The organism is Rheinheimera sp. B2H12 (assembly GCF_059620065.1).
Window position 1 is genome coordinate 3,976,483 of record NZ_CM184363.1, and the last position, 115,343, is coordinate 4,091,825.

Annotated in this window: 97 protein-coding genes and 9 tRNA genes (1 of these 106 running past the window's edge); 44 read left to right on the plus strand and 62 right to left on the minus strand. The window is 49.9% G+C overall.

The genetic code is table 11. The features are described 5' to 3' along the window. Positions 1-541: 541 nt before the first annotated feature. From vapB to hepT, 3 genes are read left to right on the plus strand one after another with little or no spacing between them, the layout of a single operon-like run. Entirely contained in the window at positions 542-895 is a 354-nt protein-coding gene (vapB, locus tag AC53GJ_RS17085) for a type II toxin-antitoxin system VapB family antitoxin (RefSeq protein WP_496729542.1), read from the plus strand. A gap of 2 nt (positions 896-897) precedes the next feature. Further along, the gene (gene vapC, locus AC53GJ_RS17090) at positions 898-1,296 is read left to right on the plus strand and encodes a type II toxin-antitoxin system tRNA(fMet)-specific endonuclease VapC (protein ID WP_496732809.1); all 399 of its coding nucleotides are present in this window, start codon (positions 898-900) and stop codon (positions 1,294-1,296) included. 8 nt (positions 1,297-1,304) lie between these two features. Next, on the plus strand, positions 1,305-1,733 hold the full coding sequence (gene hepT / locus AC53GJ_RS17095) for a type VII toxin-antitoxin system HepT family RNase toxin (RefSeq protein WP_496729543.1): 429 nt from the start codon (positions 1,305-1,307) through the stop codon (positions 1,731-1,733). Positions 1,734-1,990: 257 nt separating this feature from the next. Here hepT and AC53GJ_RS17100 read toward each other — a convergent pair whose 3' ends face one another. Both AC53GJ_RS17100 and AC53GJ_RS17105 read right to left on the minus strand, forming a co-directional pair. Further along, the gene (locus AC53GJ_RS17100; protein WP_496729544.1) at positions 1,991-3,640 is read right to left on the minus strand and encodes a DUF262 domain-containing protein; all 1,650 of its coding nucleotides are present in this window, start codon (positions 3,638-3,640) and stop codon (positions 1,991-1,993) included. A gap of 299 nt (positions 3,641-3,939) precedes the next feature. Then, on the minus strand, positions 3,940-5,793 hold the full coding sequence (locus AC53GJ_RS17105) for a methyl-accepting chemotaxis protein (RefSeq protein WP_496729545.1): 1,854 nt from the start codon (positions 5,791-5,793) through the stop codon (positions 3,940-3,942). Positions 5,794-6,195: 402 nt separating this feature from the next. On the opposite strand from AC53GJ_RS17105, the gene AC53GJ_RS17110 reads away from it, so the two are divergent. The 3 genes from AC53GJ_RS17110 to AC53GJ_RS17120 all read left to right on the plus strand — a co-directional run bounded on the left by AC53GJ_RS17110 (position 6,196) and on the right by AC53GJ_RS17120 (position 10,448). Then, positions 6,196-6,552 (plus strand): hypothetical protein, encoded by a 357-nt coding sequence (locus AC53GJ_RS17110; protein ID WP_496729546.1) that lies wholly within the window; start codon positions 6,196-6,198, stop codon positions 6,550-6,552. Between the two features lie 206 nt (positions 6,553-6,758). Next, a complete protein-coding gene (locus AC53GJ_RS17115; protein WP_496729547.1) occupies positions 6,759-7,223 on the plus strand; it encodes a hypothetical protein in 465 nt (154 codons plus the stop codon). A gap of 78 nt (positions 7,224-7,301) precedes the next feature. Beyond that, positions 7,302-10,448 carry a PAS domain S-box protein gene (locus tag AC53GJ_RS17120; RefSeq protein ID WP_496729548.1) on the plus strand — a complete coding sequence of 1,049 codons (3,147 nt, stop codon included), beginning with the start codon at positions 7,302-7,304 and terminating at the stop codon, positions 10,446-10,448. 22 nt (positions 10,449-10,470) lie between these two features. Here AC53GJ_RS17120 and AC53GJ_RS17125 read toward each other — a convergent pair whose 3' ends face one another. From AC53GJ_RS17125 to AC53GJ_RS17135, 3 genes are all read right to left on the minus strand, one after another. Beyond that, positions 10,471-12,108 carry a diguanylate cyclase gene (locus AC53GJ_RS17125; RefSeq protein ID WP_496729550.1) on the minus strand — a complete coding sequence of 546 codons (1,638 nt, stop codon included), beginning with the start codon at positions 12,106-12,108 and terminating at the stop codon, positions 10,471-10,473. Between the two features lie 82 nt (positions 12,109-12,190). After that, entirely contained in the window at positions 12,191-13,447 is a 1,257-nt protein-coding gene (locus tag AC53GJ_RS17130; protein WP_496729551.1) for an ABC transporter permease, read from the minus strand. Further along, positions 13,444-14,175 (minus strand): ATP-binding cassette domain-containing protein, encoded by a 732-nt coding sequence (locus tag AC53GJ_RS17135; RefSeq protein ID WP_496729552.1) that lies wholly within the window; start codon positions 14,173-14,175, stop codon positions 13,444-13,446. The genes AC53GJ_RS17130 and AC53GJ_RS17135 overlap by 4 nt, the downstream gene beginning before the upstream one ends. Positions 14,176-14,247: 72 nt before the next feature. Here AC53GJ_RS17135 and AC53GJ_RS17140 point away from each other — a divergent pair, with 72 nt between their 5' ends. Beyond that, complete coding sequence (locus AC53GJ_RS17140; protein ID WP_496729553.1) at positions 14,248-14,814, plus strand: DUF3299 domain-containing protein; 567 nt, start codon at positions 14,248-14,250, stop codon at positions 14,812-14,814. Positions 14,815-14,858: 44 nt separating this feature from the next. Here the strand turns inward: AC53GJ_RS17140 and AC53GJ_RS17145 are convergent, their stop codons facing one another. Then, entirely contained in the window at positions 14,859-15,416 is a 558-nt protein-coding gene (locus tag AC53GJ_RS17145) for a ZrgA family zinc uptake protein (protein WP_496729554.1), read from the minus strand. Between the two features lie 247 nt (positions 15,417-15,663). On the opposite strand from AC53GJ_RS17145, the gene AC53GJ_RS17150 reads away from it, so the two are divergent. The 3 genes from AC53GJ_RS17150 to AC53GJ_RS17160 are packed head-to-tail and all read left to right on the plus strand — an operon-like array spanning position 15,664 to position 20,169. After that, entirely contained in the window at positions 15,664-17,187 is a 1,524-nt protein-coding gene (locus tag AC53GJ_RS17150) for a cryptochrome/photolyase family protein (RefSeq protein ID WP_496729555.1), read from the plus strand. Beyond that, positions 17,187-18,629: a DASH family cryptochrome gene (locus AC53GJ_RS17155; RefSeq protein ID WP_496729556.1), complete on the plus strand. Its 1,443-nt coding sequence runs from the start codon at positions 17,187-17,189 to the stop codon at positions 18,627-18,629. Before AC53GJ_RS17150 ends, AC53GJ_RS17155 begins: the two co-directional genes overlap by 1 nt. Next, positions 18,607-20,169 carry an FAD-binding domain-containing protein gene (locus tag AC53GJ_RS17160; RefSeq protein WP_496729557.1) on the plus strand — a complete coding sequence of 521 codons (1,563 nt, stop codon included), beginning with the start codon at positions 18,607-18,609 and terminating at the stop codon, positions 20,167-20,169. The genes AC53GJ_RS17155 and AC53GJ_RS17160 overlap by 23 nt, the downstream gene beginning before the upstream one ends. A 227-nt stretch (positions 20,170-20,396) precedes the next feature. Here AC53GJ_RS17160 and AC53GJ_RS17165 read toward each other — a convergent pair whose 3' ends face one another. The 5 genes from AC53GJ_RS17165 to AC53GJ_RS17185 all read right to left on the minus strand — a co-directional run bounded on the left by AC53GJ_RS17165 (position 20,397) and on the right by AC53GJ_RS17185 (position 24,104). Then, complete coding sequence (locus tag AC53GJ_RS17165; RefSeq protein ID WP_496729558.1) at positions 20,397-21,338, minus strand: M28 family peptidase; 942 nt, start codon at positions 21,336-21,338, stop codon at positions 20,397-20,399. Beyond that, the gene (locus tag AC53GJ_RS17170; RefSeq protein WP_496729559.1) at positions 21,313-22,524 is read right to left on the minus strand and encodes a tetratricopeptide repeat protein; all 1,212 of its coding nucleotides are present in this window, start codon (positions 22,522-22,524) and stop codon (positions 21,313-21,315) included. Before AC53GJ_RS17170 ends, AC53GJ_RS17165 begins: the two co-directional genes overlap by 26 nt. A gap of 208 nt (positions 22,525-22,732) precedes the next feature. After that, positions 22,733-22,817: transfer RNA gene (locus AC53GJ_RS17175), tRNA-Leu, on the minus strand. Between the two features lie 47 nt (positions 22,818-22,864). Next, positions 22,865-22,949 (minus strand) — tRNA-Leu (locus tag AC53GJ_RS17180). 207 nt (positions 22,950-23,156) lie between these two features. Next, positions 23,157-24,104: a LysR family transcriptional regulator gene (locus AC53GJ_RS17185; RefSeq protein ID WP_496729560.1), complete on the minus strand. Its 948-nt coding sequence runs from the start codon at positions 24,102-24,104 to the stop codon at positions 23,157-23,159. 190 nt (positions 24,105-24,294) lie between these two features. On the opposite strand from AC53GJ_RS17185, the gene AC53GJ_RS17190 reads away from it, so the two are divergent. Further along, positions 24,295-25,044 (plus strand): 3-oxoacyl-ACP reductase family protein, encoded by a 750-nt coding sequence (locus AC53GJ_RS17190; protein WP_496729561.1) that lies wholly within the window; start codon positions 24,295-24,297, stop codon positions 25,042-25,044. A gap of 97 nt (positions 25,045-25,141) precedes the next feature. On the opposite strand, the gene AC53GJ_RS17195 is transcribed toward AC53GJ_RS17190, so the two are convergent. From AC53GJ_RS17195 to AC53GJ_RS17215, 5 genes are all read right to left on the minus strand, one after another. Beyond that, entirely contained in the window at positions 25,142-26,095 is a 954-nt protein-coding gene (locus tag AC53GJ_RS17195) for an isopenicillin N synthase family dioxygenase (protein WP_496729562.1), read from the minus strand. A 27-nt stretch (positions 26,096-26,122) separates the two neighbouring features. Then, complete coding sequence (locus AC53GJ_RS17200) at positions 26,123-27,337, minus strand: NupC/NupG family nucleoside CNT transporter (protein WP_496729563.1); 1,215 nt, start codon at positions 27,335-27,337, stop codon at positions 26,123-26,125. 404 nt (positions 27,338-27,741) lie between these two features. Beyond that, a complete protein-coding gene (locus AC53GJ_RS17205; RefSeq protein WP_496729564.1) occupies positions 27,742-28,800 on the minus strand; it encodes a M20/M25/M40 family metallo-hydrolase in 1,059 nt (352 codons plus the stop codon). A gap of 174 nt (positions 28,801-28,974) precedes the next feature. Then, positions 28,975-29,607 (minus strand): uridine kinase, encoded by a 633-nt coding sequence (udk, locus tag AC53GJ_RS17210; RefSeq protein WP_496729565.1) that lies wholly within the window; start codon positions 29,605-29,607, stop codon positions 28,975-28,977. Positions 29,608-29,823: 216 nt separating this feature from the next. After that, entirely contained in the window at positions 29,824-33,009 is a 3,186-nt protein-coding gene (locus AC53GJ_RS17215) for a TonB-dependent receptor (protein ID WP_496729566.1), read from the minus strand. A 422-nt stretch (positions 33,010-33,431) separates the two neighbouring features. Here AC53GJ_RS17215 and AC53GJ_RS17220 point away from each other — a divergent pair, with 422 nt between their 5' ends. From AC53GJ_RS17220 to AC53GJ_RS17230, 3 genes are all read left to right on the plus strand, one after another. Then, positions 33,432-34,541 (plus strand): endonuclease/exonuclease/phosphatase family protein, encoded by a 1,110-nt coding sequence (locus AC53GJ_RS17220; RefSeq protein ID WP_496729567.1) that lies wholly within the window; start codon positions 33,432-33,434, stop codon positions 34,539-34,541. Between the two features lie 48 nt (positions 34,542-34,589). Next, on the plus strand, positions 34,590-34,829 hold the full coding sequence (locus AC53GJ_RS17225) for a hypothetical protein (protein ID WP_496729568.1): 240 nt from the start codon (positions 34,590-34,592) through the stop codon (positions 34,827-34,829). Positions 34,830-35,104: 275 nt separating this feature from the next. After that, positions 35,105-35,974: a hypothetical protein gene (locus AC53GJ_RS17230; RefSeq protein WP_496729569.1), complete on the plus strand. Its 870-nt coding sequence runs from the start codon at positions 35,105-35,107 to the stop codon at positions 35,972-35,974. A 305-nt stretch (positions 35,975-36,279) separates the two neighbouring features. Here AC53GJ_RS17230 and AC53GJ_RS17235 read toward each other — a convergent pair whose 3' ends face one another. Both AC53GJ_RS17235 and ltrA read right to left on the minus strand, forming a co-directional pair. Then, the gene (locus AC53GJ_RS17235) at positions 36,280-36,408 is read right to left on the minus strand and encodes a group II intron maturase-specific domain-containing protein (RefSeq protein ID WP_496729570.1); all 129 of its coding nucleotides are present in this window, start codon (positions 36,406-36,408) and stop codon (positions 36,280-36,282) included. 109 nt (positions 36,409-36,517) lie between these two features. Further along, on the minus strand, positions 36,518-37,405 hold the full coding sequence (ltrA, locus tag AC53GJ_RS17240) for a group II intron reverse transcriptase/maturase (protein WP_496729571.1): 888 nt from the start codon (positions 37,403-37,405) through the stop codon (positions 36,518-36,520). A 585-nt stretch (positions 37,406-37,990) separates the two neighbouring features. Between ltrA and AC53GJ_RS17245 the strand changes: the two genes are divergently transcribed. Further along, positions 37,991-38,317, plus strand: a complete 327-nt coding sequence (locus AC53GJ_RS17245; protein WP_496729572.1) for an immunity protein Tsi6 family protein — start codon at positions 37,991-37,993, stop codon at positions 38,315-38,317. 412 nt (positions 38,318-38,729) lie between these two features. Here the strand turns inward: AC53GJ_RS17245 and gpt are convergent, their stop codons facing one another. The 6 genes from gpt to AC53GJ_RS17275 all read right to left on the minus strand — a co-directional run bounded on the left by gpt (position 38,730) and on the right by AC53GJ_RS17275 (position 45,947). Continuing rightward, the gene (gpt, locus tag AC53GJ_RS17250; protein ID WP_496729573.1) at positions 38,730-39,200 is read right to left on the minus strand and encodes a xanthine phosphoribosyltransferase; all 471 of its coding nucleotides are present in this window, start codon (positions 39,198-39,200) and stop codon (positions 38,730-38,732) included. A 13-nt stretch (positions 39,201-39,213) separates the two neighbouring features. Beyond that, positions 39,214-39,915: a purine-nucleoside phosphorylase gene (deoD, locus tag AC53GJ_RS17255; protein ID WP_496729574.1), complete on the minus strand. Its 702-nt coding sequence runs from the start codon at positions 39,913-39,915 to the stop codon at positions 39,214-39,216. 20 nt (positions 39,916-39,935) lie between these two features. Then, complete coding sequence (locus AC53GJ_RS17260; RefSeq protein ID WP_496729575.1) at positions 39,936-41,156, minus strand: phosphopentomutase; 1,221 nt, start codon at positions 41,154-41,156, stop codon at positions 39,936-39,938. Between the two features lie 372 nt (positions 41,157-41,528). Then, positions 41,529-44,072, minus strand: a complete 2,544-nt coding sequence (locus AC53GJ_RS17265; RefSeq protein ID WP_496729576.1) for a TonB-dependent receptor — start codon at positions 44,070-44,072, stop codon at positions 41,529-41,531. Between the two features lie 166 nt (positions 44,073-44,238). Further along, positions 44,239-45,288: a FecR family protein gene (locus AC53GJ_RS17270; RefSeq protein WP_496729578.1), complete on the minus strand. Its 1,050-nt coding sequence runs from the start codon at positions 45,286-45,288 to the stop codon at positions 44,239-44,241. Continuing rightward, a complete protein-coding gene (locus AC53GJ_RS17275; protein ID WP_496729579.1) occupies positions 45,288-45,947 on the minus strand; it encodes an RNA polymerase sigma factor in 660 nt (219 codons plus the stop codon). The genes AC53GJ_RS17270 and AC53GJ_RS17275 overlap by 1 nt, the downstream gene beginning before the upstream one ends. Before the next feature lie 200 nt (positions 45,948-46,147). Between AC53GJ_RS17275 and AC53GJ_RS17280 the strand changes: the two genes are divergently transcribed. The 3 genes from AC53GJ_RS17280 (at position 46,148) to AC53GJ_RS17290 (ending at position 51,110) form a co-directional block, all read left to right on the plus strand. Continuing rightward, entirely contained in the window at positions 46,148-46,786 is a 639-nt protein-coding gene (locus tag AC53GJ_RS17280) for a TetR/AcrR family transcriptional regulator (RefSeq protein WP_496729580.1), read from the plus strand. A gap of 113 nt (positions 46,787-46,899) precedes the next feature. Then, positions 46,900-48,033, plus strand: coding sequence for an efflux RND transporter periplasmic adaptor subunit (locus tag AC53GJ_RS17285; protein ID WP_496729581.1), 1,134 nt, complete (start codon positions 46,900-46,902; stop codon positions 48,031-48,033). Next, complete coding sequence (locus AC53GJ_RS17290; protein WP_496729583.1) at positions 48,030-51,110, plus strand: efflux RND transporter permease subunit; 3,081 nt, start codon at positions 48,030-48,032, stop codon at positions 51,108-51,110. The genes AC53GJ_RS17285 and AC53GJ_RS17290 overlap by 4 nt, the downstream gene beginning before the upstream one ends. Positions 51,111-51,283: 173 nt before the next feature. On the opposite strand, the gene AC53GJ_RS17295 is transcribed toward AC53GJ_RS17290, so the two are convergent. From AC53GJ_RS17295 to AC53GJ_RS17305, 3 genes are all read right to left on the minus strand, one after another. Next, a tRNA-Phe gene (locus tag AC53GJ_RS17295) sits at positions 51,284-51,359 on the minus strand. Positions 51,360-51,375: 16 nt separating this feature from the next. After that, a tRNA-Thr gene (locus tag AC53GJ_RS17300) sits at positions 51,376-51,451 on the minus strand. 83 nt (positions 51,452-51,534) lie between these two features. Beyond that, positions 51,535-51,610: transfer RNA gene (locus tag AC53GJ_RS17305), tRNA-Phe, on the minus strand. A gap of 254 nt (positions 51,611-51,864) precedes the next feature. Between AC53GJ_RS17305 and AC53GJ_RS17310 the strand changes: the two genes are divergently transcribed. Next, positions 51,865-54,603 (plus strand): hybrid sensor histidine kinase/response regulator, encoded by a 2,739-nt coding sequence (locus tag AC53GJ_RS17310; protein ID WP_496729584.1) that lies wholly within the window; start codon positions 51,865-51,867, stop codon positions 54,601-54,603. A 181-nt stretch (positions 54,604-54,784) separates the two neighbouring features. Here the strand turns inward: AC53GJ_RS17310 and kdsA are convergent, their stop codons facing one another. From kdsA to hemA, 6 genes are all read right to left on the minus strand, one after another. Beyond that, the gene (gene kdsA, locus AC53GJ_RS17315) at positions 54,785-55,633 is read right to left on the minus strand and encodes a 3-deoxy-8-phosphooctulonate synthase (protein ID WP_496729586.1); all 849 of its coding nucleotides are present in this window, start codon (positions 55,631-55,633) and stop codon (positions 54,785-54,787) included. Between the two features lie 152 nt (positions 55,634-55,785). Then, positions 55,786-56,160, minus strand: coding sequence for a SirB2 family protein (locus tag AC53GJ_RS17320; protein WP_496729588.1), 375 nt, complete (start codon positions 56,158-56,160; stop codon positions 55,786-55,788). Positions 56,161-56,297: 137 nt separating this feature from the next. Then, positions 56,298-57,851, minus strand: coding sequence for a DUF3369 domain-containing protein (locus tag AC53GJ_RS17325; protein ID WP_496729589.1), 1,554 nt, complete (start codon positions 57,849-57,851; stop codon positions 56,298-56,300). A 144-nt stretch (positions 57,852-57,995) separates the two neighbouring features. Next, entirely contained in the window at positions 57,996-58,853 is an 858-nt protein-coding gene (gene prmC / locus AC53GJ_RS17330; RefSeq protein WP_496729591.1) for a peptide chain release factor N(5)-glutamine methyltransferase, read from the minus strand. 22 nt (positions 58,854-58,875) lie between these two features. Next, entirely contained in the window at positions 58,876-59,967 is a 1,092-nt protein-coding gene (prfA, locus tag AC53GJ_RS17335) for a peptide chain release factor 1 (protein ID WP_496729592.1), read from the minus strand. An 18-nt stretch (positions 59,968-59,985) separates the two neighbouring features. Next, the gene (gene hemA, locus AC53GJ_RS17340) at positions 59,986-61,233 is read right to left on the minus strand and encodes a glutamyl-tRNA reductase (RefSeq protein WP_496729594.1); all 1,248 of its coding nucleotides are present in this window, start codon (positions 61,231-61,233) and stop codon (positions 59,986-59,988) included. A gap of 196 nt (positions 61,234-61,429) precedes the next feature. Here hemA and lolB point away from each other — a divergent pair, with 196 nt between their 5' ends. From lolB to ychF, 6 genes are all read left to right on the plus strand, one after another. Then, entirely contained in the window at positions 61,430-62,041 is a 612-nt protein-coding gene (lolB, locus tag AC53GJ_RS17345) for a lipoprotein insertase outer membrane protein LolB (RefSeq protein WP_496729596.1), read from the plus strand. Positions 62,042-62,079: 38 nt separating this feature from the next. Then, a complete protein-coding gene (ispE, locus tag AC53GJ_RS17350) occupies positions 62,080-62,961 on the plus strand; it encodes a 4-(cytidine 5'-diphospho)-2-C-methyl-D-erythritol kinase (protein ID WP_496732810.1) in 882 nt (293 codons plus the stop codon). Positions 62,962-63,161: 200 nt separating this feature from the next. Beyond that, a complete protein-coding gene (locus AC53GJ_RS17355) occupies positions 63,162-64,097 on the plus strand; it encodes a ribose-phosphate pyrophosphokinase (RefSeq protein WP_488085320.1) in 936 nt (311 codons plus the stop codon). Between the two features lie 167 nt (positions 64,098-64,264). Next, on the plus strand, positions 64,265-64,864 hold the full coding sequence (locus AC53GJ_RS17360) for a 50S ribosomal protein L25/general stress protein Ctc (RefSeq protein WP_496729597.1): 600 nt from the start codon (positions 64,265-64,267) through the stop codon (positions 64,862-64,864). Between the two features lie 2 nt (positions 64,865-64,866). Further along, positions 64,867-65,460, plus strand: coding sequence for an aminoacyl-tRNA hydrolase (pth, locus tag AC53GJ_RS17365; RefSeq protein ID WP_496729599.1), 594 nt, complete (start codon positions 64,867-64,869; stop codon positions 65,458-65,460). A gap of 90 nt (positions 65,461-65,550) precedes the next feature. Then, a complete protein-coding gene (ychF, locus tag AC53GJ_RS17370) occupies positions 65,551-66,642 on the plus strand; it encodes a redox-regulated ATPase YchF (protein ID WP_496729600.1) in 1,092 nt (363 codons plus the stop codon). A 117-nt stretch (positions 66,643-66,759) separates the two neighbouring features. On the opposite strand, the gene AC53GJ_RS17375 is transcribed toward ychF, so the two are convergent. Continuing rightward, positions 66,760-68,322 (minus strand): POT-type proton-dependent oligopeptide transporter, encoded by a 1,563-nt coding sequence (locus AC53GJ_RS17375; protein ID WP_496729601.1) that lies wholly within the window; start codon positions 68,320-68,322, stop codon positions 66,760-66,762. A gap of 295 nt (positions 68,323-68,617) precedes the next feature. Between AC53GJ_RS17375 and AC53GJ_RS17380 the strand changes: the two genes are divergently transcribed. The 5 genes from AC53GJ_RS17380 (at position 68,618) to AC53GJ_RS17400 (ending at position 71,530) form a co-directional block, all read left to right on the plus strand. After that, positions 68,618-68,694, plus strand: a tRNA-Met gene (locus AC53GJ_RS17380). A gap of 27 nt (positions 68,695-68,721) precedes the next feature. After that, positions 68,722-68,806, plus strand: a tRNA-Leu gene (locus AC53GJ_RS17385). Positions 68,807-68,834: 28 nt separating this feature from the next. Beyond that, positions 68,835-68,909: transfer RNA gene (locus AC53GJ_RS17390), tRNA-Gln, on the plus strand. Between the two features lie 58 nt (positions 68,910-68,967). Continuing rightward, positions 68,968-69,042: transfer RNA gene (locus tag AC53GJ_RS17395), tRNA-Gln, on the plus strand. Between the two features lie 292 nt (positions 69,043-69,334). After that, positions 69,335-71,530 (plus strand): TonB-dependent receptor, encoded by a 2,196-nt coding sequence (locus AC53GJ_RS17400; RefSeq protein WP_496729603.1) that lies wholly within the window; start codon positions 69,335-69,337, stop codon positions 71,528-71,530. Between the two features lie 105 nt (positions 71,531-71,635). Here the strand turns inward: AC53GJ_RS17400 and AC53GJ_RS17405 are convergent, their stop codons facing one another. Next, positions 71,636-72,811, minus strand: coding sequence for an FAD-dependent monooxygenase (locus AC53GJ_RS17405; protein ID WP_496732811.1), 1,176 nt, complete (start codon positions 72,809-72,811; stop codon positions 71,636-71,638). A gap of 207 nt (positions 72,812-73,018) precedes the next feature. Here AC53GJ_RS17405 and AC53GJ_RS17410 point away from each other — a divergent pair, with 207 nt between their 5' ends. The 6 genes from AC53GJ_RS17410 (at position 73,019) to AC53GJ_RS17435 (ending at position 77,730) form a co-directional block, all read left to right on the plus strand. Then, the gene (locus AC53GJ_RS17410) at positions 73,019-73,651 is read left to right on the plus strand and encodes a peroxiredoxin-like family protein (RefSeq protein WP_496729604.1); all 633 of its coding nucleotides are present in this window, start codon (positions 73,019-73,021) and stop codon (positions 73,649-73,651) included. Positions 73,652-74,015: 364 nt separating this feature from the next. Continuing rightward, positions 74,016-74,918 (plus strand): N-carbamoylputrescine amidase, encoded by a 903-nt coding sequence (aguB, locus tag AC53GJ_RS17415; protein ID WP_496729605.1) that lies wholly within the window; start codon positions 74,016-74,018, stop codon positions 74,916-74,918. A gap of 102 nt (positions 74,919-75,020) precedes the next feature. Beyond that, positions 75,021-76,145 (plus strand): agmatine deiminase, encoded by a 1,125-nt coding sequence (gene aguA, locus AC53GJ_RS17420; RefSeq protein WP_496729607.1) that lies wholly within the window; start codon positions 75,021-75,023, stop codon positions 76,143-76,145. Between the two features lie 163 nt (positions 76,146-76,308). Next, the gene (locus AC53GJ_RS17425; RefSeq protein ID WP_496729608.1) at positions 76,309-76,584 is read left to right on the plus strand and encodes a hypothetical protein; all 276 of its coding nucleotides are present in this window, start codon (positions 76,309-76,311) and stop codon (positions 76,582-76,584) included. A gap of 273 nt (positions 76,585-76,857) precedes the next feature. Beyond that, positions 76,858-77,136, plus strand: coding sequence for a peptidylprolyl isomerase (locus AC53GJ_RS17430; protein WP_496729609.1), 279 nt, complete (start codon positions 76,858-76,860; stop codon positions 77,134-77,136). 72 nt (positions 77,137-77,208) lie between these two features. Further along, complete coding sequence (locus AC53GJ_RS17435; protein WP_496729611.1) at positions 77,209-77,730, plus strand: GNAT family N-acetyltransferase; 522 nt, start codon at positions 77,209-77,211, stop codon at positions 77,728-77,730. Between the two features lie 31 nt (positions 77,731-77,761). Here the strand turns inward: AC53GJ_RS17435 and AC53GJ_RS17440 are convergent, their stop codons facing one another. Continuing rightward, on the minus strand, positions 77,762-79,042 hold the full coding sequence (locus tag AC53GJ_RS17440; RefSeq protein ID WP_496729612.1) for a DEAD/DEAH box helicase: 1,281 nt from the start codon (positions 79,040-79,042) through the stop codon (positions 77,762-77,764). Between the two features lie 87 nt (positions 79,043-79,129). Here AC53GJ_RS17440 and AC53GJ_RS17445 point away from each other — a divergent pair, with 87 nt between their 5' ends. Together AC53GJ_RS17445 and AC53GJ_RS17450 are read left to right on the plus strand one after the other, a co-directional pair. Further along, entirely contained in the window at positions 79,130-79,531 is a 402-nt protein-coding gene (locus tag AC53GJ_RS17445; protein WP_496729613.1) for a GIY-YIG nuclease family protein, read from the plus strand. A gap of 79 nt (positions 79,532-79,610) precedes the next feature. Then, on the plus strand, positions 79,611-80,516 hold the full coding sequence (locus AC53GJ_RS17450; RefSeq protein ID WP_496729614.1) for an AEC family transporter: 906 nt from the start codon (positions 79,611-79,613) through the stop codon (positions 80,514-80,516). Here AC53GJ_RS17450 and AC53GJ_RS17455 read toward each other — a convergent pair. From AC53GJ_RS17455 to mpl, 9 genes are all read right to left on the minus strand, one after another. Continuing rightward, positions 80,466-81,329 (minus strand): substrate-binding periplasmic protein, encoded by an 864-nt coding sequence (locus tag AC53GJ_RS17455; RefSeq protein ID WP_496729615.1) that lies wholly within the window; start codon positions 81,327-81,329, stop codon positions 80,466-80,468. The genes AC53GJ_RS17450 and AC53GJ_RS17455 overlap by 51 nt on opposite strands. 128 nt (positions 81,330-81,457) lie before the next feature. Next, the gene (locus AC53GJ_RS17460) at positions 81,458-81,931 is read right to left on the minus strand and encodes a copper uptake system-associated protein (protein WP_496729616.1); all 474 of its coding nucleotides are present in this window, start codon (positions 81,929-81,931) and stop codon (positions 81,458-81,460) included. After that, positions 81,928-83,985: a TonB-dependent copper receptor gene (locus AC53GJ_RS17465; RefSeq protein WP_496729617.1), complete on the minus strand. Its 2,058-nt coding sequence runs from the start codon at positions 83,983-83,985 to the stop codon at positions 81,928-81,930. The genes AC53GJ_RS17460 and AC53GJ_RS17465 overlap by 4 nt, the downstream gene beginning before the upstream one ends. Positions 83,986-84,216: 231 nt before the next feature. Next, positions 84,217-85,629 (minus strand): mannan-binding protein, encoded by a 1,413-nt coding sequence (locus tag AC53GJ_RS17470; protein WP_496729619.1) that lies wholly within the window; start codon positions 85,627-85,629, stop codon positions 84,217-84,219. A 706-nt stretch (positions 85,630-86,335) separates the two neighbouring features. Then, entirely contained in the window at positions 86,336-87,988 is a 1,653-nt protein-coding gene (gene panP / locus AC53GJ_RS17475) for a pyridoxal-dependent aspartate 1-decarboxylase PanP (RefSeq protein ID WP_496729620.1), read from the minus strand. 177 nt (positions 87,989-88,165) lie between these two features. Beyond that, entirely contained in the window at positions 88,166-88,939 is a 774-nt protein-coding gene (locus AC53GJ_RS17480) for an ABC transporter permease (protein ID WP_496729621.1), read from the minus strand. Beyond that, complete coding sequence (locus AC53GJ_RS17485) at positions 88,936-89,862, minus strand: ABC transporter ATP-binding protein (RefSeq protein ID WP_496729622.1); 927 nt, start codon at positions 89,860-89,862, stop codon at positions 88,936-88,938. The genes AC53GJ_RS17480 and AC53GJ_RS17485 overlap by 4 nt, the downstream gene beginning before the upstream one ends. After that, a complete protein-coding gene (locus AC53GJ_RS17490; RefSeq protein ID WP_496729623.1) occupies positions 89,846-90,547 on the minus strand; it encodes a flavin prenyltransferase UbiX in 702 nt (233 codons plus the stop codon). Before AC53GJ_RS17490 ends, AC53GJ_RS17485 begins: the two co-directional genes overlap by 17 nt. Then, positions 90,547-91,905 (minus strand): UDP-N-acetylmuramate:L-alanyl-gamma-D-glutamyl-meso-diaminopimelate ligase, encoded by a 1,359-nt coding sequence (mpl, locus tag AC53GJ_RS17495; protein ID WP_496729624.1) that lies wholly within the window; start codon positions 91,903-91,905, stop codon positions 90,547-90,549. The genes AC53GJ_RS17490 and mpl overlap by 1 nt, the downstream gene beginning before the upstream one ends. A gap of 317 nt (positions 91,906-92,222) precedes the next feature. On the opposite strand from mpl, the gene AC53GJ_RS17500 reads away from it, so the two are divergent. From AC53GJ_RS17500 to AC53GJ_RS17510, 3 genes are all read left to right on the plus strand, one after another. Next, the gene (locus AC53GJ_RS17500; RefSeq protein ID WP_496729626.1) at positions 92,223-93,200 is read left to right on the plus strand and encodes a class 1 fructose-bisphosphatase; all 978 of its coding nucleotides are present in this window, start codon (positions 92,223-92,225) and stop codon (positions 93,198-93,200) included. Positions 93,201-93,315: 115 nt separating this feature from the next. Further along, positions 93,316-93,846: an inorganic diphosphatase gene (gene ppa / locus AC53GJ_RS17505; protein ID WP_496729628.1), complete on the plus strand. Its 531-nt coding sequence runs from the start codon at positions 93,316-93,318 to the stop codon at positions 93,844-93,846. A 274-nt stretch (positions 93,847-94,120) separates the two neighbouring features. Next, positions 94,121-95,740 carry a methyl-accepting chemotaxis protein gene (locus AC53GJ_RS17510; RefSeq protein ID WP_496729630.1) on the plus strand — a complete coding sequence of 540 codons (1,620 nt, stop codon included), beginning with the start codon at positions 94,121-94,123 and terminating at the stop codon, positions 95,738-95,740. A 75-nt stretch (positions 95,741-95,815) separates the two neighbouring features. Here the strand turns inward: AC53GJ_RS17510 and AC53GJ_RS17515 are convergent, their stop codons facing one another. Beyond that, a complete protein-coding gene (locus AC53GJ_RS17515; RefSeq protein ID WP_496729631.1) occupies positions 95,816-98,032 on the minus strand; it encodes a bifunctional diguanylate cyclase/phosphodiesterase in 2,217 nt (738 codons plus the stop codon). Positions 98,033-98,351: 319 nt separating this feature from the next. On the opposite strand from AC53GJ_RS17515, the gene AC53GJ_RS17520 reads away from it, so the two are divergent. After that, complete coding sequence (locus AC53GJ_RS17520; protein WP_496729633.1) at positions 98,352-99,278, plus strand: TIGR03899 family protein; 927 nt, start codon at positions 98,352-98,354, stop codon at positions 99,276-99,278. Here AC53GJ_RS17520 and AC53GJ_RS17525 read toward each other — a convergent pair. The 7 genes from AC53GJ_RS17525 to dusA all read right to left on the minus strand — a co-directional run bounded on the left by AC53GJ_RS17525 (position 99,259) and on the right by dusA (position 105,783). Continuing rightward, positions 99,259-101,418 carry a response regulator gene (locus AC53GJ_RS17525; protein ID WP_496729635.1) on the minus strand — a complete coding sequence of 720 codons (2,160 nt, stop codon included), beginning with the start codon at positions 101,416-101,418 and terminating at the stop codon, positions 99,259-99,261. The two genes, AC53GJ_RS17520 and AC53GJ_RS17525, sit on opposite strands and share 20 nt — an antisense overlap. A 140-nt stretch (positions 101,419-101,558) precedes the next feature. Continuing rightward, positions 101,559-102,293: a TIGR04219 family outer membrane beta-barrel protein gene (locus AC53GJ_RS17530; protein ID WP_496729637.1), complete on the minus strand. Its 735-nt coding sequence runs from the start codon at positions 102,291-102,293 to the stop codon at positions 101,559-101,561. 3 nt (positions 102,294-102,296) lie between these two features. After that, positions 102,297-103,274: a DUF2333 family protein gene (locus AC53GJ_RS17535; RefSeq protein WP_496729639.1), complete on the minus strand. Its 978-nt coding sequence runs from the start codon at positions 103,272-103,274 to the stop codon at positions 102,297-102,299. 10 nt (positions 103,275-103,284) lie between these two features. After that, entirely contained in the window at positions 103,285-103,719 is a 435-nt protein-coding gene (locus AC53GJ_RS17540; RefSeq protein ID WP_496729640.1) for a copper chaperone PCu(A)C, read from the minus strand. A 53-nt stretch (positions 103,720-103,772) separates the two neighbouring features. Next, on the minus strand, positions 103,773-103,979 hold the full coding sequence (locus AC53GJ_RS17545) for a PspC domain-containing protein (RefSeq protein WP_496729642.1): 207 nt from the start codon (positions 103,977-103,979) through the stop codon (positions 103,773-103,775). 407 nt (positions 103,980-104,386) lie between these two features. Then, positions 104,387-104,668, minus strand: coding sequence for a hypothetical protein (locus AC53GJ_RS17550; RefSeq protein ID WP_496729644.1), 282 nt, complete (start codon positions 104,666-104,668; stop codon positions 104,387-104,389). 182 nt (positions 104,669-104,850) lie between these two features. Then, a complete protein-coding gene (dusA, locus tag AC53GJ_RS17555) occupies positions 104,851-105,783 on the minus strand; it encodes a tRNA dihydrouridine(20/20a) synthase DusA (RefSeq protein ID WP_496732812.1) in 933 nt (310 codons plus the stop codon). Between the two features lie 324 nt (positions 105,784-106,107). On the opposite strand from dusA, the gene AC53GJ_RS17560 reads away from it, so the two are divergent. Together AC53GJ_RS17560 and AC53GJ_RS17565 are read left to right on the plus strand one after the other, a co-directional pair. Continuing rightward, positions 106,108-106,563, plus strand: a complete 456-nt coding sequence (locus AC53GJ_RS17560) for a transcriptional repressor (RefSeq protein ID WP_496729646.1) — start codon at positions 106,108-106,110, stop codon at positions 106,561-106,563. A 168-nt stretch (positions 106,564-106,731) separates the two neighbouring features. Further along, positions 106,732-107,202 carry a chemotaxis protein CheX gene (locus AC53GJ_RS17565; RefSeq protein WP_496729648.1) on the plus strand — a complete coding sequence of 157 codons (471 nt, stop codon included), beginning with the start codon at positions 106,732-106,734 and terminating at the stop codon, positions 107,200-107,202. Between the two features lie 98 nt (positions 107,203-107,300). Here AC53GJ_RS17565 and alr read toward each other — a convergent pair whose 3' ends face one another. The 9 genes from alr to AC53GJ_RS17610 all read right to left on the minus strand — a co-directional run. Further along, positions 107,301-108,380 (minus strand): alanine racemase, encoded by a 1,080-nt coding sequence (gene alr, locus AC53GJ_RS17570; protein WP_496729650.1) that lies wholly within the window; start codon positions 108,378-108,380, stop codon positions 107,301-107,303. Beyond that, positions 108,380-109,729, minus strand: coding sequence for a replicative DNA helicase (gene dnaB / locus AC53GJ_RS17575; RefSeq protein WP_496732813.1), 1,350 nt, complete (start codon positions 109,727-109,729; stop codon positions 108,380-108,382). Before dnaB ends, alr begins: the two co-directional genes overlap by 1 nt. 276 nt (positions 109,730-110,005) lie before the next feature. Next, positions 110,006-110,458: a 50S ribosomal protein L9 gene (gene rplI, locus AC53GJ_RS17580; protein WP_496729651.1), complete on the minus strand. Its 453-nt coding sequence runs from the start codon at positions 110,456-110,458 to the stop codon at positions 110,006-110,008. Between the two features lie 33 nt (positions 110,459-110,491). After that, on the minus strand, positions 110,492-110,719 hold the full coding sequence (gene rpsR / locus AC53GJ_RS17585; RefSeq protein ID WP_031568572.1) for a 30S ribosomal protein S18: 228 nt from the start codon (positions 110,717-110,719) through the stop codon (positions 110,492-110,494). 10 nt (positions 110,720-110,729) lie between these two features. Further along, entirely contained in the window at positions 110,730-111,032 is a 303-nt protein-coding gene (gene priB / locus AC53GJ_RS17590; protein ID WP_068060630.1) for a primosomal replication protein N, read from the minus strand. 6 nt (positions 111,033-111,038) lie between these two features. After that, positions 111,039-111,416: a 30S ribosomal protein S6 gene (gene rpsF, locus AC53GJ_RS17595; protein WP_496729653.1), complete on the minus strand. Its 378-nt coding sequence runs from the start codon at positions 111,414-111,416 to the stop codon at positions 111,039-111,041. Positions 111,417-111,645: 229 nt separating this feature from the next. Further along, positions 111,646-112,386 (minus strand): 23S rRNA (guanosine(2251)-2'-O)-methyltransferase RlmB, encoded by a 741-nt coding sequence (rlmB, locus tag AC53GJ_RS17600; protein ID WP_496729655.1) that lies wholly within the window; start codon positions 112,384-112,386, stop codon positions 111,646-111,648. Positions 112,387-112,531: 145 nt separating this feature from the next. Beyond that, entirely contained in the window at positions 112,532-114,940 is a 2,409-nt protein-coding gene (rnr, locus tag AC53GJ_RS17605; RefSeq protein WP_496729656.1) for a ribonuclease R, read from the minus strand. Positions 114,941-115,041: 101 nt separating this feature from the next. After that, on the minus strand, positions 115,042-115,343 hold the 3' portion of the coding sequence (locus AC53GJ_RS17610) for a tetratricopeptide repeat protein (protein ID WP_496729658.1). The gene runs 328 nt beyond the window's last position; 302 of the gene's 630 nt are visible here — the last part of the coding sequence; its start codon lies beyond the right edge, outside the window — the gene reads right to left on this strand; it ends in the stop codon at positions 115,042-115,044.

Below are 115,343 nucleotides of genomic sequence, written 5' to 3' on the forward strand. Positions count from 1 at the left end.
AGGCCACCTTCGGGTGGCCTTTTGCTTTATTGGTACAGTGGTAGCGGACGCGAAGCACCGTTCGGGGTTCAGCCGGAGCTTGCAAAGCAAGCGCAGACAACGCCCGCAGGGCGGCCTCTCGTTGCTCAACGAGAGGTGAGCGGCAACGCCGCGAATAAATCCCCCAAACTCGCTGGCCACCTCCGGGTGGCCTTTTGCTTTATTGGTACAGTTGCGGTGGACGCGAAGCCACTTTGATCACCGTAGGGCGGACTCGACCCAGCGCGCAGCGTTGGGGCAGTCCGCCATTGTGCCAACCCTAAAAGCGCAAACTACATCCACAGCACAGCCTCTCGTTGCTCAACCAAAGCTGAGCAGCAACACCACGAATCAATCCCCCCAACTCGCTAGCCACCTCCGGGTGGCCTTTTGCTTTATTGGTAAAGTTGCGGTGGACGCGAAGCCACTTTGATCACCGTAGGGCGGACTCGACCCAGCGCGCAGCGTTGGGGCAGTCCGCCATTGTGCCAACCCTAAAAGCTGGAACTTGGCCGCGAGCAATATGCAGCAAACCTCTCTAGATTTGCTGAAGGCTACCAACTTGATACCTGCCGAAAATAGCATCATTGAGCATTTAACCATCAAAGTATATACTCAGGCTATCTACTTTCAGGGGGTGATTATGGGAACCGGAACCGTGTTTAAAAACAACAGCACCCAAGCCGTTCGCCTGCCGGTGGATGCGCGTTTTCCAGATAACGTGAAAAAAGTCAGCGTCCGTGTTGTTGGCCAAGATCGCATTTTGACCCCAGTTGCCAATACATGGGATTCATTTTTCCTGCAAGGCACTGCGGTGACAGATGACTTTATGACTGAGCGCGCCAGCCAAGAACAGCCAGAGCGGGAATCGTTCTAATGCTGAAATATATGCTCGACACTAATATCTGCATTTACGTGATAAAACGCCGACCCATCGAAGTGCTGGACACCTTTAACAAGTTTGCCGGCACTTTATGTATCAGCGCTATTACTTATGCCGAACTTTGCCATGGTGTCGAGAAAAGCGCCCTGCCCGAGCATAACCGCCGTCAGGTTGATGATTTTGTGTCGAGGCTGGAAGTTTTACCCTATGGCAATAAAGCCGCTGCCCACTATGGTGATATTAGAGCAACACTCGAACGTCAGGGCAACCCCATTGGCATAAACGATTTGCACATTGCCGCTCATGCCAGAAGTGAAGGTTTGGTGGTGGTGACCAATAACCTCAAAGAGTTTGAGCGGGTCGACGGACTACGTTTAGACAACTGGCTGACGTAATCTATTTGATGATCAGCGTCGACGCCCAGCAGGGCAAAGATCCAGTTATCCTAAGCATCGCCCTCAGATTAGAGAGCTACGTTGCTCGAGTGCATGAAGAATACAACAAAGACCCAGTCACTTTTGCCAACGATATCACCCGACAGGAAGCCGCAATCATGAACATAGTCCGTGCAGTTGCCGCTGCACTGGATATCGGTGAACATCTCATCAGAAAACATCAACTTGGTACGCCAAAAAGTCAGCTTGATGTCATTGACCGAATAGCGACAGCAGGCTTTATTACCGTTGAAGTTGCGGATAACCTAAAGAAGATGATAGTTTTTAGGAACGTTGCTTTACATCAGCATCACGATTTACAACATGCCGATTTAGAGTACTTTATTTTACATCAGCTGCGGATTTTCTCTTTATCTAACAAAGTAGTACTGACTTAAATTCGACAAAGGAAAAACGCAAGACCTGACCCCTACTGCATACCTTACCCTTCCATGCATGATCAGACATCATTAAATCTAATATTAAAAATGTTTTTTCTGCCAACAGATTTTTATATTTAAGAAAAACACTTACAACCACAAAAATTAAAACCGTGGTAATGCATTGAAAATTATTCAATGCATTACTCAATAATGAACGCAATTTTCTAATTGGATACGCGATGGATTCCATACCACGTAACATAAATTAAAAACTACGGATTACTAACAACCTTATAAGCGAGCTCAACAGTATATTGTTTTATCTTATCTATTGTCCAACTAGTCTCCGTTGTAATTTTCAAACTACGAGGGTAATCACTAAGCCTGTCTTTTAGATACTTTTCTTTCTTAATATCAAAATCATGATTACTTGCTGAAGAATTTTTAGATTTGCTTAGCAAAACTAAATTACCCAACGTATTGACATAGTCACTATGCCTACTGAAGTCAGGATCATTTACCCACATTGAATTAGCTGCCGGATTTTGAGGGAAAACATGCTCTATAGATTTCGCATTAACTTCCTTATAAATGTCATTTTCCGTTGAAACTATCTCAAGCTTCATAAGAAAATACTTTGCGTATCGAGAACCGTACAGGGTTTTTGATGATGCAGCTTTGATTACTGCAGAACTGTCATATGTAATGCCGCTAATTACCAAATCAGGTTTTGTTGAATCATCAATCAAACGTAGTATTTTTGAATATTCACCAAATCTCTCGTCTTTCCTTACTCCACTGCACCATTGAGCTAAATAGACTTTTTCAATAACAAGCATAAATTCATAAAACAGTGCCCCATTAAATTTTTTTGCAAAAAACATTAAACAAGATTTCCATTCTGACGCATCAAATTCAGAATTCATTATATGGATCATCGCTTTGAATTTAAGGTGATTTTGGTCATTCTTTGGGATAAAATCTTTATCTGTAAAGATAAGCCTGTATAAATCACAATACGCCTTCACTTCATCGACAAATTTTTCTCCACGTTTAAGCAACCCTTTGGCGAATATTCTTTTCTCAAATTCTTCTAAAAGATTCTCTTGCGGCTTTTCCTTGATAAATATCATTCGCATTGAATAGAGTATTGACTCAAGACTATCTTCACCAATTTCACCTTCCATGGTTTCCCATAACTCTGCTACTTTCCGACGATTAAACTCAAATGGAATAGCCTGAGGAGAAATATTTTGCGCTTTCAAAATATCAATTCTTCTGAGCTGCCGACCACGATCATTAACAATAGTAAAGAGATTGAAAGCATCCCCAAACTTTATTGTTGAAAGATACACGACAGTACATTTCATGCTAATGAACGAAGCTAAACTCTCAAGTTCTGATTGAGTAAATTTATCAACAGATTTTTTAAATATTTTTATTGCTTGAATATATCGTTTTTCAGATTCAGAGAGGTCATCTGGCTTATACTGCTTATCTGTACCATTGACTTCCAAGATTAGTTCATTAAACTTGGCTCGCTCTTTAACAGTAACACGTGCTCTTTCTGGGATACCATCCACTTTATTTCTTGCTTGAAGTATTTTACTTTGTAAGGAACTTTTATATTCAGGATCTTCTATCAGATCGCGCAAACACGCTAGCAGTATTAATAATGAGGTTAATCGTTGCTGACCATCAACCACGTTAAATGAATGAGGTCCATCGCTAATTTGATTGTGCAATACCAACGTGCCTAAAAAGTACTTATCTCCGCTCTGCGCTGAAGTTATGTCATCGATGAGATCTTGAAAATTATCGTCTTCCCAAGCAAACGGCCTCTGGTAATCAGGTATCGTAAAAAAGAAATCACCAGAAAATAATTCTCCTATCGATTTAATATCGCCATCAAGATTATCCATAAAATCTCCATTTATTAATTATGCAAAATAACATCAAGCAACCTATATAAACTAATGCTGTTCTGAAAACTACAAAGGTTGCATATAATCATGATATGTATCGGAACTGAAATTCAACTTCCGTGTTTTTATTTTTAGATATACACTGTACCAAAGCCATCCTGTACCTGAAAAGACCTTGGTGCTAACAAATGAATGATTTTATTCACATTTCTGAGGGTTCAAATCCCCCCAGCTCCACCAATAAAGCATAATGCCACCCTAGGGTGGCATTATGCTTTTTACAACGATACACCCCATCAAACCCTAAACTTATCCACCAGATGATGCAGATCTGTGGTTTGGGCGGCGACGGCTTGGCTGATTTGGTGGTTTTGTTTCGCGCCTTGCAGCGTGTCGTCGGAGAGGTCGCGGATGCTGACCACGCTTTTGTTCACTTCGGCGGCCACGTGACTTTGCTCTTCAATCGCAGTCGCGATTTGAGTGGTCATATCCATAATCAGCGTGACATCGGCGGTAATTTCGCGCAATAAATGCATGGCGGTCTGGCCTTGGCTGGCGCTTTGTTCACCTTGCTGCTGACATTGCTGCATCACTTGCACTATCTCTTTACTGCGTTGTTGTAATGCCCGGATAATTTGCTCAATTTGCTTGGTTGAATCCTGGGTTTTGGTGGCCAGCATCCGTACTTCATCGGCGACCACGGCAAAACCACGGCCCTGCTCACCAGCGCGGGCGGCTTCGATGGCGGCATTCAGCGCCAGCAAATTGGTTTGATCGGCAATGGTGCGGATCACTTCGAGCACTGAGCCAATAGTCACACTATCCGCATCCAGCTGCGCGGCGGTACCGGCGGCATCGGCCAGCCGGGTCGATAATTGTTGTACTTGTGCCACAGTGGCAGCCACTTGCTGCATACCTTTGGCAGCATGACTATTGGTATCATGCGCTTTATCGGCGGTATTTTCGGTGGTGCGGGCAATTTCATGAATAGTAGCGCCCATTTCAGTGACTGCGGTCGCCACCATATCGGTTTCCGACTGCTGCAGCTGCATACTTTGACTGGTATCACGCGCCGACTGATTGAGCTGTTGGGTTGACTGATCCAGCGCCAGCAGCGACTGATTAACGGTCCGGACTAAGTTTTGCACATCCGCCAGCAAGTCATTTAAATCCAGCGACAAGGCCGTCAGCTCATCATCACCAGCCAATTCAATGCGTTGGGTAAAGTCCTGCCCACGCCGGATCTCAGCAATCACAGAGCGCACCTGGCGCACCGGTAGGATCACGCTGCGGCTGATTTGCCATAACAACAGCGATAACAACAACACCAGCAACACAAAACAACTGACCGACATGGTTTTACTGCGACTGAGCGCCTGCGCCAACTCGCGGTCAACCTGTTGTTTCAACGCCGTCATTTGCTGCTCAGTGGCATGAATGGAGGCACGCATCACATCCATCATGCCATCATCCTGGTGCAAACCAATTTGCACAAAAGCTGCCACTAAACTCTGAAAGGCGCTGTCGTAGTGCTGTAAAGCAGTCAAGGCATCGCCACTGAGCATTGGTGTTAACAACGCTACTTTTTGCTGAAACAACTGCTGCTCTTTCAGGCTCAGTCTTAACTGAAAATCCTTTTCATGCCGGCGCAGTTGCAGTACTAAATTTGCCTGTTGCAACTCGCCGTTCTTCAGCAACAGTTGCTCCAACTGACGGGCGGCAGAACGCATTTCTGCAGTCAGCCCCTCGTTTTCGGTTAAACCTGCGGTAATGCGCAAAGCACTGATTTTCTGAAAATCAGCGCCATAACTCAGCAACAATTGTTCAAACTCGGTGATGCCCTGAGTTTCAATATCAAAACCTGTCAGCTCAGTGCGCAGTTTGGTTAAATCCTGCTGCAAAGCAGCCACCGCATTTTGATGATGACTGGCATATTTTGCTTCCAGCCGCAGTAAAAAATTCTTTTCGTGGTTGCGCAATTGCACCACCTGCCGGCTGATGGTATGCGCCGTGACATTCGCCTCCCCCAGCAAATGCTGGCGATTGCTTTGCTGTAACATAATTGCCAGTAACAACAACATGCCGCAGGTGACGGCAACAGAAATCGCAATTAAACGCTGATGGATGGTAAAACTTCGCAGAGATGGCATAAGGCCTCTTGTCAGATCGGACGGAAAAACGCGGATTACAATTGGATGACAATTATACCAGCCGATAAAACTTGATGACTATCAAATGCATGGCTGCAATGGTCAGTTGGACAAATAACCAGCAAACCGTAACTAACTTAGTGACAATGAGCAGCCACTCCCTCTATGTAAGAGCTTTCAATACACGACACGAATGCAAGATCATACTGGACCTGTTTGATATCCAGCAGTTAAAATAGCGCAGTTGATGATCAAAGTTGGACACCGCTGGCAGCATCGTTTTGCTATTTCACAGCATTTTTTGCCGGGCGGAAAAAAATCATGCTATAACAAGCAACACTGCCAACGCTGCTGTGTCCGACCCGCTTGGTTCACTGTGTCAGTTAACAAGGAAGTATCACCATGGATTTGGTACCAATTTTTATTTTAGTGCTGCTGACCATCATCGCCATTACACTGGTGCTTATCTCAATTAAACTGACCGATTTACTGGCGGAGAGTAAAGCCAGTCGTACTGCAGTGCAAAATATCGAGTCTGATGAATTATTCCGCCAGAGTTATCAGAATCAGCAAGCCCGGCTATCGCAGGCACAGCACACCGAACAAATTCTGACGCTGTTACAAGGTATGCAGCATTTACTCAGTAGCAGACTGCGGGGCGATAAAACGGTCACGCCAGTGCCAGGCAGCGAAAAAACCGTGTTATACAGCGCGGAACAACAGCCACAACATCGTTTTCAGAATAATTCCCACGGCTAACCACCGCTGATGTGACTCAAAACAGCCAGTGCAGCAGCTTTTGCGCTGAAATTGCCAGCAATCGGCGATAGAAAGCTGCAATGCGGGTTGACACTGCTGCGCTGGCGTTTGATCATACCAAACTGTTTCTTGCCGCGTTGTGAGCCTGTTCATCAGCTGCGGCCCCTTTCCGGCAGCCTCTGCTGCCCCTGATGGAATTACATCTGATGTCAGCTCAACATGCGCAAACAACTTTTCTCTGGGGTTTTGGTTTAGGTCTGGCGGCGTCAGCGCTGCTATTTTATATCTGGCATACCGAAAGCCTGATCCAATTGCAGCAGGAATGGCTCAGTCAGCAGCAGCAACAACAGCAACAAAACCAGCGCAGTGTAAAAACCCGGTTAGAAACCATTGATCTGCTGATGAAAAGTTACAGCATCAGTGATGGCACTGAAGATCAGGATATGCGTGCAGAGCTTATTCGCAATCAGCATTTAGTGTTGTTACAGCAAGTACAACAACAAGCAGGCGTCGATATCAGTGATCTGCTGGATCCGGCCCGGCCTTTTAATTCGGCTCAACTGTACGCTGCTTTGTTAAGGATTAAACAACAACATGAGAAGAACAGTGCCCGCCAACAGCTCGATCAACGTGTTTTACAACAAAACGCGCCAACTGTAGCTGCTGGCTGAGTTTTTTTTCCATCCCAGACTTTTCGTCTGCTCATTTACGCGTACACTAGGACTATTCTGGTTCTGGTGTGAGATGGAATGAAACCAGTGCTACCCGTTAATGAAGCCGAACGCCTTGAAGCGCTTTATCAGTTAAAAGTACTGGACAGCGCACCTGAACAGGCTTTTGACCAGCTGGCGCAACTAGCGGCACTGATTTGTCAGACGCCAAGCGCCACTGTCAGTCTGATTGATTTAGACCGGCAATGGTTTAAAGCCAAAGTCAATCTGGATGTCACACAAACCAGCCGGGCCGATTCGATTTGCGGTTTTGCCATTCTGACGCCGGATAAAGTCACTTATATTCCAGACACCTTTACCGACCAGCGTTTGCTTGGTCATGCCACCACCACAGCTGAAGTACCGGTGCGGTTTTATGCCGGCGCCCCCTTGCGACTGCAGCCAGATTTGGCCGTCGGCACGCTGTGCGTGTTTGATGCCGAGCCACGCCAACTGACACCAGCGCAGTTACAGGCTTTAACTTTACTGGCAGATCAGGCTGTCACCTTGTTAAAACACCGGCTGGTGGCTCTTGCCAGTCAACAGCAACAACATACCCTGACCACTATTATTGAAAACGTGCCAGTGTTGTTGGGTCAGGTGGATGCGCAGCTGCACTTTATTTTCTGCAATCAGAAATATCAGCAATGGTTTGGGCTGGCGCCGGCTGAACTGATTGGCAAATCTATTCCGGATGTGTTTGGTGAAGCAGCGCTGAGCTTTCATCAGCCATGGCTGCAACGTGCGCTAGCCGGCGAGCAGGTCGAATTTATTGCACCAAAAAGCTACGGTCGTATTTTAAACACTGGTTTGGTGCCACAATTGAACGAACAAGGTCAGGTTGCTCATCTGATTATTATGGCCACCGATATCACAGAGCAGCACCAGCAACAGGAAAAAATCCAGCAAGAACGGGATCGGATGGACGCCATTATCCACGGCACTAATCTGGGCACCTGGGAATGGCACATCCAAACTGGCAAAACCATCTACAATAACCGCTGGTACAATATTTTAGGGCTGCCGACCGAATTAGAAACAGATGTAACCTTATGGCGTTCTTTGTTACATCCGGACGATAAAACTCAAGCCGAAATCCAGTTACATCAACATTTCGAAGGGACAACCCCATTCTACGACAGCCGCTTCCGGATGCGTCATGCCCAGGGTCATTGGGTCTGGGTGCATGCGGTAGGCAAAGTGATGAGCTGGGATCAACAAGGGCGTCCCTTGCTGATGTTTGGCACCCATACCGATATTTCCGCCGATATGGCGCGCGAGAACGAAATCTTATCGACCCGTTCCTGGTTACAGGCCATCGTTGATTCCTCAACTGAAGTAGCGATGATCTCAACAGATCCAACCGGGCAGATCCAGTTGTTTAATACCGGTGCCGAGCGGATGTTAGGCTACAGTGCCAGTGAAGTGGTTGGCCTGCAAAGCCCGGCATTTTTTCATGATGTCGCCGAAATACAACGCCGCTCGGCGCAACTGAGTGTCGAATTTCAACAAGATATTCAGGGCTTTGATACCTTTGTTTACAAAGCTCGCATCGGCGTCAGTGAAACCAGACAATGGACTTATCTTTGCAAAAACGGCGAACGTAAACAGGTCCGTCTCAGTGTTTCGGTGATGCGCGATCAACATGGTCAGGTGTTGGGTTATCTGGGAGTCGCCATCGACATTACCCAACTGGAGCAACTGAACCATGCACTGCTGCTGAGCGAACAACGTCACCGCTCTATGTTAGAAAACCTGCCGGGGGTGGTTTATCGCTGCATCAATGATGCCCATTGGACCATGTTGTTTATCAGTGACGAAGTGGAAAAACTGACCGGCTACCCGGCAAAACAATTTATCCGTAACAAGGCAGTCACTTTCGAAAAAATTACTTATCCTGCCGACAGACTCAGTAACCGCATTACGGTTGAAACTGAGCTGGCCAATCATGCCAGATTCAGTGTCGAATACCGCATCCGTCATGCCAATGGTCAATTGCGTTGGGTGCAGGAACTGGGACGTGGCATTTTCGACCAAAACAATAAGTTATTGTTTATTGATGGTTTTATCTGGGACATTACCGCACAAAAAGAAGCCCGGCTCGAACTGCGGGCCAGTGAACAAAAACTGTCGTCGTTGTATCAACTGGCCCCACTGGCAATAGTGCTGAGTAGTTTTCCACAAACCACAGTGCTGGAAGCCAATCCGGCCTTACAACAAATGCTGGGATACCCCGCTGAGCAACTGACAGGTGTCACCTTGACGGAGCTAGTGGCACAACCCTATACCCATCTGTGTCAGCAGCATTTAGCTGCGCTGCAACAAGATGGCCGCTTTGGGCCAGATGAACTGGAGCTTATTCATCAGCAGGGCCACCGGGTGCCTGTGGTGCAAAGCGGTATTCTGATTGAGGGTTTACATGGCGAGTTACAAATTTGGTCGATTATTCAGGATATTACTGAGCACAAACGAATTGAACTGATGAAAAACCAGTTTGTCTCTATGGTCAGCCACGAACTCAGAACTCCCTTGACGGCGATTTCCGGTGCACTTGGGTTGATTGGTGGTGGCGCTTTGGGGGCTGTGCCACAACCCTTGCAGCATATGCTGACCATAGCGCAGGAAAACAGCCATAAACTCAGTCAGTTAATTAATGATTTATTGGATATTGATAAACTGGTGGCCGGCAAAATGCAATTCCAGTTTCAGCGCTGTCAGATGCTGGATTTATTACAGCAAAGCATCCTGCACAATCAGCCTTATGCCGACAAGTATCAGGCCAGTATCGACCTGCAGGTTGCCACGGACGCCGCCACAGTGGAAGCAGAACTTGATCCGATGCGCTTTCACCAGGTGATGGCGAATTTACTGTCCAATGCCGCCAAGTTTGCCCCGCTCGGTTCGCAAATTCAGGTGCGTTTAAGCCAAACCACTCAGGAAGTGCTGGTGGCAGTACAGGATCAGGGCCCGGGCATCAGTGCTGAATTCCAGCAGCGAATGTTTGAGAAATTCTCGCAGGCTGATTCAGCCGACGCCCGCAACAAAGAAGGTACCGGCCTTGGTCTTGCCATCGTCAAAGAACTGACCGAGCGGATGAACGGCTGGATTAGTTTTGACACCAAACTGGGCGAAGGCACCTGTTTTTATCTGCACTTCCCCCGCAGCCACATTGGCACAACCAGGTAGCCCTAACGCCATCAGTGGCGCTTTAATCACCCACCAGTTGGCTTAACACCACCTGGTTACGGCCACCGCTTTTCGCCTGATACAATGCCTGATCGGCCCGTTCAATCACCACGTCCGGCATTAAGCTATCAAGGCCTGCGGCAATACCGGCACTAAAAGTACAGGAAAAGCTTTGGCCATCGCTGGCGCTGAAGGGTAAGCGGGCAAAAGCCTGACGTAATTTATCAATCACCACAAAAGCACGTTCCAACGGACATTCAGGTAACACCAGTAAAAATTCTTCACCGCCATAACGGCCGATAATGTCAGTTTTGCGCAACTGCTGTTTCAGTAAATTGGCCAGACTGGTGATCACCTGATCCCCAGTCAGGTGACCGTAGTTGTCATTGACCTTTTTAAAATGGTCGATATCCAACATCACCACGCTGACCTGTTGCTGATGGCGTAAACTGCGTTCTAACTCACCAGCCAGTCGTTCTTTGACATGGGCGTGTTGCAACAACCCTGTCAGACTATCTTTGGTCATCACTTCAGCCAGTTGCCGCGCTCGCTGCGCTCTGGCAAAAATCGCTACCACCAGCGCATTATCGCTGATCGGCTTGGTCAGAAAATCATCGCCGGCTTTAATCAGTACTTCCAGTTGACGCTCGCTGTCGGTCTCGGCGGATAAATAAATAATTGGCACCCCCAGCCACTCATCCTGCAACCTGATCAACTGCGCCAGTTCCGGACCTGTACACTGCGGCATATTGACATCCAGCAGGATCACATCCGGATGAAACTTGCGTAAACCAGCAAAAATATCGGCCGGATTGGTCAGTATCTCTGCTCTCAGGCCAGCTTTTTCCAACACCAGCGCATAATGTTGCGCTAATAGCAGATCGTCATCAACAATCAGCACCCGAAAAGCATCCCGCTCCCGCACTGCCAGCAAGCGTTGTAACCTGGCTTCCAGCGCAGAGGCATTTAACGGTTTGACAAAATAACCTAAAGCACCGCTGCGGACGGCCTGCAGATAATGTTCAAAATCATCGTGGCTGGTCAGCACAAATAACGGCACTTGCCGCGCCAATTCCAGCCGGTTAATAAAATGCAGCCCGGTTTCGGTTTCTGCCGGCAATTCGATATCCAGCACCAGTGCATCTGGTATTTGCCGCGCCAGTGCCAGTTCCAGTTGCGCCAGCGACTGAAACCATTCGACCTGATAACCAAAAGTGCCTAGGGTCAGACATAAATGCCGGGCGGTTTCGCCCTCATCTTCCAGCAGATAGATCAGCACAGCTTTTTTCGCCGGGCTGCTTTCTTTCACTTTTGGCGTTTGCAGTGGCTTAGGTTCCTGCAGTCGTAATGCGGTAAATTGCTGTTGCAATTGCGTTATTTCAGCCAACAACGGCAGCTGTTCCCGCGCCAACCAATTTTTACATTGTTGTTCCAGCGCTTTAGCCTGTACGCCGAGGCCGGGGAAACCAAAAGTACCAGCCGAACCGGCCAGACTATGGAAACGTCGCATCAAATCTGACACAGGCGCCCGCCACTCCACGACAGCATCCAGCAGATTAATTTGCTGCTGTAAGGCAGGAAGTTCCTGTTGTAACCGTTGCAGGTATTGTTGTTGCAACTGGGCCAGTTGCTCGGCAAGATCCTGATTTTGCTCGCTCATACACCAATGTTTTTCAGAAAAGGCTGGGTTTACTATAGCAAATCCTGCTCAACAACCAAGCCTTTCCTGCAATCCCAGTCAGTTACAGCCGCACTGTCAGGCCCTGTGCCAGACTTTGCCGATAGGTCAGATAAGATGGAATAGCGCCCAACAGCAGCGCCAATGCCGCCAGTCCGGCCAATAAAGTCGCAGTATGCTGATGCCAGGGCAAGACCGAAATCACCAGGCCATACTGATTACTCAGCACTGGTTGCAGACACCACAATGCCAAACATAACAAGGCAAACGCCAGCAACATACTGCCGAGCGTAATCAAGGCCACTTCCAGTTCGATTAACCAGAACAACTGGATGGGTCTGGCACCCACGGCGCGCAAAATCGCCATCTCGCGTTGCCGCTCTTTCATCGCCGCTAGCAAGGTGGTGATCATCCCGACCAATGCCGCTATCAATACCAGCAAGGTGATGAGCAGCAATAAGTTTTCCACCATTGACAACATTTGCCACAACTCAGCCAAAGCTGCGCCCGGTAAAATAGCGGTCAGGGGTTCAGCTTTAAATTCATTGATTTGCCGCTGCAGGGCAAAAGTAGCAACCTTTGATTTTAACCCAAGCATAAAAGCGGTAATTTGACTGGGCTGTAACGCCGCCAACTCTGCTTCGCTCAGTTTTGGACTTTGGCCAGGTCTAGGGGCTGTGCCTTGCCAGCCAAGGTGAATGGCTTCAATCCCTTCCAGACTGACGTGCACACTTTGATCAACCGGAGTGCCGGTCGGCTGTAAAATACCCACGACGGTAAAAGGCTGGTCTTTATGCTGACTAAAACTCACGGCACCAACGCCATGCGACAAAATGATCTCGCTACCGAGCTGATAACCGAGTTTTTCCGCCACTGCTGCGCCAAGCACGGCCTGATAGACACCGGCAAAGGCCTGACCGCTGGCGAAAGCAAGGGGCTGCTGCTGACCATAACGGAAATACTGGAAATAATCCGCCGTGGTCCCAATGACGCGAAAGCCGCGGTGCGAGTCGCCCAGCGCCAGCGGAATGGCCCAGGCCACCTGACGATGCGCTTTAATGGTCTGATAATGTTGCCAACTGATATTATTGGTGGCATTACCCAGCCGAAATACACTGTAAAGCAATAAATTTAACTGGCCGGAACGCGCGCCGACAATCAAGTCTGTCCCTGACACTGTACTGGTAAAACTGCGTTTGGCCTCCAGCCGCAAATGATCGATACCCAGCAGCAACATGATACTGATGGTCAGCGACAACAACGTCATCAGCACTGTCCCCTTGCGGTGCCACAAGCTGAGTCTGGCTAATTTGCTAATCATATGGACTCCTCGGTCGCCTTTGATGCCACCGGCTCGACAGGCTGCACCCCAAGCGACAATTGCGCCATTTGCAACTGCCAGTGAAAATAATGCGCCAGACTGGCATCATGACTGACAAAAATCACTGTGGTGCCACAACGGTTGGCTTCGCTCAGCATCAAGCGGATAAATAAATCGCGATTATCGGCATCCAGTGCCGAAGTGGGTTCGTCGGCAATCAGCAGTGCCGGTTCGTTGAATAAAGCCCGGGCAATCGCCACCCGTTGTTGCTGACCAACACTCAGTCTGGCAGCAGGCTGCGACCAGAGCTCTGGCGCCATATCCAGCGCCTGCAATAACTGTTCAGCCCGCACCCGTCCGTGTTGTGGTTTGCGATCAGCAAACTCGCCCGCCAGCAACACATTATCCAACACCGACAAATAATTGATTAAATTCAGTTGCTGAAACACCACACCAATCTGGCGGGCGCGGATGGCATCACGTTTGGCTGGCCGCGCCGGCTGGAATAATTCACCGCGAATACGGATTTCGCCCTGGGTCAGCGCATGGATGCCAGAGAGCAGATTCAGCAAGGTAGTTTTGCCCGTTCCAGAGGCGCCACGGATAAATAAATGTTGACCGACCGCCAGTTGTAGCTGAGTGATATCCAGCTGAAAGCTGGGCTGATCCGGCCAGTTAAAATGAAAATTTTTGAGTTCAAGCGCAGGAAAATTCGGTTCTGAAGACACTGCAAATCCAGACAAAGTGATATGATGTTGAGCAATTATTACTTTATAACATAAGCGCGAGAGTAAGCTCCAATGGTGAAGCCGTTATTGATAGGATTATTCCTGAGTCTGGTCGCATTTGGCAGCAATGCAGCCCAAAGCAAAGCCGCCAGCGCCGCGTCTACTGAAGTACTGACGCTGGAATGGGTTGATTTGTTGCCAGCCGAAGATCTGGCCAAAATGAATGCGCTGCCTGAAATCAGCCATGAAGGCGGTGAAGGTCCGGCCACAGGCTTAAAACCAGCCAATACCCCAGCGGATCAAGCCTGGGATCAGGTGATGCAGTCTGCCAATGTCAAAGGTGAACTGAACGGTAAAAAAGTGCGGGTGCCGGGTTTTATCGTGCCGATTGAGTATGACGATAAACAAAATATTACCGCCTTTTTTTTAGTGCCTTATTTTGGTGCCTGTATCCACGTACCGCCACCACCACCAAACCAAATTATTTATGTCACTGGCGCCAAAGGTCTGAATGCAGAGATGATTTACAATCCATTCTGGATTGAAGGCACCTTGACCACAGACAGCATGAGCCATGATTTGGCGAACTCGGCTTATAGCATCAAAGCAGATAAAGTCAGCGAATACGTCTACGAATAAGCCAGCCAACGGCTGAGTCTGGCAGCAGATTCAGCCGTTGGCAGTTACCGCAATTTCAACTGGTTGTTGCTCTTGCTTAATTCTGCAGCGCCAGCTTCCCCATCAATCAACCATTGCAGCTTGATGGTTTCCACCCCAGTCGCCAACGTCGTTAACGCCAGTTGCAACTGTTTCAGTTGCTGCGGGTGCTGACAGAGTAATTGCAAATTGGCATAAATATCGGCATGACCTTCGGTGTGACCTTCAGTGTAACCTTCGGTATGACCATGCTGATGTTCATCTTGTTGTTCAGAGCGCACATCGTGGCTGCTGACCTTACAACCTGCCGCCGCATCGACCACAAACCAATCGCCACTGCGCAGCATCTGTAGCTGTTGTTGCAGTTTTTGCTGTTCTGCTGCCGTTTTTGGCTGATGTTCAAAACCGACAATATTACCGGCAGCTGTCACCAGCGCGACTTCAGCTTCATTGCCATCCAGCACAAAAGTCAGTGTCGCTTCGCCATGGACGTGACTGCCATGGCTGGTCATTTCTTCCGCTTGTAAGGCGCTACTGAGCCAAAGTGGCAACAGCAGACAGGCCCATGTTTTTGTGTTGTTCATTCATCGCCCTCCGAAGCATCATGCTGCATTGATGTTAACCTTGCGCTTTGGGATTGTCACCCCGCCACCGAGAAAAGGCAGCGCCAGCGTCGCCACAGCGTTATTGTGATACTATAACAAAAAAAACACCTGCACCAGCGACACTGCGACCAGATGGCCTGGCGCGTAGTTCAGCACCGGACAAGCTGATCTTTTTACCCTGGCAGCGCGTATCCCCCAGACTTTCTTTGTTAAGGTCCTGCGCTGTATGGCAAAACTTATTCTGATCCTGGGGGATCAACTCAGTCCGGCGCTGGCCAGTTTGCGCCAATGGCAAGCCGGTGATCTGGTGCTGTTGGCCGAAGTGCAGGCTGAAGCCAGTTATGTCGGACACCATAAGCATAAAATTATTTTAATTTTTAGTGCGATGCGACATTTTGCCCAAAGCCTGCGCTCGCAAGGTGTACCAGTGCAGTATCTGGATTATCAGCAAAAGCTGGCTTCATTGTTTGAAGCCATAGCACTGACCTTACAACAACAGCCTGAACTTGACGAGGTGCTGCTGACCCAGCCGGGTGAATACCGACTGAGCGCTGAGATTGCCGGCTGGTCTGAGCGGCTACAGAAAAAAGTGACGGTGCTGGAAGATGATCGTTTTATCGCCAGCACCGTGATGTTCCAAAGCTGGGCCAAAGGCCGCAGCCAATACCGGATGGAATATTTTTACCGCGAAATGCGCCGCTATACCGGCCTGCTGATGCAAGGCCATGAACCTGTGGGTGGCAAGTGGAATTATGATGCCGACAACCGTAAAGCTTGCCCGCCGGATCTGGTGTTTCCCGAACCAAACGCCATCACACCAGATGCCATCACCAGCGAAGTGATGGCCTTGGTTGAAACGCAATTTGCTAGCAATATCGGCCATGCCGCCGACTTTAAGCTGGCTGTCACAGGCCGGGAAGCCCGCGCGGTTTTTCTGGATTTTGTCGAACGGCAGCTGCCGTTATTTGGCCAGTATCAGGATGCCATGGTGCTGGAGCAACCGTTTTTATTTCACAGCATCTGTTCGATGTATCTGAATATTGGTTTGCTGGATGCGCGGTGGATGTGTCAAAAAGTAGCTGCCGCCTACCAGGAAGCTAAGGTACCGCTCAATGCCGCTGAAGGATTTATCCGCCAAATCATTGGCTGGCGCGAGTATGTACGTGGCTTGTATTGGTTGCTGATGCCCGAGTATAAAGAGCGTAATCAACTGGCTGCCAACCGGCCACTGCCGTCTTTTTACTGGCACGGCAACACCAAGATGCGTTGTATGCAGCAGGCCATTGGTCATACCATTCGTCATGCCTATTCGCATCATATTCACCGCCTGATGATTACCGGCAATTTTGCCTTATTGGCAGGATTGTCAGTGCGGCAAGTCACTGACTGGTATCTGGCAGTCTATGCGGATGCCTTTGAGTGGGTCGAATTACCCAACACCCTTGGCATGGCATTATTCGCCGATGGCGGTGTACTGGCTTCTAAACCTTATGCTGCCAGTGGCAATTATATCCAGCGGATGAGCAACTATTGCCAGCATTGTCATTATCAGGTGAAAACAGTCACCGGCGAGCTGGCCTGCCCATTTAATGCCTTGTATTGGGATTTTCTTGACCGCAATCAGCCGCAACTCAGTACCAATGCCAGGTTACAATTGGCGTATCAGCAGTGGCGGCGCAAAACCGACACCGAGCAACAAGCGATCCGGGCCAAAGCAGCAGACTTACTGATCCATCTGGAGCAACTGTAATGAGTACCCTGGTGCTGCTGAATGATGTGCTGCGCCTGACCGATAATCCGTTACTGTGTCACGAACACTGGCTGACAGACCGGATTGCGCCAGGCTTAAAAATAGCGCTGCTGGTGCTGGACCCGACCCAATGGACAGGCCAGCAATTTCAGCAAGCACGTGCCAGCGCAAGCCGGCTGCAACAACAGCTGCAGTTGGTTGAGTTTTTCCGCGCCCAATTGCAGTCCCATGGCATCGCACTGCATTGTGTTTGGCAACCGCTGCCACAGGCCATCAAAGCGCTGGCGCAGCATTATCAAGCCCGGCAGCTTGTTGTAGCGCAGCCGCTTGGCAGCGAAGAGCAGCAATGGTTGCAGCAAATCCAGCAAGACAGCAGCCTGTCGCTGCAAATTCAGCAGTTGGACGCCAACAGTTTATTGACCAGCGATTTAGCCCCTGAGCTGGCGAGTCTGCCACTCACCTTCAGTCAGTTCAGACGCGCGCGGGAACCTGAGCTTAAAGTCAGTCCGGCTTCGGCTGTGCAGATCAGCGGCCACTGGTGTTGCACTGTCCCGGCTGAACTTGCTGCTGACTGGCAACAATTACTGCGCACAACCGGCGTACCGTCGCAGCATTGCGCCAATTTACCGACCGAACCACAGCAACAACAACGTTTTAACGACTATTTGTACCAGCAGCAGGCGATTTTGCACTACAAACAAAGCCGCAATGGCTTTTGCGGCGACTGGTACGCCAGTTTTGTTTCTACTGCATTGGCGCGCGGCACCTTGTCTGCCCGCTGGCTGTGGCAACAAATTTTGCAATTTGAACAGCGTCATGGTCAGTCGGAATCGAGTTATTGGTTGCGTTTTGAGCTACTCTGGCGCGAATTTTTCCGCTGGCAACTGCGGAAAATTGGCCGGCAACAATTTAGTTTCCAGGGCCAAAGCCAACAGCCACTCCCAGCCCCGGCCGGTGATTTATCCGCACAACAACAGCGGTTCCAGCGCTGGTGCAATGGCCAAACCGGCGTTCCCATTATTGATGCAAACATGCGGTATTTACAGCAACAGGGTCTGATGTCCAACCGCGGTCGCCAGTTGGTGGCCAGTTATCTGGTATTTGATTTAGCGCTGGATTGGCGTTGGGGCGCGGCTTTTTTTGAGCAGCAACTGCTTGATTATGATGTCGCCAGTAACTGGGGCAACTGGGCTTATATTGCTGGTGCCGGCCCTCAGCCTGGTCGCTGGTTTAACAGTATCAAACAAGCACTCAGCTATGATCCGGACGCAGCTTTTGTCCATCAGATGTTGCCATTTTTATCAGGTCAGGGCCCGCAGTTACACCGCCCCTATCCGATTGCGGGTTGGCCTGCGCCGCAGCACCCATTATGGCAGCCGTTGTTACCATTCCTCTGCCCGCCTGCCATTGAGCACCCTGATGCTGACACTGGTCTGGTTTAAACGCGATCTGCGCATCAGTGACCATGCGCCGCTGTATCAGGCCAGTCAACGCGGTGCTGTGCTGCCGCTGTATATTATTGAACCTGATTATTGGCAACAACCCGATACCTCACTCAGGCAGTGGCAATTTGTCGCAGAAGCATTACCGCTGTTGGATCAACAATTACGCCAATTAGGCCAGCCGCTGCTGGTCAAACGTGGCGCTGCCAGCCAGGTGATCCGTGAGTTATGCCGGCAATGGCCAATCAGCGCTGTGTACAGTCATGAAGAAACCGGTAATTTATGGAGTTATCAGCGTGATTTAGCCGTCGGCAGGCTGTTACGCGAACTGGCCATTCCATGGCAACAATTCCGCCAATTTGCGGTATTCCGGCCATTAGCTGACCGGGATCTGTGGTTCAGTCAAGCCGATAACTGGCTGAAAACTCCTTTGGTGCCAACCCCACAGCAATTACCATCATTATGGCCAGCGACAGCTTCATGCCAGCAGCTATCAGCTCAGTTACCGCTGGCTGATTTGTTGCAATTATGGCGACCGCAACGCCGGCAAGATTTACCACTCTGCGTGCAGCCCCAGCGGGCGGCGGATTTACCCGCAGTGCTTGGCAGCTTTTTTCAGCAGCGCTGCCACAATTACCAGCGCCATATTTCACTGCCAGCCAAAGCCAGCCAGAGCTGTTCAAGGCTCAGCCCTTACCTGAGTTACGGCATGCTGAGTTTGCGTGCCTTACAACAACAATGTTATCTGGCAATCAAACAAAGCTCTCAGACCGGTAAACAACGGGCGCTGGCCGCATTTTTCAGCCGGTTGCGCTGGCATTGTCACTTTATGCAGAAATTAGAAGATGCGCCGCAGTTTGAAGTCAGTAATATGCATCCGGGTTTTGATGGCATGCGGGAAACCGATTTTTGCCCGCTGAAATTCCGCGCTTTTTGTCAGGGCCAAACCGGCTATCCACTGATTGATGCCGCGATGCGTTGCCTGCTGGCCACCGGCTGGCTGCATTTTCGCGGCCGCGCTATGCTGGTGGCTTTTGCCGCCTATCATCTATGGTTGCACTGGCGGCCAACCGCTTTGCATCTGGCACAATGTTTTGTTGACTATGAACCGGGTATCCATTACCCGCAAATCCAGATGCAATCCGGCACCACCTCAATCAACCCCTACCGGATGTACAATCCGCTTAAACAAAGTCAGCAAAAAGACCCGGATGGCGATTTTATCCGCAGCTGGTGTCCTGAACTTGCCAGACTGCCAGATAGTTGGTTACACAGCCCCTGGCTGTTACCAGCGAACTTGCAACAGCACTATGGCGTGTTGCTGGAGCGCGACTACCCGGCGCCGATAGTGCAACTTGAAGCTGCCATGCGTCAGGCCAGGCAGCGACTGACCGACTGGAAACAGCAACAACAGAGTGCAGAATGGCGTCAGCAACAACAACAGATTGTCAGTCGCCATGCCAGCCGGAAAAGACCAGCCGCAAGGCGTCAGCAGACTGACGAAATAGCAAAACAGCTGACGATGTTCAGCGATGACTAGCGCAGCGAGTAGTTCTGCGAACAGGGCAAAAAAGCGAGCTGCAGCGCTGACGGAAAAACTCGCTTTCGGCGCTCCCCTCAGGGCCGGAGTTTGCCGATAGCCTCAGTGTATAGCTGACAAAAGTTTAACAATGAAAAAGTTTAACGATGAGCAAAATTGAGCAATAACCAGACTATCCTTCACTGCACGAGCGGTCCCCCTTGCTGACCACCACTGCTCAGCGTCTCTTATTGAGTACGGCGGGCTTGAACAAACAACTCTGGCGGTAGTTGATCGAGCCAGAGTTGCAGACGCCTGATCAGTTGCAGCGCATCCTGATAAAAACCGGCATCAATCCGCTGCCAGTCATCGTCGGGGGTATGGTACTGGGCATGAGTGCCGACCCCGATATAGAGATATGGAATGCCAGCCCGACGAAAGACGGCATGATCACTGGCTCGGCTCCAATCCACATCAGTGTTATTTTTTGCCGCCGCACTGCTGCGGCGCCCTTCAGGTGCAAATACCAGTTTCACTGCATTTTGCGCAAGCGGCAGCACATCTTTTACGGCCGGAAAATCACGTTTACCAGCCAGATAAAGCCGGTTGGCTGCTTCTCCCCGGCCAACCATATCTAAATTCAGATTAAAGAGTATCGCCGCCAATGGCACCGGTGGCTGCGCTAAAAAAGCTCTGGCGCCCTGCAGATGGCTTTCTTCGGCATCTGTCGCTACAAATAAATAAGAATATGCCGGACATTGCTGCTGCGTCAGTGCTGCCAGATATAATAAAGCTGTCACCCCGGAAGCATTATCGTCTGCACCATTAAATATTTTACTCCCCCGCACCGGCAAATGATCATAATGGGCTGTGACCACCAGGTATTGTGCCGGATACACACAACCACGCCGGTATCCAACCAGATTGACCCCTTGCCGCTTGCGGCCAAACAAAAAAGCCTGCTGGTAATCCTGACCTATTGGCTGCAAACCCAGTTGCTGATAACGCTGTGTCAGATATTGCCGGGCTAGTGCGCTCCCTGCCGAGCCTGGACTTCGTCCGGCCATTTCATCGGCAGAGAGTTGTTGTAAATCTTGCCATGCCAATGCAAATAAGTCCGTCGTACTGGCATGGGTGCCAGGGAGCAGCAACAACCAACAGTAACTAATCAGACTGCATCGCAATGGCATTTAACAATCCAATTTTAAAGTTATACCTATTCTGCTCAAGCCGGTCATGTGCATACTTGCGGGCAGATTTCATCGACTCCCGCGCCTTTTCTGTATTTCCCTGGGCATAATAAACCTGCGCTAAACCAAAGTGAGCCTCACTAATGCCAGCTTGTAGTTTTAACGCCTGGCGAAAAGACAGTGCGGCTTGCGGGTAAGCACCTTGCTCTAACGCCTCATTGCCGAGCATCACAAAATAATACGGATTGCTGCTACGACGGGCTTCAATTTTTTGTAGTAAACGATAGGCTTGTGCTTGGCGGCCAGTCCGCTCATATAAAGTTGCCAGATTTGACAAGGTATTATTATTGTCTGGTTCAATTTGCAAACTTAAGTGATAGATTTGCTCAGCAGCCACCAGCATCTCTTTTTTACGATATAACACCGCCAGATTATTCCAAATTTCGGCCTGCTGTTCCGACTCCGCCAATGCCGCCTGTAAATATTTATAAGCCAAATCAAAGTCATTAGCCAAGATCGCATCGGCAGCTTTATTATTGTAAAACATCGCAATGACGTTCGATTTACTGATAATTTTTGATCTTGGCTGCATCCCGATATTGGCTCTGTCAAAGTCAATCAGAAAGGTTTCAAGCTGAATTTTCATGCCATTACTCAGCTGTTGCAGGATCCGTGGCGAAATCCGTAAATTTACATGACCGTTTAACACACTTTTACCATCCCGGCTGACCCAGAATTCCGGCACATCCACGTCCTGAAACTCAGCGCGAAACCCTGTAGCTTCTGCCAGTGCAGCCGCAAGAATAGTCAGGCTAAGACAATTCGCAACCCTTAACCTGAGTGTTTCCGAGGCGGTCAAAGTCGCATCATTCATATATTCCAGCAATTTGCGTTTGTCGTCATTGAAGATAAATTTGAGTAACGCCAGCTGTTGTTGTTCGGCATGCTCTTCCACCAGCACTTTTTTGCGCACTTCACTGATCACTTCAGGTGACAAATAAAAAATTTCAGCACTGGATTCGATCTCAGTATCGACAGGTTTAAATGCCTCGGGATAATAAATTTTAATGGTTGGATTGGCAGCAACCACGGACTGAGGGGCCATATTGGTTTGGCAGGCCGTGAGTAAAAAAATAGCGAAACAAGAAATGAGCCGGTCAAACCTATGGCTGAGTAGTTTTTGCATGACACTGCCCTGCTGAATAAAAACTCATCAAAGCATAGATGACAAAATAAATTCCGTCGAAATTATAACAAAAAGCTTACAACCGTCACCCAACCAAAAGGGCAACTTAAACGGACAGTGTGGACAGAGGAAAGAGGAAAGAGGAAAGAGAGGTCGGCCATGATTGCAATTCACAAAAACAAAAAATCCAGCATAAAGCTGGATTATTTGGTGCCTAGGGGGGGACTCGAACCCCCACGCCGCGAAGCGCTAACACCTGAAGCTAGTGTGTCTACCAATTCCACCACCGAGGCATGTGTTTTGCGTGTTTTACAACACGACTTTTAGTTGTCTGCGACTTTGGTGCCTAGGGGGGGACTCGAACCCCCACGCCGCGAAGCGCTAACACCTGAAGCTAGTGTGTCTACCAATTCCACCACCGAGGCATATGCCGCCGACGCCGTGCATATTATGCGCCGCCAACATTTCCGTCAACCCGCTATTGCAAAAAATCCGGCATTTTTAAACTGATCGTTTAAATGTTCAGCAAATAAAAAGACATCAATCTAAAATTTGGAAAATTTTACCCAGCTGAAGGCAGCATATGCTCCAAAGTGACTGATAAATATCGATCAAGCTTCAGGCAGATATAGTCAACCTTTTACTTCAAACCCTTCGGCTTTATCGAGCTGAAACAAACTACCTTCAGTTGTCGCTAACCGAACCAGCTCATCAATAATGACGCGCATTTTTGGCTGAATATAGGGGGTTTTCAGCCAGATCAGATGAATGGGCGTATGCTCTGCCAACTGATCATTAAATACCGACACCAGATCCCCTGTTTTTAACTGCTCAGCAACTAACCAAAGTGGGATCTGCACTAAACCAAGCCCGGCCAGTGCCGCGGCCAACATCGCTTCACAATCGGCAATTTCGTGCCGAACCGGAATATCAAATGATTCTGTGATACCGTCAGCGTTTTTCAACCGCCACTGCCGTTGTTGCCGCAAAGGCCAACCAACAATACACTGATGCTGTGACAGCTCAGCCTGATGTTTTGGCATGCCGTGTCGCTCGAAATAGCCGGGAGCTGCACAAATCACTCTTTTTTGTTCACCTAAACGGCGGGCAACCAGCTCCCCACTATCGTCCAGTTGCCCCACCCTAATCGCAAGATCGATGCCCTCTGCACTTAAATCGGCAGGCCTGTCATTAAAAGTGATCACTAACTCCAGTTGTGGATGTAGCTGCGCCAATTTAAGCAATGCAGGCAAAATAAATTTGCGGCCAAAAGCCACAGGTAATTCAATACGCACACGGCCTGCAGGAAGCTGTTGCTCACTGCTCAGTCTGCTTTGAGCTTGCTCCAGTATAGCCAGGGCCCTTTGACAATCTTGCAGGTATGCATCACCACTGTTAGTTAAACTCACCTTTCTGGTGGTTCTGTGCAATAGTCTGGTACCAAGCCGGTTTTCTAACCTGACTATACTTTTGCTTAATGCAGACCCCGTCATGCCTAATGCTTGCGCCGCTAAAGTAAAGCTGCCCAGCTCTGCCACCAGCACAAAATGCCGGACCTCAACAAATTGTTGATTGATCACACTGATTAGTTCCCGCTAAGACCGACTATAGTGAACCATAAAGACTTAATCAGTAAATGTAAATCCGTTATGCTGGTTTCACTCAGGCAGTATGTCTGCAACAACAGCCGGATAATGTAGTTGTGTTCTTGGGCTAACCGCTAAACAGCGATAACAGCCAACCGGTTCTTCTACCAGAGGTAAATGAATAATGACATCAACCAAAGAACTGCAAGATAAAGTGGCTTTTGTCCAGGGTGGTAGCCGTGGTATAGGTGCGGCAATTGTGAAACGTCTGGCCCGCGACGGCGCTGCTGTAGCCTTTACTTATGTTTCTTCTGCCACACAAGCCGAAGTGCTGGTGCAGGACATTGTCAAAGCCGGTGGTAAAGCGATAGCCATCAAAGCTGACAGTACAAACCCTGAGGCTATCCGCCATGCTGTGCGCGAGACGGTGCAACAATTTGGGCGTCTGGATATAGTGGTGAATAATGCCGGCGCTTTGATTTGGCAAAATATTGAACATCTGACGCTGGAACATTGGGAGCGCACTATCAACACCAATGTGCGAAGTGCTTTTATTGCCAGTCAGGAAGCGGCAATTCATATGCAAAATGGTGGACGAATTATCCATATTGGCAGTACCAACGCCGAAAGAGTGCCTTTTGCCGGTGGCAGTATATACAGCATGAGCAAAGCGGCTTTAGTGGGTTTAACCAAAGGTTTGGCCCGAGATCTCGGCCCAAGAGCTATTACGGTGAATAACATTCAACCGGGCCCCGTTGATACGGATATGAATCCGGCCGACATTGATGCGGCAGCACCGGTCAAAGCCATAGGCGCTTTAGGTCGTTACGGCAAACCGGAGGAAATTGCCGCTTTTGTGGCTTTTATTGCCGGTCCACAAGCAGGTTATATTACAGGTGCCAGCCTGATGATTGATGGTGGTTTTTCTATATAACAACGACCATCTGTTGTCATTGGATTAAAAAAGACGCCGGGCATATGCCCGGCGTCTTTATCATTCGCAGTACAACAGTTTTAACCGTCACTTCCGCTTAATATTTGGCTTTTTTAATTAAACCAATTTCTTCCAGTCGCTGCATCAGGTAATCGTTAGAGTTAATAGGCTCCGGATAACGATTCGGATTGTCTACACTGATACAAGAATCTAAAGTTTCAATGACATAATCCGGGTTTGGATGCATAAAAAACGGAATGGAATAACGCGGTTGACCAGCAGCGGCACCAGCTGGATTCACCACCCGGTGGGTGGTGGATGGCAACACATGGTTGGTCAGGCGCTGTAACATATCACCAATATTCACCACAATAGTGCCTTCAATGGTCGTCACTGGTAACCAGCTGCCATCACGGCGTAAAATTTCCAACCCTGATTCATGCGAGCCCACCAACAGGGTGATCAGGTTAATATCTTCATGCTGACCGGCACGGATAGACTGGGTTGACGTATCCGCGATTGGCGGATAATGAATAGGCCGCAAAATTGAGTTGCCGTAATTCACTTTATCCGCAAAATACTGTTGGTCTTGTTTTAAGAACAAAGCCAAAGCTTCCAGTACCTGACAACCCAAGGCTTCCAGCGCTGAATACAGCGCATAAGTCGCCTGTTTAAATTCCGGCACTTCTGTCGGCCAGACGTTTGGATACAGGCTTGGGTGTGGTGCCGGGCCGTTTAATTCACGGCCAACATGCCAGAACTCTTTTAAGTCCGGATGTTTACTGTCTTTGGCTTTTTCAACACCAAATCCGGTATAACCACGCGCACCACCCTGACCTGGTTGGTGGTACTGCGCTTTGACTTCAGTCGGCAAAGCGAAAAATTGCTTAATCGCTTGGTAGGTATTGGCGACCACTTCATCCGGAATACCGTGGCCACTAATGCCACAGAAGCCAAATTCAGTGTAAGCCTTGCCAATTTCGGCAACAAAGTTTTCTTTGTCGGTGGCAAACCGTCTGATATCTAAGGTTGGGACTTGTTGTTGAGTCATAGAACAGACCTGTTTTTCTTAAGTTAATTAGCCTAAAGAGAAGAAAAAGCCTGCAATAGCTGCTGACATTAAATTCGCTAATGTCGCAGCAAACAGTGCTTTTAAACCCAGCTGTGCAATATCAGGCCGACGACTTGGCGCCATGCTGCCAAGACCACCCAACAGGATGGCAATCGACGAGAAATTAGCAAAGCCACATAACGCAATGGTTACGATAATTTGCGTGTGCTCAGAGAGCTTGCCTTCCTGGACATACTTGATGAAATCCAGGTAAGCCACGAATTCATTAATTACTAACTTTTGACCGATAAAACTACCGGCTAAGCGGGCTTCTTCCCAGCTCACGCCCAGAATAAAGGCCAGTGGCTGGAACACATAACCGAAAATCAGTTGCAGCGTTAAACCTTCCACGCCCACCAGAGTGCCAGCCCAGCCGACGATGCCATTAATTAAAGCAATCAAACCAACAAATGCCAGTAACATAGCGCCTACATTCAGCGCCAGCATTAAACCACTGGCAGCGCCAGAAGCAGCGGCATCAATCACGTTGGTACTGCGCTCTTCCACACCAATTTCTGTCAGGGTATTTTTCGGTTGCTCCGTTTCCGGCACTAAAATTTTTGCCATCAGCAAGCCGCCCGGCGCCGCCATAAAACTGGCTGCAATCAGGTATTTTAGTTCCACGCCCATACCGGCATAACCTGCCAGTACTGAACCTGCCACCGATGCCAGACCACCGACCATGACCGCAAAAAGTTCAGAACGGGTCATGGTTGGGATAAATGGCCGCACCACTAATGGCGCTTCAGTCTGACCGACAAAAATATTGGCCGCCGCGCTCATCGATTCAGGCCGGCTGGTGCCGAGTAATTTCTGCAAGCCACCACCGATAATGCCGATGACAAACTTCATCACACCAATGTGATAGAGCACCGCAATCAGCGATGAGAAGAAAATAATCACTGTCAGCACATGAATGGCAAACACAAAACCATATTTCATCGCGCCGGCGTCACCAAACAGGAAGCGGATCCCTTCCTGCGCATAAGAAATCACGTTTCCTACCGCTGCAGATACGCTGATCAACACATCTTTACCAAAAGGTACATACAGGACAAAAGCCCCGATCGCCAGCTGGATAATAAAAGCGCCACCGACGGTGCGCCATTTAATCTGACTTCTGTGTGTTGAAGCCAGATAAGCAACTAATAAGATGGCAAAGATGCCAACTAAACTCATCATATTGATATTCCTTGGATCTAGATCCGCAAAGCTGCAGAATTATTGTTCTAGTGATGCCGGATTCCTAGGATAGCACCAAAAGATCAAGTAGTTACAGTTTCGAAGCGGGAGCCGGTGGCAACTCAGTACCAGGGCGGACATGTGCTTGTATGGGGTTGTCTGAACTTGACGTTTTGCGCGGCGATTATATACAGAAAATATTTGCTTGAACAGCGACTAAATTAGCTTTTCAAACACTCGTTTCATATCCAATTTAACTAATTTAAAATCAATAATTTAGAGTAAGATTTACCATGCAAAGCCACTAGAAAGCCTGGGGTATGCTGAACATAATGCCGACAAAGGTTCAGGCCCAGGGGTTGAAAAGGCACTGGCACAGAGTGCGACAGTGCCCACTGAGCAGGCTATAATCGTTTTAATAAATCACTATCCAGCAATGGCAAAAATACCCGCACGCTTTCTACTGCTTGATAATAAAAATCGACATCGACTTTATCGGCGGTATCCCGCTCGGTGTGATAATCCGGGTGATCTGGCACACCAAAATAGATAAAAGGCACGCCTTGTTGATGAAAGATGCCATGATCTGAACTCAGGGTATAATCATCCACCCGACCTGCTTTGTACCAGGGTCTGTCATGGGCTGCCAATAACTTCACTGCACTTTGCGCTTGCTGTTGTTTTAACAACGACAATAACCAGGGATGATGGTAACTACCGACCGCCAGTAACACCTGGCCAGTGTCGCGGCTGAGCATATCCAGATTGACATTAAAGGCCAACTGCTCTGGTCTTAACAACTGATGTTTAAACAAGGCTACAGCGCCCTGCAAACCTTTTTCTTCACTATCAAGCGCAATAAATAACAGCGGATGTTGCAGTGGTTGTTGCTTAAAATAGCGCGCCAGCTCTAACAAAGCCGCTACGCCTGAGGCATTGTCATCGGCGCCAGCAAAAATTTTGCCATCATGTATGCCGAGGTGATCATAATGCGCGGTCACGACCACAGGTTTTAATGATGGGTCAAGCCCAGGTAAAAAACCCAGCACATTGGCTGCATTATTCGCGGCAGGAACTAACGGGTCTTTACCGCGCAGTAACCGCAGCCACTGATAATGCGCTGCAACGTTATAAGGCTGCAAATAACCATCGGTACCGGCGGGCTCCAGACCTATGCGCTGAAATTGTTGTACCAGCCATTGCCGTGCCGCCAATCCGCCTGGGGAGCCCGGCGCTCTGCCCTGCCGTGCCGGATCAGCCAGCCAGCGTAAATCAGCCATCAGCCGATTGCGATCCAGCACCTGAGCAGGCGCTGCCGTCAGACTCGTCGGCGTGATCGCCGCCATCCGTTTTTGTTCAGCTTGCGTCAGCTCAGCGAGCCAGTGCGGTAACCAAAACTGATAAGCCAAGCCAGCACAAACCGCTAACAGCAGTAGCCCTAATAAAATTTTCTTCAGCCGCATGTGGGCTCCTTCTCTCGTTAGAATTTTTCAGCTGCCAAGGTAGCACAGCCCAACCGCTGGATCATCCTGTGGTAAAGGGACTGTTTAAAAATGCGGTCAAAGCTGCGGCTTAAAACAACTGAGGCAGCTCACGCCGCCCCATCTGGATACTGAAAACAGTGAGCTGGCTAGCTGTTAACTGGCCAGCAGCGCGCGGATTTTCGATTTGACGATATCAATAGCGATTTCGTTTTTGCCACCACGGGTGACGACTAAATCGGCAAATTGTTTGGAAGGGGAAATAAATTCGAAAAAGGCAGGCCGCACATAATTTTCATACTGTTCGGTAATAGAACTTAACGTACGACCCCTATCTTCCATATCGCGTTTGATCCGGCGCAACAGGCAAACATCCAGCGGCGTATCCATAAATACGGTGATATTAAACTGTTCGCGTAATCTGGCATCCGTCAGCAATAAAATACCTTCCACCAGAATGACCTTGGCAGGTTGTACTTTAATAGTTTCGGTTTTTCGGGTGTGGGTTTTATAGCAATATTGCGGCATTGCCACCGCCTGACCATCACGTAACTGCTGCAGATGCGCCGCCAGCAATTCATGCTCAAAGGCCGCCGGATGGTCGTAATTGGTCAGCACCCGCTGATCCATCGATAAGTGATCCTGATTCCGATAATAGGCATCCTCTGCCAGCACTGAAATACGTTCGCCACCGAACTCAGCCACAAGTTCCTGATACACGGTGGAAGCAAACAGGCTTTTGCCAGACGCAGAAGCGCCAGCGATTGCAATAATGGTAGGTTTAGCCACGGTTCTATTCTTATGGAAATGAAAGACAGCTAATTATCGCCAATTTCGGCGCAATTAGAAATAACTAACCAGCAAAACAGCCATAACAGCCCGCCTTGCTGCGCAATAGTGGGCTGCGACTGCCTGGTAAGCTCAATACAAAGGCAATCACAATTCACTTTCATAAAAAAACGCCAGTGCAAGCACTGGCGTTTTTTCAGTTCAAGCAACAGATTATTAGAATCTGTAGCTTACACCCACTTTGATACGGTAGGCTGATTCAGGCGCAAAGAACTCAGTGTAAGGAACATTCGGAGTTCTGGACGGCGTGTAACCACGGTAAACATATTGTTTAGTGGCTGGATCATAAGATGCATCCATCAGGTTGATACTACCAAAACGGGTACCATAGACCTGACCCCAGTCATCATTCAGCAGATTCAGCAGGTTATTGACGGTGACGTAGAACACACCGCTATGACCTTCAGCAAAACCTGGCAGTGTTTGACGGATACTTAAATCCATGCTGCTGACCCAAGGTGAAGTCGCTGCGCCTTTCGGTACAAAACCACCGGCATATTTATCCAGACCCAGAGCGGCAACACGTTCGAAGAACAAACGTTGGTCTTCTGCTGAAGCAAAACGCACTGACGGATCATTCGCCGTTGGGATATACGGCAGGAACGCTGAGTTGGTGGTTCTTGGGCTTAAGAAATCACCTGGGTTTCTTAATGCACCATTCACACCACCACTGCCGGTACGGTCATCGATATCGACGTTGTTCATGATGTAGTTAACCGGACGACCTGAACGACGTTCAAAGAACACGTTAAAGTTGGTTGGGTAACCACTGAAGAACTCAGCTTCATAACCTAAATTCAGTACAAAACGGTGTTCCGTTTCAAAGGTAGAGCGACCTAAGATAGCCTCATTACGGTTAATCGCAATGTTGTTACCGTAGTTACTGCTAGCAGTTGAACTGGTACTGACGTGAACGTCCTGAATATCCTGGTTGGTATAAGACATAGTCGCCTGTACACCTGAATCCCAGTTTTTCGATAAAGACGTACTGAAAATCTTCGACGTCCCTTCCAGATCGGTGTTCGTTAACATAATGTCACGACGGGCCGAAGTTGAAGTATAGATATTCTGCGCGCCATTCAAAATAGTGCCGCTCAGACGGCCTGGCAGATCCAGCGACACATCAGTCCAGAATGAGTCATCTTGTTTGCGCTGATACAGATATTCAGTGGTCCAGGCAAAGTCATCGCCCAGTCCTGGGATACTGAACACATAATCTGCTGCTAACTGCGCACGCCAGTCAGATGGCAAACGGAAGTTTGGATCAACAAAGTTGATATCCGATGACAACGTGCTTTTCACAACTTGGTCAACCAATGACTGTGGTACTTTGGTCAGATCAACATTGGTAAAAACTGGTGAAGCACTCAGAGTACCGGTGTCAGAAACACCTACTGAGGTATTAGAGTAGCTGTTTGATACCCACACCGTAGGTTGACCACCAGAGAAGCGGCCAATACCACCACGTAAGGTCAGATCCATAGTCGCATCGTATTTAAAACCAAGACGTGGCAGGAAGATACCGGCACCGTCTAAGTTTTCAGTATTGCTGTAACCATAACGTTTGGTAAAGGCGACGTTTTCCAGTGGTTCGTCAGAAGAAGCCAGCATTTCATAACGAGCACCATAAGTCAGGGTAAACTCGTCAGAAACAGCCCATTCATCCTGCGCATACACAGCGTGTTCATCACGGACAAAAGCGGCAGCTGCATCATTTGGATTCAGGCTATTGGCGTTTTTGTAGTTGATTTTAGCGCGACGTGCTTCGAAATCAGCCAGACTGGCGAATTCGTAAGAACCTTTGGTGTTTTGCAGGAACAGGTTAAATAGGTCTGAACGCTTTAACTGATAACCAAAACTCAGATGGTGTTCATCCATCAGGTAGTCACCGTCAAAAGCAAAGATCCAGATTTTCTTTTTCAGGTCATTGGCATGACGTGAAGTGTCAGAACCAATGGCAATATTTGCTTCGTTGTCACGGGTCGCACCTGGCGCCGTTTTGATCAGCACATCACCCATGGCTGAATTTAACGAAGCCTGGACAGTATCAACTTGCATATAAGTTGCACTGAACTGAGTCGACAGTTCAGAAGTCCAGTCAGAATACAGTTTATAAGCGAAGTTACTTAATGTTTCTTCTTTGTTATACCAGTGTGATGATAACCGGAACAGGTTACGGCCAGTGGTGGTATTTTCAGTTTTATTACCTTTATTGTATTGGTAAGTTAAAGCTGAACGGTGGATATCTGTCATGTTCCAGTCAAGTTTTAACAACAGTTTTTCGTCGTCTTCAACTGGCATTAAATCCCAGGTACCTGCATCCTGACCGTATACGGTAGAAGCGATACGTCTGACTTCATCATAAGCTTGTTGGGTAGCAAGTACTGAGTTTGAAGAAGAAGAACCACCTGGACCCCAGATTGGCTTACTTTCGTTTTCGTACTTTTCCACAGCAGTGAAGAAGAATAATTTATCTTCCACCACAGCACCACCTAAAGTAGCACCGAAAGTCTTAGTATCGTAATCCAGTGCAACATCCTGATTGGTCAGGGTGTTGTGTGGCGTACCAGCCATGCCGTCGTTCATCACTTCATAGAAGAAAGAACCAAAAGTCTCATTAGCACCAGATTTAGTAACAGCATCAATTAATGCGCCCTGGAAACCACTGGCTTTGGCATTAAATGGTGAAGTTTCGATTGAAATCTGTTCTATCGCATCCATAGAGATTGGTGGACGCTGAGTTGGGTAACCGTTGGAGTTCAGACCGAAATCGTCGTTTTGAGCAATACCATCAACATTGATACTGTTAAAACGTGGGTTAGTACCAGCCACAGATAATTCGCTGTTGGCGCCCGGAGAAACAATGGCCAGCGGGTTGTTACGAACTAAATCTTTGATATCGCGGTTTAAACTTGGTGATTTTTCGATATCACCAGCACCGAAATAACTGGCGCTGCCGCTAGAAGAAGAAGCAATAGCGGTGCCTGTTACAGCAATACGCTCAACCTGCTCAGCTGTTTTTAACTGACGGTTTAACTGAAAAGTGTCGCCTAATTGCAGGAAGATATCATTTACAGTTTCATCAGCATAAGTATCTGAGTCTACGATGATTTTGTAAGGGCCACCCACGCGCAGACCGGAAGCTGCGAAGCTACCGCTGTCGTTAGTTGTTACAGTACGGCTGGTTCCTGACGGGACGTGCAGGATCACAACTTTAGTGCCCGCTGCCGCAGCACCCTCAGGTGTAGAAATACGGCCGCGCACTGCTGATGAAGTCTCAGCCATGGCATAACTTGAACTCAGCGCTACGGCAACAGCCATCGCAATATGTCTCATTTTCATATCTGTTTTCATCCAGTAGTTGTCGATCTTATTGAACTCTGATTAAAGCCAAATCGTCTTTTAACGTTGGGAGACAAGCTTAACGCAGTAATATTGCGTTTTTCTTACACTCATCGCTGACCAGAAATTTAATGCCAAAGTTGCGGAACTTTTTTGCACGCTTGTGGTCAACACGCTTGTTGTCAAACGAGTGTAACATATCAGACCAGAAATATGCAGACTCAGTCCGATGTTTGCTTAAAATTTCGCTGATATATGTTGCAAAATTCAGCAATCCAGCCATCTAAATGCAATAAATATGGGTTATCCTGCTATTTCGCGTTAATCTTGCGCTTATATTGTGTGGTCTTTATCTGAGTATCCTGATGAAAAAATTTCCTGTCATACTGTCAGCTGTATTTGCCTGCAGCGGAGCTTTCTGTTTGAGCGCAACTGAACTCACTATCGCTACTTTTAACGTCAGTATGGAAGCTGAAAACTACGTTGAAAAAGGACAACCACTTGGGCCTCAAGTACTGACCCAACAATTGCAATCAGGCAACAACGCCCAAATCAGCAATATCGCCGCTATTATCCAGCAAGTGCAGCCGGATATTATTTTGCTGAATGAATTTGATTACATTGCCGATCCAGCGCAAGGGGTGCAGCTTTTTCTGCGTAATTATCTGGCGAAATCACAACATGGTGGCAAAGCTATTGATTATCCTTACTTTTATTACACTGAAGTCAACACAGGCCAAGCCAGTGGTTTTGATTTAAACAATGACGGCAAAATGAATCTGCTGCCGGAAGATGGTTGGGGTTTTGGCAATTATCCAGGTCAGTACGGCATGGTGTTGCTGTCGAAATATCCGCTCGATACCAACAAAGCCCGTACTTTTCAAAAGTTTAAATGGCGCGATATGCCAAACCACAAAGTGACGGTTAAAGCGGATGGTAGCCCCTGGTTTAGCAAAGACGCTTGGGCACAAATGCCGCTATCCAGCAAATCGCATTGGGATTTGCCCGTCAACATCCATGGCAAAACCCTGCATGTACTGGCCAGTCACCCTACTCCACCTGTGTTTGATGGCGCCGAAAACCGCAATGGTCATCGCAACCATGATGAAGTCAGGTTTTGGGTCGATTACCTGTCAGGTCAATCCTATATGGTGGACGATCAAGGTCAGCGCGGCGGCTATCAGGGCAATGCACCTTTTGTAGTGCTGGGCGATCTGAATTCATCCCCGGTGGAAGGCGATGCCTTTCGCGAGGCAATTCAGGCCCTGGTGAACCACCAGCGTATTCAGTCTGAACCTGTGCCTGTCAGCACGGGCGGTAAAAACCACAGCCCGGATAAAGCACAGGCAGCCAGCCACACCGCCGGTTGGCGGATGCGGGCCGACTATGTGTTGCCCTCCCGTCATGGCGTGCAAGTGCTCAGCTCCGGCGTATTCTGGCCAGCGGCCGGTGAGCCACTGCACGAAGCCGTGAACAGCAGAGGCGCTAGTTCGGATCACCGTTTGGTGTGGGTAAAACTGAAGCTTGATTAATGTTGTGCCGTGACAACGGGTGGTGTTGTTCCGTGACAACGGAGTGTGTTGCTTGCAGCAGGCGGTGTTGCTCCGTGGCAACGGTTGGTGTTTTTTGCTTGCAGCATGCTGATTTTTAAAAACATTTCGCCGTTGGCGAGTTTCTTTCTTTTGCTTCGCCAAAAGAAAGAAACCAAAGAAAAGGCGACCCCGGATCGCTCGAAAGCCCGCAATAAAATCAATAGTTTGAGGCAACGCCGCAACTCGCGGGCTGCTAACGTCAGCCCGCTCAAACACTCGGCGTTTTAAAACCTCAAACCACTGATTTTAAAGCGGCTCGCGAAACGGGGCCAAAAACCTTGGGGTGTTAAGGTAACTTTGTGCCAGAAACGGATATGCGACATTCCCGAATGCAAAACCTTCTTTCTCGTTCCCTGAATCACAACTAATGTTTATATCTTGTTGAAGTCAGACAAAAAAGCAGATAGCTTACAAGACCAATTTTCATGAAAAACGGCAGCAACTTGGGAGTTCTAAGCCGTTGAAAAAATACTGTTGGGCGTCAAATTAAGGATCAATGCTAAATGATAGACGAACATTACAAGTGGATGCGGATGGCTGTTGATCTTGCTGCTCAGTCAATTTCGGAGCCAGGCCGTGGCGATCCTCCTCCAGCTGTAGGGGCTGTGATTGTTAAGGATGGCACCGAGGTAGCATCCGCATTTCGAGGTCAGTGCGCTGCCGGAAATCATGCGGAAAAGTGTGCAATTGAATCTGCTGGGGAAGAAGATCTTCGTGGCGCTGTGGTTTATACGACTCTTGAGCCATGTAGCCGGAGAAATGCGCCAAAGATTGCGTGCGCTCAGCGATTGATCGATAAGGGTGTCGGTACGGTCTACATTGGCCTCTACGATCCCAATCCCAAGATATATAGAGAGGGCTGGAAGATGCTGCGAGATGCTGGTATCTCGTTGCGCGATTTTCCTGCGGACCTTCGCAATGAGCTACGAGAAATTAACGCCGCATTTCTCAACCAGTATCGATCAAATGGAAACGCCAGCGGATCAGCAACCTTCGACTATGTGCACTCCCCCATTTTTACTATTGGCGAACCGCCCGTTGTCATTGATACGAAGTGGTCGCACGCGGCATCGGGAGTGATACACGCGTATTCGGAGCGCGGCCAAATAGCTTTGGCACGGTACGCGGAGTCGCTAGGTGAGATTGATGACCCCTCCGCGATGGATTTTAATCTAGACAAGCATTCTGTCACTGCAAACGAGGGCAACATCATCATTTTTCGTGGCCCCCGAGAGAACATATTTGCCGTTGTGAAAGTAGAGCAGGTTCTTTCTTTAGACTGCGGGGACGATCGAAACGAAGTTACTTTTAGCTACGAAATTCGAACTATAAACATCAAGGGCCCCTTAGACAGATTTTTGGAGCAAGAATGATGATGTCAGGGGTGTTGCCGCCCAATCGGGTAACCTGAGGTTTCTAGCCTCCAGTCCCCACAACCCCCTGCATACGGATCCACGCAGGGCGTTTCACTCAGAGTAGTGAAGCTTGATCCATCGCGCAGAGTGACTAAACCAGCCTTCGTCAAAAATTCATTTGATAATGCCTGATTGATCCCAGGGGTTTTAGAGCTGCGCGACGGGCCTTTGCTTGTAATTCCACAGGCAACTGCGGCTTGAACGTGTACACCCAATCTCATTAAATTTCTTACCTTGGTGCGTGGCTTGCGCCGTTGCCGCCACTAGGCCATCCGTACTCTGCGTCGGATCCAATGATCCAGATCACAACACAGCTGATAGCTATTGGCGATGCCAAAATAGTTGATCCAGCCGCGTATGTACTGACTGGTTTTAAAGAGCTGGTAGCTCATGCTGACGCCCCAGTTTCGGTTGGTTAATTCCCGTATTTGCTGCTTAAATTTCGGCAGCGTTTTCGGGTGCCATTTGATATGTCCATTCTTGAATGTAAATCCCAAGAACTTACTTACTCTCACTAGTTTTCACAACCTGACTTTTCTGTGTATTTATCACAAGCTTTATGTAGTGGTTTTGCAGGTAGTGAGTGATGATTTGCAATACACGTTCTCCGGCACGCTGACTTTTCACCAGAATGATGAAATCGTCCGCATAGCGGGCTAACCTGTGGTTACGCCGCTCCAGTTTTTTGTCCAGAGGGTCAAGCATGATATTGGCCAGCAGTCGTGATAACGGACCACCCTGCAGCACACCTTCACGTGTCTCGTGGTAACGCTGGTTATCGATAAACCCAGCTCGAAGATATCGTGCGATCAGTTGCTTTAGTCGTTTGTCATGAACCTGTCGGTTCAATAGCGACATAAGCACATTATGATTGACACGATCAAAGAACTTAGACAAATCAACGTCCACGGCAATACGTCGTTTCTGTTTAATGATTTTCTGTACCTGCTTCACCGCTTGCTGCCCATTTCGTCCGGCTCGGAACCCATAGCTGTGTTCTGAGAAGGTTGGATCGAAAATAGGCGTGAGCACTTGGGCAATGGCTTGCTGGATAACGCGATCCGTCACCGTTAGGATACCAAGCGGTCGTTTGCCTTCATCGGGTTTCTCGATCTCAACGCGCCGAACGGGTTTGGGTTGGTAGTCGCCTGAACATAGCTCTGACTTTACCGCCTCCCAGCCACCGGACTTTGCCCATGCAGGAAACTCATCGACGGACATACCATCGACACCTGCGACTCCTTTATTGGCCCGAACTTGTTTCCATACCTGCTGTAAGTTGGCAGGTTGGAGCATTTGTTCGAACAGAGTGTTGCTAAAGGCTGGCTTCAGTTCGATACGCTGAGTCACGTCATTGCCGGTCGGCATTCGTGTATTCAAGCTTGACAAGGCTCCTCCTTTCTCTGAGAGTTTGGGCCTTCACCTTGTCCAACCCATAACGGCTGACGTTTGGCTACTACGCACTCTGCTGACTTCTGTTTACTCACGATCAGAGTTACCCCTGAACGCGCTATCAGTTTTCATCTGGTTTGCTCCCTCAGAACGATGACTTCTGAGGGCCGAGGCACTTGTACCAGAGCCTGACTGGTTGCTGGGGCCGATCGCACGGTAAACAGATCTCCCCAGATAAGAACATGAACTGTCGCTGCGCAACTGCCTCATTTACGGTGGCCGTTAGATCACTTGGCTTCGCTGTCTTGTGCCAGCTCGCCTTCAGCCTACGCCTCATATGAGTTTTTTGTTCATCAGCTCGCAGTTTTGCTAGCGGCTTCCTCCAGACAAAACCTCACGATTTTGCCCTTGCCATTCGCTAGTAGTTATCGTTTACTGTATTGATTGAACAATGTAAACGGTGATCTTCCTACAGAGGACTTTCATCTCATAAGTTCATGCCCATGCTGGGCGTACACAAGGCCCGGCAGCACGCAGCCTTAGGCGGCTGGACTCGCTACGCTCGCGACTGCGGGCAACTTTATGAGGCCCAATACCTTGAGTAATGAGGATGTAAAGGCAGCTGTTTGCAGAGAGGCTCTAGCAACTTTGTCAGAATGCCCTGACGCGTTACTACCACATTTAAGAGAATCTATCGAAGCGCAGTTGAATTGGCTTATAGATTATTTCGAAGGACGCTCGAACGAAAGGCAGCGATTGTATGAGCTTACTTTTGGGCATTATGCCGTAAGGGAGTTAGACCCTAGAGAGGAAAAATTAGTAGATGCTCTTAATAAGGCTTTCTATGTAGCAGTAAAGACACGACAGGGCTTGAAAATCGATCTTCAACTTTTGGGTTACAGTTCATAACAATCGCATGTTTGGAACAAATTTCCGCTTTTCACACAAAGTAAGCTTTTGGCCCCGTTTAGCGAGCCGCTTTAAAATCAATGGTTTGAGGTTTTAAGCTGGCGAGTGTTTGAGCAGTTCGACGCTAGCGAACTGCGAGTTGCGCCAGCGCCTCAAACTATTGATTTTATTGCGGGCTTTCGAGCGATCCGGGGTCGCCTTTTCTTTGGTTCCTTTCTTTTGGCGAAGCAAAAGAAAGGAACTCGCCAACGGCGAAAGCTTTTCAAAGCATGCTAGCGGCAAGCTAGAAAAATAAAGCACTTAGCTGCAAGCTTAAAAAACACCAGCCGTTGTCACGGCTCCAGAAAACAGCAACCGCCGGCTGCAACACCGGCCAAAGCTGCCATGCTGCCAGCACAGCAGCATCAAAGCATCACTGCTCTGCTAACGGCTTGCTGTAAGACAGCTCCATATCCCATGGCAATTGGATCCAGGTGTCTTGCTCGATATCAGTGACGTATTTATCCACCAGCGGTTTGCCCTGTGGTTTAGCGTACACAGTGACAAAACAAGCTTGCGGGAATAGCTCGCGTAGCGCTTTGGCGGTTTCGCCGGTGTCGACCAAATCGTCTACGATCAGCAGTTTTGGGCTGTCGACGATTTCGGCGTTTTTCAGGATCCGTAATTCACGTTGCTGATCATGGTCATAGCTCGACACACAAATACTGTCAACCACCCGGATATTCAGCTCACGGGCCAGAATAGCGGCTGGCACCAGTCCACCACGACTGACCGCGATGATGCTGTCATAACCGCCGTCCAGACAAAGCTTGGCTAATTGTTTGGTGGCGCGGTGAAACGCTTCCCAGGACACATAAAACATTTTATTACTGCTCAGTGACATCTTCAGACTCCGCTTAGGCCAGGGCTAAGGCAATTTCGACCATTTCGTTAAAGCTGGTCTGGCGTTCATCGGCACTTAACGACTCACCGGTACGGATATGATCCGAAACTGTCATAATGGATAAGGCATTGATACCGTATTCTGCCGCCACGCCGTACAGGCCAGCAGCTTCCATCTCAACACCCAGAATGCCGTATTTTTCCAGCGTATCAAACAGGGTTTCGCTTGGGTTATAAAACAGATCAGAAGTGAACACATTGCCAACTTTCACCGCGATATTTTTCGCCCGGGCCGCGGCAACAGCGCGTTCCAGCAAGTCAAAACTGGCTAAAGCAGCAAAATCCATGCCCTGCAGACGATTACGATTCACTGCCGAATCTGTGCTGGCTCCCATCGCAATCACCACTTCACGCACTTTCACTGACAGTGGTAAACCACCACAAGAACCAATACGGATAATGTTTTTCACACCATAGAACTTCACCAGCTCAGTGGCATAAATTGACATCGATGGGATACCCATGCCAGAGCCCATCACACTGACTTTTTTGCCCTGATAGTGACCGGTAAAACCAAACATATTGCGAACTGTGTTGACCTGAACAACATCAGTCAGGAAGGTATCAGCAATATGTTTTGCCCGCAGCGGATCGCCAGGCATTAAAACGGTTTCAGCAAAAGCACCAGCTGCGGCGTTGATATGTGGAGTACTCATCAAATTTCTCTTCAGTTAGGTTATTCGTTATGGCTCTGTACCAGCGGTAAAAAGGACTGGCCATAAGCCAGTGGCGCCAGTTGGAAAAAGTCTGCCAGCGTCTGACCCATGTCAGCAAAGGTCTGACGCTCACCAAGATTTTTTGGCAACACAGCCGGACCACTAAACAGCACCGGAACATACTCACGGGTATGCTCAGTGCCAATCCAGGTTGGATCACAACCATGATCGGCCGTCATCAGTAACACAGTATCAGGCGTCAGCACTGTAGTGAGCTCAGCTAAACGACGGTCAAAATATTCCAGAGCTTCGCCATAACCTATAGGATCACGACGATGGCCATAGTTCTGGTCAAAATCCACCAGGTTGGTAAAAATCAGCGTGCGATCACCTGCTTTGGCATATTCCGCCAGCGTGGTATCCATCAGTGCGGTCAGACCTGTGGCTTTTAGTTCTTTCGTCACGCCCTGATGAGCATAGATGTCGGCGATTTTACCAATACTAATCACGGTACCGCCACTTTCGGTCAGTTTGTCCAGCAAAGTTGGCGCCGGTGGTAACACGGAATAATCTTTCCGGTTGCCGGTGCGGGCATAAGTACTGGCTGAATCGCCTAAAAATGGTCGTGCGATGACCCGGCCTATGTTGTATGGATCTAACAACTCACGCGCCACTTCGCAAAACTGATACAGCTTCTCCAGGCCAAAATGCTGTTCATGCGCCGCCACTTGAAACACGCTATCTGCCGAGGTGTAGCAGATGGGGAAACCGCTGCGGACATGCTCATCGCCAAGTTTTATTAAAATATCAGTGCCAGAGGCATGGCAATTGCCAAGAATACCAGCCACACCAGTGCGGCGACATAATTCATCGAGCAGTTCCTGCGGGAAACTTTGTTGTTTGCTGTGAAAATAACCCCAGTCAAATAACACTGGCACACCGGCAATTTCCCAATGGCCGCTCGGGGTATCTTTGCCGCTGGATAACTCAGCCGCATAGCCATAAGCACCGGCGACAGGTTCATGATCGACGACAGCAGCCATTTCGGAAGAGGCAGCAAAAGCCGCTTTAACTAAGCCCAATCTGGCTAAATTAGGTAATTCCAGTTGCCGGCCCTTGGCATTGGCAAAAGCCCTGGCAATACTGGCAAAGGTATTAGCCCCGGCGTCACCAAATTTGTCGGCATCAGGCGCACTGCCGATACCAAAACTGTCCAACACTAAAATAATTGCTTTTGCCATGTCGTGTTACCTCATTTACAGCTATCACAAAACGCCTGCAAGCTCTTTCGGCCGCCAGCATTGTGCTCAGTTATTCAAGCTTATGGCATACCATAGCTCAGCCACGCACGCTGTGCATCATATCTGTCACACTCGGCATGCTGTTACGCAAAATAGCCGCCACAGACTGATAGCCCGCTGAACCTGGCAAAAATAAAAGGGCACGCAGCTTAGACCGGATTGACTGTTTTAGCAATAACTGAACAAAATAGAATGGCAGGAAAAAAACGCAAAAAAACATCTCAGCGCCAAGTTGAGATGACAGCCAGCTCAGCAGGCAACGGCAGTGCCCACCTGCACTGCCGTTGTGTTCGAGGTTACAATCCATCTAATTTAGAAACTATACTTCACGCCCAGGCCATAACTTGCCGGTGCACCAACCAGCCGGCTGCCGGCATTCAGCTCTAGAAAGTACACTTTATCGGTGATATTACGGCCATACAGATACCACAACAGCGATTCATTGTATTGCCAGTCCAAATGTAAATTAACCAAACCATAAGCAGGCGTGATATTGCCAGCTTCGGCATTGAGCCGGTTTGACTCTTCATCGTGATACTGATAGCTCAACCGGCTGCGCAGCGCCGAACCATCGCTAAAACTGTATTGATGCGCCAGCGTCAGCTGATAGGTCAGCTCTGGCGCGCCCGGCAGTTGATCGCCAATGGTATTAGTCACTTCGCTGATCCGGTTGGAACTGAACTCAGTGATTTCTGATTTAACAAAGCTGACCGCAGTATCCAGCGCTAACTGCTGCCAGCCATTGCGCCACAGCGTCGCCGACAAGGCAGCTTCCAGTCCGCGCACCTCGGCCGCCCCGACGTTAGCGCGACCATTGGTATCATTGGATAAACGGGTGGTCGCCTGCATTTCTTTGAAATTATAACCAAAAGCATCCAGGCTGGCATTCAGCACATCCCCGCTATAACGGTAACCGGCTTCCAGCGCCACCACAGTTTCCGAATCAAAAGGCATGGTTTCCTCCAGTGAAAAAATCGAGGTGCCATCAAAACCGCCGCCACGATAACCGTTACTGACCGATGCATATAGATTACTGCTGTCGGTCAGATAATATTGCGCTGTTAATTTGGCCGACAGATTTTGGTCGGAAAAATCCCGATCCCAGCTAAAATAGCTGGGCGATTTAAACACTGTGCTATAAATCGAAGTGCCCCAGGGATTTAAATCCTGATTGTGACCACTGAATTTGGCATTATCGTGGGTAAACCTCAGTCCGGCCGACAGTTTCCAGTCATTGCCGGCATACCAGTCCAGATTGGAAAATAACGCCGCGCTGTTGCGACTTTGCTGATAAGGCGAGCGATACACCGAGCGCACATCAAAACTGGTCCAATCACTTTGAAAATCAACGGTATCAGTGACTAAAAACGCCCCTGCCAGCCAGTCAAAATCACCGCCAGTACTGTCACTGAAGCGAATTTCCAGCGACGACTGTGATAATGCCTCATCAAACAAATACTTATAGGCCTGATAAGGCGTACCATCGCCATTACCGCCCATTTTGCGATCGCTTTGCTGATGGCCCAATAAGGTATTTAATTGCAAATCAGCGGACAGTTGATGCTCCAGCTCGGCCTGCACTCCTGAAATGCTGATATCGTGACGATAATATTCATCAGAGTAAAAACGGTACGGATCGCTGTCTTCACCGGCGTTTTTCAGCTTACCGGCGCTGTTTTCGGCATCATAAGCAATGCGATCATATTGCAAAGTATCGCCTTGATCTGCGCTGAAAAAATACCGCAGGGTTAATTCAGTCGCGCTACTGAACTGATAGACAGAGGTCGCCCGCAGTGCAAACAAGTCCTTATCGCCAAAACCATCGCGCTGACCAGGATCCTGAATGGCCGGGATCTGTTTTTCAAAGCCTTTGGGTGCAAAACCGGCAAAACGGCCAGCGCCCATGCCGGTCATATAACCACCGCCCTGCTCCATTTTTACCGCCAGCCGCAGCCCAAGCTGGTCTGTGACGGCACCACCAAAAGCGGCTTCCGCGCTGGTGGCCTGATGGCTGCCATAATCGACGCTGGCATAACCGTCAAATTCGGTACCGGGTTTACGGGTGATCGCATTAATAGTACCAGCCGTGGTATTGCGGCCATACAAAGTACCTTGCGGGCCTTTGAGCACTTCCAGCCGTTCAATATCAAACAGCGGCATCGCCAGATAAGCATTCGACGTCTGATAAATACCATCGACATGCAGTGCCACCGATGGGTTACCATTGGGTTTATAGTCATCGGCGCCACCAATACCGCGAATGGTGATAAAACTGTTTTGCGGACCGCCAAAAGCCGAGTTAATGGACACCCCAGGCACCGCCTGGAACAAGCCACTGAAATCTTTCACACCGGCATCTTTTAACTGCTCGGCACTGAGCACCGCCATGGAGGCGGCCACGTCCAGCACACTGCTGGCTCTTTTACTGGCAGTGACCATGATCACTTCCATCGGTACTGTGCTACTGGTCTGACGAACAGCTTTTGGCTGGCTGTCGGTTGCCACCTGGTTGCCTGGTTGCTGCTGGATCACATAACTGCCGTTGGGCTGGCGTACCGCCAGCAAACCAGTGCCCTGCAACAGCTGTTGCAACGCCGCGGGCAATGACATGGTACCGGCAAAAGGTGTCACCTGTTGTTGGCCGACCAACCGGCCCGGCGCAATAATGATCTGGCCACTCTGATACGACAACTGATGCAGTGCCGTGGTTAAATCCACCGCAGTGATTTGCCACTCATTGGCAGCAACCTCAGTCGCCAGCACTGGCAGCGCCAGCAAACTGCTCAGTGCCAGCGTCACAGCACAGGCCAATGGTTTGAGCGCAGGTTGCCCAAGCGGGTTCGAGAACATCTTCATTTCAGACTCCGTTGATTAAGCTCCGTCAGGAGCGATGCAAGAAAAAACAGCATTGCAGTCGACTGTCGGAATAAAGAGGCAATACAACACGAAGTTTTTCAGGACAAATACAAGCTTCATCAAAGCTTCACAAACGGATTGATAGTTGCAGTCTGACGGTGCCGGACTAATAGCGTGAGTCCGGCACCAGCAGCAGTTGAAATTCCTGTTCAGTTTCAATTAATTGCAAAGGGTAAGCGGCAGGTAAACTTTGCAGTATGGTCTCAGCCTGACTGGCGGTCAGCGCAGTACTGATCTGCAGGTCAGACAGGTCCGCTGTGTTAAAGACAATTTTTTTGTGCAGATAAGGCTGCAGGGCCAACAAAAAGTCCGGCAGTGTCGCCTGCTGGAAACGCAGCTGGCCTGACACCCAATCCGGCAGATAATCGAGCGGTAACTGAGTTTTGTCGCCAATTGGCTGACCATCGGCAGCAGTGACAATTTGCTCGCCACCTTGTAATACCATTGGACTGGCCGCACCGCGTGCCCCGACCAGTACCGAACCTTGTAACACAGCAATCTGCACGCCCTCCGCCAAGCGGCTGACGACAAAGCGGGTACCGGTCACCGTAATTTCAGTCTGACCGGCCTGCACCACAAAACGACTGTCTGCCAGATGCGCCACGGCAAACATGGCCTGGCCTCGTTGCAGGTTCACCTGACGCTGTCCGGCACTCAGGCTGAGATCAAACTGGCTGTCCGGCGCTAAAGTGACCGCCGAGCCATCCGGTAACTGCAGCTGTTGCACCTGAGCAACCGCGCTTTGATACATCAGCTGTGCCGGAGCATTGGGCGCTGATGGCAGCCAGTACCAACAGCTAAATAGCAAAGCTGTGGCGGCCAACCCGCTGAGCCAACGGCTGGTAGTATGATGACGCCAGGTTTGCCTGGCAACACTTGTAGTGGCCGCAAGCACCTGGCCGGCAGGCTCTGATTGCCAGCGCTGTTGTGCCAGTTGCGCCTGGTACTCGATAGCAGCGTCAATCACCGCATCACTCATCCCCAACTGTTGCCACAGCTTGGCAATAGCGGCAAAAGCCTCGGCATGCAAAGCTGAGCTGTGCAACCACTGTTGAAATTGTGCCTGGGTGCAGGCTTCTGTTTCACCTGAATTCAGCCGGACAAACCAGTCTTTGGCTTGCTGACGAACCTGCGCTTCATGCGCGGTATGTGGCATTATGCCTCCACTCCCTGGGCTGGCTGTGGCTGCAATGGAGCCTCATTTGCTGACATCTCTGTCACTTTTAACAGCAAATCCAGCACCTGATGCAGTTGCCGGCTGATATCGGCCAGACTCCAACCGGTTTGAGCGGCAATCTGGCTATAGGTTTTGCCTTGGATCCGGCTCGCCAATAAAATAAAACGTTGTTTTTCCGTCAAACCAGCGATGGCCGTGGCAATTTGCTGTAAGCCTTGCTGTTGTTGTAAGTGTTGTTCCGGATCGGCCGCCTCTGATAACAGCAGATCCAGCGTTTCGACCGGAACTTTGATGGGCATCTGTTGATTGGTGCGCCGCGCTTTCAGCGCAATATTGATCGCCACTTTATATAAGAAGGCTTTTGGCTGTTCGATATGACTGCTGTCTTTTAATCCGCTCAGTACCGAGAAGGCTTCTTGCGCCACATCTTCCGGCTCTGGTGGACCGGCGCCATATAAACGGTATAAAAACCCGCATAAACCAGCGAAGTGCTGCTGGAATAACTGGGTCATATTCAGCGCCGGACGCTGTGGCGGCAAAGTGGCGACTGTCAATGCAGCCGCTTGCTCGCTGGTTGTCAAACGCGCGGCAACAGCCTCAGATAATGGCAACGACAATCCAACACCAACTGCACTCATCAGCAACCTCAGGTCAATACAGCGTGATGACAAAGAACAGCAGCAAAGACAGCCAGAGGTCTAAATCATCCGTTAACACCCGACAGTTTGCCGATAATGCATTGCAACCAGATGACAATAAAAGCTGAATAAGTTTCAGATTATTATTGCCTACGGCTTCACCGCCGCTTAAAATGTTAAAAATTTTCAGGTTTACAGCCATGACAAACAAATTGCAGGATCTAAGTGTGCGCCAACCCAAACAAGAACGTAGCAAACAACGCCGCGATCAAATTCTGCAGGCTGCCAGCAGCATTATTTTGCAAAAAGGCTGCGCGAATCTGACCATCAGTGAAATTGCCAGCCTGGCCGGGGTGACACCGGGTTCGATGTATCAGTACTACCGGAATAAACAAGCCATAGTGCTGGCACTGGGGCAACATTATGTCGAGATCTTTCAGCAGCGGCTGGCCGGGGTTTTTGCCGCCCCCGTCAACAGCAGGGCTGAACTGAGTGCACTATTTCTGCAGGTACTGGAACTGCATTATCAGCTGTTTCGCGATGATCCCGTGGTGCGTGATATCTGGGCAGGCACCGCCACCGATAAAGAAATGCAAGACCTGGATCAACAGGATACAGCCCGGCATCTGGCGGTGTTTTGTGAAGTGGCGGCACCATTTTTTCCGGCCGGGGCCAGTGCTGATTTACATAGCAGTCTGAACCTGTTGCTACACTTTGCTATTGCCGGTTCACGGCTGGCGTTGGCGCAAACGCCGATTGAAGGTCGCAACACCCTTGAACAGGCGAAAAAATTGCTTGCTGCCGGCTGGACAGAATTTTGCCAACGTTATCCTGCATAACTGCAACAGTCGGGACTGACAATCACGGCATGCCAGCAGTTGCACGACAACACTGATGTTTTCAAACGGATTTGCCATCTGCCGCCAGCGGCGGTTTACCTTGAGGAGTTGTTATGTTTGTGTTTTCCAGTCTGTCATGCCCCACCCCAGCCTGGTGGCGCTCCATGCAGTCGCTGACGGCAATAGTCACTTTTTGTGCCACCTTCCTGGCTCTCAGTGGTTGCTCCGAAGCACCGCCAGTTGTCACTGAAAGCATCAGACCGGTGAAGACCATCCTGGTCAGCGCTGGCAGTGCAGCCGAAAAGCTGGTGCAAACCGGTGAAATCAGACCGTCCGAAGAAACCAGCCTTGGTTTTCGCATCGATGGCCGACTGGTGCAGCGGCTGGTGGACGTTGGGGCTGTGGTCAAAGCCGGTGCTGTGATTGCCACTTTAGATCCCAGTGATAGTGATAATCAGCTCAAAGCCGTCAAAGCCCAGTTCGACAGCGCGGTCAGTGCGGAAAAACTGGCACAATCCAATTTTAACCGATTACAACAATTGTCACCCGGTGGTGCAGTATCGGCAGCACAGCTGGAACAAGCCAAATCAGAGTATGAAGCCAGTTTGTCAGCCCGCCAGAGTGCAGAAGCCAATGTGACCAGCGCCCGAGATCGACTCAGCTTTACCCGTCTGACCGCCCAGAGCGATGGCATCGTATCCGCAGTCACAGCCAATCCGGGTCAGGTGGTCAGTGCCGGTCAGGAAATCGTTCGTTTAGCATCCTTATCTGGCCGCGATGCTGTTTTTGATGTCTCTGAAAGCTTGATCCACAGCCACCAAGGCCAGCCACAAGTGCTGGTAACGCTGTTGTCCGATCCAAGCATTCAGGCGGTAGGTCAAATCCGCGATGTCAGTCCGGTGGCCGATCCGGTCACCCGCACCATCCGGGTCAGAGTCAAACTGGAACAACCGCCAGCTGCCTTTGGTTTTGGTGCCACTGTGCAGGGCAGTATCGATAAACCGGCTTCTGATGTCGTGCTGATCCCAGCCTCAGCGCTGACCAGAGCTGGCACAGAACCTGCCGTCTATGTGGTAGATCCGCAGAGCTCGCAGTTGCAACTGAAACCCGTCAGCATCAGCCGTTATACCGAGCAGGACGTGGTGATCAGTACAGGGCTGAACGGCGGCGAACAAGTCGTGATTGCCGGAGTGGCTAAATTACGACCAGGTATGACAGTACGACTGCTGACGGAGCCAAAAGCATGAAGCTCACTCAGCATCAGACCCAGGCAACCCAGGGCGGTTTTAATCTGTCGGCCTGGGCGCTGGCCAATCAGCAACTGGTGGCATTTTTACTGCTGGTGGTGATGGTCTGCGGTGTGCTCAGTTATGATCGATTACCGCGCAATGAAGATCCGGCCTTTACCATCAAAACCGCAGTAGTGTCCGCTGGCTGGCCAGGTGCCACCGTCCTCGACACGATGAATTTGCTGACCGAACCTATTGAGAAAAAGCTGCAGGAAATTCCTTATCTGGATTTTGTCGAAAGTTATACCAAAAGCGGCGAAGCTGTGGTGTTTCTGGCGCTGAAAGACAATACCCCGCCCGCGATGGTGCCGGATATCTGGTACAAAGTGCGGAAAAAAATGCAGGATCTGGCGCCCAGCCTGCCGCAAGGGAGTTCACCCCCAGCGGTCAACGACGAGTTTGACGACACTTTTGGCACCATTTTTGGGTTTGTCGCCGACGGTTTCAGCCCGCGTGAAGTCAGAGACTATGTCGAAGATCTGCGGGCAGCGCTGCTACAAGTACCGAACGTTGGCAAAATTGACATGCTCGGCGTGGAAGAAGAGCAAATTGTGGTCGAATTTTCGCCGCGCCGGATGGCAGGGCTTGGGTTGGATCCAGCCCAGGTGATGCAAAGTATTCAGGCGCAAAATGCTGTGACGCCCACCGGCGTGGTGCGAACCGAACAGGAGCGCATCAGCCTGCGGGTCAGCGGTGCTTTTACCTCTGAGCAGAGTATCCGCGATATCACCTTACGACTAGGCGACCGTTTTGTCGCTTTGTCTGAGATAGCCACAGTGTCCAGACAACTGGCAGAGCCACCAGCGCCATTGTTTAAAGTGAATGGCGAAAAAGCGCTGGGGCTGGCCATTTCAATGGCGCCGACCGGCAATATGCTGGAATTTGGTCAGGCCATTCGCAGCACGATGCAACAACTGGCACAGGATCTGCCACATGGTATTGAGATGCATGTGGTCGCCGATCAGTCGGCGGTGGTGAAAGACGCCGTCGGTGGTTTTATCAAGGTGCTGATGGAAGCTATCGTCATTGTGCTGGCCGTGTCTTTTGTATCGCTGGGAACCCGCGCCGGTTTGGTGGTTGCAGTCTCGGTGCCTGTCGTGCTGGCGATGACCTTTGTTGGCATGGAACTGGCTGATATCGGCCTGCAACGGATTTCACTGGGCGCGCTGATCATTGCACTGGGTTTGTTGGTGGATGATGCCATGATCACCGTCGAAGCCATGGTGTCACGGCTGGAGGCTGGCTGGGATTTGCGCCGGGCTGCCACTTATGCCTATGAAACGACCGCATTTCCAATGCTGACCGGCACCCTGGTGATGATTGCCGGTTTTATTCCGGTTGGTTTTGCCTCATCCAGCGCTGGGGAATATTGCTTCTCGTTATTTATGGTGGTGCTGATTGCGCTACTCAGTTCATGGATAGTCGCAGTACTGTTTTCGCCACTGCTTGGGGTCTGGCTGTTAAAAGCCACGCCCGGCGCCAGTCATCCGGCGCCCGGTGCTATGGCTCAGGCTTATGACAGGCTTTTGGCCACAGCGCTGCGCCAGCGTGGTCAAAGTATTGTACTGGCGCTGGCACTCTTTGGGCTGGCACTGGTTGGCAGTTCGCAGTTGCAGGAAGAGTTTTTCCCGGCATCAGACCGGCCTGAACTGTTAATCAGTATCAACTTACCACAAAACAGTGCGCAGACTGAAACCGCCCGCCGCACCGCCGAACTGGAACAAGTGCTGCGCGCCGATCAGGATGTCGCCTATTTTTCCAGCTATATCGGCACCGGTGCCATCCGCTTCTATCTTCCGATGGATGTGCTGCTCAGTCATGAACATGTGGCACAAATCGTGGTGGTGACCAAGGGTCTGGCCGAGCGTGATGCGGTCCGTCAGCGGTTGGACAGCCTGATCCGGCAACAATTTAGTGATCTCGTGGTACGGGTGTCGCCGCTGGAACTGGGTCCACCGGTGGGCTGGCCACTGAAATACCGCGTGATGGGGCCCGATATCGACGTGGTGCGGACCCAGGCTCTGGCGCTGAGTGCCATTATTGGCAACAATCCGCACAGCCGGGACGTCAATATGACTGCTGGCGAGCCGGAGCGCAGTGTGCTGGTGGAAGTCAATCAGACCGAAGCCAGGGCTGCCGGTTTCAGTTCTGAAGATGTCGCTACAGCGCTGGCCACTATTTTCTCTGGTCAGACGCTGACCTCAGTGCGGGATGGCAAGCGGCTGGTGAATGTGGTGGTGCGGGGGCAAAGCAATGAACGCGCCGATCTGGCGACCATCACCAATTTGCAAATCCGCACCGCGGATGGCCGTGCTGTACCGCTGCGTCAGATCGCCAAAGTCAGTTATACCCTGAGTGATCCGATGATTTGGCGCCGGCAACGGCAAGCTTTTATCACAGTGCAGGCTGATATTGCCCCAGACATGACAGCAAAGGCGGTGGTTGAAAGTCTGGCGCCGGCAGTCAACACCTTCAGTGCACAGCTGCCAGCCGGTTATCAGTTGGAGATTGGCGGAGCTGCGGCTGAGTCGGAAAAAGGCAATGCTTCAGTGTTTGCGGTATTACCTGTCACTATGCTGGTGATGCTGGTGCTGCTGATGATCCAGCTCAAGCGCCTGTCCCGCACGCTGCTGGCTTTTATCACAGCCCCTTTTGGTCTGATTGGTATTGTGCTGGCGATGTTGCCAACCGGGACGCCTATGGGTTTTGTGGCGTTGCTGGGGGTGATCGCGCTGGCTGGGATGATTATCCGTAATGCGGTGATCCTGATCAGTGAAGTCGACAGCAATGTTGCCGCCGGAATGAGCCGGGATGAGGCTATTATGGCCGCGACCCGCCACCGCGCCAGACCTATTTTACTGACCGCGGCTGCCGCGATCCTGGGGATGCTGCCAATTGCCAGCCAGGTGTTCTGGGGACCGATGGCCTATGCCATTATTGGTGGTTTATTTGCCGCCACCATCCTGACGCTGACAGTACTGCCCTGCGCGCTTAGCTTGCTGATGCAGCGCGAAACCCACGCAACTGGTGCATAGAGCCCGCCACAATCAGCTCCGGTTACCAGGCCGGGGCTGATGGGGACACGACGGACATTGGGCTGTGCAGTAACACTGACGCCAAGCAGCATTACTGATAAGAATGTCGCTGACAAAAACCAAACCCGAGTAAAACAAAAAGCCCCGCAATTGCTTGCGGGGCTTACTGTTTATGGTGCCCAGAGGCGGAATCGAACCACCGACACGCGGATTTTCAATCCGCTGCTCTACCGACTGAGCTATCTGGGCAAAACTTATCTTCAAATGGTGCCGCTTATCCGAGTCGAACGGATGACCTACTGATTACAAGTCAGTTGCTCTACCAACTGAGCTAAAGCGGCAATGTCAGCTGAAGCGAACACCGGGTGATACTGAGAGTTGATTTGCTGCAGAACAACAAGCTATTTCAATACACCAAAATTTATGGTGCCCAGAGGCGGAATCGAACCACCGACACGCGGATTTTCAATCCGCTGCTCTACCGACTGAGCTATCTGGGCAACGTGGCGTATTAAACGGATTTTGCCGGATCAAGTCAACATTTTTTTCGAAAAGCCTGCTCGACAGCTTAGAACTTGAACAAAACGCTGAAAAAAAGCCTGTTTAGTGGCAATTTTGCACCTGAATCTGGTCGTTGGTGGACAAAAGCGATTAGTTCTACACTCGCCAGCCTTGGTTAATTTCACCCTGGTATCTGGTATGCCGACAAAAAACAACTAAAATCAAGGTCATTGCCTGTTTCTGGCCGTATCGGATGCAAAAACCAAGTTATACCCCAGTATTTCTGCGTTATTTTACGCTATTAACATTGTTGCTGCTGGTGCTGCAAAGCTTGCTGCTGAGCCTCTTGCACCCGATTGACTCAAAACAACGCCCGCCGCTGGCGGCACAAGCTGAATTGCAGGCGCAAGCCTTGGTGGCACTGCTGCAGGCGCAGCCGGCACTTGAACCTAATCAGTTGTTGCAACTGATGAACCCGGCAGAATTTGGCATCGGCGCTTTTTTTATCCAGGCCCAGACCACGCCGACACAGATTTACCGCAATACCGTCTCATTGTCTGACTTTTCGGTTGAAGCGGCGCTATTAGCACCAGAGCAGCAACGCGGCTTTCAGGTGCAGTTACTGCCAGTGCGGGCTAAAGATCAATTACTCGGACAACTGATGCTGGTGCAACGACAACAAACCACGGCATGGCCAGGCTGGCTGCGCAGCATGTTATGGCTGACCTTGCCCTCACTGGCGCTGGCGGCCCTGGCGGCCTGGTGGCTGGCTCAAAGGTGCAACCGGCCATTGCGTCAGTTACAGCAGGAACTGGACACTGTACTGCAACAAGAACATTATCATGGCAGTCTGCATCTGCCGCCAGACGCGGCGCCACTGCAGCCTGTGATCAACCAGTTTAATCAACTGCTGAAAAAATTAGCCCAACTGCAACAACTGAATCAGCAACAAAGCCAACAGCATACCAGCCAGTTACAGCAACAGGCGCTGACATTACGGCAACGCACTGATGCACTGGAAAGTGCCCGCCAGCATGCGGAAAAAGCCAGTGCAGCCAAATCCACTTTTCTGGCCACCATGAGCCATGAAATTCGCACCCCGATGAATGGCATTATCGGCACCATAGATTTATTGCGCAAAACCCCACTGGCGGCGGCGCAATTGCGGATGACGGACACTATCCGTGATTCGTCTTTTGCCCTTTTGCATATCCTGGATGATATTCTGGACTTTTCCAAAATTGAGGCCGGTAAACTGGAGCTGGAAGCCATCCCGTTATCGCTGAACGATACCATTGAAGCGGTCGGTCGCATCCTGGTGTCGATGGCTTATCAGCGCCAACTGGACTTTCATATTTATGTCGACCCTGCCATCCCCGATGGCCTGATTGGCGATCCGGTGCGACTGCGGCAAATTTTATATAACCTGGCAGGGAATGCCATCAAGTTTACCCACAGCAGCAGCGCCCGGCTCGGTCAGGTGCAGATCCGGGCTGAGTTACTCAGCAGCCAGCATGATGCCTGTCAGGTGCAAATCAGTGTCAGCGATAATGGCAAAGGCATGTCTGCGCGCCAATTGCAGCTAATCTTTCAGCCTTTTCATCAGGCCGATGATTCAATTACCCGGCATTTTGGCGGCACCGGATTGGGACTGTCGATTTGTCAGCGGCTGGCTGCGCTGATGTATGGCGAAATTCAGGTGCAAAGCACAGTCGGCGCCGGCAGTTGCTTTATGCTGCAAATTCCGTTGCGCCGCAGCCATCAAAGCCAGCCGACCGATCCGCAACTGCTGGCCGGTCTGCAATTAAGATTATTTTGCCCACAGCCGTTGTCTGCCGCGGATATGCAAAGCTACCTGAGCTACGCTGGTGCCAGCTTGCAATTGCTGCCGGACGATCCACAGCAATGGCAGGCGCTGGCAGAATCTTTGCAAGCACAGCAGAGCGAAATTTGGCTATTGCAGGCGACAGATACGCCATTTGAGCAGGAACTGCTGTGGCAACTGCTGACCGGGCGACCAATCACCATCATCCTACTCAGCAACAAGCCTGAACTTGGTGAAAGCCTGCACCCGCGGTTACAACATCTGCACTGCGCGCCCTTGTGCCGCAGTCAATTGTACGAAGCTGTGCTGCTGGCAAGCGGCCGGTTGCAGCCCTCAGCCGTCAGCAACCTTGTCACTAACCTGTTGCCGGTGCCAGAGCGTCAGCAAGCGCTGGCAACACGACAACTGATTTTATTGGCTGAAGACAACGACATGAACCGGCAAGTGTTGCTGGCGCAATTAGAAGCACTTGGTTATACCGCTGACGTGGCCACTGATGGCCAGCAAGCCCTGGAAAAATGGCGGTTGTATCATTATCCGCTGCTGCTGACTGATTTACATATGCCGATGCTCAGTGGTTATGAACTGGCGACCAGTATCAGGCGTGAAGCTGCACTGATGGCAGACTCGCGGCAGGATTACACCCGGATCATTGCTATCACGGCGAATGCGCTCAAAGGCGAAGAACAAAAATGCCTCAGTATCGGCATGGATGGTTATCTGACTAAACCGGTGGAATTAGCAAAACTGCAGCAACTGTTGCAGCTGTGGCTGCCGCACTCCAGCCTGCAAGCTGCGCCGGAGTCAACTGCAGCAGTCGCGACTGTCAGTCAGCTGTCGCCGATTTGTTTTACCACCATCGCGAATTTTCTCGGACCGGATCCGCAGCAACATCAGGCCTGTTTGCAGTATTTTGTCAGTCAGAGTCTGGACCTCATCAATCGGCTTTCGGCTCATGCCGCAGCGCGCCAGCCCGATGAACTGGAAACGGTGTTACATCAGTTTAAGGCCATGACCAAAAGTATTGGCGCTTTGGCACTGAGCCAAAGCTGCAAAAAATTGGCCAGCAGCCTCCGGCAACAGCATTGGCCAGGTATTGACCTTGATTTAGCAGCAGTCAATCACGAGTATCAGCAGGTGGTGGCTTTTATCACCGAACGTTATTAGCTGATAGCCAAAATTATTGAAGATTCGGCCAGGCGACGAGGGAGCGAGGCCCCTGCAGCATAGCTGTCTATGTGACTGGGGCCTGAGAGCGAAGGCAACAACTGCGAATCTTCCAGGATAATGGCGATAAAAGCCAAAATCGGCACTGGCTGGCCAGCATGGCTGCAGCCGGTGCCACGACTTAGTTGGCAGCAGTATCCAATGGAGGGAAACTTTTCACTAACTGGTCCAGCGCCTGCATTTGCTGTAAATAAGGCTCCAGCTTATCCAGCGGTAAAGCACAAGGACCGTCGCATTTAGCTTCATTCGGGTTCGGGTGGGCTTCAATAAACAGACCGGCCAACCCAAGCGCCATACCAGAGCGAGCCAGCTGTGCGGCCTGGGCCCGACGGCCATCGGCTGAATCAGTGCGGCCACCAGGTTTTTGTAGGGCGTGGGTGGCATCAAAAATCACCGGCGCATACTGCTTCATTTCGTCCATGCCCAGCATGTCGACCACCAGGTTGTTATAGCCAAAGCTGGAACCGCGTTCGCACAGGATCACCTGATCATTTCCGGCTTCACTGAATTTGGTCAGGATATGCCGCATTTCATGCGGGGCCAGAAACTGTGGTTTTTTCACATTGATCACGGCGCCGGTATTGGCCATTGCAATCACCAAATCAGTCTGCCGGGCTAAAAATGCCGGTAACTGGATCACATCCACCACTTCAGCTACAGGGGCGGCCTGATAAGGTTCGTGCACGTCGGTAATTAGCGGCACCTGAAAGGTCCGTTTAATTTCTTCAAAAATTCTTAAGCCCGCTTCCAGCCCTGGTCCACGGTAGGAATGGACGGAAGAACGGTTGGCTTTATCAAACGAGGCCTTAAACACATAAGGGATGCCCAGTTTCTGACAGACAGTGACATAATGTTCCGCCACTCGCATCGCCAGATCTCGTGATTCCAGCACGTTCATGCCGCCAAACAGCACAAAAGGTTTGTCGTTGGCAACGTCGATACCGCCAACCCGAATAATTTGACTGGCCATCAGGCCTCCTGCAATAGCAAAAAATAACGGCCGCAGTTTAGCACTGCTGCCGGCAAAAAAACCGGGGTCAGCTGAAAATTCTGGCCACTGCAGACCGGGCACAACAGTAGCACTGGCCGGCCTGCACTTTCACCAAACCATTAACCGAACCATTAACCGAACAACACCGGTTGTTTAGTGATAGCCACTTTAACCACCAGCACTAACCAGCCAAGCGCACCAGCCAGACCAAAACTACGCAGCAACAAAGTGCGGCCTTTTAAGGCCATCACGCCAAGCGCAATATAGGCCAGCACGCCAAACAGTTTTTCCGTCAGCCAGGGAGTGACAAACGGATATTGCGAAATGGTCAGCATCAAACCAACCGCCGACAACAGCAATAAGGTATCAACCACATGGGGGGCAATTTTCAGAAATTTCCGCTGTAACAATGGCGAGTCTTTCAGTGACAGCCCGAACCGCAACAACAATAACGATAAACTGATCGCAACCAGTAACAAGTGGGTATGTTTCAGTGCCATGTACATCAGGTGTTCTCTCTTTTTAAGTGCTGTGGCCAAGCCAAGCGATGCTGCAGTATAAGCCGGCCAAGCGCAGCCGGGTGTGATGATGAAACACAACAGCCACCCTGAGGTGGCTGCTGGGTCAACGCCAAAACGCGTTGTTATTCCTCATCCGGGTATTTTTGCAGGATAGACTCCAGTTTGTCGACCCGAAGTTTTAAGATTTCGACCAGCGCCGGTTCAAATTGTTTACCGGATTCAGCCATGATATGCGCCAAAGTGGCTTCTGCATTCCAGGCAGATTTGTAACAACGGCGGTGCCTGAGTGCATCATACACATCGGCCAGCGCCGCAATGCGGCCGTACACATGAATGTCTTCGCCTTTTTTACCTTCTGGATAACCAGTGCCATCCCATTTTTCATGATGATCACGGGCAATCACAGCCCCGGCCTGAATAATAGCCCGCTTGGAGTTTTTCAGAATTTCATAACCAATATTGGAATGAGTTTTCATCACTTCCCACTCATGTTCTTGTAATTTCATCGGTTTATTTAAAATACCATCCGGGATCCCAACTTTGCCGACATCGTGTAACGGCGAAGCGAACATCAGTTTCTCGGCTTCATCATCGGGCAGACCATAACCTTTGGCCAGCTCATAACAGATAAAAGCGACCCGCTTGACATGGTTACCGGTTTCAATCGACCGTTGTTCCACCGCCTCACTGAGCCGATAAACAATTTCGCGCTGGGTATCTTCAATTTCATTTTGCAGTTGCACATTTTCATAGGCGATCTGCACATTTTGTGAAAACAATTCAATCAGTCGTTTCTGATTATCTGTCACTAAATTCGGCAGACCTGACACATACAATAAGGAACCATGGGTAAATTTACTGGTGCAATAGGCCACCAGATAGTTGTCTTTGTAGACGATGCTGCGGCTGTGTAAGGCCTGATGAAAAGCTTCCATCAGCATCGGGTCCAGTACCTGTGCCACCGACTGGCCTTCTTTGTGTTCAAATTCACCAAGACCGGCAAAGACCACCAATTCATCTGGCTGCTGGTTATCATGGACATTGCCGGCCACCAGACTGGACGTCACCAGCAGCGCATCCTCATCACAACCTAAAATGGAGGTCAGTTGTTGCAACACGCCATCAATAAATTGCTCCATCGAATGGGCGGAAAATAAATCAGCGGAGGCGGTAATAATTTTCTCCAGCCCCTGGCGGCTGGAATCTATTGATAAAATATCGCGGTATGAGCGCAGACTCGACATCACCACGGTAAACAGCTTTTGCGCCGTCAATTCGGTTTTAGATTTGTAATCGTTGATATCGTAATTGACAATCACCTGCCGCTCGGGCGCCTGGCCGGGCTGACCTGTCCGTAAAATAATCCGCACATAATGATTATGCAGCTCTTCCCGGATATAACGCGCCACCAGCAAACCGGCATCGTCAGTTTCCATCACCACATCGAGCAAAATAATGGCCGCATCCGGATGTAAGGCAATCAGTGCCCTGGCATCGGCGCCGGAATAAGCGCTGAAAAACTCCAGATTTTTACCCTGAAAAGCAAAATCACTCAGTGCCAGTTTAGTCACTGCATGCACTTCTGGTTCATCATCAACAATCAATACTTTCCAGCTGCCGCTATGCGTTGGCAACTGCTCTTCCGGTTCATCGGCAAATAAAAAATCGTTGGCCACCGCCTTTCCCTCATATTTACTTCTTGAGCTCATGTCAGTAGTTATATGCGGTAAATGCGGTGCGGTCAAAAAAATGCTGTGAAATCAAACAAGAAAACTGTCAATGCCAGGCAACAGTGGTGGCAATAGGCTGCAGTTGGCGCGTCAGCAGCGCTGGCCGCCACTGATGCGCCATTGGCCGCCATAATCGCGTCTGGAACTGACATTGCAAAAACCGGCTTGCAGTAACAACTGCTGGACTGCTTCGGCTTGCTGATAACCATGTTCCAGCCATAACCAGCCGTCCGGCTGCAGATGGGCCATGGCCCCGGCGCAAATTTGTGCCAAATCAGCCAGGCCCTGACCGGGAGCCACTAAGGCGCTGGCAGGTTCGAACCGGACATCGCCTTGCTGCAAATGCGGATCGGCTGCGTCAATGTAAGGGGGATTACTGAGGATTAAATCAAACCGACAGCCTGTGACTGCGCTGTACCAGTCGCTTTGCCGGATCTGGCAATTGCCAAGCCCAAGCCGCTCGCGGTTGCGATTCGCCAGCGCCACCGCTGCTGGCTGAAAATCAACCGCCGTCAGTTGCCAGTTCGGTTGACTGTTGGCAAGTGCCAGTGCGATAGCACCGGTACCTGTGCCTAAATCAAGCACTTGCGCTTGCGTCGGTAACGCCAGCGCCAGCGCCTGTTCGACCAGCAACTCAGTATCAGGCCGGGGAATTAAGGTACAAGGCGCCACTTCCAGTTCCAGATCCCAAAACCACCAACGGCCGGTAATATAAGCCAGCGGTTCACCGGTTAAGCGCCGCTGCAGCGCGGCGTCTAACATCGCCTGCTGCGGCGCTGTTAACAGATCCGGTAACCGGCTCATCAGCGCGGTCGGGCTGATCTGGAGCACATCAGCCAGCAGCCGTCGCGCCTCCAATCTTACATCCTCCAGCGCACTGTCGCGCTCAGCCAAAGCCTGTAACGCGGTGGCGGCCTGTTGCAGCCATTGGCTGTAACTTTGTGTCACAACAGCCCCCTGTGGCCTGGCATTAACGGTTTTCTTCCGCCAACGCCGCCAGCAGATCGGCCTGGTGCTCGTTATTGAGCGGACCTAACACCAAATCTAACTCACCTTCCATCACTTCCAGCAAACGGTAGATGGTCAGGTTGATGCGGTGATCAGTCAGCCGTCCCTGCGGGAAGTTATAAGTCCGGATCCGCTCAGAACGGTCACCGGAGCCCACCAGAGAGCGACGGGTCGATTCTTCCACCAGACGGCGTTTTTCATCTTCAGCCGCCTGAATACGCGATTGCAGCACGCTCATGGCGCGGGCACGGTTTTTATGCTGCGAACGCTCGTCCTGACATTCCACCACAATCCCGGTGGGTAAGTGGGTGATCCGAATGGCAGAATCGGTCCTATTCACGTGCTGACCCCCTGCGCCTGAGGCCCGGTAGGTATCCACTTTTAAATCCGCCGGATTGATTTCAATAGCCTCACTTTCCGGTACTTCCGGCATAATAGCCACGGTACAAGCGGAAGTATGCACCCGGCCTTGTGATTCAGTGGCCGGGATGCGTTGCACCCGATGGCCACCGGATTCAAATTTAAAAATACCGTAAGCGCCTTCGCCCTGCACGCTGGCAATCACTTCTTTATAACCGCCGTGTTCGCCTTCGTTGCAGCTGACAATTTCCACTTTAAAGCGGCGCTTTTCGCAGAAACGGCTGTACATCCGGAATACATCACCGGCAAAAATAGCGGCTTCATCGCCACCAGCACCGGCGCGGATCTCGAGGAAACAGTTGTTGTGATCATTGGGATCCTTCGGCAGTAACAGGATTTGTAATTCCTGATCCAGCTGTTCCACCCGCTCTTTCGCCGCTTTAAACTCTTCCTGCGCCATGTCGCGCATATCCGGATCTGAGTCTTTCATCATCTCTTCAGCGCCAGCCACATCCTGCTGCGCTTGCTGAAATTGATGGAATGCCAGCGCAATGGGTTCTAACTGGCTGTATTCTTTGGACAATTCCCGAAAGCGGCTTTGATCTGAAATCACGCCTGCGTCACTGAGCAACGCCTGAACTTCTTCATAACGTTCAACCAGACCTTCGAGTTTACGATAAACCGTTTCTTTCATGGGGAATGTGGTACCTGATTAGATATCTAATAAAAAATTGATCAAAGTTTTAGCTTCAACCCTGTCATCCTGCAACAAATGGCGGATGGTTTTGGTTGGGGCGTGCATCAGCCGGTTACTGAGTTTAGTCGCCATTTCCTGCAACACTTTTTCCGCATCCTGACCACTGGCCAGTTGCTTCAGCGCCCGTTGCACCAGTTCGTGCCGCACCGCTTCACAGCGCTCGCGATAATCCCGCACCCAGTCGATATTGCCTTGCAGTTGCAACCACTGGCTGAAGTCGGCCACCCCGGCAGCAATCATGGTTTCGGCCTGAGCAGCCGCTTGCTGGCGCGACTGCATATTCTGCGACACGATATTTTGTAAATCATCAACGGTATATAAATACGCGTCTTCCAGCTCAGCCACCTGAGCTTCAATATCTCTGGGAACGGCTAAATCCACCAGAAACATCGGTTTATGCCGGCGTTTTTTTAACGCCTGCTCCACCATGCCTTTACCGACAATCGGCAAGGTACTGGCGGTGGAACTGATCACCACATCGGCATCGGTCAGCGCTTGTGGCACCTGCGCCAGACTGACTACCTGACCCTGAAACTGGCTGGCCAGCGCCGCCGCTCTGTCGTAAGAGCGATTGGCCACTGTCAGTTGCGAAGCCCCATGTTCCAGTAAATGTTTGGCCACCAGCTCAATGGTTTCACCAGCGCCAATCAACAGCACTTTAACGGTATCAAGTTTACCGAAAATCTGTTTTGCCAGCGCCACCGCAGCAAAAGCCACTGACACCGCGCTGGCACCAATGTCGGTTTCAGTCCGGACCTGTTTGGCTACCGCAAATGTTTTCTGAAATAACCGCTCAAACACCGGCTGAATAGTGCCGACCTGTCGCGATTGACTATAAGCTTGTTTTACCTGGCCAAAAATCTGTGGTTCGCCCAGCACCAGTGAATCCAGTCCGGCTGCCACTCTCATCAAATGGGCGGCCGCGGCATCGTCCTGATGCAGATACAAATGCGCCGCGACGTCTACCAGTTCTAACTGATGAAATTTGGCTAACCAGGCAATCACTTGTTTAGATTGCGCCACACTGCCGCTAAAATACAGCTCGGTTCGGTTGCAGGTTGACACTATCACCGCATCAGTCACCTGAGTTTGCGCCGTTAAATCCAGCAGCGCTTGCGCCACTTGCTCCGGAGCAAAAGCAACTTGTTCCCGTAAGGCTACAGGCGCAGTTTTGTGATTAATGCCAAGCGCAAAAATAGTCATTCACCTGTATGATATGGCCCTGACAGGGCGTGCGAACGGGCCGTGCCAACGGAGAAAGCGCGAATTGTACGAAAATACCGATGCCATGAAAAGCCTTAACTGCGTTTGTGGCCGCTTTAACTGACACCGTTGCCTGCGCCAAACCGGTAAAGGCGCTGGCCAGCCTGCTGCAGGCTGTATTTACCAAAGAGGAATCATGATCAGTCAAGTCATTCGCCTGCGCGCCTTGTTTTTGCTCTGTGCTCTGTTGTTATCCGGTTGTGCCAGTTGGCAGCAACCAGTGGTGGCTGAATTGCCGTTGCCCGCGAAGCAGCGCCAACAACAACTGGCCACACTGGCCAATTTCAGTCTGGTGGCATCTTTGGGGGTAAAAGCTCCCGCCGATTCGGTCAGTGGAACTCTGAACTGGCAACAGCAAGCTGAACAGTATAGTGCGTCCATGAACAGCTTTATCGGCGTCAATATTTTTCAATTGCAGACCACTGCTGACGGCGCCAGCGTCACCGTAAGCGGCGACACCCATCAGGCTGAGTCGGCCGATGTACTGCTGGATTATTTATCCGGCTGGTCACTGCCGATTGCTGACATGCCGCTCTGGCTGAAGGGTATGGCCGGTCAGAACAGCTCAGATTTACGCTGGGATCCGCTCGGTCGGCTGACCAGTTTCAGTTTACTGGATTCTCAGCAGCGTCGCTGGCAGGTCAGTTATCTGTCGTTTTTTCCGGACCGGCTGTCCTTACCGAAAAAAATTGTGCTGCAATCCAGTGATACCAAGCTCACCCTGGTGATCCGCCAGTGGACTTTATAATGCAGTGTTAACCTGATGGACCTGATTTGATGACTGAAATGACTACTGTCACCCCAACTGGCCAACTGACTTTACCAGCACCGGCCAAACTGAATTTATTTTTGCATATCACCGGCCGACGGCCGGATGGTTATCATTTGCTGCAAACCTTATTTCAAATGCTGGATTACGGCGATGAATTGCATTTTACGGCCAATACCAGTGGCAACATCAGTTTAAGCTGTCATGACGCACAACTGGCAGGCCCGGACAACCTGATTTATAGGGCTGCTCTGGCTTTAAAACCACTGGCAAAAGCCGAGGCCGGCGTGCACATTGTGCTGGATAAAAAATTACCGATGGGCGGTGGTCTGGGTGGTGGTTCCTCCGATGCTGCCACCACTTTACTGGCGCTGAATCAGTTATGGCAACTGCAGCTAACGAGCAGCGAACTGGCGGCTATTGGCTTGCAACTGGGGGCTGATGTGCCATTTTTTGTGCAAGGCCACAGCGCTTTTGCCCAAGGCGTCGGCGAACAATTACAGCAGGTAACATTGCCTGAAACTATCTATCTGGTTGTCACGCCAGCTTGCCATGTCAGCACCGCCGAGGTGTTTACCCATCCGGATTTAATCCGCAACAGCGCCGTGATTTCAGCCGATGATGTACTAGACTTGGACAACGTTCGCCGTTGGCGCAATGACTGTCAGCCACTGGTCGAACGCCTTTACCCTGATGTTGCAATAACCTTACAGTGGTTGGTAGAATACGCGCCGTCTCGAATGACGGGTACTGGTGCCAGTGTATTCGCTGAATTCCCGGACGAACTCAGTGCTCGTCGAGCCCTTGCCCACTTACCGGCCAATTGCCGCGGTTTTGTAGCGCGAGGGGTCAACCGGTCGCCTGTGCTGACCGCGTTGGAACATGCCGTAGATACCTAAAATCATTGATGATGTGGGTAGGCGCCGAATGAGTGAGTCCTCAGGAACATAGCAATCTATGTGACTGAGGCGAACACATGAAGGCAACACCCCCACATCGTCAAGGGTGAAAGGTATAACGAGAGGATGGGCTTGCAAGTGCTCATCCGAAGACTTTAACCGGACTCAAACACCGCCCTGAGGATCCTACCGTGCCCGACATGAAGATATTCGCTGGTAATGCCGTACCAGAACTCGCCAAGAAAATTGCCAGCCGTTTGTATATCAAACTGGGCGACGCCGAAGTCGGCCGTTTCAGCGATGGAGAGGTCAGTGTGCAAATTAATGAAAACGTCCGTGGATCGGACGTTTTTATTATCCAGTCTACCTGTGCCCCGACCAACGACAATCTGATTGAACTCATTGTGATGGTGGATGCATTACGTCGTGCTTCTGCTGGCCGGATCACTGCGGTGATTCCTTATTTTGGTTATGCCCGTCAGGATCGCCGGGTTCGTTCCGCCCGGGTGCCAATCACTGCCAAAGTGGTGGCTGACTTCCTGTCCAGCGTCGGTGTGGACCGGGTGCTGACGGTAGACCTGCACGCAGAGCAAATTCAGGGTTTCTTTGATGTGCCGGTCGATAACGTTTTTGCTTCGCCAGTGCTGTTGGATGATATGCGTAAACGTGAATTCCAGGCGCCAGTGGTGGTATCGCCGGATATCGGTGGTGTGGTGCGGGCCCGTGCTATTGCCAAGCTGCTGAATGATGCCGACTTAGCCATCATCGACAAACGCCGGCCAAAAGCTAACGTTGCTCAGGTGATGCACATCATCGGTGACGTGAAAGATCGCGACTGTATCATTGTTGACGATATGATCGACACTGGCGGCACTTTATGTAAAGCCGCTGAAGCCTTAAAAGAACAAGGCGCGCGCCGCGTGTTTGCTTACGCCACGCACCCGGTATTCTCTGGCAATGCCGCCGAAAACATCGCCAACTCAGTGATTGATGAGCTGATCATTACAGACACCATCCCACTGAGCGCAGAAATGAAAGCGGTCAGCAAAGTGAAACAACTGACTTTAAGCGAAATGATGGCTGAATGTATCCGCCGCATTAGCAACGAAGAATCCATTTCTTCTATGTTTGACTAATCAGGCTCATTCAGACTGACAGACAAAAGGCGCTTTAAAGCGCCTTTTGTATTTGCAGCCCAAGCCCCCCGGTGCTATTATGTCGCGCTTTTTTCCGCCAGCCGGAAAAAGCTTCTTTCTGGTTTTCTGGTCGCGGAAACCAGAGCAATTCATTTTTGGAGATAAACATGTCTAACGCCATTTACACGTTAAATGCTGAAGTTCGTAACGACCTGGGGAAAGGTGCGAGCCGCCGCCTGCGTCACGCGGACAAAGTTCCAGCTATCATCTACGGTGGCGCTGCTGCCCCTGTATCTATTACGCTGGATCACTCTAAGCTGTTACAAGCGCAAGCGAACGAAGGTTTCTACACCCACATCCTGACTATCAACGTCGGCGGTGAAGAAGTGAAAGCAATCGTTAAAGCAATGCAACGTCACCCGTTCAAGCCAAAAGTAACTCACGTTGACTTCCAACGTGTTGAAGCTGGCCATGAGCTGCACACTGTTGTTCCTGTCCACTTCATCAACGAAGCTGCTGCAGCGAAGAAAGGTGGCATCGTTGCTCACCATATCAACGAAATCGCTATCACTGTGCTGCCACAAAACCTGCCTGAATTCATCGAAGTGGATTTAGCTGATGTTGAAGTGGGTGTAACTCTGCACTTATCAGACCTGAAAGTTCCAGCTGGCGTTGTTATCGCTGAACTGGCTAAAGGCGCTGGTCATGACCAAGCTGTTGTTTCTGTAAACAAACCAGCTGGTAAAGCAGACGACGCTGCTGAGTAATAATGACTGAAGTTATTCAGTTAGTCGTGGGCCTGGGTAATCCGGGCCCCGAATACAGCAATACACGTCACAACGCTGGCCAGTGGTTCGTCGAACAACTGGCCCGTCGTTTTAATACCAATCTGAAAGCCGAAGCCAAATTTTTTGGTCTGACCGGCAAGTTCTTATTTGAAGGCCGTGAAATCAAGTTATTGGTGCCGACGACCTTTATGAACTTAAGCGGCAAAGCCGTACTGGCGATGGCGCAGTTTTACAAAATTCCACCTCAAGCGATTCTGGTTGCCCATGATGAAATGGCACTGGAGCCTGGCATTGCTAAACTCAAGCTCGGTGGTGGCCATGCCGGCCACAATGGTTTAAAAGATATCGCCGCCAAATTTGGCAACGATCCGAATTTCTATCGCCTGCGACTGGGCATTGGCCATCCTGGCCACAAAGACAAAGTCACAGGTTATGTGCTGGGCAAAGCCCCGCAGGCAGAGCAGCGACTGATTGAAGACGCGCTCGATGAAAGCCTGCGTTGTTTTGAACTCTGGCAACAGCAAGATCTGGTGAAAGCCCAGCACAGATTACATAGTTTTAAAGCCACTGTTTAAGCCTTGAGCTTTGACACTGGCCAACGCAGCAACTTAGTTTTGCTGGCCGATTTCGCAGGCCCGCCTGCACTTAGTACAAAGGATCATCTCATGGGTTTTAAATGTGGCATCGTGGGTTTACCAAACGTCGGTAAATCTACTTTATTCAACGCGTTGACCAAAGCAGGCATTGAAGCGGCCAACTTCCCGTTTTGTACCATTGAGCCAAACACCGGGGTGGTCCCAGTGCCGGATCTGCGTTTGCAGCAACTGGCAGAGATTGTCAATCCACAGCGGATTTTGCCCACCACGATGGAATTTGTTGATATCGCAGGTTTAGTCAAAGGCGCTTCCAAAGGTGAAGGCTTGGGTAATAAATTCCTAGCCAATATCCGTGAAACCGATGCCATTGGCCATGTAGTGCGTTGTTTTGACGATGAGAACATCATCCACGTTGCTGGTAAAATTGATCCGGCCGACGATATCGACACCATCAATATGGAGCTGGTGTTGTCTGATATGGACAGCGCGGAAAAAGCCATTTTCCGTGTCAGCAAAAAAGCCAAAGCCGGTGACAAAGACGCCAAAGCTGAAATTGAAGTGCTGGAAAAAATCAAACAACATCTGGAAGAAGGCCTGACTTTACGTCAGCTGGCTTTATCCGATGATGAAAAAGCTTTGGTTTCGTACATGAACTTCTTAACCATCAAACCAACCATGTATATCGCCAACGTGCTGGAAGATGGTTTTGATAACAACCCGCATTTAGATGTGGTGAAAGCCATTGCCGCCAAAGAAGGCGCTATTGTGGTGGCTATCTGTGCCGCTATTGAATCTGAAATTGCCGAACTGGAAGACAGTGAAAAAGCAGAATTTTTAGAATCGATGGGCCTCGAAGAACCAGGCCTGAACCGGGTGATCCGCGGTGGTTATTCGCTGTTAAACCTGCACACTTACTTCACCGCTGGCGTGAAAGAAGTACGCGCCTGGACCATTCCGGTTGGCGCCACAGCCCCACAAGCCGCAGGCGTGATTCACACCGACTTCGAACGTGGTTTTATCCGCGCTCAGGTAGTGTCTTTTGATGACTTTATCGCCTGTAAAGGCGAAGCCGGTGCTAAAGAAGCCGGTAAACTGCGGGTAGAAGGTAAATCTTACGTCTGTAAAGACGGCGACGTGATGCATTTCTTGTTTAACGTTTAAGCTTTTAGCGTCTATGCCTTTGGGGGTTCGACGTTCTACCCTATAAAACAAAGCCACCGCAAGGTGGCTTTGTTATTTCTGGATATAGACAAACCAAACTGTGGTTTACCTGTTCTACTAACCCACAGGGCGGTAATTATCCTGCATGGGATAACTGCGGGCATAAAGCGCAAATATCGCCGCCGCCAATAGTGCAAAGGCCGCAAAGAAAAACATTAAAAAGGCGGTTTCGCTGAGGCCGGTCTGACTGACCTGCGCCGTCACGGCTGGCGTTTTAATGCTGTTATTGGCTAACAGCACCCATAAGTTACCGACGGTGACCGACAGATTCCAGAAACTGGTGATAGTGCCTTTCATGGTGGCCGGGGCCTGGCTATAAGCAAACTCCAAGCCAGTGGCAGAGACCAGTACTTCGCCCATCGTCAGCAAGGCATAAGGCAGAATTTGCCACATGATATTCATCGGAGTACCAAGGTCCATCATCAGTTGGATGCTCCCTATCACAATCCAACTGAGCCCCGTCACCGCAATACCAGCGCCCATTTTGCGCAGCGCCGTCAATTGCACACCGCATTTTTCCAGAAATGGATACAGCACCAAATGATTAAATGGGATCAGGATCATCACCAGCGCCGGGTTCAGTGCCTGCATCATCGCCGGTTCGAACCAGTCAGGTTTGACCATGTCATTGGCTTGCAAAATCCAGGTTGAAGCCTTTTGGTCGAACAAAGACCAGAACGGCGTCACCAGCGCAAACAAAATTAAAATCCGCAGCACTGAACGCACACCATCCACCGCCTGATCCGGATGCACAGCTCTGGCCCGTTCCAGTTGCAGGGCGGCACCAGCGCCGCCAAAGCCCATCACCAGCACCAGCGCCAGACAAAGCGCAGCCACTATGCCCAGTGAACTCATTTGTGATAATGCATACCCAGCAAGCGCAACGCCGATAACAGCAACGTAAAGACCGCTATTGGCCTGCCCTGCTTGTGTTGCCATTAAAGCAGTCCGGATGACAGGTAAAAAACCATGCGGATTTTTTGGCTCAGGCGGCACGTGGACATAACGTTTGCGGCCTAACCAGAAAAATAAGGTGGCGATAAACATCAGAATACCCGGAATACCAAAGGCCACCGCCGCGCCATAATATTTCAGCAACAACGGCATAAATAAGGACGCAAAAAACGAACCGAAGTTAATGGTGAAGTAAAACCAGTCGAAGGCTTTGCGCGCTAGCTTCTTGTTGCTTTGGTCAAACTGGTCTCCCATAAAGGAAGACACTAAAGGTTTAATACCGCCGGATCCCAGCGCTATTAAAAACAAACCGGTATAAAAACCATTGATACTGTGCTCAAAAATAGCCAGAAAAGCATGACCGATACAATAAATCAGACTCAGCCATAAAATAGTGTTGTACTTGCCAAACCAACGGTCGGCCAGGTAGCCACCTAATAATGGGAAAAAATACACCCCGATGACAAAAGAGTGGAACACATCTTTGGCAGCGCCAGAGCGCAGCTGCTCTGGAATAGACAGCAGCAAAGCGGTCATTAAAAACGGCGTCAGAATATTGCGCATGCCATAAAAGCTAAAACGCTCACAGGCTTCACTGGCAATAATGTAGGGTAACTGCCGTGGCCAGCGTGGTGGCGCCGCGGCTTGAGTTGCTGAAACAGACATTGGATCTCCTGTAATCATTTTTTACGCTTTGGCGTAAATAAGCAGTCTTGGCTGCAGTCGGAGCGCGGGCGATTGCCGCAACGCAGTCTGGATACTAAAGTAATTTGCCCTGAAACCCCAGTAAATCCGGCTGCTGAGCGGTTATTTGCCGGTAAAACTGGTTGAGTTTCCAGCAAGATGAATAGAAAATCAGCAAACGAATCAAAACGACTGAATAGTTTTAAAAAAACGGTTGACGTTAAAAACGCATCTGAGCATAATACGCGCCACTTGCTTAGGACAACTAAGACATAGTGGCTACATAGCTCAGCTGGTTAGAGCACAGCACTCATAATGCTGGGGTCGCAGGTTCGATTCCCGCTGTAGCCACCACTTAATTGTCGAGATAGTCTAGTGCATGCGGAAGTGGCGAAATTGGTAGACGCACTGGATTTAGGTTCCAGCGCCGCGAGGCGTAAGAGTTCGAGTCTCTTCTTCCGCACCATAGCAAGTAAGAATTCTGCAGTTTCTGCAGGGGTGTAGCCAAGCGGTAAGGCAGCGGGTTTTGATCCCGCCATTCTGGGGTTCGAATCCCTGCACCCCTGCCATTAAATTTAGTGGCAGTATGGTCATCAGTTCATACAATATGCGCCACAAAATTTCTGCAGGGGTATAGCCAAGCGGTAAGGCAGCGGGTTTTGATCCCGCCATTCTGGGGTTCGAATCCCTGTACCCCTGCCATTCTTTGATAACCCAGCTTCGGCTGGGTTTTTCTTTTGTGCTTCTTCAAGCCCCCAAGCATCCAAAGCTCAAACTATTGATGTAAAAGCAATTCAAACTACCTAGTCATTGTTCGGTAACTCAGCCAGCAAGGGTAATTCTGTGCGCCGCCAGGCAATCGCCATAATGCAGTCGGACGATCATGCCAGTAGCTGCAATCAGCATGCGACAATATGCCGCACATGACGACACCTGAGCTCCGCTTATAATCGCGCCTCTCTTTCTTTTGTTGATGGTTTAAACTGAGGCCCAGATGAAATCAAACTACCACGCTGGCAAAACTATAGCTCTGTCGTTGTCTCCACTCGCCCTCGCCTTCGCTACCGTATTTTCCAGTCAGGCGGCAACAACCCAGCCGCAACAGAAGGTGCACAGACTTCCGGCGATTGAAGTGAAAGCTTCTGCGCTCGATCAGGCCGTTTTTAGCCGCACCATCAGCGGCAAAGGGCAATTTGCCAGCGATGATACCGCTAAGCTACTCGAGGAAACGCCGGGCGTCAGTTTTTATACTGGCGGCGGCGTGTCCAGTCTGCCAGTCATGAATGGGCTGGCCGATGATCGTTTAAAGATTTCGGTGGATGGGATGACGATCACCTCAGCTTGTCCCAATCATATGAATCCAGCACTTTCTTATATCGCACCTGTGGCACTGAGTCAGATCCAGGTTTATGCCGGGGTTGTGCCAGTCAGTCAGGGTGGTGACAGTATTGGTGGCACTATCCAGGTAGTCTCTGCGGCGCCAGAGTTTACCAAAGCGGGAGCTGATGTAAAAACTGATGGCAACTTGACCACTTATTATCGTGGCAATGGTGATGTAAAGGGTCTCAATGCCCGTGCCAGTATGGCGTCAGAAAACTTTCATCTGAGTTACGTCGGTAACACAGTCGATGCCGGAAATTATCAGGATGGTGATGGCAAGGTTGTCGGAGCCAGTCGCTATAAAGTCCGTAACAATGCAATCAAACTGGCAGCAAAACATGACGCCGATCTGTTTTCACTGGATATAGGCTGGCAGGATATTCCGCTGCAGGGATTTCCAAACCAGGCCATGGACATGACCTACAACAAAAGCCTGTCTTTGAATGCTGCCTACAGCGGAGATTTCAATTGGGGCTTGTTGGAAGCGCGGGCATACCGCCAGAGCGTCCGACATAAGATGGATATACTACCGGAAAAAGGCGGCCAAATGCCGATGGACACTGATGCCGCAGATCTGGGTTATTCAGTGATTGCGACCACCTCACTGGCCGCAACAAACACTTTACGCTTAGGTCATGAGTTTCATCGTTACTCGCTGGATGACTGGTGGCCTGCGTTAGAGAATAGTTTTATGGGCCCGCATGATTTCTGGAACATCCGGGATGGTAAAAGGCAACGTTTTGCTTTATTTTCCGAACTGGATCAGCCAGTCAACGCTAAACTTTTCACTCAGCTTGGGGCCAGGCTAGAACAGGTTCGGATGAATACCGGTGCTGTGGTGGGTTACCACAGCGCAGCCGATGGCAGCTATGGCGGCATGATGGGGTCGACGCCTTATGAGGATTCAACTTACCAAACAGATGCTGCAGCTTTTAATGCCCTGGATCATCATCGTGACGATTTGAATCTTGATCTGACTGCATCAGCCCGTTATAGCCAAAGCGCCAGCCAAACTTATGAGCTGGGCCTGTCACGAAAAATCCGTTCCCCCAACCTGCATGAGCGCTATACCTGGTCAAACGAAGCCATGATGGCTGGCCTGATGAACAACTGGTTCGGCGATCTGAACTCTTATGTCGGTAATATCGATCTCGAGCCTGAAGTGGCCTATAGCCTGCGCCTGAGTGCCGACTGGCATGATACCACCGGCACAGACTGGCAGTTAAAAGTTGCCCCCTTTTACACTCAGGTGGAGGATTACATCAACGTCACCGCAAACACCAATCTAAATCCTTACAATATGAGTATGCTGGTCGACCGGCAATCACTGCGTTTTGTCAACGAAGATGCAACATTGTATGGTGTTGATATCGATAGCCACAAAGTGCTGGGTCAACTGGCAGGTGTCTGGCGTATACGTGCAAACCTGGCTTACGTCAGAGCCAAGGCGGACGGTGGCGATAATCTTTATAACATCATGCCGCTGAATGCGCGCATTGCGCTCGACCATGCTGATGGTGCATGGAGTAGCAAACTGGAAGCTGTCCTGGTCGACAACAAAGACCGTGTGAGTGCGCTGCGGGCTGAACAACCAACGGCCGGTTATGCCCTGATTAACTTCAGGACCAGCCTGGATCTGACCCGCAGTATCCGGCTGGATGCTGGCATAGACAACCTGTTAGATCGCGCTTACCGGCTGCCTTTGGGCGGGCTGGAATACGCTTCAGCCAATATGATGATGGGGATTGCACCTGCCACAATGCGTGGCGCTGGTCGCTCAGTCAATGCTGGTTTATCAATTGATTTCTAACGGCTAGCTCACTGCAGCATCAGGCCCCCGCAGTGGGGCCTTTCTTGTCGCCTCGCCAGGAGAATCAACTTGTGCAACCCCCCAACAACTGCAGCAGCGTTAATTTTACTTCAAACCCGCCGCATAAGCCCCAACCCAGGCTTTAAGCGGTCCGGCTTTGGCGGCCAGCGTTAACCCAGTTTGCCTGGCCAGTCGCAGTAGCGGCCAGTCACTTTTAAATACCTGATAAAAGCCGTCCATCGCCGACATCATCAGCAAGTTCGCCGCTTTACGCTGGCGTTGGTAACTGGCCAGCAGTGTTGCATCGGCCGGATCCTGGCCTTTGTCGTTCGCAGCCAGTACCAGTTCAGCTAATAACATGGCATCAGCAAAACCAAGATTGACACCCTGACCCGCCAGCGGATTGATGGTATGAGCGGCATCCCCAACCAACACCACCCGATGGGCATAATACTGATTGGCATGCATCCGGGTCAGCGCAAACCAGCCTTGTTGCAGCAGTTTAATTTCACCCAATTTGGCAGGAAAATGCTGCCGGATTTGCTGTGCCAGTTCCTGCGGCGGCAGTTTGGCCAGTTGCTGTACTTTATACACATCGTCGTACCAGACCAAAGACGCCTGCGCACCTGGTAAGGGCAAAAATGCTCGTGGACCCTGCTCAGTAAATTGTTGCCAGGTGATATCCTGCTGACCATAAGCAGTCTCCACGGTCGCCACCAGACAACCTTGCTGATATTGCCAGCCATGGCAACCAATGCCGGCCAAACTGCGTAACTGCGATTGACCACCATCAGCAGCAATCAGCAAACGGCCACGGATTGCACCAAACTCTGCAGTTTGCACGACGGCACACTCGGCGTTTTGCTGCAATGACAACACTGTCGCCGGGCAAAATAGTTGGAGTGAGGCCGGAAAAGCCTGCCATAAAGCCGCTTGCAAATGCTGATTTTCCACGATATGACCCAAGTGGGGTTGGCTAATTTCGGCCGCGGTAAAGGTTAATTCAGGCTGCCCCAACCAAGCATGACCGCTTTGCGGCGTTTCAAAAGCTTGTAACCGTTGATATGGGCATAACCGCGCACTCTGCAACAAGTCCCAAGCACCAAGACCCTGCAGCCAAGCTTCGCTGCGTCTATTAATGGCACTGACTCTTAAATCAAAAGGCGCTGTGTCTGCCAACGGCAATGGTGCCGTTTTTTCCAATAAGGCAACTTGTAAACCAGCCTGGCTGAACTTTAATGCCAGCGCAGCCCCCACCATACCCCCACCAACAATCACCATATCAAACACTGGATTTCCTTAGCTTTTTGCCGGCTACACAGTTATATCAGCCATTCTAACTGAGAATAACCAGCAGGCTCTGCGCTGGATCAGCTTTTTTCCGCTTTTTATTTCCACATCGCTGAAAGAAAACAGCCATCCGGACGTTCTAATAGCCGAACTATCATGACACCGCCGTGCGAACGGCCCCTTCAAATAGGATGATCTATGAAACTTTGGCAAACATTCACCACAGCTTTGTTATTTAGCGCAAGCTTACCGCTTGCCGCTCACATCGCAGAAACACCAGAGCAAGTTCGGCCGCTGTTAAACGGCAGCACAGTGCCAGCGATCAGCCTGCAAGATCAACAAGGCAAACCTGTTGATCTGCTCGCAGAAATTAAACAAAAACCCACAGTGCTGGTGTTTTATCGCGGCGGCTGGTGCCCGTATTGCAATACCCAATTGGCGGGTTTACAACAAGTCGAAGCCGAATTTACCAAACTGGGTTACCAAATCATTGCCATCAGCCCGGAAGCGCCTAGAGCTGTGAGCAAAAACCAGCAAAACACCAAAGACGTGGCGCTGAGCTATCAACTGTTGTCGGACGAAAAGTTAGCCGCCGCACAAGCCTTTGGCCTTGCTTATTATTTGGATGCCAAAACCACGGCCACTTATAAAGATAGTTATGGTATCAAACTCACTTATGATCAAACCGGTAAAGCGGTGCTGCCGGTGCCTGCGGTGTATCTGCTCAATACCAAGGGCGAAGTGCAATTTAGCTTTGCCCATATTAACTACAAAACGCGCTTACAACCCGAGTTATTGTTGTTAGCCGCCAAGCTGGCCACTGCCATATAAGCGGCACTGCTGCGAGTCCATGACAGCGTTCAAAGCAACAGCAGCTTTGAACGCTTTTTAATATCTTATTCGGAACACCTACGGACACACTGCGAAGGCTCATTTCCTGATCCTTTGGTTTTGCCAAAGCGCATATAAAACTCATCTTTATTCAGTTATTTCACATATCAATTCCCTGTTGATTCAATCAGCTGGCTCTGGCCAACGTCAGCTAAAAAAGCGTTGACGCCCGGTGAAAAATCCGGCATTTTGCGCGCCCGAATCAACGTTAGCTACAGCCGTCAGCCGGATTTAATTTTGCCGTGGCGCTGCTTTATGGCTAAAGTAGAGTTTCCTTTTTCCCTCTTGCTTTGGAGAATGTTGCATGTCAAACGTCACACGTAACGTCACAGTGGCCGCTACCCAGATGATCGGTGGCTGGAATGTTGAAGAAAATATCGCCCGTGGCGAAAAACTGGTGCGGGCAGCGGCCAGCCAGGGTGCACAAATTATCCTGTTACAAGAGTTGTTTGAACGTAACTACTTCTGCCAGAAGCAAAAACCTGAATACCTTAGTTTTGCCGTACCGCTGGAAGAAAATGCTGCCTTTTTGCACTTCCAAAAACTGGCAAAAGAATTAAAAGTGGTGCTGCCGATCAGCTTTTATGAGCGCTCAGGCAATTGCTTCTACAACAGTGTGGCCGTGGTTGATGCCGATGGTGCTTACCTGGGTACTTATCGCAAAAGCCATATTCCGGACGGTCCGGGTTACAGCGAAAAATACTATTTCACCCCGGGTGATACCGGCTTCAAAGTGTGGGATACCGCCTATGCCAAAATCGGCATCGGTATTTGCTGGGACCAATGGTACCCGGAATGTGCCCGCAGCATGGCATTGATGGGCGCAGAACTACTGTTCTACCCAACCGCTATCGGCAGCGAGCCGCATGATCCTACCATTTCTTCCCGCGATCACTGGCAGCGTACCCAACAAGGCCATGCTGCCGCCAACTTAGTGCCATTGATTGCATCAAACCGCATCGGCACTGAAACTGAAGGTGATTTTTCTATTACCTTCTATGGCAGCTCCTTTATTGCCGACCAGTTTGGCGCCAAAGTCGCTGAAGCTGATGAAGTCAGCGAAGCCGTGCTGGTGCACACTTTTGATCTGAACGCGCTGGCGCATATCCGTCGCAGCTGGGGCGTGTACCGTGACCGCCGGGTCGATTTATTCGACACCCTGCTGACCAAAGATGGCAAAACCATCCCGCGCAATAGCGCTGAATAACGGTCAAGGCAACGCCATTTATGAGTCTCAGTCAGGCCGGAATTTTCTGGCCTGATGTCTTTTTAACCGGAAGGTGCGCCTTCCAAGCTGCAGGAAACTGACGTGAGCGGATATATTTCTGATCGGACCTTACAGAGCACTCCACGGCAAGATGGTTTTTATATGCCAGCCGAATGGGCTCGTCATCAACAAACCTGGCTGGTATGGCCAGAGCGTAGTGACAACTGGCGTCTGGGTGCCAAACCGGCACAACAGGCGTTTTGCGCGGTGATTTGGGCTATCGCCCGGTTTGAACCTGTCACAGTGATGGCTTCAGGCCGCCAGTTTGCCAATGCGCAGGCGCAACTGGCATTGCAAGCGACCCAGTTCCCGGTGCGGGTGATTGAAGTGTCAAATAACGACGCCTGGTGTCGCGACACAGGCCCGACTTTTGTCACCAATGGGCAAGAAGTGCGTGGGGTCGACTGGACCTTTAACGCCTGGGGCGGCTTACAGGGGGGGCTGTATTTCCCTTGGGATCTGGATGATCAAGTGGCACAAAAAGTGCTAAACACCGAAGGTCTGGCGCGTTACCGCACTGAGGGCTTTGTGCTGGAAGGCGGCGCTATTCACACTGACGGCGAAGGCACTTTGCTGACCACAGCTGAGTGTTTACTGAATCCAAACCGCAATCCGCATCTGAGTAAAAGCCAGATCGAGCAGCAGTTGTCCGATTATCTGGGCATCGATAAAGTGATTTGGCTCGAAGAAGGCATTTTTAACGACGAGACCGATGGTCATGTCGATAACATGTGCTGTTTTGTCCGGCCGGGTGAAGTGTTGCTGGCCTGGACGGATGACGAGTCTGATCCACAGTATGCCCGCTCGAAAGCGGCGCTGGAGGTGTTGGAAAACAGTACTGATGCCAAAGGTCGCAAGTTTATTATTCATAAACTGCCAGTGCCAGGCCCGTTATTGGCGGATGCCGAAGAATATGCCACTGTCGATTTAACCGGTGCTGCCACGCCGCGGGAAGCGCAAGCGCGACTGGCCGGTTCTTACATCAATTTTTATCTATGTAATGGCGGTCTGGTGTTGCCAACCTTTGACGATCCGATGGATGCGGTGGCCGCGGACATTCTGGGTAAGGTGTTCCCGGATCACCTGGTAGTGACTGTACCAGGCCGGGAAATTCTGCTCGGTGGCGGTAACGTGCACTGCATTACCCAGCAACAACCTGCGGTTTAATCGTTAAGTACGCCAGCGAAGGCGACATCCCCCCACATAATGCCGGCGATGCCGGCATTATTTTTGCCTTTAACTCAGGGCCTTATCACCACAAGGCGCTTCCAAACTGCCATGTTTTTTGGCATTCTTTTCAGCATTCAACAAGCAAGCAGCGGAAGCATAAATGAAACCTGACAATATCTATCAGCCAGACCATGCTTTAACCGTTGCAACCACCATGGCACGAGCCACAACCGCTGACCGACTGGTCGCGATCCAGCGCGGCTGGCAGCAAACCAGTGTCTGGCTGCAATTATTCGCCGCTGGCAGCTGTTTGCTGTTGATGGTGTTTGGTTGTTATTTGTTATGGCAAGGGCAATGGACTTTTCCGCCAGATGAGCTAAGTGCTATCAGACGTTGGTTATTACAGAATTATCCGGCACTAAAGATTGTCAGTTAAGCACTGACAACGAGCCTGCTATGGTCTGTTGACCACAGCAAGGCATTGATTTTTTGTTGTGCCCGCTGAGAAAGTTGACGCCGGCCGCGCCCCATTCATATTAGTTTTTTACGATATAAAACAAAAGCTTCGGTTTTGTTCTATGGTTTATCAGGAACAACAGCCGCAGCAGTTACCCGCAACTGGTCTAAACAGCTGCTGTTTTCAGCCGGCATTTTCTATTAAACTACGCGGCCGCGTCGCCGTGGCGCACCTGATAACAGAGGATCCCTTATGGCTAAAGCCTGTGCCTGTCACATTCTGGTGAAAACCCAGCAAGAAGCTGAACAGCTAAAACAACAATTAGCCAAAGGCGCTAACTTTCAGGAGCTGGCGAAAAAACATTCGTTATGCCCTTCTGGCAAAAAAGGGGGGGATTTGGGCGAATTCCGCGCTGGTCAAATGGTGAAACCTTTTGACGATGTCGTGTTTAAAAAAGCCTTACTGGAAATTCATGGTCCGGTGAAAACTCAGTTTGGTTTTCATCTGATCAAGACTTTATACCGGGTTTAATTCAGGGTATAACTGGTTTTTTTGCCTCAGCCAGCCTGGTTGGGTGCCATTTTTACGATAAGGATCCAGGGTATGCAGTTTAGCCTTTGCCAGTTTGACACGGACGCTGAAGCGATTCTGGCAATATTTAACCACGCCATTTTGCATACCACGGCCCTGTACGAGTACCAACCCAGGACGATGGCGACCATGCAACAATGGTTTGCCAGCAAAAGTGCCGGCAATTTTCCGGTCTGGGGTTTAAAGGATGAACAAGGCCAGTTACTGGCCTTTGGTAGTTATGGTACTTTCCGGGCTTTTCCGGCCTTTAAGTATTCAGTGGAACATTCGGTGTATGTGCATCCTGATCAGCAAGGCAAAGGCTATGGCAGCCTGATGCTTCAACAGCTCATCCAAAGTGCCGGTGAGCAGGGGTATCATCTATTGATCGGCGGTATTGATGCCAGCAATAACGGCAGCATTGCGCTGCATCAGAAACATGGGTTTGTCCACAGCGGCACTATCAGCCAGGCTGGCTTTAAATTCGGCCGTTGGCTGGATTTAGCGTTTTACCAGTTAACGCTGGCGACGCCGGCTGAACCTGTCGACGGTTAAACCGGTGTGACTAAGCCGCGCAGTCCAAAGCTTACTGTGCGCGCTTTTTACCCAACGCAATAGCCCGCAATTTGGCTTTCTCGATCGACAGCTTACGGTTACTGCTTAGTGACTTTTTCATTTTCACTTCGGCATCCGCCTCTGCTTCTTTGGCTTTGCTGGAATGATTAAACTTCGGATTATGCTCATAACCCGGTAACACTTGTTGTTCAATCACCTGACGGATCAGGGTTTCAATCTGCCGCAACATCGCTAAATCATCCGGCGTCACCAGCGTCACCGCCAGACCAAAACGGCCAGCCCGACCGGTACGGCCAATGCGGTGCACATAATCTTCCGCCACATGCGGCAAATCGTAGTTCACCACTATAGGTAAATCTTCGATATCCAGTCCGCGCGCCGCAATATCAGTCGCCACCAGGACCCGGAGATGGCCGTTTTTAAAGTCCTGCAACACCTTAGTGCGATGGCCCTGACTCTTATCACCGTGGATAGCAGCCGCTTCAATGCCATCCAGCGCCAGCTGTTTACTCAGCCGATCAGCTCCATGTTTAGTCCGGCTAAAAATCAGTACTTGTTGCCAGTTGCGGGCCCCTATCACATGCGAAAGCAATTCACGTTTGCGCTGTGAATCCACCCGGAACGCCAGTTGTTGCACCTGAGCGGACGCTGAGTTTGCAGTCGCGACCTCAATCAGCTCAGGACTATCTAATAAATGATCCGCCAGCTCTTTGATGTCTTTAGAGAAAGTCGCCGAGAACAACAAAGTTTGCCGCTTCGGTGGCAGCTTCGCCATAATACGCTGAATATCATGAATAAAACCCATATCCAACATCCGGTCGGCTTCATCCAGCACCAGCACTTCTAACTGATACAAACTAATGGTGCCCTGATGCATATGGTCCAGTAACCGGCCTGGGGTGGCGATCAGAATATCCAAACCGGCTTCAGCGGCCGCCAGCTGCGGATTCATCGAAACGCCACCATAAAAAACGGCTGTTTTTAGCGGTAAATGCCGGGCGTAAGCGGCAATGTTGTCGGCCACTTGCTGCGCTAATTCACGGGTCGGCGTCAGCACCAGGCAACGCACTTGTTTGGCTTGCAATGATTTTGGCTCTGCGGTCAGTTTTTGCAAAATAGGCAAGGTAAAAGCTGCAGTTTTACCAGTCCCGGTTTGCGCGCCCCCCAGCAGATCCTTGCCTTGTAAAATCACCGGAATGGTTTTTTGCTGAATTGGAGTCGGGCTCTGGTAGCCCTGTTCGGCGATTGCCTTTAAGATAAGCGCATTTAACGCCAAATCTGCAAATTGCATAGATTTCCTTGTAAGACGACAGCAGCAGCCTGCGGCGACTGAAAAGGCGATAGTATAGCAGACTCAACCCAGCCAGGATATTTGACCTTGAAGCCAGCCGCAACGGCCAGTCCGCCAGCCCCGACCCGCCCAACCTCTGCTGCCGCAGCCAGCTGGTTTGTCTATCTGATCCGTACCGCCAAAGGGCTGTTATACACCGGCATCAGTACAGATCCACAAAGACGCCTGCGCCAGCATCAGGGCGAATTAACCGGTGGTGCCAAAGCTCTGCGCGGCAAAGGCCCATTGCACCTGGTCTGGCAGGTCCAGGCGCCAAACCGCGCTGTGGCCAGCCGCTGGGAATATCAGTTAAAACAACTGAGCAAATCGCAAAAAGAGTTAATGCTGCAACAGCGCTGGCAGCCCGACTTTCTGCGCAATGACATCCAATCTTCGGCATCTGCTGTCGCTTTAACTGACAAAACCTCAGCTTCAACAGAAGTCGCATAGCCGCTACAGTAACGAAGCGTTATCATGCGCCTGCAAATGCGCAGTTGCCGACCGGCCGCTGCCTGTAACGGAGTCTGTGGTGGAAAATTTTATCCTGATTTTGTGTTACCTGATCCTTGGCATGCTGGCACGGCGCATGCCAAAATTCAGTGCTGACACTCCGGCCGTGCTGAATGCTTTTGTGCTGTATATCGCGCTGCCAGCCTTGATTTTGCAAAAAATTCCAGCGTTGACCTTCTCCAGCGCTTTGTTGATCCCGGCCATCATGCCCTGGGCTTTGTTGTTATTGGTGGTGGCCGTGGTGCTGTTGCTGAGCAAAATGTTCAGTTGGAGCCGCGAGGTCACAGCCGCTATGCTGATTGTATTACCGCTGGGCAATACTTCATTTTTAGGCTTTCCGATGATTGAAGCCTTTTTTGGCGGCGATCATTTACCCTATGCGCTGATTTATGATCAGGCCGGCTCTTTTGTCGCACTGGCCACCTATTCCACCATTCTGGCGGCCGCCTTTAGCCCGACCGCAGAAAAAGCGACCTTCAAATCGGTCAGTCTGAAAATTCTGACCTTTCCACCTTTTCTGGCACTGCTGCTGGCACTACTGCTGAAAAATGTCAGTTACCCGCCCTTGCTGCAATTGCTGATTGATAATCTGGCGCAAACCTTAGTGCCACTGATTATGGTGGCTGTCGGGTTTACGTTGAGATTCAGTCTGGGTGAAGAACGATTATCCCCTTTGATCAGTGGCTTGCTGATCAAGCTGCTGCTGATGCCGCTGGCTGCGTTGAGTGCTTGCCTGCTGCTCGGGCTGGAAGGTAAAGCCGTCACAGTGTCGGTGTTTGAAGCCGCCATGCCACCAATGATTTCGGCCGGTGCTATTGCTATTATGGCCGGGCTGGCACCACGGCTGGTTAGCAATCTGATTGGTTTTGGTTTGTTACTGAGTTTTATCACGCTGCCGCTCTGGTACTGGTTGCTGCAAGCCTGAACCTTCAACGTCAACTACTGGCAAACGAATTGGTTGTTGCTGCAAAACCTGCAGTAACGCCTGATCCATTTTGGCAATAAAATGCTGTTTAAAAGCAAATTTTCCTGTCGGATCTGCACTGTAGCCAATATGGGCGGTGCGGCGCATCACCAGCATGGCTTCGCGGAGCGGGCGAAATGGCAACTGTGGCTGACGCAACCTGTGTTGTTGTAAGCCCCATAAGGTTGACTGACGGTCATTCAGATAACAGTCCAGCCGGCCGCGTAACAGCTTTAGAATATTAATATCGGTACTTTTATTTTCCCAGATTTGGATCAACCCCTGCTGCGCGGCCTGCTGCAGTTGTGGGTTTAAGATCAGATACCCGGCATTCATGCCAAGTTGCAGCGGCTGGCGTGTCAATCGCTGCTTTTGCTGCAATAAAGCATCAAAATCAATATGTTCAGCACAAAAAGCCACCACTTCTTCGGTAAATAAAGGCACTGAATACGGCTGAATATAAGGTCGTTCTAACGGGTTTTGATAAGGCGGCATAATCGCAAACACCTGACCCTGCTCAATGCTGGCTAGCGCCCGGCGCCAGGGTTCCGGTTGTAATTGTAATTGATATTCAGGGGCCAGCAGGACCGCGGCCTGCCGTAACAACTCAATATACACCCCTTTGAGCTGCCGATTTTCCAGATAAGAATAAGGCGGGTAATCATCATCAACCACGATAGTCACGATTTGCGGCGCAGTGGCGGTGGTCTGAGCTACAACCGCATAAGGCCAAAACCAGCACCACAGTACCCAGACCACTTTGAAACCTGGCATGCTTGCTCCGCTTTCGTTTGGTTACCGGACTAGCCAGCAGCAAACATCACATCAGAAAGGAATGCCAAATAGTAGATGATAATTGAGCGCTGTGCGGTGCATTGAGCAGCAGAAGGCCAAAGTTAATGTTAGTGGGCAGCATGCTGCCCATCCAACCGCACTGTAGCCCCAAAGCTGTCGAGCAATTGCAGCTCAGCCGCACTGAGCTGTGCCTCAGCCTGCTGCAGCCGCTGTAATAACCGGGTCGCTTCTGCAGCAGTCAAGCCCAGACCAGTGAACAACGCCGGCTGTTTCACACCGGCACCGCCACAAAACACAATTTTCCACTGACCGGCAATTTTTTTCAGCACAGCACGGCCACCTTTACCCTGCCACCACCAGTCGGCGATGGCCAGCTCAGCTTGCAATACAGCAGGACCTAACCTGAGTGGCTGTTGCTCACTGTGCCAGGTATGGGCCATCAATTGATGGATTTGCACAAGTTCTGACTCGGTGGTGGCCCCGGACTGCGACTGCGCCAGCACTTGCCAGGGCAGTATCAGCACAGTAAACACCAGTAAAGGCGCCAGAGTACGGCACATCTGCGCGGTCAGGGCTATCACAGCGCACCATCCCAGTTCCACTGCAGTTTTAACCAACCAGTACGGCCCGGCTCATTGACGCGCAGACTTTGCTGATAACCAGGAATTGCGCCGCCCATACCATTACCGGCGGCACGACTGACAAACTCGGCATAATTGCGATCAAACAGATTGTCGACCCCGGCTGTCACCAGCAGCGCTGGCAGCGGCCGCCAACTGGCATTGATAGCAAAAATCGCCACTCCCGGCGTTGGGCCTAAATCTTTGCCAATAATATTGCCTTTATTCAGATCAAATCTGGACTGCTGGTCAATCACCCGCATTAAAGTACCGACCGACCAGTTATCCCGGGCATAACTCAGCCCCAGTTTCACCTCCAGCGGAGCCAGTTGAGGTAAAGGTTTGTCATCGGTATCGTTGTCACCGCGCACATAAGCCAGCGTCGCTTCGGTGTGCCAGAAGGTGTTCAACTGATGTTGCACCCCAACTTCTGCGCCATAGCTGCTGGCATCGATGTTGCGGACAAAACCATTCATTTTCATCATATTGCTGTAATCAACCAGAATATAATCAGCCACCTGATTGTAAAATGCCGACACCGACCATTGGGTGTGCTGCTGCTTCAATAAATAACCGGTATCCAGTTGGGTCGTCACTTCACTGGCTAATTCCGCAAAGGCACTGCTGCTTTTTACAGCTTCTTTAGCAATCAGCTCCCAATAATCCGGGAATCTGCTGGTGCGGCCGACGCCGGCGTACCAACTGGCAGGCTGGCTGGCCAACTTTTGTTCAAAACGGGCAAAGGCGCTGTGTAAATCATCGTCACGCTGCTGGCCGGCGGTTGGATTCGGTTTAGAGCCCATCATGCCGGAACCAATCCGCAGCCGCTCGTCATCAGCCTGCCATTGATCAAGCCGGTAACCACTGACCATGCGGTTTTTATCGTCCAACTGATAACGCCATTCGGCAAAGAGCCCGAGCTGTTTCACCCGCGCATCATCCAGCCAATTGCTGTAGATGCCGGATGCTGGCGCTGAACGCGAGTGATGGCTGCTGGACTGTTGATCCAAGCCAAGGGTCAGTTGATGGGCCAGGGCTGGCAAAACTTCAGCCGCCAGTCTGCCGCCGCTGGTTTGCCGCATTAAATTGGCATAGCCCATCATGCCGGGTTTGCGCAGCTGTTGATCATCCATCAGATGGTCAACTTCGTTATCAAATAAATGTAATTTCAGCTCATCCAGCCAAGGCGTGATAGCGGTTTTTTCCAACCTTAAATTGTAACTGTCACGCAAGAAACGCGTGCCATCCATACCGCGGTCGGCATAAGCCGCTTCGCCATCACTGCGTGTCACTGCCAGCTCAGCTTTGCTGTTACGATCAGGTGTCCAGCCCAGCACTAAATTACCGCTATAGCGCAGATACTGCGAGTGCACCGCGTTACCATCCCCATCTTGATAATCATCAGAGGAAGAACGGCTGCCGTTGAGCAGCAGATAACCCAGCGGCTGGCCCAGTTGCAAATCCAGCAGTTCATCATGCCGGCCAAAGCTGGCCTTAGTTACACTGGCGTGGGTTTTAAAGGACGGTTGTTCAAAAGCATCGGTATTTCGTTCAAATAAAATCACAGCTGCCGAGTGACCCGCGCCATGCGCGACCGATTGCGGGCCTTTAATCACTGTCATCGAATCATGCAGTTCGGGGTAGATATAAGCCGTCGGGGCATCCATCCGGAAATTGCAGCCACCGAGAATATTTTCACCATCAACTAAAATGCCAAGTCTGGATCCCCCCATACCCCGGAACAATGCATCACCGTCGGCCCCCCCTTTGCGCGTCACCGCAAAACCCGGCACAGTTTTCAGATAATCGGCACCATCATGCGCTGGCAAAGGTTGACGCGGAGCTTTGGGATCCATCACCAACTGGCCCGGACTATTAAGCACCTGGCCTGTCACCTGCACCCGTTCAATCTCAGCTTCGCTGGTTGAGTTGGCCACAGCAACTGGCACCGTATCGGCTGCCAGCGCGGACGGCAACAGCAGCAGACCGCTGCAGGCCAGACTTATCAGTTTCACCAAAGGTCGTATTACAAAGTTCATCAGCAGTGACTCGCAAAAAAATAATACTGCTGATTTTAAAGACTATTCCCGAAAATACCGATGTGGCAAATTGTCGCAGTGCGGCTGACGTTAGCTTGCAGGCCAGTGATAGCAAAAAGCCAGCATATCAAGCTGGCTTTGCTGAAAACGGCGCCTGCATAGCCTGGCCCAATGAGCATCGGGCCGGGCTTGCGGCTTGGGTTCAAATTACTTTTGTGTCTGACTACAGCTGTTATTGGCTCCTTTGGCTGCAATCACTCCCAAAGCCGTATCCAGACACAACCCCTGCCCTGCAACAATGTCATCAAAAATATGACTCAGACTGCCCGAGGTGGTATTTTTAGCCGGATTACTGGTGCCAGTGTATTGATGGCAGCCAAAACAGTTAGAGACAAAGTTTGCGCTAAAATCGACATTTTGATGCACAGTTTCCGCCACTGTATTGGCTAAGCGCAACGAACCACGCTGATTATTCGCTGGATTTTGGGACTGTCCTTTGCCAGGTGCAGACGGAAATGCAGACCCCTTTGCCGGATCACTTACCCACAAAGCCCCCACATTAAAATAGTTGGTCAGTACCGCAAACTGACCTTGCAGGAATGGCTGGACGCCTTGGTTTAACGCGCGGATCGCCATGACATTTTCAGCATATTTTAAATCCGTTGGCTCAGAACCGTCCGGATAGACCCGGCAAATTTCAGTGGGCGCTCCCTGCAACGCTTGGTGATTCGCCGCATTGTTAAACTGGCATTTGCTGATTGCAGTCTGATCACCTTTATTCAAGGCAGCAGCACAGGCCGGACTAGTAAATGACCAGCCAAAATTTCGCACAGCTTTGGCACAATCCGGCACATTACTTTGATGTTCAAAAGTCGCCCAGATAAATTCCGGATGATCAGGGGTCGCAATCGCCAGATGAAAACCGACCATCCCCAACCGGGTCGTTGCGGTTTGCTCACCTATTTTGGCATCTATAGTGAGGAACTTGCTGGGATCATCGGTTTTACTCAGCACTTTCCAGGCTGTTTTTAATTCAGTGGTACCGCCCGGAAAATTCTGCAACTTGCTGATTTTTTCAACGGCACACAGATTACGGCTAAAACGGACATCGTAATACACCACATTACCGTTTTGATCGTAAATAGTCGCATGCTGTTTGCCAGCCTGATCGATGCGCTGCGGCAGAATAAACGATGTATCACCGGCAACAGGCTTGCCACCCCGGACAAAAAGGCTGAACGACTGATGCTCGTCATCACAGGAATTCGCCGGTTGACCATCGGCGTTGACTTCCAGCTCAGGAAATTGCTGTTGATCGGTAAAATTACGCAGCTTTGGATCCTGCGCCTTGGGCGCCATCAAATAAGCGAAAGCCTGCCAGGAAAACTGATAAAAATCACAAAAATTAGAGCTGCCATCCGTCCCACTTTTTTTCACTTCCTGCGGCAACGAAGGTTTGCGAAACCAGTTAGCATCTGCCCGGCAACTGGTTGTTTGACTACCAGTGGTAGCAGCCGGCTCATCACTGGCGCTGCTACTTGCATTAACACTGAACAAACTGCTACAGAACAAAGTACTGCCGATGACTAGCTGTGGTAACAACGCGGGTATTTTCTGCATGCTGAAGTTCCTTTTTTAATTATTTACAGCCTGGCTCCTGCAAGCGCTGACAGCCCGCAACCTGTGACATCAAGGCGGCAGTTGTTGTTACGCCATCAAACGGCCTAGCTGAATATGATAAAAGACCTGTCGCATATAAACCGGCACCAGGTCCGTTGCTGGTACAAATCACATTGACAAATTACATTGGCAAAACACAAACAAACTGGCGGGAGTGAGGACTGGGCGGCGGCATCAACTGCAGCTTTGCAACTGACAATAAAGCGGTGGATGTGATGCTGTGTGCAGGCACAACCGCACACCACACCGCCTCATTAATTCCGGAAATTTGAGTTAACCCTGTCTGAGCTGTTATCTCTGCCACATCCTGGTGATGTCATACCGCAACACTGCATCAGTGTTGCGGTAACAGCGCTCCTGCACCAGATTCAGTCTATGCCAAAGCACGGCCTGGACGCTCGGCGGCAGTGTGATAACCTTATTATTTCGGCTTGATATCTTAACTAAAAGCTGGTTTTTTCAGCATTTATCTCATGATTTTGCGCTGACGAGCACAGGCATGGTCGCCGGCAGACAGTCATCACTGCACTGTGCTGCGAAACTGTAACCAATAACGGTAGCTATGGCACGGAAAACAAAAATGCCAGTCTTTTGACTGGCATTTCTGTTCCTGGAGGTTTCTGCAACGATGAAACTGCAGTATCACTCAGTGTTTGTCTTTGGCGAGCTGCAACAGTTTGGGTAAAAACTCTTTATCCATGGCCGCCAGTTCCACCTGTTCTGCCAGTACGTCATGCAGAATGTGATCGGTCGTTAATGGATTAGCCAACACCACCCGAAATACCACAGTATCCTGGCGCTGATAACGAGCTGGTTTTAGCCGGGTCCGCGACACAAAAGAGCGGCCTTCTTCCCGTTGTCTTTTCTGAATAAACTTGGTCAGACCACTGAGCAACTCATTGATTTTTTGCACCAACTCCCAGTCCCCCGCCTGACAGGCCTGTTGTAATACTCGTTGCACAGCAGCAGGCACATAACGGTAAGTTAATAAACAAAGCTCTGGGGCTGTTACCAGTTCAAACTCCGGATGCAATTCAATCAGGCCAGCAAAATAACGGGCTTTTTCCAGACTGCGGTTAATCAGAATTTCGTAACCCTTGCGGCCAATCACCTGTAAACAGGCATGCACCAGCATCGCCATCCCTGGTCTTGACCCTTCCAGCGTTTGGCTGCCTAAATCTTTCGAGCCTTTACGCAGAATATATTCGGCATGATGTTCAATGGCATGCGCTGCCGACGGATGCTTAAACACCACCATGCCAGCGCCCATCGGCACATACATTTGTTTATGCGCATCGATGGTCACAGAATCAGCGCGTTCAATGCCCTTCAGTAAATAGCGGTATTTATCCGACAGTAAAGTCGCCCCGCCCCAGGCCGCATCCACATGGAAATGACAATTGAGTTCCGCGGCTAAATCTGCCAGTTCATCCAGCGGATCAACATTACCGGTTTCCGTGGTGCCTGCCACCCCGACGATCGCCATCACCCGCACTGCACGGGCTGCCAGCTCTGCGGCCACCTGACGCATGGCCTCACTGTCGACCTTGTTGTGTGCATCGGTTTTGACCGGGATCAGCATATCGCGGCCAATCCCCAGAATATCGGCCGCTTTACGCAGCGAATAATGACCACGTTCAGACACCAGAATAGCTAAATCCTGGTAACCATAATGCCGCATCGCGCGGAATAAACCTTCTTTCGCCACCCCTTTAAAGTCACCATCCGGTCTTAATAACCGGTTACGGGCGATCCAAAGTGCGGTCATGTTAGCAACTGTGCCGCCCGAGCAAAAAGCGCCCAACGAATGGTTGGCACTGTGCAGCCATTTTTTATAAAAACCTTCGCTTTCGCCATAGACCAGGTGGTGCAGCATGCCGAGCACCTGCCGCTCTAAGGGGGTGAAAGCTTTTGAGGTTTCAATCTTGACCAGATTCTGGTTCAGCCCAACCATCATCTTGGACAGTGGCAACACAAAATAGGGCAAGGCTGAGGTCATATGACCAATAAAACTAGGCGCCGCCGTATGCACTGAGTGGGCGACCAGCTTTTCCATCATACTTTCGGCATAGTCAGAAACAAATTTCGGTTCAGCCGGAATTTGAAAGGCCTGAAAATCCCGTTCGATTTGCCACAACGGCTTTTCGACTGCGACTATGCTTTCGCGCAGAAAACCCGCCAGATTTTGCGAAATATTCTGTTCAATAATACTGAGCGTAGAGTCTGGTGCTTCCGGCACCGTAAAAATTCGCCATAACGCTTCTTCAGAGGCTTCCGCCTGGCGTTTGATATCGGTCATAGGCTCTCACCGGGTTACTTCGGCCAGCAGCATGATCCACATCAGCGCCAGCCAAAAACAGTAAGTCAAAAGGAGGTCACTGTACTTGATGACATCACAAAAGTCTTCAAAAAACTGCCATCAAACTGCAAACTGGTCTGAACAGCAACATGCGAAGAGCAAGCGGCTGCGCAGCCTTTAGCCGCGCAGCCCTGTGCCTTTATTGACCAGATGCAGCGCCAGCATAAACAGCACTGAAATCAGGCCCAGCATCACGGCAAAAGCCAGACTGATACTGACATCGGACACCCCGAGAAAACCATATCGAAAGGCGTTCACCATGTAGACAATTGGATTAAAAGCCGCCACTTGCTGCCAGACTCCCGGCAATAAAGTCAGCGAATAAAACACCCCACCCAGGTAAGTGAGCGGCGTCAGCACAAAGGTCGGAATAATACTGATATCGTCAAAGGTTTTTGCATAGACGGCATTGATTAACCCACCCAGCGCAAACAAAGCCGAGGTCAGCACCACAGTGGCCATAATCACCAGTAAATGATGAATTCGGATATCGACAAAAAACAAACTGAGCAAGGTCACAATCAAGCCAACCAGCACGCCGCGCGCCACGCCACCACCGACAAAACCAAGCACAATAATGTAGTTCGGTACAGGCGCGACCAGCAGTTCTTCCACATTGCGCTGGAACTTGGCGCTGAAAAAACTCGAGGCCACATTGGAGTAAGAATTGGTGATCACCGACATCATAATCAGGCCGGGCACAATAAACTCCATATAACTGAAGCCGCCCATGTCACCGATGCGGGAGCCAATCAAGCTACCAAAAATGATAAAATACAAGGTCATGGTGATAGCAGGTGGTACCAGTGTCTGCACCCAGATCCGTAAAAAACGATTGGTCTCTTTATTCAGAATACTTTGAAAAGCGACCCAGTAACGTGTTGAAATCATGCACCCGCTCCCTGGCCCTGCTCGACCAGACTGACAAATAATTCTTCCAGCCGATTGGCTTTATTGCGCATCGACAACACCTGCACCCCTTGCGCGGTCAGCGCAGTAAACACGGCATTCACGCCCTGGCCTTTTTCGACATCAATTTCCAGCGTCTGGGCATCTAACTGCCGTAAGGTAAAACCTGGCAAAGCCTCAATGCTTGCTGCGCTCGCCAGATCCAGCACAAAGGTTTCTTTGGTCAGTTTCGCCAGCAAGGCTTTCATACTGGTATTTTCGATGATGCGGCCTTTATTGATAATGGCGATGTTACGGCACAGACTTTCGGCTTCTTCCAGATAGTGGGTCGTCAGAATAATGGTAACACCGGCGGCATTGATCTCTTTTAAAAATTCCCACATGGAGCGGCGCAGTTCAATATCAACGCCTGCGGTAGGTTCGTCCAGGATCAAGAGCTTAGGTTCATGCATTAAGGCTCTGGCGATCATCAGCCGTCTTTTCATGCCGCCGGATAATTCCCGCGCCCTGGCATGGCGTTTGTCCCAGAGGCCAAGCTGACCGAGGTATTTTTCCGCCCTTGGCAGGGCCAGCGCTTTGGGCACGCCATAATAACCAGCCTGATTGACCACAATCTGCAGTACAGTTTCGAACTGGTTAAAGTTAAATTCCTGCGGCACTAAACCAAGCTGGCTTTTGGCATCTTCCAGTTGGCTATCCAGATCAAAACCAAACACTTTGACCGTGCCGGAACTTTTATTCACCAGCGAACTGATAATACCGATGCTGGTACTCTTACCTGCGCCGTTCGGGCCGAGCAAGGCAAAAAAGTCGCCCTGCTGCACTTGCAGGTCAATGCCGGATAAGGCGACAGTACCGCTTTTATAGGTTTTTTTCAGTTGCTGGATATCAAGTGCGAGCGTCAATTCGGTCTCCTTCAGCGGGGCTATCGGTCAGAGCGACCGGACTGGCAAGCCTGGCATAACCCCAGCGTGGCATTAAATCTTGCGGTAGTTGCAGATGGTCCAGTAAACGGCCAACCATAAAATCAATCAAATCTTCAATCGAGTTCGGCTGATGATAAAAACCTGGTGCTGCCGGCATAATGGTGACGCCAAGCCGGGCCAGTTTTAACATATTTTCCAGATGTAGCGCGCTCAGCGGTGTTTCGCGTGGCACTAAAATCAACTGGCCTTGTTCTTTAATCACCACATCGGCGGCGCGTTCAATCAGATTATCGCTGATACCATGGGCAATGGCCGCCACAGTGCCGGTTGAACAGGGACAAATCACCATAGCCCGCGGCGCTGCTGAACCAGATGCAACCGGCGAGAACCAGTCATCTTTACCATACACCCGCAGTAACTCTGGATCGCAACCAAATTGCTGCACCAGTTGCTGCTGACAAGTCTGTGGGTTGCCATTGAGCTTGATATCGTGTTCAGTGGCGAACACCACCCGGGCGGCACTGGAAATCAGCAAATGCACTTTGATTTGCTGGGATAACAAACATTGCAATAACCGCCAGCCATAGCAGGCACCTGAGGCACCGCTAAAAGCCAGCGTAATTTCACGCAGTGACGCAGCAGTTGAACTGGATTGTAACAGCATTAATGTTCCCACTTTTTCTTCAGGGCATCGATCAGTTTGTCGTGAATACCACCAAAACCGCCGTTGCTCATGATGACAATTGAATCACCGCTTTGCGCCATCTCTGTCAGTTGACCGATCAGGGCTGTCAAATCCGTACTGACCTGTGCTTGTGGCCCAATCGCGGTCGCAACTTCCGCCAGCGACCAGCCGGAATTGGCGGGCTCAAACAGCAACACCTGATCAGCCACCTGCAATGAGGCCGGCAAAGCGGTTTTGTGTACGCCCATCCGCATGGTGTTAGAGCGCGGTTCTAATACGGCCAGGATCCGTTTTTCGCCCACTTTGGCACGTAAGCCCGCTAAAGTGGTGGCAATCGCAGTCGGATGGTGGGCAAAATCATCGTAGACCGCAATGTCAGCCACTGTGGCTTTTAACTCCATCCGCCGTTTTGGCGCAATAAATTGATTTAACGCTGCAATGGCCACTGGCAAAGACACACCAGCATGATGCGCCGCCGCCAACGCCATCACGCCATTATCAACGCTATGCTGACCGGTTAAACCCCAATGAACTTCGCCGACCAGCTGGCCCTGATAACTGACCTCAAACACAGTGCCATCCGGTTGCACTAAACGTGCCTGCCAAGCGTCACCATAACGTTGTTGTTCACTCCAGCACCCAAGCGCCAGGGTTTCATCAACCGCCGCCACTTTGGCCGGTGACAACACCAGACCATTGCCGGGCACCATTCGCAGCAAATGATGAAACTGACGCTGGATAGCCGCCAGATCCGGGAAAATATCCGCATGATCAAATTCGAGGTTATTGATAATTAACGTGCGCGGCCGGTAATGGACAAACTTACTGCGTTTATCAAAAAATGCCGTGTCGTATTCATCAGCTTCGATAACAAAAAAAGGTGAGGCGCCTAACCGGGCTGACACCTCAAAATTCTGTGGAATACCACCAATTAAAAAACCAGGATTCAAACCAGCCTGTTCTAAAATCCATGCCAGCATCGAGGTGGTAGTGGTTTTACCATGGGTGCCGGATACCGCGAGCACCCAACGGTCATGCAGCACGTGTTCAGCCAGCCACTGTGGCCCCGAGGTATAACGCAGGTTATGGTTCAGCACATATTCCACCGCTGGATTGCCGCGCGACATGGCATTGCCAATAATCACCAGATCTGGCGCCGGTTCAAACTGGCTGCTGTCATACCCTTGCGTCAGGCCTATGCCAAGTTGTTCCAGTTGAGTGCTCATCGGTGGATACACATTGGCATCTGAGCCAGTCACCTGATGACCCATGGCTTTGGCAATAGCGGCAATCCCGCCCATAAAAGTGCCACAAATGCCCAAAATATGAATATGCATAAAGCTTCCTTCTGACCATGGATGCCGCTTCGCGATAACGCTTTGCGATAACACCAAGCGATTCCGCCAAGCTGGCGCAAAAACAGTGCATTGTAACAAAAGCCAACTGGGCTAGGTTTAATTTTACGCAGCTGCGGTCCGAACTTAATTGGGCCTGCCTGGTGAAAAAACCAGTGACTGGCGAAATAAAATCCAGACAAAAACTGCATTTTTCTGCCAGATTCTTTACACTGTGCGCCGGTGTGATGACTGCAGCCACAGAGCACAGACCACGCAGCAAACGCCGCCCCTACAGTAACATCAACAAGGATTACAGCATGCGCCGACTGGCTCCCGTATTACGGCAGGACGGAGTTGATACCGACCTGATTTCATTGATTAAAACGATTCTGGCTGCCTGCAAGGAAATTTCATTCCGGGTCGGTCAGGGCGCGCTCGCCGGGGTTTTAGGCTCAACCCTGGATGAAAACATTCAGGGAGAGACGCAAAAGAAACTCGATGTGCTGGCCAATGAGCTGCTCAAGGATATGATCCTGGAAACAGGCGTGGTCAAAGCAATTTCTTCTGAAGAAGAAGACCACACAGTCGCTGGCAACCCGGCTGGTCAATATCTGGTGACTTTTGATCCGTTGGATGGTTCTTCCAACACCGATATCAACAGTCTAATTGGCACCATTTTCTCGATTCTGCCAGCGCGGCCTGAACTTGATGCCGCGGATGCCGCGCAGTTTTTGCAACCAGGCACCGCACAACTGGCCGCAGGTTATGTGTTATACGGCCCTTCCACCATGCTGGCACTCACCACGGGCAAAGGCACCCGGCTCTATACGCTGGATAAAACTTATGGCGGATTTTTACTGACGCAGGAAGAAGTCGCTGTACCTGGCATCACGGCTGAGTTTGCCATCAATATGTCCAACCAGCGGCACTGGCAGCCAGCGATGCAACATTATGTCGCCGATCTGCTGCTGGGCAAAACCGGACCGCGCGGGAAGAATTTTAATATGCGCTGGATCGCGGCCATGGTTGGCGATGTGCATCGGGTGCTTTGTCGTGGTGGTGTTTTTATGTATCCAACCGATACCAAAGATCCGAACAAACCAGACAAACTACGACTGATGTACGAAGCCAACCCGATGAGTTTTCTGATTGAGCAGGCCGGTGGTGTCAGCTCCACCGGTTATCAGCGTATTATGGAAATTCAACCGACCGATATTCATCAACGCGTCGCCGTGATCCTGGGATCTAAGCATGAAGTGGAAAGCTGTCTGAAATACCATCAGGTGGTGAACTAAACGGACAGCAAACAGAATGCGACCGTCACTAATCTGACACTGGTCATTTTTATTGCCGCCGTTATACTATGCGGCAATTATTGATCCCGGTCTTTATTTAGCTAAAGGAACTAACATGAGTCTGAGTCTGGTACCAGCAGGTAAAAACCTGCCTGACGAAATTAACGTTATTATTGAAATCCCGGCCAATGCCGATCCGATTAAATACGAAGTGGATAAAGACAGCGGTACCGTTTGGGTTGACCGTTTTATGTCAACGCCGATGTTTTATCCATGCAACTATGGTTTTGTCAACCACACGCTGTCGCTGGATGGCGACCCGGTCGATGTATTGGTGCCAACACCTTATCCACTGGTGCCAGGTGCAGTGATCAAATGCCGCCCGGTTGCAGTCCTGAAAATGTCAGATGAATCTGGTGAAGATGCCAAAGTCCTGGCTGTGCCAGTGAGCAAACTGACCAAAATCTATGATCATATTCAAGACATCAATGACGTGCCAGAACTGCTGAAACAGCAAATCCAGCATTTCTTTGAACGTTACAAAGAATTAGAACCAGGTAAATGGGTCAAAGTGATTGGCTGGGGTGACAAAGCCGAAGCCAAAGCTGAAATCAGCACCTCATTTGAGCGCGCAAAGCAGAAATAATCTCTGCGCAATGACGGAAAACCCGCAGTAAATGGCGGGTTTTTTTCTGCTCATCGAAGTCTTACTGCCATTCAACGCATTTCCACTTTACAGAAACAAGCTGGGTAATTTGCGTTATCACGTTATTTAATCTGGATTTTTCTGCCTCGCCATGGCTATAGTTGCAGCAATAAATAGTTTTGCTGACTATACTGGTGCTCAAAACATCCTAGTCACAGCGCATAAACTCAACAACAGCTCATTTTTCCGCTTTTTAAAATAGGGGTAACCGCGTATGGAATTTTTGCAACGCCTTTCGATTGCGAAAAAAATTTATTTAATACCCTTCATCGGTACGATTAGCTTTGTGATCTATCTGGTGTTGGCCACTGTGACCGCCCTGAACAACGTGAAGACGTTGGAAAATACCCGTGATATTCAATTCCCGGTATTACAGGCAGCTGAGAGCAGTTTAGTTGCACTGGAACGGGTGAAAGAATCATTGGCCAGTGCCGTCACCACCGGTGATGAAGAAGCGCTGAAAACCTCAGACAGCTTTGCCGAGCAACTGAAAAAACAATTAAATCAGGTCGGTCAGCTCGATGCCAAATTAAAGCAAGAGCTCAACCCAATTCTGAGCTCTTTTGACAGTTATTACAGCGTCGCCTACAAAGTGTCGCAGGAAATGGTTAGTAACAGTGCAGACATGAGCACCATTGCCGAACGCTCACAGAAAATGAACGCTGATTATGATGCAACCACCAGCCAGTTATCAAAATTCCGCAATATCCAGCTAGAGCACTTTACAGCCTCCATTGATGATGCCAATCAGCAAGCAAGTACTTTAATTACTGTGGGTATTATCATGGGCTTGATCACCACGCTGGTGCTATTTGGTACTGCAATTCCGGTGGTGTCTGGCATTAACAGCAGTTTGGGTCATATTATCCGTTCGTTAAAAGATTTGGCAAAAGAAGATGGCGATCTGACAGTGCGGATCCAAACCAAATCCAAAGATGAACTGGGCGATCTGGCCTACTGGTTTAACTCTTTTATGGAAAAACTGCAGGGGGTGGTGAAAGAAATCGTCAATACCACACTACCGTTGTCATCATTGGCAAAAGATTTACATCAGTTAACCGACGATACCAACAAGACGATTGCCGTACAGCGCCAGGCGGCTGAAAAAGCTAAATACGCTGTAGATGAAATGAGTAATAGCGTGATTGCCGAAGCCAGCAGCGCCAATGAAGCTTCTTCGGCCGCCAGTGATTCAAATACTGCGGCGGATCGTGGTCAACAGACAGTTGGCGTGACAGTAAACAATATTCGACAGTTAGCGACCAATGTGCAGGATGCTTCCGAAGTGATCCTAAAACTGGAAACTGATGCCAACCAGGTTGGTGCCGTGTTGGATGTGATTAAAGGTATTGCCGAACAAACTAACTTGCTGGCGCTGAATGCCGCCATTGAAGCGGCCCGTGCCGGTGAACAAGGCCGCGGTTTTGCCGTAGTGGCTGATGAAGTCCGGACCCTGGCTTCCCGTACCCAAAAATCCACCGAAGAAATTCAGAAAACGATTGAACAGCTGCAATCTGCTGCCCGCTCAGCCGTGCAAAAAATGCAGCAAAGTACAGTGCAGGCGGAGCAAAGCGTGACGTCAGCCAATCAGGCTGGTGAATCACTGCAAGTCATCACCAGCAGTATCCGCCGCATTCGCGAAATGAACCAGAACATTGCGTCTGCCACCGAAGATCAACAAGTGATGGCTGGTACTATCGTGGGTCACGTGGTGGAGATCGTCAAACATACTGAACATAGCTCACAAAGCGCTGGCCATATTGCCAAAGCCAGCCGTGAGCTGGCCAATCTGGCACAAAATCTGGAAAACATTGCCCGTTTATTCCGGGTTTGATACCGATACACTGCGCCTGTCCGGCGCGCCGCATAAAAAAAGCCGCAACTGCGGCTTTTTTTATCTCAGCAAAGTTTAGCTATTGCGTAAGAACTCCAACAATTCAGCGGTTGGCATCGGCTTGGCGTATAAAAATCCCTGCACTTCATCGCAGCCCATAGCCCGCACAGCATCAGCTTGTGCAATGGTTTCAATGCCTTCAGCAATAGTTGCCAAACCAAGCTTTTTGCCCAGATTAATAATGGTTTCAGCAATCACAGTCCCATTGGGCGCCGCCAGATCCCGAATAAAGGCACGGTCCACTTTAATCCGATCCAGCGGAAGTTGCTGTAAATAACTCAGACTGGAAAAACCAATGCCAAAATCGTCAATCGCTACTTTGATACCATAACTTTTCAGTCGGTTCAGCGCATCAATCACCATCTTAGGTTCGTCCATCACCACTGATTCAGTGATTTCCAACTCCAGTAATGCTGGCTTGACCTGATAGCGCTCAACACAATCAATCACCGATTGAACAAACAATGGGTTACGGAACTGCGGCATCGAGACATTGACGGCAATCCGCATATTCTGTAAGCCATGCGATTGTAAAAATTTAATTTGCTGACAAGCCTGCTGGATCACCCAAGCGCCGATTTCCACGATCAAACCTGAATATTCCGCCAGCGGGATAAAAACCGCCGGTGAAATAAAACCGCCCTGGGCGGTCGGCCAGCGTAATAAGGCTTCCATCCCAATCACTTTATTGCTGTCCAATGCAATTTGCGGTTGATACCACAGTTGCAACTTGTCCTGACTGAAATCCTGCCGCAGCGTGCGCAATAACGCCAACCGACCGGCCATTTGCTCTTCCATTTCGCTGCTGTAATATTCGAAATTCTGCGACAAATTCTTTTTGGCGCGGTTTAGAGCGATATAGACATGTTTCAGGATACCAAGCCCCTGCCGGGAGGTATCTGCCAACCGACAAAAACCGAAGGTGGCATTAATCTGCAGCGCATGTTCTGACGCCTGAAAGGGTTGGGTAAAAACACTATTCAGACTGGCTGGTGTTAAAATATGCTCAGGTCCAATCAAGCCAAATACATCGGCACCAATCCGGCCGATTTGCGCCACATCGCCAAATTGTTCAACCAAACGACGTGTGACTGCAATCAATAACTCGTTGCCAACTTCCTGTCCCAGCCCATCATTTACATCGGAAAAATGGTCGATATCAATCAATACCGCCACATTATTCAGCGGATCCAGCCGTTTGGTATCCTGCAGCAACTGAGTGAATTCATTACGGTTCGGGGTTTTGGTGAGTGGATCAATATAAGCGGCATGTTTGAGCTGTTGAAACAGCGTCACATTTTCATAACCAATAGAAATATTGCTTAAAAAGACTTCGATGAGTTGCCGATCAAAGTCTTCAATTGGTCTGTTACTTTCAATATAAACGGCTGCACTATGTTCAGCATTTCCCAGATAAAGCACAGTATCAGAGCCGGTAAAAATATGCCGTTTTTGCTGCAAACATTGCAATATCTGCTGAATAATCCGAGGGTTATTTAATCGTTCTAACTTGCACTTGATAAAGGGTGCGTAATGACCGGCCGCCCCTAACACATACACATTGTCACTGGCAGAACCATCGTCTTCAATCTGTGCACAGAGCACCCCCTCAGCATGCAAACCGATCAGTGACGAGATCTGCGTGACCACCCCTTCAGAAAACTCATGCAAGGAATGCTGCTCTAACAAATTGGCACCGGCATTAATGATTTTCTGCAAACCCAGCCGGTTTTGGTTAATAGTGCGAATTTGCTGATATGACCGAATGGAAGAAATAATAGAGGTGACTAACTTGCTGCGGGTTAACTCAGTTTTAGTTTTGTAATCATTAATATCGTACTCTTTGATCACATTTTCTTCCGGTGCATAACCAGGCTGACCGGTTCTGAGTACTATCCGCACTTCTTCCATTTTCAACTGTTCACGGATTTGCTGCACGACAAGTAAACCAGCATCATCAGACTCCATCACTACATCGAGTAATATCACCGCAATTTGCTGATTTTTTTTCAGAAATTCGATAGCAGCTTTGCCTGAATAAGCATGGTGGAATACCAGATTACGGCCCAGCACAAGCAAATCACTCAGCGCCAGCCGGGTAACGGTATGAATTTCCTCATCATCATCAACGATGAGCAGGTGCCATTCACCTGTGACTTTAGGACGTTGCAATTCCTGAGCTTCATCCTCAGCCAGAAATAAAAAATCTTCTTCTGCTACTTTTGACACCATGTGACGACCTTTTGCATTGAGTCCTACTGACTGGCACAATGTTTGTCCTGCTGCATGACCTGGTCCCTGCGATCTGAATTGCAGCGATAAAACCAATCTCGGCACAGGTTTATTGTCTGCGTTATTACACTATACGCTTAACTGAAAAATGCAATCATTTTGTCAGCAACCCTGCGTCAGCTTTGAATCATTTTACTTTTTTGATTCATGCAGTTAACCATAGTTGACCACAGCACTGCTGCAATATCGGCTATAGTTTTTTTCTGCCCGGCCGATAACAGGCTGTATTTTTTTACTGCCAAACGGAGTTTAGCGGATTATGAGTAAAGTGCAGACATTGTCAGGCCAGCAACGACTCCGTCAGTTGGCTAAACGCCAGCTTGGTGGTGACTTTCAAAGCCAAATCTATGCTCAGGCGACAATAAGCAAACCCCAATCAGCAGATATACGGGCAGAATCGGTTGTCGATCAGCATGCCAGATTAAGCTCCCGTGCCGGGGTCAATCCAACAGACCCAAGTATCGGCTACCAATCGACGCTAGCCGAGCGCTCACAACGTCGGCTGCAAATGAAACAAGAGCAGCAACAACATAACCTGGAGCGTGTAATGCAGCTGGCACTGGATTATTGTACTGAGCAAGTGACAGCGCAGGAGGTTGATCCAGACTGGTTTGGCCATTATTCTGAACTGGTGCAAAACATTTCCACCCACAGCATGCAAAAACTTTGGGCAAAAATTCTGGCCGGAGAAATTAGCCAACCAGGCAGTTTCTCATTAAAAACGCTGAATTTACTGAAACAGATGAGCTACAAAGACGCATTGGCACTGCAGCAGGCCGCGGCACTGAGTTGCCGGCAAAAGTTACAGGAACCAGCGCATATTTATTTTGCCTATCTGCAACAGGGATCTTTCTGGCGTTGGCTCACTGGTAAAAGTCGTGGCATGCTCAATCTGAGCCAGTTTGGGCTGACCTACCCGCAAATCCTGAATTTAGTTGATTTAGGTTTATTGCATCAGTCTGAAATTGAAAGCGGGCAATTAAGTAAAAACCAGCAATTACAATGGTTTTACCACCAGCAATTACTGCAAGGCCGCGCCAAACATCATGGCGTGGTGCTGCAATATTATAAATTTACCGCCATTGGTGCTGAATTGATGCCGCTGTTGACCAGCCAGCCAAATCCGGCTTATTGGCACGCGCTGCAAACCTTGCTGGCAGATGTGATCACTTTTGCAGAGGTTTGATCCTGGCAAGAATATGGGCGATTTTTTTGTTATCCAGTGGTTTTAACAACACATCATCCATGCCAGCCAGTCGGAAACTGGCGATTTCTTCACTCAGGGCATGGGCGGTAAATGCCAGGATTTGGGTATTCTGATGATGACGTAACTGCCGGATCCTTTTCGTCACTTCAGTACCGCTGATATCAGGCAACTGAATATCCATCAGAATCAACTGATATCTGTTATTGCTGGCCATCTTAATGGCTTCGGCCCCAGTCATGGCGATATCAATGGTCAGGCCTTCACCGGCCAGCACCGCTTTGACAAAACTCAGGTTGGTCAGATTATCATCCACCACTAACAATTGTTGACTGCCGATACTTTGTTGCATCGTTAAGGTCTGGCGAATATCAGCCAACAACAAGGGTAAAGGCAAAATTGGCATGCTGAGTCCAGATTGCCACAGTTGGACCGCATCCGGCAGGCCAAAACATAATAATTGATAACGGTTAGCCAGTTGCTGCAACAAAAGTCGATAATCGGCCGCTAACTGATATTGTGCCGGTAATACCACGACAATCAAATCAACCAATCTGACTTTCAGCGCATCCTGCAGCGCGCTGAACGAGGTGATGGCATGTACTTGCTCGCCGATGGCATTGAGCGACTGTCGTAAAATTTTTACCCGGCACTCTTTATCATCCAGCACCAGCACCGACTGACAAATCCGCGCTGAACTGCAGCTTTGCCAGGCCACAGGCAAAGTGACTTCAATCTGACAACCTAGATCATGCAAGGACTCCATGGTGCAATACCCTTGCGCCTGGCGTAATAATTGCCGTAACAATTCGGCATCGGCATCCTGATATCCGAGTTCAGTGAGTAACTGACCTGAAACAATTTGTCGAAAACGTAACGGGAAACCGACACCGACATATTTCATCGCCAAACGTAGTTGTTTTTGCGGGCCATCTAATAAGCGATAGGACAACAGAATGTCTGGTTCCGTGGCGTACTGACCACATAACTTGACCAATAACAACCAGATATTACTCACCACCTCAGCATCAAATTGCAATCGGTATTGATAGGCATGTGGATCTTCTTCGATCACTAGTTGCACTTCAGGCCTTAAGCCAAATACCGCCAATTGGCGCTGACAAGCAGCCAGCCAATCTGGTAACTGACACCACTGCGCGGCGGGTCTTTGCGTTTGCGCCGTCAATTGGTTGAGCTGAAGCAAGATATGGCTTTGATAACGAATTTGTTGCTCGCTGAGTTTTGGCGATTGCGCCGCCAGCTCTAGCCAGAATTGCAGTTGTTGCTGATGAGCGGCACCATGCTGCACCACTTTGGCAAATTCGATACAAACCTGTTGTTGTTCAGTGACCTTCTGCTGCAACTCCTGTTGCAACTGCTGATACTCCAGGCTGGCTTGCTGCGCCAACGCTTGCGATTCAGCCTGACAAGCTTTTAAACGTTCAACAGCAGCATCGGCCAATGGCTGTAGCTGATGAAAGACCCGGGTCTGGCTATGCTGCTTTGGATTTAACTGCTTGAGCCAAAGTACTAAATCAGCGATCCGTTGCTGTTGTTGTTGCTGCCAACGTAACCAGAACAGACCAAAGCCGAACATGGCCAATAATAACAGCACGGGTAAAAAATCCAGCGACCAGATCGGCAAGGCATCATATTGCAACAGCAGATAACCCGTGATGACAGGAACACCGGCAATGCCTTCCAGACTGCTGGCTGCCGGTTGAGTCACGGCCTGGATCGCCAGGATGCTGCCATCCTCCAGCGGATGTTGCGCCAGTAACATCTGTTCGGTTGGTAATAACGCCGGCAGACTGTGTTGCTGATAATTCACTGGCGCCGAAGTACTGACTGCAGTCAGTTGCAGATCAAGCACTGCAATGGCCCGGATCGGCAACATTTCACTGTGTTGAAAGGTTTGCAGCATTTTATCCAGCGTGCGGTATTGACTGAGTTTTAACGGTTCAGTGACCAGCCGGGCTACTGTGCTGCTGAACTGGCTGACAGTTTGACTTTGCTGTTGCTGCTGATAATGATAAACAGAAAGTGCCAGCATCACAGCGGCAAGCGCCAGGGTAAAAATTACCAATAAAGGCCAGAGAGAAGGGGAAACACGCTGCTTCATGCTGTAACAAACCAGTCCATTCGGGTCGTTCACTATAAGGGTGCAGCCATTGAACTACAAGGTGTTACAGCTTGCAAACAGATTCGTCATATTCAACACAGAACCTGCCACTGCAGCAGCAGGCTCTGGGCACTATTTCGTTAGAAATCCAGTTCAAAAGCGGCAAAAACGCCATCCTGAGTGGAATGCAGATCCATGCCGTCTTCGTTATTTAAATCTAGATCCAAGCGCTGCAATCCCAATTTCAAAAACAGATTAAAAGCTGGTAAATCAACAAATTGGTATGCCAAACCAACTCGCGCATCGTACACAGTGTTATCGCTGTAATCGCCATAGTTCCCATCAAAGAAAATACTGGTCTGCGTACCCAGAATATTTACATGGCCTTTGGCATGTAACATTGGCACCGGCGTCGTGACTTTGCGCGATGTCGTGTTCCAGGTGGTCTCGGTCCGCAACCAACGCGTTGTTACACCCAGATCCAAGCTTAACACCGGATTATCTAATAATTCGTAATATAAAGTAGCATCTGTGTAATCCACCGTCAGTTGATTGCGAATGGCACTTTGAGCGGGAAAAGTGGTGCCAGCTAAAGCACTATTACCAACCAGCACAGTATTGCCAACATGTTCTGACCATTGTTGCCGCACCGCAATATTTGGCAGTAACGGTAACGGGTGTTCAAAGGCAGCATACAAAGCCCGACGACTGTCATCGTCAAAGTTTAAGGCTTGACTGACACCGCGATTCCCTGCCCGCCCCTCTGCACTACCCTGCCAAAATTCTGCACCGGCGGTAAAACCAATGATATCAGCCTGAACTGCGGTGTAAGGGAATAGTAATAAGCCACAGATGGCTATGCCGAAAGTCTTCATTCGTTATCCTTGTGCTAAAAGTTCTGTTAAATCAATCAGGGCCGCGTTTGCTCTGGAAATATAATTCGCCATCACCAGCGAGTGATTGGCCAGCAAGCCAAAACCACTGCCATTGAGTACCATTGGGCTCCAGACCGTTTGCTGCGTTGCTTCCAGCTCACGAATAATTTGCTGCACGCTGACGCTGGCATTTTTCCGCGCCAACACCTCAGCGAAATCGACTTCAATCGCTTTGAGAAAATGCAGTAAGGCCCAGGCCGCACCACGTGCTTCATAAAATTCGTCATCAATCTTCCACCAACTGGTTTTTAACATAAATTCAGCAGGTGAATAGGTTGATTGCCGGGCTTGCGCATCCCCAGCCAGATCGGTATTGAGCCGGTCTTGGCCCACGCTGGCACTCAGGCGCTGGCTATAACTACCAAGCCGTTTTTCAATCGCTTTTAACCAGTCACGTAAATTATCCGCTCGGGCATAAAATTGATGATCCCTATTGTCTGGGTCCAGCAATGCCAGTTGATATGAGCGTAATAAACGCAACGCTTCGGTATATTCAGCTTCTGCCGCCGGCACAGCCCAGTTCCGGTGATCGATATTCAGTTTGGGTTGTGCCAGTTTTAAAAACGAATTTTCCACCGATTGCGATTGTGAGCGACTCAGATCTTTGCGCATTGCCAGTGCTAAATCGCGCACCATTTCCAGAGCGCCCAGCTCCCAGGCCGGCATATTATCCAGCAAACTAAAGGGCGGCAACACATCATTGGCAATATAACCACCTGGTTTATGCAATAAAGTGTCAATCACATGAATTAATGCATATGTGGTGGTGTAGCCTGTCACAGGTTTGGCTGGCAGCGCTTGCTGTTGTGCCAGCGCTACGACGTCAAATGGTTCAGGCTCAACGCTGATCCAGACCGCAAGACCGTAGCAAACAGCACCTGTCAGCGCCATGATTGCCAGGCCCAGTTTGAATTTTTGCATGCTCGCTCCGTTATTGTTTAGGAATGCGGGTCACCACAGCAGAAATAGTCACCACTTCTCCTGAGGCAAGTTGGATGTCCAGTGGCACTTGCCGGCCCAGCTCAAGCTGCTGCGAAGGCCGGAATAACATCAGATGCAAGCCGCCAGGCTGCAAATGCACAGTGGCTCCAGGCGCAACTTCAATTTGCTTAATTTGCTCCATTCGCATCATGCCATCGACCATCCGATGTTGATGCAACTCAGTTTTAGCAAACCAACTGCTACTGGCTGCTACGATCTGCACCGGCTGTGATGTTGGATTGGTCACCGTAAAATAGCCTGCACTGACAGTTTTGCCAGGCAGGGGTTGCCGCACAGTGGCATTGTCGATGATCAAGTTGCTGGCCGCACAGGCCAAACCGGCTGGCAGACTGCAGAGTAGAAATAAGAATGTTGGCAGGCGCATGGTCATCTCCTTTGCATAAAATAACATCATCTTACACCAAAGCCTGCCAGCTGTCAGAACCTGCGTCTGGCTGGCAGGATCAAGGCAGCTGCAATATATGCCAGTAATGTCAGGCCGGGTAAGGTGAACAGCAACAGCACTGCCAGCAGACGCACCAACCATTTAGGTTGTTGATAGTATGCCGCCAGACCAGCACAAACACCGGCCATAGCCCGATTTGATTTATCCAGAAACCAGCCGTTTGAATGTATATCACGCATAGATCACCTTCCTGTTAAGTTAACCAAAATGTCAGAGTTAACTAAGTACAATCAAAAGCCATGCCAGAAAGAAAAAACATTAAGTAACTGAATAATAACAATATTTATGGAGTGAGTTTGCGATGAGTCGTCACTTTCGAACTTAATGCTAATTTTTAGTCAATTTAGCTAAAAACAGGTCAGACTCGATAAACTAAGCGGAATAAACAAAAGAGGGGCTGGTATCATCGATAGATTGGCGGTTGTGTTCACAACAGATAAAAAAAAACCCGGTACTGCTAAGACCGGGTTGGACAAGGAATTTCAGTGGGAGGCAACAACCATAACCAGCAGCCCCAGAACCCAAACACGCTGCAAACTGGCAATAAAAACAACCCTAATAATGTCATCAGTGTCAGCAGCATCTTTTACTCCGGCAATACAACAGTATCAGTTGGCGCTTTTGTGACTGCAGGCTGCACGGCGACCTCAACATCAGCGGTATTGACTTGCATCAGCGGCAGCTGAAATTGTTGCAATGATGCTTTGACTGATTGAGTTAATTGTTGTGTTAACTCTGACTGGATTTGCTCCAGTTGCTGCGTCACGATTTGATTGGCCAACGTGGCTAATTCAGTGTCGACCACAGCATGTGAAGTGGCAGTAAAAAACAGACCTGACAGTAAAACAGCAGTAGTTAAAGATTTCATGATAGTGTCCTTGTTGGTTGCAATGAAACGACAAACTGTTATTTCAATTGCTGTGCCAACAAAAAAACAATCATTAAATTATTGATTTATATGAAAATATTAGATTTAAATTATTCTTCTCATATTTCATGTAATCACGCTAAAACCAATTTTTAGCGTGATTGACTATTTTTTGGTGTAAATTATTCAGGTACTTTGGCCAGCGCCGCCAGCATCACTTCCGGGCCGCTACTGGCATGATGGCCGATTTCACTCAAATGACGACGCCACAATCTGGCGCCCGCCACCCCCTGAAATATCCCCAGCATATGCCGGGCTATATGCCAAAAACGGGCACCTTGTGTCATTTGTTGTTCGATATAAGGCAGCATCTCGCGTACAACCTGATGGCCGGTTAAAACAGCACGGTCGTCACCATAAATGGCCGCATCAATTTGATTGAGCAACAATGGGTTGGTATAGGCTTCCCGCCCGACCATCACCCCATCCACATGCTGCAGATGCGTCAGACATTGCTCGACTGTTTTAATACCCCCGTTGATACTGATCTGGAGCTCAGGAAAATCCTGTTTCAACTGATACACCCGTGGATAATCCAACGGCGGGATTTCACGATTTTCTTTTGGACTCAGCCCCTGCAACCAGGCTTTACGGGCATGAATAATAAAATCCTGGCAACCGGCGTCGGCAATAGTCCCGACAAAATCCAGTAAAAACTGATAACTGTCTTGTTCATCAATACCAATCCGGCTTTTAACTGTGATAGGAATATCAACCACTTGCTGCATCCGATCCACACATTCCGCCACCAGCTTCGGCTGCGCCATCAGACAAGCGCCAAACATGCCATTTTGCACCCGATCAGAGGGACAACCTACATTGATATTGATAGCGTCATAGCCACGTTGCTGACACATCAGGGCACTTTTGACCATCGCTTCTGGATCCGAACCGCCCAACTGCACGACCACTGGGTGCTCTTCTTCATTAAAAGCCAGATAATCACCATGGCCATAGATCAGCGCCCCAGTGGTGACCATTTCAGTGTACAGCACCGCATGTCGACTGAGTTTGCGATGAAAATAACGGCAGTGACGATCCGTCCAATCCAGCATAGGGGCTATGGAGAAACGGTGATCCAGTGCAGGCCGCGATTTATCAGCGTTCCCGCTTGATTTTACTGGGTTTTTATCAGGTTGTTTCTCAGTCATTTTCAGCTATTTCCACTCGTTTCTACAGGGTACCTGTCGTAAGCAACAGGTTATTTAGCGTCGATTATACCATTGTCGAAAAAGAGCCCGGCGCTAATTTCCCTGCGAAATTTACACTGCAGGCTTTTTCTGCTCAGATGCGATTTTAAATTCCAATTTCGGCAGCTTCCGGCTTGGCTTTTGTGTGATACACTGACAAAGTTTCTGACTGGGAAGGTTATTTTTTTTATGTCTATTGAGTCGCTGGTGCTGCGTGCCCGTCGTATTTGTGAACACAACGGTGCCCGTTTTACATCTATCCGGGAAAAAGTGTTCCGTTTATTAGCAGGCACTCAGTCTGGAGTAGGCGCTTATGAATTGCTGGAACAGCTGAAACAGACCGAACCTGCAGCTAAACCTGCCACCATTTATCGTGCGCTGGACTTTTTAACCGAACAAGGTTTTATTCATAAAATTGAATCCAGTAACGCATTTTTGTTATGTCATCATTTTGAACATCATCACCCGGCGCAATTATTGATTTGTCAGCAATGTGGTCATGTTGAAGAATTGCATTCCAAACTGTTGCAAGAAGAATTTATCAGTCTGGCCGTTGCCGAAGGCTTTGCCATTCAGCAGCAAACCATCGAAGCCAGAGGGATTTGCCGGCGTTGTACAGCCAATGGGTCAGTTACTGCAGGTTAAAATGTAGTTTTTTTCCTGCTAATTTACCTTCAGATGACAATTAACAACGATATGTTGTGGAAACTATCTCAAAAACAAAGAGCTAGACTTGTTTATTCTTAAAAATCTGCCTAACCTTAGGTTCATGGCCAGCACAAGCAACGCTAATTTATTCAATGGGTCTATTAAATGAATGTTGAGTACGTAAATCCATTTTTGTCGTCTTTGGTCAATGTCCTTGGTACCATGGCGAATACGACGATAGTCCCTGGTCAACCCAGAATTAAAAAAGATGAAGTCGCCCGCGGTGACGTTTCTGGTTTGATTGGGATGATTGGGCCACAGACCAAAGGTTCTTTTTCTGTTACTTTTGAAGAATCACTGGCGCTGGAAATCATGTTCAGGATGCTGGGCGAGCGGCCGAAATCAATTAACGAAGAAGTCACTGATATGGTTGGTGAAATTACCAATATGGTGACTGGTGGTGCGAAACGGATCCTTGGTGAAAAAGGTTACGAATTCAGCATGGCAACCCCAGTGGTTGTCTCAGGAAAAGGCCATACCATCACGCATAAATGTGATGGCCCGAAAATTCTGATGCCTTTTGATTCTGACTTCGGCAAAGTTCATATTGAAGTGAGTTTTGATAACGCTAAATAATCAGTGTGTTAAGTAGTTGGCAGTGCCGCTACCCACATAACAAAAAGCCGGCTTCTGCCGGCTTTTTGTTATGTGCTAATTTTCCGTGGTGCAAGCATTTAGTCAGTTACGTAGCGCAACTGCACCCGACTGGTAATATTACACAGCAGTTCATAAGGAATGGTCTGCACCAGCTCGGCAATTTCCTCTACCGGCAACGCTTCGCCCCATAACACCACAGCATCACCCACCTGCACCTGCTGTTGGCCGATATCCACCATGGTCATATCCATCGATACCCGACCGACAATCGGCAACCGCTGGCCGTTGATCAACACTGGCGTGCCGCTGGGCGCATTGCGCGGATAACCATCACCATACCCAATGGCAACCACAGCCAGGCTGGTATCTGCTGGGGCTGTCCAACTGGCACCATAACCCACCGCATCACCTTTTTTTACTTGCCGTACGGCGATAACAGAGCTGCTAAAGGTCATCACGGATCGTAAGCCATGCTGGGCTGAACGACCAGCCAACATTGGCGATACACCATACAGCGCCAGTCCAGGCCGGATCCAATCACCATGACTTTGTGGCCACGCCAGTACACCGGCAGAATTGGCAATCGACAATTCCGCGTCACAGCCCTGAATAAGTTCATTAAACAACGCCAGTTGCTGTTGGGTTGCCGGATTATCCGGCTCATCCGCACAAGCAAAGTGCGTCATCAATCGCAGCGGCTTTAATACTTTAGGACTTGCCATCAACTGCTGATAAATATCGTGAAACTCTGCTGGATAAATGCCCAGCCGGTGCATTCCACTGTCAATTTTCAGCCAGACATGCACCGGTGCCTCCAGTTCAGCTGCCAATAAAGCGTCCACCTGTGAGCGATGATGCACCACCACCTGTAAGTTGGACGCAACAATTTGTGGCAATTCATCCGGATGGAAAAAGCCTTCCAACAGCACTATGGGTTTGACAATACCCCCGGCACGCAACATTAAAGCTTCGTCAATCCGCGCCACACCAAAAGCACCAGCGGCTTTGAGCTGCTCGGCCACGGCAAGTAACCCATGGCCATACGCATTGGCTTTCAGCACAGCCAGCACCTTACTCTGCGGTGCTATGCTGCGAATATGGTTAAAATTGTGCTGTAGCGCATCAATATTAATTTGCGCTATAGGCCGACGACTCATCAGTATTCATCCTCAAACCGGGCGGTACCGGCATAATTATCAAATCTGGAATAACGACCATGGAAAGTCAGTCGTACCCTACCAATAGGGCCATTCCGCTGTTTACCGATAATAACTTCGGCGGTGCCTTTATCCGGGCTGTCTTCGTGATAAACCTCATCCCGATAGATAAACATAATTAAATCGGCATCCTGTTCGATAGAACCTGATTCCCGTAAGTCAGAGTTAACCGGGCGCTTATCTGCCCGTTGTTCCAACGAGCGGTTCAGCTGTGACAGTGCGACCACTGGTACTTTCAGCTCTTTGGCTAAAGCTTTCAGCGAGCGGGAAATTTCAGCAATTTCTAAGGTTCGGTTTTCGGAAAGACCTGGTACCGTCATCAATTGCAGGTAATCGACCATAATCATTGACAGTCCACCGTGCTCACGGGCAATGCGGCGGGCGCGCGAACGAACTTCGGTTGGGGTTAAACCGGAAGCATCGTCGATATACATCTTGCCTTTACTGTTCAAAAGCTCGATGGCTGAGGACAACCGCGCCCAGTCTTCATCATCCAACTGGCCGGTCCGGACTTTGGTTTGGTCAATCCGACCTAAAGACGCCAGCATCCTCATCATGATTTGCTCAGAGGGCATCTCCAGACTGAAAATAAGCACCGGCTTATCGCTACTCATCGCCGCATGCTCACACAAGTTCATCGCAAAGGTGGTTTTACCCATCGATGGACGGGCCGCCACGATAATCAAATCTGACGGTTGCATACCGTTGGTCATTTTATCTAAATCTGTGTAGCCGGTAGAGACGCCGGTTAAGCCGCCAGCGCTGGGGTTTCGAAATAATGCATCAATTTTATCAATGGTTTTGGCCAGAATACTGTGAATAGCTTCCGGGCCTTCATTGGCATTGGCGCGTTGTTCTGCAATTTTAAACACTTTGGTTTCGGCAAAATCCAGCAGCTGGGCACTGTCGCGACCTTGCGGATCGTAACCGGCATCGGCAATATCATGCGCCACAGCTATCATATCGCGCACCACCGCGCGTTCCCGCACAATGTCGGCATAAGCGAGAATATTAGCTGCGCTTGGGGTATTTTTGGCAATTTCGCCAAGGTAAGCAAAACCACCAACATCATCCAATTGCTGATTACGCTCCAGCCATTCGGATACTGTGATCAAGTCAATCGGCTGGTTGGCTTCAGCAATACTGGTCATCGCCTGGAAAATATATTTATGTGAACGCAGATAGAAGTCATGCTCGACCACTTTTTCGGCCACCCGATCCCAAGCGTTGTTATCCAGCATCAAGCCACCCAACACCGATTGTTCAGCCTCAATCGAGTGCGGTGGCATTTTTACGGCAGCAACCTGGCTGTCAGTCTGATACTTATCTTTCTGATATTTATCTTTCGAGAATCGTTCTTTTGGATTTGCCATAACACCGGATTTATTGCTTGGCGTCAGCCAGAATAGCCAACCCCAGAAAAGTACTTCAGTTGCGCCATAGCCTAGCATTTTTCCGAAAACAACGCAGTCGGAAAATGAGGAAGTCGGTAGAATTTTATTGATGAAACAGCTGAGGAGTTGGAAAGTTCAGGCACAGTGCTGACGCACTGTGCCTGAGCGCAATTAAGCTTCTGCTACCACAACCAATTTGATGGTTGCAGTCACTTCAGCGTGTAATTGCAGGTCGATGTCGAAAGAACCAGTGTCACGCAGCGTGCCATTTGGTAATTTAACTTCGGCCTTGGTTACAGCTACACCGGCTTCAGTGATCGCATCAGCGATGTCACGAGTACCGATAGAACCGAACAGTTTGCCTTCGTCGCCCGCTTTAGCAGCGATAGTGACTTCAGCCAGTTCAGCTACTTTAGCTGCGCGCTCTTGCGCGGCGTTCAAGTTAGCAACCAGTTTGGCTTCTAACTCAGCACGACGTGCTTCGAATTTTTCCAGGTTAGCTTTGGTCGCTGGAACTGCTTTTCCTTGTGGGAATAAGAAGTTACGGGCATAACCAGATTTAACAACTACTTTGTCGCCTAAACCACCAAGGTTAGCAACTTTATCCAACAGAATGATATCCATTGTTTAATCCTCTCAGTATCGGTTGAACCAGGCTTATGCGTGTGAATCGCTGTACGGCAGCAGAGCCAGGTAGCGGGCGCGTTTGATGGCGCGAGCTAATTGACGCTGATACTTAGCGCTGGTACCAGTGATACGGCTAGGAACAATTTTGCCACTTTCAGTGACATAATTTTTTAAAGTAGCGGTATCTTTGTAGTCGATCTCTTGCACGCCTTCGGCAGAGAAACGGCAGAATTTACGGCGACGGAAATAACGAGCCATGAACTTTCTCCTAACTTAAAATTTCAATTCGTTGGGCATGGAGGACAAGCTTGGCCTGACCACTCGGGCTCTGATGACGGTTTAAAAAGCCAGTCACCCGAACCACACTACCCTGCATCAAATTGTGAGTTTGTCTGCACAACTCACCGGCTACCACGACCTGAAGTCTGACGTAACTGGCTCTGTTGTATCCGGCTTCCTGCTGCATCGACTTGTGTTCAAGTGACAAATGCATGTGCGGGATACCGGCTGGACTTTCGCTTCGGTCAGGTTGGCGGCAAATGACGCCAGTGATGACCAGGCAGTTGTCCATCAGCAATTACTCGTCGTTTGCAACCTGCTCGTCAGAATCACGAGGAGCACGTTCACGACGTTCGTCACGTACCTTGGCCATTGGTGATGGCTCAGTCACAGCACTGTTAGTGCGCATGATCAGGTTACGCAGAACTGCGTCGTTGAAACGGAAGTTAGTTTCCAGTTCATCGATCACTGCTTGTGGCGCTTCAACGTTCATCAGAACATAGTGAGCTTTGTGCAGTTTTTCGATTGGGTAAGCCAGTTGACGACGGCCCCAGTCTTCCAGACGGTGGATAGAACCACCCGCTTCTTTAATCGCACCTGTATAACGTTCGATCATACCTGGTACTTGTTCACTCTGATCCGGGTGAACCATAAACACGATTTCGTAATGACGCATGGTAGCTCCTTACGGTTAGTTAGCCTCGGGTGAGCTCGACCAGACTCGCATAGAGGCAAGGAACGTTAGTTGAACGGTCGAAGGGTGCGTATTCTACGGACTTGATGCGGTAAAAACAAGCAGAGAATCGGTTTTTACGCAGATAACTGTGCTGAGCCGTCATGGCAAAAATCAGCACAATTCCGTGGCTTACCGCTGCAGCTTGCGAGTTTCTGCCAGCAATTTTGTGTTACTTCGGCTGACGCTGCCGCACGGCCTCGTATAGACAAATGCCGGTGGCGACTGACACATTGAGACTCGACACTGCGCCAAACATTGGAATCTTCACCAGGGAATCACAAGATTCTTTGGTTAAACGACGTAAACCATCGCCTTCAGCGCCCATTGCTAATGCAATCGGACCGGTAAACTCAGCCTGATAAATGGTGGTTTCGGTTTCACCGGCAGCCCCAAGCACCCAAACACCAGCTTCTTGTAACTCACGGATAGTGCGGGCCAAATTGGTGACATTGATAAAAGGCACTGATTCGGCAGCGCCACAAGCGACTTTACGCACCACAGCCGTCAGTTTCACCGAGCGGTCTTTCGGTGCAATCACCGCGTGCACACCCGCGGCATCGGCTGAGCGTAAAATAGCGCCTAAGTTATGTGGATCGGTAATGCCGTCTAAAATCAATAAAAATGGCGCAGCTTCGCGCTCAACAATCCGGGCTAAATCGGATTCATCACCGGCATCATGTAACCGGGCTTTGGCTACTACGCCCTGATGCTGAGCACCATTGACTTTATCATCCAGCGTTTTGCGATTACAAAACTGCACCGACACACCGGCTTTACGCGCCAGTTGGATCACCGGTTGCATCCGCTGATCTTCCCTGTCTTTGAGCACAAATAACTCCAGCACATCTTCCGGTGCTCTTTCCATAAAAGCGCTGACGGCGTGGATCCCAAAAACGTAATCTGTGCTCATACTTTGTTCCTGCTGTGACTGCAACTCTGTGCAGTGAAATAAAAAACTAACGCCAGACACGGCTGGCGTTAGTTGAAATGCTGATGATGCGTCGTTACTGCCGCTTAGTTTAACAAATCAGCGGCGCAACGTCATGGCTTGCGGCTTATTTGCGTTTACGCGGCGCTTTTGGTTTGCCTGCGCCAGCTTTAGCCGGCGCTTTGCTACCAGTCTTGGTTGCGGCTTTACTTTTGCTACCACTGCGCCCCACTTTGGTTTTACCTGGTCTGGCGGTTGGATCAGCCATAGCTTTACCTTTTTTCTGGCTAAAGCCTTTGGCCGGTTTTTCCGCCTCAGTCCCAACTTTCGTCTGAGCAGAGGCCATTCTTTTGCCCTGGTGTTTCACAGTTCCCACAATCCCCAAGTCGATTTTGCGCGCTTCCAGATTCACTGCCAGCACCTTCACCGCGATCAGATCACCCATCCGGTAACTCTGGTTGCTGTGTTCACCGAGCAATACCTGCCGCTGCACATCAAAGTGGTAATAATCGTTCGGTAATGAAGTGACATGCACCAGACCTTCGATATAGAGATCGGTCAAGCGCACAAATAAGCCAAAGGTGGTCACAGTCGAAACCACCCCGGCAAATTCAGCGCCGATATGGTCTTGCATGTATTCACACTTCAGCCAGTCAGACACTTCGCGGGTGGCATCATCAGCCCGACGTTCGGTCATCGAACATTGTTCACCCAAAGGCACCATCTGTTCCGGCGTGTAAGCACGGGCGCCAGTACTGTGTTCACCTTGCTTTTTCAGCAAGGATTTAATCACCCGGTGTAACAACAAATCAGGATAACGGCGGATCGGCGAGGTAAAATGCGCATAAGCTTCAAGCGCCAGACCAAAATGGCCGAGATTTTCCGGCTGATACACCGCTTGTTTCATCGACCGCAGCATGGTGGTTTCAATCAGTTCGCGATCCGGTCTGTCCTGCAGCTTTTGCAACAGATGCATCAGCTCCAGCGGCGTCGGTTCTTGCGGCAGATCAGCACTGATGCCAAGCTCCAGCAAAAAGCGTTTAAAGTTGGCAAAACGGTCAGCATCAGGTTGTTCATGCACCCGGTATAACGCCGCAGCCTCGGCCTTCTCAACCAGCTGCGCTGAGGCGACGTTGGCTAAAATCATACATTCTTCAATGATTTTATGCGCTTCGTTGCGATGTACCGGCACAATTTGCTCAATCTTGCGATGGCTATTAAAGATAAACCGTGTTTCCACAGTTTCAAATTCAATGGCACCACGCTGGCCACGGACTTTCGCCATTTGCCGATATAACGAATAAAGGTTATCTAAATTCGTCAGGGTCTCGGCATACTGCTGGCGCAACTCGACATCGCCTTGCAACATTGCATGCACTTTGTTGTAAGTGAGCCGCGCTTTCGAATGCATCACGGCTTCATAAAACTTAGAGCTGCCCAATTTGCCATCGGCGCTGATATGCATTTCCGCCACAAAGCACAAACGATCAGTATGCGGATTCAGCGAGCACAAACCATTGGACAAAATCTCAGGCAACATCGGCACCACATGGTCCGGAAAATACACTGAGTTGCCACGTTCCAGCGCTTCGCGATCCAGCGGGGTGTCTGGTAACACATAAGCGGTGACATCGGCAATGGCGACCCACAAATGCCAGCCACCATCGTCTTTGCGTTCGCAATAGACGGCATCGTCAAAATCACGGGCATCTTCCCCATCGATGGTCAATAAACCTAGTGCGGTTAAATCGACCCGGCCAGCTTTGGCTTCGGCTGGCACTTCAGCGCCATACCCTGCCACTTGCTGCTCGACCGCTGCAGAAAAGGTGTGCGGAATATTGTGGTTACGGATCGCAACTTCAATTTCCATGCCCGGCGCCATATGTTCGCCCAGCACTTCAATGACTTTACCGACGGCATTCACCCGCTTGGATGGCCGTTGTGTCACTTCTGCCAGCACAATTTGACCATGACGGGCGGCACCCTCTTCGCCAGCAGGAATGACAATATCCTGGGTGATACGCGGATCTTCAGGGACTACCACTGCCAAGGCGAAATCTTTAAAATAACGGCCAACAATAGGTTCAGTTCTTGGCGTCAGCACCCGGACGATGCGCGCTTCAATTTTATCTTTGCCTTTAATTTCGCCAGCACTGGCCAGCACCACATCACCTGGTAACAGGCGCTGCATGTCAAAATTCTGGATATACCAATCAGGTCCACCTTGTTCCAGCTTCAAAAAGCCAAAACCATCACGGTGACCAAGCACTGTCCCTTTCACCAAATCTAAGTCATCGACCAGACCATAACGTTTGGTCTTGGTGAATAATAACTGCCCATCCCGTTCCATCGCACGTAAACGTTTTTTCAATGCAAACAGCTGATCTTCGCCTTCAATCTTTAATTCTGTGGCTAATTCGTCGAAGTAGGCGGGTTGCTGGCGCTGCTTGATGTGCTCGAGGATAAATTCGCGACTTGGGATAGGGTTTTCATATTTTTCTTGCTCACGCGCAAGATGCGGATCTTTGATCGTCATGGATTCTCTTCATTACTAAAACTGCAGCAAGTGTAACAGGGCGGCGGCATTTTTTCACTGTTGCTGCTGTTTTAATCAGCGAAATGTCAATGAATTTATCTTTACAGCGGTTTTTTTGCCCGTTGCAACACGGGTTCAGGCATTCGGCTAGCCAGTTTTTGCAAAGCGGTTTGGATACGCTGGTGCATATTTTTATCGGCAGTGACCGAATGATGTAACCAACGATAGACAGTTTCATAATCAACCGGACTACCGGCACCGCCGAGTAATAATTCAGCCAGCCGGATCTGGGCATTCAAATTGCCCATGGCTGCTGCTTCCTGCAGATAATCTTGTGCTTTGCTGAGGTCTTTTTGCACAAATTTGCCTTGCTGATAATAGCGGCCCAGTTGTTCCAGCGCTT

Excerpts from the sequence above, each read along its gene's own strand:
- vapB (WP_496729542.1), top strand. The coding sequence starts at position 542 with ATGCAGCAAACCTCTCTAGATTTGCTGAAGGCTACCAACTTGATACCT.
- hepT (WP_496729543.1), top strand. The coding sequence starts at position 1,305 with ATGATCAGCGTCGACGCCCAGCAGGGCAAAGATCCAGTTATCCTAAGC.
- AC53GJ_RS17100 (WP_496729544.1), bottom strand. The coding sequence starts at position 3,640 with ATGGATAATCTTGATGGCGATATTAAATCGATAGGAGAATTATTTTCT.
- AC53GJ_RS17105 (WP_496729545.1), bottom strand. The coding sequence starts at position 5,793 with ATGCCATCTCTGCGAAGTTTTACCATCCATCAGCGTTTAATTGCGATT.
- AC53GJ_RS17110 (WP_496729546.1), top strand. The coding sequence starts at position 6,196 with ATGGATTTGGTACCAATTTTTATTTTAGTGCTGCTGACCATCATCGCC.
- AC53GJ_RS17115 (WP_496729547.1), top strand. The coding sequence starts at position 6,759 with ATGTCAGCTCAACATGCGCAAACAACTTTTCTCTGGGGTTTTGGTTTA.
- AC53GJ_RS17120 (WP_496729548.1), top strand. The coding sequence starts at position 7,302 with ATGAAACCAGTGCTACCCGTTAATGAAGCCGAACGCCTTGAAGCGCTT.
- AC53GJ_RS17125 (WP_496729550.1), bottom strand. The coding sequence starts at position 12,108 with ATGAGCGAGCAAAATCAGGATCTTGCCGAGCAACTGGCCCAGTTGCAA.
- AC53GJ_RS17130 (WP_496729551.1), bottom strand. The coding sequence starts at position 13,447 with ATGATTAGCAAATTAGCCAGACTCAGCTTGTGGCACCGCAAGGGGACA.
- AC53GJ_RS17140 (WP_496729553.1), top strand. The coding sequence starts at position 14,248 with ATGGTGAAGCCGTTATTGATAGGATTATTCCTGAGTCTGGTCGCATTT.
- AC53GJ_RS17145 (WP_496729554.1), bottom strand. The coding sequence starts at position 15,416 with ATGAACAACACAAAAACATGGGCCTGTCTGCTGTTGCCACTTTGGCTC.
- AC53GJ_RS17150 (WP_496729555.1), top strand. The coding sequence starts at position 15,664 with ATGGCAAAACTTATTCTGATCCTGGGGGATCAACTCAGTCCGGCGCTG.
- AC53GJ_RS17155 (WP_496729556.1), top strand. The coding sequence starts at position 17,187 with ATGAGTACCCTGGTGCTGCTGAATGATGTGCTGCGCCTGACCGATAAT.
- AC53GJ_RS17160 (WP_496729557.1), top strand. The coding sequence starts at position 18,607 with ATGCTGACACTGGTCTGGTTTAAACGCGATCTGCGCATCAGTGACCAT.
- AC53GJ_RS17165 (WP_496729558.1), bottom strand. The coding sequence starts at position 21,338 with ATGCCATTGCGATGCAGTCTGATTAGTTACTGTTGGTTGTTGCTGCTC.
- AC53GJ_RS17170 (WP_496729559.1), bottom strand. The coding sequence starts at position 22,524 with ATGCAAAAACTACTCAGCCATAGGTTTGACCGGCTCATTTCTTGTTTC.
- AC53GJ_RS17190 (WP_496729561.1), top strand. The coding sequence starts at position 24,295 with ATGACATCAACCAAAGAACTGCAAGATAAAGTGGCTTTTGTCCAGGGT.
- AC53GJ_RS17195 (WP_496729562.1), bottom strand. The coding sequence starts at position 26,095 with ATGACTCAACAACAAGTCCCAACCTTAGATATCAGACGGTTTGCCACC.
- AC53GJ_RS17200 (WP_496729563.1), bottom strand. The coding sequence starts at position 27,337 with ATGATGAGTTTAGTTGGCATCTTTGCCATCTTATTAGTTGCTTATCTG.
- AC53GJ_RS17205 (WP_496729564.1), bottom strand. The coding sequence starts at position 28,800 with ATGCGGCTGAAGAAAATTTTATTAGGGCTACTGCTGTTAGCGGTTTGT.
- AC53GJ_RS17215 (WP_496729566.1), bottom strand. The coding sequence starts at position 33,009 with ATGAAAATGAGACATATTGCGATGGCTGTTGCCGTAGCGCTGAGTTCA.
- AC53GJ_RS17230 (WP_496729569.1), top strand. The coding sequence starts at position 35,105 with ATGATAGACGAACATTACAAGTGGATGCGGATGGCTGTTGATCTTGCT.
- AC53GJ_RS17235 (WP_496729570.1), bottom strand. The coding sequence starts at position 36,408 with ATGAGCTACCAGCTCTTTAAAACCAGTCAGTACATACGCGGCTGGATC.
- AC53GJ_RS17245 (WP_496729572.1), top strand. The coding sequence starts at position 37,991 with ATGAGGCCCAATACCTTGAGTAATGAGGATGTAAAGGCAGCTGTTTGC.
- gpt (WP_496729573.1), bottom strand. The coding sequence starts at position 39,200 with ATGTCACTGAGCAGTAATAAAATGTTTTATGTGTCCTGGGAAGCGTTT.
- deoD (WP_496729574.1), bottom strand. The coding sequence starts at position 39,915 with ATGAGTACTCCACATATCAACGCCGCAGCTGGTGCTTTTGCTGAAACC.
- AC53GJ_RS17260 (WP_496729575.1), bottom strand. The coding sequence starts at position 41,156 with ATGGCAAAAGCAATTATTTTAGTGTTGGACAGTTTTGGTATCGGCAGT.
- AC53GJ_RS17265 (WP_496729576.1), bottom strand. The coding sequence starts at position 44,072 with ATGAAGATGTTCTCGAACCCGCTTGGGCAACCTGCGCTCAAACCATTG.
- AC53GJ_RS17270 (WP_496729578.1), bottom strand. The coding sequence starts at position 45,288 with ATGCCACATACCGCGCATGAAGCGCAGGTTCGTCAGCAAGCCAAAGAC.
- AC53GJ_RS17275 (WP_496729579.1), bottom strand. The coding sequence starts at position 45,947 with ATGAGTGCAGTTGGTGTTGGATTGTCGTTGCCATTATCTGAGGCTGTT.
- AC53GJ_RS17280 (WP_496729580.1), top strand. The coding sequence starts at position 46,148 with ATGACAAACAAATTGCAGGATCTAAGTGTGCGCCAACCCAAACAAGAA.
- AC53GJ_RS17285 (WP_496729581.1), top strand. The coding sequence starts at position 46,900 with ATGTTTGTGTTTTCCAGTCTGTCATGCCCCACCCCAGCCTGGTGGCGC.
- AC53GJ_RS17290 (WP_496729583.1), top strand. The coding sequence starts at position 48,030 with ATGAAGCTCACTCAGCATCAGACCCAGGCAACCCAGGGCGGTTTTAAT.
- AC53GJ_RS17310 (WP_496729584.1), top strand. The coding sequence starts at position 51,865 with ATGCAAAAACCAAGTTATACCCCAGTATTTCTGCGTTATTTTACGCTA.
- kdsA (WP_496729586.1), bottom strand. The coding sequence starts at position 55,633 with ATGGCCAGTCAAATTATTCGGGTTGGCGGTATCGACGTTGCCAACGAC.
- AC53GJ_RS17320 (WP_496729588.1), bottom strand. The coding sequence starts at position 56,160 with ATGTACATGGCACTGAAACATACCCACTTGTTACTGGTTGCGATCAGT.
- prfA (WP_496729592.1), bottom strand. The coding sequence starts at position 59,967 with ATGAAAGAAACGGTTTATCGTAAACTCGAAGGTCTGGTTGAACGTTAT.
- hemA (WP_496729594.1), bottom strand. The coding sequence starts at position 61,233 with ATGACTATTTTTGCGCTTGGCATTAATCACAAAACTGCGCCTGTAGCC.
- lolB (WP_496729596.1), top strand. The coding sequence starts at position 61,430 with ATGATCAGTCAAGTCATTCGCCTGCGCGCCTTGTTTTTGCTCTGTGCT.
- ispE (WP_496732810.1), top strand. The coding sequence starts at position 62,080 with ATGACTACTGTCACCCCAACTGGCCAACTGACTTTACCAGCACCGGCC.
- AC53GJ_RS17355 (WP_488085320.1), top strand. The coding sequence starts at position 63,162 with ATGAAGATATTCGCTGGTAATGCCGTACCAGAACTCGCCAAGAAAATT.
- AC53GJ_RS17360 (WP_496729597.1), top strand. The coding sequence starts at position 64,265 with ATGTCTAACGCCATTTACACGTTAAATGCTGAAGTTCGTAACGACCTG.
- pth (WP_496729599.1), top strand. The coding sequence starts at position 64,867 with ATGACTGAAGTTATTCAGTTAGTCGTGGGCCTGGGTAATCCGGGCCCC.
- ychF (WP_496729600.1), top strand. The coding sequence starts at position 65,551 with ATGGGTTTTAAATGTGGCATCGTGGGTTTACCAAACGTCGGTAAATCT.
- AC53GJ_RS17375 (WP_496729601.1), bottom strand. The coding sequence starts at position 68,322 with ATGTCTGTTTCAGCAACTCAAGCCGCGGCGCCACCACGCTGGCCACGG.
- AC53GJ_RS17400 (WP_496729603.1), top strand. The coding sequence starts at position 69,335 with ATGAAATCAAACTACCACGCTGGCAAAACTATAGCTCTGTCGTTGTCT.
- AC53GJ_RS17405 (WP_496732811.1), bottom strand. The coding sequence starts at position 72,811 with ATGGTGATTGTTGGTGGGGGTATGGTGGGGGCTGCGCTGGCATTAAAG.
- AC53GJ_RS17410 (WP_496729604.1), top strand. The coding sequence starts at position 73,019 with ATGAAACTTTGGCAAACATTCACCACAGCTTTGTTATTTAGCGCAAGC.
- aguB (WP_496729605.1), top strand. The coding sequence starts at position 74,016 with ATGTCAAACGTCACACGTAACGTCACAGTGGCCGCTACCCAGATGATC.
- AC53GJ_RS17425 (WP_496729608.1), top strand. The coding sequence starts at position 76,309 with ATGAAACCTGACAATATCTATCAGCCAGACCATGCTTTAACCGTTGCA.
- AC53GJ_RS17430 (WP_496729609.1), top strand. The coding sequence starts at position 76,858 with ATGGCTAAAGCCTGTGCCTGTCACATTCTGGTGAAAACCCAGCAAGAA.
- AC53GJ_RS17435 (WP_496729611.1), top strand. The coding sequence starts at position 77,209 with ATGCAGTTTAGCCTTTGCCAGTTTGACACGGACGCTGAAGCGATTCTG.
- AC53GJ_RS17440 (WP_496729612.1), bottom strand. The coding sequence starts at position 79,042 with ATGCAATTTGCAGATTTGGCGTTAAATGCGCTTATCTTAAAGGCAATC.
- AC53GJ_RS17455 (WP_496729615.1), bottom strand. The coding sequence starts at position 81,329 with ATGCCAGGTTTCAAAGTGGTCTGGGTACTGTGGTGCTGGTTTTGGCCT.
- AC53GJ_RS17470 (WP_496729619.1), bottom strand. The coding sequence starts at position 85,629 with ATGCAGAAAATACCCGCGTTGTTACCACAGCTAGTCATCGGCAGTACT.
- panP (WP_496729620.1), bottom strand. The coding sequence starts at position 87,988 with ATGACCGATATCAAACGCCAGGCGGAAGCCTCTGAAGAAGCGTTATGG.
- AC53GJ_RS17480 (WP_496729621.1), bottom strand. The coding sequence starts at position 88,939 with ATGATTTCAACACGTTACTGGGTCGCTTTTCAAAGTATTCTGAATAAA.
- AC53GJ_RS17490 (WP_496729623.1), bottom strand. The coding sequence starts at position 90,547 with ATGCTGTTACAATCCAGTTCAACTGCTGCGTCACTGCGTGAAATTACG.
- mpl (WP_496729624.1), bottom strand. The coding sequence starts at position 91,905 with ATGCATATTCATATTTTGGGCATTTGTGGCACTTTTATGGGCGGGATT.
- AC53GJ_RS17500 (WP_496729626.1), top strand. The coding sequence starts at position 92,223 with ATGCGCCGACTGGCTCCCGTATTACGGCAGGACGGAGTTGATACCGAC.
- ppa (WP_496729628.1), top strand. The coding sequence starts at position 93,316 with ATGAGTCTGAGTCTGGTACCAGCAGGTAAAAACCTGCCTGACGAAATT.
- AC53GJ_RS17510 (WP_496729630.1), top strand. The coding sequence starts at position 94,121 with ATGGAATTTTTGCAACGCCTTTCGATTGCGAAAAAAATTTATTTAATA.
- AC53GJ_RS17515 (WP_496729631.1), bottom strand. The coding sequence starts at position 98,032 with ATGGTGTCAAAAGTAGCAGAAGAAGATTTTTTATTTCTGGCTGAGGAT.
- AC53GJ_RS17520 (WP_496729633.1), top strand. The coding sequence starts at position 98,352 with ATGAGTAAAGTGCAGACATTGTCAGGCCAGCAACGACTCCGTCAGTTG.
- AC53GJ_RS17525 (WP_496729635.1), bottom strand. The coding sequence starts at position 101,418 with ATGAAGCAGCGTGTTTCCCCTTCTCTCTGGCCTTTATTGGTAATTTTT.
- AC53GJ_RS17530 (WP_496729637.1), bottom strand. The coding sequence starts at position 102,293 with ATGAAGACTTTCGGCATAGCCATCTGTGGCTTATTACTATTCCCTTAC.
- AC53GJ_RS17535 (WP_496729639.1), bottom strand. The coding sequence starts at position 103,274 with ATGCAAAAATTCAAACTGGGCCTGGCAATCATGGCGCTGACAGGTGCT.
- AC53GJ_RS17540 (WP_496729640.1), bottom strand. The coding sequence starts at position 103,719 with ATGCGCCTGCCAACATTCTTATTTCTACTCTGCAGTCTGCCAGCCGGT.
- AC53GJ_RS17545 (WP_496729642.1), bottom strand. The coding sequence starts at position 103,979 with ATGCGTGATATACATTCAAACGGCTGGTTTCTGGATAAATCAAATCGG.
- AC53GJ_RS17550 (WP_496729644.1), bottom strand. The coding sequence starts at position 104,668 with ATGAAATCTTTAACTACTGCTGTTTTACTGTCAGGTCTGTTTTTTACT.
- dusA (WP_496732812.1), bottom strand. The coding sequence starts at position 105,783 with ATGCTGGATTGGACGGATCGTCACTGCCGTTATTTTCATCGCAAACTC.
- AC53GJ_RS17560 (WP_496729646.1), top strand. The coding sequence starts at position 106,108 with ATGTCTATTGAGTCGCTGGTGCTGCGTGCCCGTCGTATTTGTGAACAC.
- AC53GJ_RS17565 (WP_496729648.1), top strand. The coding sequence starts at position 106,732 with ATGAATGTTGAGTACGTAAATCCATTTTTGTCGTCTTTGGTCAATGTC.
- alr (WP_496729650.1), bottom strand. The coding sequence starts at position 108,380 with ATGAGTCGTCGGCCTATAGCGCAAATTAATATTGATGCGCTACAGCAC.
- dnaB (WP_496732813.1), bottom strand. The coding sequence starts at position 109,729 with ATGCCACCGCACTCGATTGAGGCTGAACAATCGGTGTTGGGTGGCTTG.
- rplI (WP_496729651.1), bottom strand. The coding sequence starts at position 110,458 with ATGGATATCATTCTGTTGGATAAAGTTGCTAACCTTGGTGGTTTAGGC.
- rpsR (WP_031568572.1), bottom strand. The coding sequence starts at position 110,719 with ATGGCTCGTTATTTCCGTCGCCGTAAATTCTGCCGTTTCTCTGCCGAA.
- priB (WP_068060630.1), bottom strand. The coding sequence starts at position 111,032 with ATGGACAACTGCCTGGTCATCACTGGCGTCATTTGCCGCCAACCTGAC.
- rpsF (WP_496729653.1), bottom strand. The coding sequence starts at position 111,416 with ATGCGTCATTACGAAATCGTGTTTATGGTTCACCCGGATCAGAGTGAA.
- rlmB (WP_496729655.1), bottom strand. The coding sequence starts at position 112,386 with ATGAGCACAGATTACGTTTTTGGGATCCACGCCGTCAGCGCTTTTATG.
- rnr (WP_496729656.1), bottom strand. The coding sequence starts at position 114,940 with ATGACGATCAAAGATCCGCATCTTGCGCGTGAGCAAGAAAAATATGAA.